Below are 115,343 nucleotides of genomic sequence, written 5' to 3'. Positions count from 1 at the left end.
TAAAAACAAAAAGGCTATTTTGGATTGTTTGGGGGTCAACATACGCAAAATGTTAAAATTAGTACAATAAATGTACTGTATTTTTCATAAAATACTGGTTAATTGATGTTTATATTTAAAACTATACCCTTATAAAAACCCATTTATTTCCCAAAAAACAATCCTGATTGGTAAAACGCAAAAAATTGGCTACATTTGCACCCGAATTCAAAAAATGAATTCATATTTTAATTTCTTAACTTAAAACTGTTTATAGCATGCAACTGTATAACACTTTGAGCGCAGAAGAAAGAGCCATCATGATTGATGATGCCGGTAAACAACGACTAACGTTGTCTTTCTATGCGTATGCCAAAATTCAAGATCCCAAAAAATTTCGCGATGATTTATTTGTAGCCTGGAATACCCTCGATGCTTTAGGCCGAATTTACGTTGCCAACGAAGGTATAAATGCTCAGATGAGTATTCCTGCCGAAAATTTGGAGGCTTTTAGAGAAACTCTTGAAATCTATGATTTCATGAAAGGCATACGATTGAATGAAGCCGTAGAACATGATGACCATTCATTTTTAAAACTTACCATTAAAGTTCGTCACAAAATTGTCGCTGACGGTTTAAACGACGAAACTTTTGATGTAACAGATATAGGCGTTCACTTGAAAGCCGCAGCATTCAATGAAATTCTTGATGATCCAAACACGATTGTTGTCGATTTTAGAAATCACTACGAAAGTGAAGTGGGACATTTTAAAGGAGCAATTACTCCAGATGTAGAAACTTTTAGAGAGAGTTTACCAATAATTAACGATCAACTTAAGAATCATAAAGAGGATAAAAACCTGGTAATGTATTGTACAGGTGGAATTCGTTGTGAGAAAGCCAGTGCTTATTTTAAGCATCAAGGTTTTAAAAATGTTTATCAATTAGAAGGTGGAATTATTAATTACGCCAAACAAATTGAAGCTGAAGGTTTAGAAAGTAAATTCATCGGGAAAAACTTTGTATTTGATAATCGTCTTGGCGAAAGAATCACCGAAGATATCATTTCGCAATGTCACCAATGTGGGAAACCTTGCGACAATCACACCAATTGTGAGAATGACGGATGTCATTTGTTGTTTATTCAATGTGATGATTGCAAAACTGCAATGGAAAACTGCTGCTCTACAGAATGTCTAGACATTATACACATGCCACTAGTTGATCAGGTTCGATTAAGAACTGGAAAACAAGTTGGAAATAAGGTTTTTAGAAAAGGAAAATCGGATAGTTTGAAATTCAAACATTCTGGTGAACTAGCTAATACTTCTTTGGCTACAGCGGAGAAATCAGTCGATATTCGTCAAAAAATAAAAGTAAAGAAAGTACTTCTTGGTAAAGCAGAACATTATTATGTGAAAGCTCAAGTTGGTCTTTTTACTATCGAAAATCAAGAGTTGAATGCTGGTGATACAATCTTAATCTCTGGACCAACTACTGGAAATCAGGAATTGGTTTTAGAAAAAATGATTGTTAATGAAATAGCTGCTACTACTGCTAAAATTGGCGATAGAGTTACTTTTGAAGTTCCCTTCAGAATTAGATTGTCTGATAAAATCTATAAAATTTTAGACTAACATCATGACAACAAATAATAAAATTGAACTTATGGCTCCTGCAGGGAGCTTTGAGTCACTTCAGGCTGCGCTAGATAATGGTGCCGATTCTATTTATTTTGGTGTAGAACAACTCAACATGAGAGCACGCTCTACCGTGAATTTCACTATGGATGATTTGCAAGAAATTGCCAATCGTTGTGCTACCAAAAATGTACGAAGCTATCTTACTTTGAACACGATTATTTACGACCACGATTTATCGGTTGTAAAAACATTGCTTAACAAAGCCAAAGAAGCCAACATTACTGCCGTAATCGCATCTGATCAAGCTGTAATTGCAATGGCAAGAACAATTGGTATGGAAGTACATATTTCAACTCAATTGAATGTAACTAATATCGAAACCATAAAATTCTACAGTTTATTTGCTGATACAATGGTTTTAAGTCGTGAATTAAGCTTACGCCAAGTAAAAAGTATCACGGAACAGATTGAGAAAGAGCAAATAAAAGGTCCGAACGGAAATTTAGTCGAAATCGAAATTTTCGGACATGGTGCTTTATGTATGGCTGTTTCTGGAAAATGCTATTTGAGTCTGCATTCTCATAACTCATCGGCAAATCGTGGTGCTTGCAAGCAAAACTGTCGTAAAAAATATACTGTTATAGATCAGGAAACAGGTTTTGAAATCGAAGTTGATAATGAATATCTTATGTCCCCAAAAGATTTGTGTACGCTAGATTTTCTTGATCAGGTAATCGATTCTGGAATTCAGGTTCTTAAAATAGAAGGCCGTGGTCGTGCTCCCGAATATGTAGCAACGGTAATAAAAACCTATCGTGAGGCAATAGATTCTTACTACGATAAAACTTTCTCTAAAGAAAAAATCGCTGTTTGGATGGAAGCATTGAACACTGTTTACAATCGTGGTTTTTGGTCAGGATATTATCTTGGGCAAGAATTAGGAGAATGGAGTGATATTCCTGGATCAGCAGCAACCCAAAAGAAAGTCTATGTGGGTAAAGGAACTCACTTCTTTCCAAAGGCTGAAGTTGGGCAATTTAAAATTGAAGCTTACGATATTAAAGTTGGAGACAGAATTCTTGTAACTGGCCCAAGTACCGGAGCTCAGGAAATGATAATTGAAGAAATGTACGTAAACGACATTGTAGCCGATAAAGCTACAAAAGGAGATGATTGTACCTTCAAATTACCTTTCAGAATCAGAATGTCTGATAAATTATATAAAATTGTAGAGGCGTAATGGTTATTATTACTTTACAAAGAGACAAATGCATTGGCTGTAATTATTGCGTCGAAATGAATCCCGTTCATTTTCAGATGTCAAAAAAAGATGGAAAATCAGTTTTAATACATTCCGTAAATGCAAAAGGTTTTTTTACTCTAAAATCGCCTAATCATGCCATTGTCGAAAGTTGCGAATTGGCCGCCAAAGCCTGTCCAGTAAAGATTATTACGGTTAAAGAAACATAGAAATATTTTACCTATTATAATTAAAAGAGCCACAAAATTGTGGCTCTTTTTAATTTATTTCTAGTCCGTTATTTTTTTATACCATTTAAAAACTTAGTATTTACCAATGCAGATAAAGTTCCTTTTTTTATGCATTAATGATTTTGCAATTTATTTCTTGGCAATGTTCTCAGTAAATTTACCACTTATCCAGCCTCGCAATTTTTGGTCTTTAAAATCAAAATTAACGGGATTACATTCGCCAGCAATGGCAGTCTTTTCTATTTCTACAAAAAGCCAGGTACGCACCGCTTCAACTTTCTCTGCAAGTACTTTAATAGTTGACTTTTGTTTTAATTTTGCTATAATATTTGTGCCTTCCTCACAGGTAAAAACAAAATCGTCAACCCCTTTTTTGCCTGTTGCTTTTATTGTTGGGGAATAACGTACGTTATAATTATCTATAGTATTGCTTACAAAACGTGCTGTCGCTAAATAAACTGAAGGAAGCAATATTGCATTCTTTTCTTCAACATATTCATCATTTGTTAATACATAGTTTTCTTCTACTAACGCAGCATTTTTACCAAAACCAAATAAACGTCTGGACTCATAGGGACTTTCTCCGCAGCAATGATATAATATCAATTGCAATTGTTTTTTGCTTGTAGTTTCATCCAACTTACTACTTCCGAATGGTTCGCTTATCACTTTTTTATATGTGCCACCTATATTTATATACACTTCTACACATTTAGGTTCTCCGCATTGGTAAGTATATATAATATCAGTTTGCCCATCATTATTCAGGTCTACCGATTTTTTTTGATATTTCCCTTCCATCGCTTGGAGCTTTATACCCTTCTCAATCTGTTTAATATCGGCACTTTGCGCTTTTAATGCAACTGTATTGCATAATAAATAAAGGATCAGAATTATAATTTGTTTCATTTTTATTGCTTTACTCTATTTTTAGATTTTAATTTCCATTTAGCGTTTCTACCAATATATTCATAATCATACATATGCTTACCTGTTCTGTTCTGAAAATGTTTTGTTAGTGGAATAACAGTAAGCTCATTTTGTAATTTATAACTACTTTCTGCAGAAGTTCCAAAAGCACTTCCATAAAGTTCCGTATGTATCGTATTTGTTTCTTTATCAAATCTAGGTTTATCCCAAATATCAGTTTCATCAGCAGCATTATATAATCTAAACAGTTTTTGTTGCGTTTGGTCATTAATAAAAACGATAGTCCATTCGTTACCATTTACATTAGAGAATACCCAGCACAGCAAATCCTCGTCTCCATCGTTATCAAAATCAACTATTTTAAAATTTGAGAAAAGCATATCCTTATCAAAATGCCAAAAGAATGGCTGATAATGGACATTTTCCTGAAGTTCTAATTTGTTATTTTTAAATTGATAAAGGGATGCAATGGAGTCATTCTGCAAACGGAAAGAATATTTTAAAGGTGTTTTTCCTTTAAGTTCGAATATGCATTTGGGCTTTTCTTTACTAAAGTCAATATCTTCCATACTTAGGGACTCTGGAGCATAATTAACTTTAAACATAAGATTGTACGGAATAGAATCTGTTTCTGTTTGCGAAAAAGTAACGCTACAAGTAAACAAAAAGAGCAAGAATAAATATTTCATTAAGGCCGTATGATATTGAATGTTTATGAAATTTGAAATAATTTCATCTATAAAAGTATTCACTTTTAATCAAATGAGCAGCATAATTAGAGTAATTAAAATCCCTTTAAATCAAGTAGATTGTCCAATAAAAATCATCATAATAAAGGAAACCTAAAAGAAAACCCTATTCTATTTGATATAGAATAGGGCTTTTTTTTATAAGATTAAATTAGTGTCTGTTATCACAATTTAAAAAAACATCAGGTTCATTATTATCTAAGAATGAGATCCCTGGGCAACCGAAAGAAACGTATACAAAACCAAAAACTACCTCTGGTTTGTTCTTAAACAGTTTACCAGTCCATTGATTAACTTCTTTATCCTCACTATTATCGTTTAATTGTGCAAACGAGCCACCTTCGCTCTCACGGTAATACTTATCACAAACGATCTTGTTTGTTTTTTCCTCTTTAACAATCAACCTTCTCAACAATACTGTTTCTTCATTTATATAATCCTGTAAAAAATATTCAAATCCGTTTGATTTATAACTATAAGCCGTTTTTTTACTTGCCGTTTTTATCAAATCATTATATTCTGGATTTATAGCTGCAACAGGCACCTTAGTAATTGCTGTTTCTTTCCATTTTATAGCTTTCAATTGCTTCATTGCAAAAGGATTCTTTGAACCAATGCAAACCAAAGTATTCAAATAATAGGAATCAAATCCTTTTAGTAATTTGGGATCTAGTCCAAATCCAATCATATAATCGTCTTGTGAATAAGGCCAATCTGCCCCGTATACATTTATAGCAGCTACTACTTGTAGAGATTTCACAGAAAATGCATTGACAATATTGGTGGCATAATCGTAAACATAAACACTATCTTTTTCTGAAATTTTCATTTTAGATAGCATTCTGTTTCTATATGTCGAATTCAACACTAGATATTGAGCCTCTTTTTCTCCTAATTTTTTAACATCAGGAATAGCAAGAGAATCCTTATGTTCACTTAATTGATATTTATCAGACAAGGATATTAGCGCAATAGTATCTTTTTCGCCAAAAATTGAATTAACATTATATATATCTAAATCAGACACTTTTTGTGTTTCCACAGCTACAGCGCTAGCAATAGTTGTGTCTTTTTTAACTGAATTTATGTTTTTTTGATCTAAAGGCTTTTTATTCGTACAACTAATAAAAAAAGGGATTGCGAATAAAACGTAAAATAATTTGTTCATGGTTTTTGTTCTAAATAATATAAAAAGATTGATGATTTTTGAAAATATTGACAATGAGCTCAACAGCAAAATAATAATTTGCATTCCAGTAACTAATAATTCGTGCCAATGAGGGATATTTTGTTTGTTTTTTAACCAACACTAAAAGCTAAGTTTTTAATATAAAACCTATAAATACAAACCAAATATAAGCTTAAATTTTTTTTTTAAGAATAATCAGAATAGTTTTTTGTTCAAAAAAAACCACCATCAAACTATAAGTCCTTTTAAGCAAGATAAATAAATAACAAACGAATTTTCTTGATAAATCCAGTTTCATAATATCATAAAAACCACTAATTTTCTCTTAAACACGACTGTCTTTTGTATTTAACGTAGCATTAGTGTTAATCCATTAAAAAGCAAACTAAAAAAAATACTATCTTTACACATTAATCTTTTTTAAGAACTTAAGTTGCATTTATTGCGACACTACATATAAAATTATGGCATGTACAAGTTGTTCAACTTCTGATGGTGGCGCACCTAAGGGTTGTAAAAATAATGGGACTTGCGGCACCGATAGCTGCAATAAATTAACGGTTTTTGACTGGCTTTCGAATATGAGTTTGCCTAACGGAGAAGCTCCTTTTGATTGTGTTGAAGTACGTTTTAAGAACGGTAGAAAAGAATTTTTTAGAAACTCAGATAAATTAACTTTAAGTATTGGAGATATCGTTGCAACAGTAGCATCTCCAGGACATGACATAGGAATTGTAACTCTTACAGGCGAATTAGTAAAAATTCAAATGAAGAAAAAAGGAGTTAGTCCTACTAGCAATGAAGTTCCTAAAATTTACCGTAAAGCCTCTCAAAAAGATATCGATATTTGGTCGGCAGCCCGCGAAAAAGAAGAGCCGATGAAAGTTCGCGCTCGTGAATTAGCGATAGCTCAAAAACTAGAAATGAAAATTTCGGATATTGAATTTCAAGGAGATGGCTCAAAAGCTACTTTTTATTATACTGCAAATGACAGAGTCGATTTTAGACTTTTAATCAAAGATTTTGCTAAAGAATTCAGTACAAGAGTCGAAATGAAACAAGTTGGTTTCCGTCAGGAAGCTGCGCGTTTAGGAGGAATTGGTTCTTGCGGAAGAGAATTGTGTTGCTCTACTTGGTTAACCGATTTTAGAAGTGTGAACACCTCAGCAGCACGATACCAACAATTATCGTTGAATCCGCAAAAACTAGCAGGACAATGCGGAAAATTGAAATGTTGTTTAAACTATGAGTTAGACACTTACATGGATGCTCTTAAAGATTTTCCTGATTACGACACCAAATTAGTTACTGAAAAAGGCGATGCAATTTGCCAAAAACAAGATATTTTTAAAGGATTAATGTGGTTTGCTTATACCAATAACTTCGCAAACTGGCATGTTTTAAAAATTGATCAGGTAAAAGAAATCATAGCCGAAAACAAACTCAAAAACAGAGTTTCTTCACTTGAAGATTTTGCAATAGAAATCACTCAAGAACCTGAAAAAGACTTCAATAATGCTATGGGTCAAGAAAGCTTAACTCGTTTTGACCAACCAAAAAGAAAGAAAAAACCAACTAAAAAACGCAAAACTATTGGCGAAAATGTTGCTGCAGCTGCGGCTCCTGCAACTACTCCCAACAATCAAGCACCAAAGAATCAAAATCCAAAAGGCAATAAACCAGCTGGAAACAATAATAACAATAAGCCAAACAATAATGCTGCGAACGATAAAAAACCAGCTGGCCCTAGAAAACCAATAATTATTACAAAAAATGAGAATAAAAAATAGCGGGATTCTTCTTTTGGTGGCTATACTTCTTTTTTCATGCGACAAAAAAAGAGTATTTGATGAATACAAATCTGTTGGAGATGCTTGGCATAAAGACAGCATTGTAACCTTCGACTTACCCGAATTAGATTCGACCAAACGATACAATTTGTTTGTAAATTTGAGAGATAACAACAATTTTCCCTTCAACAATATATTTTTAATTGTTGCTATCGAAACCCAAAGCGGATTTACAAAAGTAGATACTCTTGAATACCAAATGGCACATCCAGACGGAACTTTAATGGGGAACGGATTTACAGATATAAAAGAAAGCAAACTCTTTTATAAAGAGGATGTTAAGTTTAAAGGAAAATACAAAGTTCATATCAAACAAGCAGTTAGAGAATCAGGAAAAGTTCCTGGAGTACAACAACTTGACGGAATAACTGATGTAGGTTTTAGAATTGAAAAAAAAGATTAGAATAGATTTATATGGCTGCTAAAAAAAACAATCCAACAAAAACTGATAAAGACATCAATTATTACAAAAAGACCTTTTGGAAAATTTTTGGCTATGGTTTATTAGGTGTTATTACCTTTTTCTTATTTGCTTCATGGGGAATTTTTGGTTCTATGCCTTCATTTGAAGACTTAGAAAATCCAGATTCTAATTTAGCTACCGAAATCATCTCTTCTGATGGAGTTGTTATTGGGAAATATTTCCAGACAAACAGATCACAATTAAAATATTCTGACTTACCTAAAAGCTTGGTTGAAGCACTTGTAGCAACCGAAGACGAGCGTTTTTACGAACATTCAGGAATTGACGGTCGTGGAACTTTAAGAGCTATTGCTAGTTTAGGAACTAGCGGAGGTGCAAGTACGCTTACACAACAATTAGCAAAACAATTATTTCACGGAGAAGGATCTAAATTTTTGCCTTTTAGAATTGTTCAAAAAGTAAAAGAATGGATTATCGCTATTCGTTTAGAAAGACAATATACTAAGAATGAAATTATTGCAATGTATTGCAACGTATATGATTTTGGTAATTATTCGGTTGGGGTAAGTTCTGCTGCGCAAACTTACTTCTCTAAAGAACCAAAAGACTTAACAATGGATGAATCGGCTATATTAGTCGGAATGTTCAAGAATTCAGGTTTATACAATCCGGTAAGAAATCCGCAAGGAGTTAAAAACCGTCGTAATGTTGTGCTTTCGCAAATGGAAAAAGCGGGCATGATTACTAACGACCAAAAAAACAAATTACAAGCTCTTCCTATCTCATTGAAATTCAAACTAGAAAGTCACCGTGAAGGAACTGCAACTTACTTTAGAGAATATTTACGTGACTACATGAAAAAATGGGTAGCCGAAAATAAAAAACCAGACGGTACTGAATATAACATTTACAAAGATGGTCTAAAAATATACACGACTATCGATTCCAGAATGCAATTACATGCTGAAGAAGCTGTTGCTGCACACATGAAAAACTTACAAGAAGAGTTTTTCCAACAATCTAAAACAAATAAAAATGCTCCTTTCGTTAATATTTCTGAAGCCGAAACGCAACGAATTATAAACCAAGCGATGAAGTCTTCATACCGTTGGACAGTAATGAAAGCTGCCGATAAAAGTGACGAAGAAATCATAAAGTCATTTAGCGAAAAAACAAAAATGACTGTGTTTACCTGGAAAGGTGAAAGAGATACGATTATGACTCCTCTGGATTCTATTCGTTATTACAAGCACTTCTTACAAGCTGGTTTAATGGCAATGGAACCACAAACTGGTAGCATTAAGGCTTGGGTTGGTGGAATTAATTACAAATACTTCCAATACGATCACGTAGGTCAGGGAGCAAGACAAGTAGGTTCTACATTTAAACCATTTGTTTACGCAGCTGCAATTGAGCAACTAAATATGTCTCCTTGTGATTCAATATTAGATGGTCCATTTATGATTCATAAAGGACGTCATCATGTTACTGCTGACTGGGAACCAAGAAACTCGGATAACAGATACCGCGGAATGGTTACTTTAAAACAAGGTTTAGCAAACTCTATCAATACGGTTTCGGCTAAATTAATTGACCGTGTTGGTCCAGAAGCTGTAGTTGAACTAGCACATAAATTGGGAGTAAAATCTCAAATTCCGGTACAACCTTCAATCGCATTAGGTGCTGTTGAAATTACTGTTGAAGACATGGTTGCTGCTTATAGCACATTTGCAAATCAAGGTGTTTATGTAAAACCACAGTTCTTAAACCGAATTGAAAATAAAAGTGGCGAAGTAATTTACGAGCCAATTCCAGAATCTCATGATGTACTGAATAAAGATATCGCATTTGCCGTAATTAAACTTCTTCAAGGGGTTACCGAAAGTGGTTCGGGTTCACGACTACGTACTGAAGGTGGTGGTAGCGGTGATAAGCGTTGGACAGGATATCCATATATGTTCCGAAATCCAATTGCTGGTAAAACAGGAACAACACAAAACCAATCTGATGGTTGGTTTATGGGAATGGTTCCGAACTTAGTTACTGGTGTTTGGGTAGGTTGTGAAGATCGTTCGGCACGTTTCAAAAGTATTACTTACGGACAAGGTGCAACTGCTGCCCTACCTGTTTGGGGTTATTTCATGAAACTTTGTTACGCTGACCCTGCTTTGCAAGTATCTAAATCTGATTTCGAAAGACCTGCAAATCTTCAAATAAAAGTAGATTGTTATTCTGCACCGAAAGTAAAAGACACAACAGACACTGAACAAAACACAGACGAATTCGAACTGTAGTTTAAGTTCGCTTTTAAAATAATTAATATCCTTTTGTAACTTCTGAATTTTCGGAAGATGCAAAAGGATTTTTTTTTGGAACAAATTGATTGTAGATTAATCCAAGAAATAAAAGATTTACCGCAAAGGGCACAAAGCTTAATCTATAAAATAACTTTGCGATTTTGTCTTTGTGAACTTTGCGCTTAATTTCCTTGCCACAGATTACTCAGATTAAAAGGATTTAAAAACTTTGCTCCCGACGCTTCGGGATTGCGTATCCCGAAGCGTCGGGATAGCTCCCTATGCGGTTAATCACAATCGTTGTTAAATTATATCAGACAAATTACTTGTAGATTTATTTTTTACGAAATCGTTATAATTTAATCTAAAATTGGTATTTTTATCAAAAATATACGTCAATACAAGACAAATAATATGATTAGTAAAAAAGTCAACTCAGTTCAGGAAGCAATTCAGGGAATCAAAAACGACATGACAATTATGTTTGGCGGATTTGGTTTATGTGGTATTCCAGAAAACACTATTGCCGAATTGGTAAAAACAGAAAACTCAGGTCTTACTTGCATCTCTAATAATGCAGGTGTCGATGATTTTGGTTTGGGATTATTATTGCAAAAAAAGCAAATCAAAAAAATGATTTCTTCTTATGTAGGTGAGAATGCCGAATTCGAACGTCAGATGCTTTCAGGAGAATTAGATGTAGAACTTATTCCGCAAGGAACATTAGCCGAACGTTGTCGTGCAGCACAAGCCGGAATTCCAGCTTTTTTCACGCCTGCAGGTTACGGAACCGAAGTTGCCGAAGGTAAAGAAGTTCGTGAGTTCAACGGAAAAATGCATATTATGGAACATGCCTTCAAAGCTGACTTCGCTATTGTAAAAGCATGGAAAGGCGACGAAGCTGGAAATCTTATCTTTAAAGGAACAGCCAGAAACTTCAATTCTTGTATGGCTGGTGCAGCAAAAATAACAATTGCCGAAGTAGAAGAACTAGTTCCAGTTGGTACATTAGATCCAAATCAAATTCATATTCCCGGAATCATGGTACAACGTATCTTTCAAGGAGAAAAATTTGAAAAGAGGATTGAGCAACGAACTGTTAGAGTGAAGAATTAGATAATTGAGATAATAAGACAATTAGATAATTCTCTACAGAATGTTTTAAATTTTCTAATTATCAAATTGACTAATTGGCACATTAAAAAAATTGACACATTAAAAAGATATGTTAACAAAAGAAGATATTGCAAAACGAATTGCACAAGAGCTTAAAGACCGTTATTTCGTGAATTTAGGTATCGGAATACCAACATTGGTAGCAAACTATATCCCAAAAGGAATTGACGTTGAATTTCAAAGCGAAAACGGCGTTCTGGGAATGGGACCTTTTCCTTTTGAAGGAGAAGAAGACGCTGATATTATTAATGCAGGAAAACAAACTATTACAACGCTTCCTGGAGCTAGTTTCTTTGATTCGGCTCTTAGTTTTGGAATGATTCGTAGCCAAAAAGTAGATTTAACTATACTTGGTGCTATGGAAGTTTCTGAAAACGGAGATATTGCCAACTGGAAAATCCCAGGTAAAATGGTAAAAGGAATGGGTGGAGCAATGGATTTAGTGGCTTCTGCCGAAAATATTATTGTTGCCATGATGCATGTAAACAAAGCTGGCGAATCTAAAATATTAAAAAAATGCAGCTTACCATTAACTGGTGTTGGTTGTGTAAAGAAAGTTGTAACCGAATTGGCTGTTTTAGAAATAACTCCAAAAGGTTTTAAACTTTTAGAACGCGCTCCCGGAGTTTCGGTAGAGCATATTATTGCTTCAACTGAAGCAAATTTAATAATTGAAGGTGATATTCCGGAGATGATTATCGATTAACGCTTCTTTTTAAATAATTCACACAAAAGGCTAACACTTAAAAAATGTTAGCCTTTTTTCTGTTACAGCTTATTCTACCTAGTGGTCACATATCTATCACAACTAAATCAACATCAACGAGTTAAGAAACAAATAAAACATTACAAATCAATAATATAATAATAAAAACAGGTTTTTTCTGATGATTGTTTTTAATTTGTTAATATTTAATAATTATTTAACAACAATTGTTGCATTTTATCGATTATTGGAATTTATGTTAATTTATTTAACAAAATGTTTATATTTTTATAACAAATTAAAGTATTTACCTACACGCTTTAATTGCTATACAAACTAATAATTAAATTAACATTAAACCCCAAATCGATTATGAAAAGTACATTACCCAAAATTGCCACAACAACCGCTGTTGTGCTCACATTCTCCTTATCGGCATTTGCACAAATAACGGATAAACGTGTAAGCCAAAAAAATGTATCCGAAAATGGACAACCTAGTTTAATCACTTTTAGTGACCAATCGACCTATAGAGGTACTGATTCTCAAAAAGTCTTTAAAGATCAATTGGGATTGAAAGAAAATCAATCTTTTGCAAGGGTCAAAACTGAGTCTGACACACAAGGTTACACACATGAAAAATTTCAATTGTACGAACAAGGTATTAAAGTAGAATTTGCCAACTATACCTTACATTCTAAAGACGGAAAACTTGTCTCTATGAATGGTGAGTATTACAACATCGAAAAAGTAAAAACTACGCCAAAACTATCCGCTCAAGATGCTCTTAATAGAGCAATTAGCTATACTGGTGCACAACAATACCTTTGGGAAAATCCACAAGATGCCAAAGCGATTGGTTATGAAAAACCAAAAGGCGAACTGGTATTTTTACCCGCAATGGAAGATCAAGGTACTAACAGAACTACAGACAAGGTTCGTTTAGCCTATAAATTTGACATTTACGCGACAAATCCGGTAAGTAGAGGGGATTTATACATTGATGCAGAAAACGGTCAAATATTGTTCTATAATGCAACCATAAAGCATCTCGGAGAATACAGTCATGGACGTAAATCGAAATCTGCTAATGCCGATGCAAAGAACATAAAAGATGATGCTAGTTCTAAAATGGCTTTTGTTGCAGCAAATGCAGCTACACGTTATAGTGGAACGCAAGTAATTCAAACTACTTTAAGCGGGTCTTCATATATACTTGCAGATGCTACAAGAGGTTTAGGTATAAACACCTATAATATGAAAAAAGGAACTAGTTATACTGCTGCTGTAAATTTTACAGATGCAGATAATAACTGGACAGCTGCTGAGTATGCAAATACTAATAAAGACAATGGTGCACTTGATGCTCATTGGGGAGCTGAAAAAACATATGACTATTGGTCAACTGTACATGGTAGAAATAGTTTTAATAACGCAGGTGCCATCATAAAAAGCTATGTACATTACAGTAATGCATACGATAATGCGTACTGGGATGGTAGTGTTATGACTTATGGAGACGGAAGCGGAACTAATTTTGACATCTTAACTGCTATTGATGTTGCAGGACACGAAATTGGTCATGCTGTTTGTACTTATACAGCAAACTTAGCTTACCAAAAAGAATCTGGAGCTATGAATGAAGGTTTCTCAGATATTTGGGGTGCTTGTATTGAATATGCAGCAGCGCCTACAAAATCAACTTGGTTAGTTGGTGAAGATATCGAAAGAAGATCGGGTCATCTTGCTTTACGTTCTATGAGTAATCCTAAATCTGAAGGTCAGCCAGATACTTACGGTGGTACAAACTGGAAAGTTATTAATTGCGGAACTCCTACTCAATCCAATGATTATTGTGGTGTTCATACTAATTCTGGTGTACTAAACCATTGGTTTTATATCTTGTCTGTAGGTAAGACAGGAACAAACGATATAGGAAGTTCTTATAGTGTAACAGGAATTACAATTGATAAAGCTGCAAAAATCGCTTATCGTTTAGAGAGTGTATATTTAACTGCAAATTCTACTTTTGCAAATGCAAGAACATCAGGAATACAATCGGCTATCGATTTATACGGTGCTGGTTCTGCAGAGGTAATTGCTACAACAAACGCATTTTATGCTGTAGGTGTTGGAGCTGCTTATTCAGGTTCTACAGATACAATTGCGCCAACTGCGCCAACTGCTCTTGCAGCTTCTGGAACAACTGGATCAACTACCAATTTAACATGGACTGCGGCAACAGATAATGTAGCTGTTACAGGATACGATATCTACCAAGGAGCAACTCTTAAAGGTTCATCTACAACTACAAGCTATACTGTAACTGGATTAACTGCTTTAACAGCTTATACTTTTAGTGTAAAGGCTAAAGATGCTGCCGGAAATGTTTCTCCAGCAAGCAACACTGTAAATGTAACAACGCTTGCCAATACAATTAGCTATTGTGCTTCTCAAGGAAACAATACTGCTGACGAAAAAATCAGTAAAGTAGTATTTGGTACAATCAGCAATACCTCAACAGGAACAGCTGGTTACGAAAACTATACGGCAATTTCTACAAATGCTGCAGCAGGAACTGCTTACACAATTACAATTACTCCTGTTTGGACTTCTACAAGTTACAATGAAGGATATGCCGTTTTTATAGATTATAACCAAGATGGTGATTTTGCAGATTCAGGTGAAACTGTTTGGACAAAAGCAGCATCAAAAACTACTCCTGTAACAGGAACAATCACTATTCCAGCTTCGGCTACTCTTGGAAGTACACGATTGAGAGTTGCTATGAAGTATAATGGAATCCCAACTTCTTGTGAAGCTTTCTCTTATGGTCAAGTAGAGGATTATACTATAAACATTACAGCTGCTGGTCCAATTGTATCTCCAGAAATAACTTCGGGAATAATCGAAACTACCGATAATACAAGTTTTGCTTTATATCCAAATCCTGTTGATAATGAGTTGAATGTTGCATTAGCAAAAAGCGACGGAGCAACTTTCAGGATTACGAATAATCTTGGTCAACAAGTAAATTCAGGACAATTAAGCGGAACTTCTATAGATGTAAGCAGATTAAATACTGGTATTTACATCATAGAATTAAATAACGGCGGAAAAAGAATCGTTAAGAAATTCGTTAAGAAATAATAATAATATGTTGCTTACTAAAAACGGAAAAGCCTCGCAATGTGCGAGGCTTTTTTTATTCTGCAAATTGAGGATAAAATTCATTAAAAGTAATGTCTTTTTTCCAGTACACCTTTTCCTTTGGGGTTAACAATCGTTTTTCCCATTTATTGTTTTTTAGATGAAACACGATAGAATCAGAATGTTCAACGGTTCCCATATCTTCATCATTAACATCTTCTTTACCACCGTAAGAAACTCTTTTGCTATAAAAAGAAACTGGTTCATTTTTAGGATTTATTCCTCCAAATTCTAACCAACTTCCCCAACCACCGTCACTCATAGAGTCCCAATCGTGCACAAGCTGTACGTTATTATTTTTTAGATAAAACAAAAAGTGTTGGCGATTATATCCACAAGCTTCATAACCAAAACTGACATGGATAAAAGGTGATACCTCAGCATTATCTTCATCTGATAAACCATATGTCGCACCCCAACCCGAACCTTCTGTAAATGGAACTATGGTAACCTTATCTGATCCTACTTTTGTTTTATTAGTAAAGAAATCAAGTCTGTATTGAACAGTTATTAGACTGTCTTTATCAATTTTCTTATCTAAAAGAGAAGCTAAAACATAGTTACTCACGCCTATTTCTTCATTCCCCGAAATATGTATCGTATCGATTTTTGGGGTAATAGTATTAAATGCTGGCTTTGCCGTCATTTCTTTTTTGTCTTCTTTAGTCCACTTTGGACCTACTGTTGCTGGTTCTTTTTTACAACTTACCAGAGCCAACAAAAACAACGTAATGTAAATTCTATTCATATTAACCAACTAACTTTTAAGCTAATAGACTCGTAATTAAAAAAAGCAACATTAGTGCAATTGCAATGTATTTTGTGTATTTACTCATTCTCATACTGTTTTATATTTATATAATTTTTAATTTAAATGCTATTTACTAAAAAAACCAACTCGCCACAAATATAGCTGTAATCACACAAATTACATCAACCAAAAGCATAGTTCCTAAAGCGTAACGGGTATTTTTTATATTTACTGACCCGAAGTAAACCGCAATTACGTAAAAAGTACTTTCGGCACTACATTGAAAAATACTACTTAATCTTCCAGTCATAGAATCTGCTCCAAAAGTATTCATCGAGTCAATCAAGAATCCTCGTGAACCCGCAGAACTAAAAGGACGTAGCATCGCAACTGGCAACGCATCGGTAATTTCTTTACTCACACCCATATTCGAAAAAATGAATGCAATCCAATGGCTAATAATCTCAAACAAACCACTGTTTCTAAATAATGAGATAGCCACTAACATCCCTAAAACATACGGAAAAATAGTAACTCCAGTTTTAACTCCATTATTAGCTCCAACTACAAATGCATCAAAAACAGTCGTTTCTGCTTCAATAAATTTTTTCTCATGTCTTAACGAAAAAACCAAAGTAAACCCAATGATCGCAAACAATATTAATCCTGAAAGATTTGATGTAAAGAAGTTTTTACCAATTAAATCTAAGCTATTTACGTAGAATAAAAGTCCAACAATGGCAGCAATCATAACCATCAAACCAACAACCAAAGAAGCACTTTTAAAATTAATTTTTTGTTTAATTCCAACAATTAAAAAAGCAGCAATTGTCCCGATAAAAGAGGTAATAATACAAGGCAACATAACATCGGCTGGGTTTGTAGCGCCTGCGGCAGCTCGATACCCAATGATAGAAGTTGCAATTAATGTAAGACCTGATGCATGCAAACACATAAACATAATTTGCGCATCACTGGCTTTGTCCTTATCTGGGTTTATTTCTTGTAAACTCTCCATGGCTTTAAGACCAAACGGAGTGGCTGCAGAATCTAATCCTAAGAAGTTTGCCGCAAAATTTAAGGTCATGTACGAAATCGATGGGTGATTTTTTGGGATACTTGGAAATACCTTTACAAACACCGGACTCAAACCTTTTGCTAATTTTCCTGAAGCTCCAGAAATGATTAAAAGCTCCATTAATCCGCAGAAAAAAGCCAAATAAGCAATAAGTGGAAGAATTAAATCGACCAAAGTACTCTTACAAGTTGGCAATAAACCATCTGATTTTTGAACTCCGCTAAAAATCTTTACGGTTTTGTTTTTATAAACATAGGTCGTATCGGCATTTGCCTCATCACGATTGATGATAATAGTGTTGTCTGGCGCTTTTTTAATACTATCTCTGATAAAAGCAGGAATTTGCTCAATATATTTTTCAGAGATTAAAATAGACTCGTCTTTCTTACCATTCAAAACATAATCAATAGTATACGTATTACCAGTAAACAAACTGATTACAATAAAAGCAATTGACGAAATAAATATCGCTAGCCAAAATCTACTTAACACCATAATTATATATTTTTTGTAAATGTAATTATTTAGCAATAAAATGCACAACCATTTTATTAATGAAACCCGAAGTATTTATTATAAATCAAAAAATATTGTTTGATTTTAATATGTCACCTCCGATAAGCTCACAACAACGAACTCTAATTATTGCTATAAATAGCATTCTATAAATAACACACTCTTAAACTGCCCTGTGGAGATAAGTACAAAAAGTAAACACGAATTTCACGAATTAACACAAATTTTAAAGGTTAACTTAGTTTGTGAAATTAATTCCACAAACTAATTCGTGTCAATTCGTGAAATTCGTGTTTAACATTTGTGTTCAAACGACAGCACTCCTAACCGAGTTTTTACAGTCCTGACAAGGCATTATATCTATAGAAAACACCTATTAATCACTCTAATAGCCCTTATAATACGCCATGTTTATCAAAAATGTTACAACATTGCATTAACAGCTCAGTAGGAACGACATAAAAATCCGTATCTAATATCTATTCGATAACAATTTTAGTTTCGAGATAATTTTCAAAAGACTTAATACCATCAAATAGAGCCGTTTTTTTATCATTCTCGGTTTCATGAAAAAATTGTGTTTCTATTTTTGCATGATCTTTTTTAATGGTCCTTTTCCAAGTTCCTATGACTTTTCCGTTTTCTAGAATAATTGGTCTAAAAATACCATTGTTGGTAAATGCTTTAGATTGATGTTCTTGTAAAATAGACGCTTCACGTGTTTTATACGAAATCAGAATCTCATCGAATGCTGGAAGAAAATGTACGCTTTCGCGAAAGTTATCCTCGTCGGTAAAATTTGTTCCAAACCAATATTTTTGATTATCTATTTCTATCGAGTTTAGTTCCGATTCTATCGAACTAATAACCTGTTTGCATGTTGTAGGCGAAAAACCTGACCACCAAGAAAAGTCTAATAACGTGGCAGGGCCATGACTTTCAAAATAACGTTTGGCTAATTTAGCCAAACCCTCATCTTTAGACAATTTCGTTTTTGGCTTTGCAACTCTTTCATCTAGCAAGGCATACGTTATCTGCTTGCCTTTCATTTTTCCATTACAAACTAAACCTACCGACTCAGCATACATCATGATAGGTCCGCTCAAAGAATCATCACTACAAATTTTATTGATATTGAGTTCCTGCATGATCTCATCCCGAGTTAGATGATTATTACCAGCTAATATTTTTTCGATAGATGCATTAATTTTCTCAAATTTTTTATCATCAAATCCATATTTTTTGACATAAGAAGCTACTATTCTCTTGACTTGAGGTCCCGAAACATCCAACAACCAATGAATATCTTCCGAAGCAACAAAATGCCAGGTTGGTCGCAGAATGTGCGTTCGGATAATTTCTGCTGAATTTATTGCTTCTTCTATAGCTTTTTCAGTTGCATCACAACGAGAACCAATCGCCCATTTTGCCATTGCATAATCCTGAGCCTGCATCGCGCCCAAATGATGCACAATGTCTTGTGGAGAACTTGGCGCTTTTTTATATAGTTTTTGAGAAACTAATCGATGATGTGAAATTTCCTGATGTACCATTATAAAACATTAAAATCTTATAAATTAAATCTAACTCATTGGAAGCAATTAATTTTAACACATAGAAACATAGGTCTTATACACACAAAAAAGGCGTTTGACTTGTTTTAAATGCATCCCGTCCCGATGCTTCGGGATCAGGACTAGCTATGTGAAAGAAATATATTTCTTTTTGTTCTCTTATTTACACATAAAATCTATGTTTCTATGTGTTAAATAATTTTTTCACGACCCGCGCGAAGCGAATAGATGCAGTAATTGCAGCCAATAGGTTATGTCTTTTTAAACTTTGAACCTTTGCTCCTTTGTACCTTTGTACCTTTTAAAAACTATACATGAATAATTTCATCATCAATCAACAAATCTTCACGTCGTAAACGCAGGAAAATCTGAGCCACAGCAATAGTATCTTTCTCGCAATAGGTTACAATTCGGTCAATGTCTTTCTCTACATAATAAACATGTCCTACCTGACTTCCGTCGATATCTCCTTTTGGAGAAGGAACTCCCAAGATTTTAGTCAATAATTTCAGCGAAGTAAAATGCTTGTAATCACCGAATTTCCAAAGCTCCAACGTATCCAAATGCGGAATCTCCCAAGGTTTTTTCCCAAATAAATTCAACTTATCTGGAATTGCAATTTGGTTGATAATCATTCGTCTTGCGATAAACGGAATATCAAATTCTTTTGCATTATGTCCACACAAAACGTGATACGGTTTATTGTAATGATTGTTTAATAAATTATTGAAGTCTCTGAGAATCTTTACCTCATCACCAAAAAATGATGTCACTCTAAAATTTCGGATATCACCTTTGATGGTAAAATACCCCACGGAAATACAAACGATTTTACCAAACTCAGCCCAAATTCCTGCTCGATCATAAAATTCTTCGGCTGTAAAGTCTTCTTTACGCTGGTATTGCGTTTTGTGCTCCCAAAGTTCTTTCATCTCATCATCTAGTTCTCCAAAATCGGCTGTTTCGGGAACGGTTTCTATATCTAGAAAAAGGATGTTGTTTAGGTTTATTTTTTCAATCATTATTAAGACAACTTAGATTTTTAGACTTACTTAGACTTCTTAGATTATTGAACTTACTTAAATTAGTTAGACGGCTTAGACATTCTTAGAATGTTAGATTACTTGGATATTTAGACTTACTTAGATTGTTAGACAGCTTAGACATTCTTAGAATGTTAGACTACTTTGATTGAAATTGAACCCTAAACAATCAATCTCTATCGTTATCCTGCAAGGTCTTTTTCTGACCTTGTAAGTATTAAACCTAATTTACGCATTAAAAGCACCTACAAACTTTCCAAGATTAGAATTACTCGTTTTAGATTTCTATACTTTATTTAATATCGTTTTATTCTTCCTTACAAATATGCGTAAAATTCTTACCATTACAAGAAAACACCTAAAACAAACTTTGTTGCTTTAGAGGATTTTCATGATCTAGTAACCATTTTTTACGCCATAATCCGCCAGCATATCCTGTTAATGAACCATCGGTTCCTATTACTCGGTGACATGGAACAACTATCCAAAGTGGATTTTTACCATTTGCCGATGCTACTGCACGAATAGCTTTGACATCTCCAAGTTTTTTAGATAGTTCTAAATAACTCATGGTTTTACCAAAAGGAATCTCAAGTAATCCTTTCCAAACTCTTTGCTGAAAATCTGTTCCTTTGGGGTTTAGCTTAAAATCGAAATCGGTTCTTTTGCCTAAAAAGTAATCATTTAATTGCGAAATAGCTTCCTGCAACTCAGTTGCAATTATATCTGAAGCCGCATTATCACCAGCGTTAGCTACGGTAATCTCTGAGATTCCGTTTTCGTCACCAACAATTTTGGTGATTCCTAAAGGCGAATTAATGTATGCTGTTTCCATGTTATAAAAGTAAAAAAAATAACAATAAAGATTTACAATTCATCGCAACCTTTACTCGTAACCTTTATCAATGTTTCTAATTTTTACAAAACTTTACTTGAGATTACGAATCTAAATGATTTATTGTTGAGTTTCTTACGGAGATTCTTCCTTCGTAAGAAAGACAAGATTGTAGCTAAAAGCCTTGCAGATATAAAAAAAACCACTCGTAAATACGAATGGTTTTAGTTTTTTTTAGCCCCGATAGAAGCGGCATCCTTTATGTTTTTTCTTTAAAAACATAAAGATATAGCGGATAGCGGGATTAGCTCCTACTTTAAAAAGCTATAAAAATAGGCTTCGATTGCTTTTAGTTCTTCGTCGGACATGGCTTGTGTTACAGGAAAATTGGTTTTCATGACTTCAAACTGACTTGGGTCGACTATTGGATCGCCTTTTCCTTTAAGAAACGTAACCATGTCTCCGTTTTTCTCTTTGTATATTTTGGCGATTTCTTTAATGCTTGGACCGATAACTTTTTGGTCTACCTGATGGCAGGCAAAACAGTTTCCTTGTCCTTCGAAAATTGCTTTCCCTAATTCTTCGGGCGTTTTAGCTTCTAAAGTAGCCGACTCTTCGATTGGCATTCCTGAATTATCGATTGTTGTTTTCTCTTCTTTTTTACAAGAAACGAATGCAAGTATTGCAAATGCAAGTATTATTTTTTTCATGCTTATGTATTTCAATCTTTTACTTATTTAAAATCACAGCAGCTTCTTTGGCAAAGTATGTCGAGATAATACTGGCTCCTGCTCTCTTAATGCAATGTAGTTGCTCTATCATAATTTTGTCGTGATCTAACCAACCTCTTTCGGCTGCGGCCTTTACCATAGCGTATTCTCCCGAAACCTGATATACTGCAACTGGCACGTGAACTGCATCTTTTATCTCGCGAACGATATCTAGATAAGCAATTCCTGGTTTTACCATAACGATATCTGCTCCTTCTTCTACATCTAGCAATGCTTCACGAAGTCCTTCGATACGATTAGCATAATCCATTTGGTATGTTTTTTTATCTTTTGGAATATCTAAAGAGTCAACTGGTGCAGAATCTAATGCATCACGAAACGGTCCGTAAAATGCCGAAGCATATTTGGCACTATAACTCATGATTCCCACATTGTGGTGTCCGTTTTCTTCTAATGCTTTACGGATTGCAAGAACGCGACCGTCCATCATGTCGCTTGGCGCTACAAAATCGGCTCCTGCATCGGCATGACTTAAACTCATACGAGTTAATGCATCTACCGTTGCATCGTTTATAACTTGTCCGTTTTCTATAATTCCATCGTGTCCGTAAATAGAAAATGGGTCTAGTGCTACATCTGGCATTACAATCATTTCTGGAACTGCATCTTTTATAGCACGAATGGCTTGTTGCATTAATCCATCTTTGTTCCAAGCTTCTACCCCTTTATTATCTTTAAGGTTTTCGCTCACTTTTACATAAAGATTCACTGCTTTTATCCCTAATGCCCAAGCTTCTTTTACTTCTTTTATCGTGTTATCCAATGAATGACGGTATATTCCTGGCATTGACGGAATGGCGACTTTTACATCTTTTCCTTCGGCAATAAACATTGGAAGCATAAAATCATTTGGACTTAGTGTAGTTTCACGAACTAAAGAGCGAATAGATTCATTAGTTCTTAAACGGCGGTTTCTTTGTAGTGGGAACATAAGTGTTTTTTATAAATTTTTAAGAAGTATGCTAATGCTAAAAAAGCCTTAACATCCGTTTTAAAGTTGAAATTAAAATTGTGTCGCAAAGTTAAAGAAAAATCAACAGAATAAGGCTTTTAGCATTGTTTAGAATGCGTTAATATTATCTAAAATTTACTGTTTTATATTTCCCATTTAAGAATCTTCTTATATCATGGTTTTTAAAATATTTAAATTTAAATTTGCCTGATGAAGAAAATTCTCGCTTTATGCTGCTGTTTGCTCTTAACAGGATGTTTTGAGATAACGGAACGAATCAAACACCATGACGATCAAAGTGGTGAATATACACTTATAGTTGACTTTTCGAAATCATGGTTTAAGACCAAATCGGCCATTTGGCTGGAAGAAGTTGATGGTGTAAAAATCCCGAATGAACAGGAAATCACCAAGAAACTAGCCGATTTTAAAGCAAAAGCTTTAAAAATTGACGGAATTTCAAATGTAAGTACTAAAACTGATTTTGAAAATTATGTTTTCATTATAAAACTTAATTATGCAAATTTAAAAGCACTCAATGCCATTGTAAATAGTATTAATAATCAGAGTGACCAAATTCATTTTAGCAGTAATGCTAAGAGTTTTGAAAGGATTGCCTCTTACCCTGTTCCTGAAAACCTGGTAAAAGACCCAAAGAAAAAACAAGATTTGGAACAAGCCAACATTATATCGATTTACACCTTTGACCGTGATATTGCCAACACTGATAACCCTAACAGTAAAATATCTAAAAACAAAAAGACCGTTTTTTTAAAACAAAATATGTACAGCGTACTTAAAAAATCGTCTTTAATGAATAATACAATCCAATTAATTCCCTAGTATATGAAGCATTTTTTTACCTATTTTATTCTATTAACAACCTTATTTGCCAATAGTCAGACCAATACTAAACCATACGATTATTTTGTACAATTTAATGGCGACCAACTTTCTAAGAAAGTAAATATTCTTGATGTATTAAATCATTCTTTGATTAATAAATATACTGAAGGCAAGCCCGATTATGATATCAACCAATATGCAAACCTTTTTAAATTAGACCAAAAAATAAGCGTAAACGGAAATTTCACGGATAGTATTCCGTATTACCAAATCACAATTCCTATTAAGAATAGAAATGACATTAAACAATTCATGCAAAAACTGCATGTAGAAAAAAATGCAGATTCTATCCCAACTGCTACAATCGAAGATTTTCCTCTATACTCTCTATTAACTTCTGTAAATAAAGGAAGTTCTATGGCATGGAACGATAATTATCTTGTGATTGTAGGTTTTACAAAAAAGTATAGCTCTAATCTATACGATATTCCAGAAATTCAGGAAGAAATCACTGTAGATGTAGCTCCAGATGAAGGAGAACCTATAGGAGAATCTCCTATTGACATTAACACTCCATACACAATAGAGGAACCTATAGACTCTACAGCTGTTTCTACCGACAACTATTACGTTGAATATGATCTTGGACGTGCTGCTTTTGATAGTTTACAATCGATACAACGAAATGATTTTATTAAATCTCTTTTCGAAAAAGGTTTTACTGCTCCATCTTCTGATAAGATAAACGCTACTGCAGACATCTCATCTTGGATTAATTACAGCGCAGCTATGTCTTCTTTTTACGAGTCTTACGCTACTCTATCTCAATTTACAACTTATAATAAATTCTTGCCTTCTCAAAAAAACTGGGGGAACCTTGTAAAGGGAATCAATTTGGATTTTTATTTTGATAATGATAATGCTCGTGTAGAAGAGATTATTGAATACTCTAAACCAATGGCTGATATTGTGGACAAAATGGCCAATAGAAAAATCAATAAAAACATTTTTAATTATTTTCCTGACAAAAAGCCTTTGGGTTATATGAGCTATCATATTAACACCAAAGAAACATTAAAAAACTTTCCGAATTTAATGACCGAAGTTTTAAATAGTGCTGCATTAACAAAGGACGATATGGGTATTGTAACGGATTTAATCTCGACTATTGTCGATGAGGAAGCCACTGCAACTCTTTTTGACGGTGATTTAAGCATGTTCTTACTCGATGTCAAGGAAACTGAGGTAACGTCAAAATCTTACGAGTACGACGATAATTATGAAGAAATAGAAGTTGAGAAAAAAGAGAAGAAATCAATTCCGATTTTTTCAATGATTTTTACCTCAACACATCCAACATTTGGCGACAAGCTGATACAGTTAGGTGTTCGTAAAAAATTATTGGTACAAAAAGGAAATTATTACGAAATCGCCGGAACCAGCGGTAAATACGGAGATTTGTTTATCCTTAAGGATAAGGATGTAGTAGTAATTGCAAATTCTCGTGACTACTTCAACACCAATAACGGATCATTTGTAAAGGAAGTAAAGAAAGACTTGAAGCAAAATTACTTTTTAGCGAAGCTTAATATTCCAGAGATTTCTAATGCATATAGTCATACTGCTGAAACAAAAACTGCTGATATTAAAAAAATCGATCAATTTGCAACACAGTTTAGCGATATAACACTTCAATCTTCGAAAAAATTGATTGATAATAAACTGAAAATTGAATTACGATTAAATTCGTTAAAATCGAATAAGAACATCATTCTGCAAACGTTAGATTTTGTTCAGGAACTTAGCAAATAATCTAGATTTTAGTAGATAAAAAGAGAGAGGCACCGTTGGTGCCTCTCTCTTTTTATTATAATCCCGTTTTCTGATTTATTTTATCATAAATCTCGGTCACTTTTTTGGGAGCATTAAATCGATAACCCGCCGTAATTTTTACAGTCGATATGTTATCATTTAAACCTATATCACTTGTTTCACCCTCAACAAAATTGAGATAATTAATATTCATGAATGCAAAAAAAGAATCGGAATTGTACCCCGTTTTCAAACTCATATCCAATTCAGAAACCACTTTAGAATGACCCTCTGTAAAATAAACACCTGCACCCAAAGATAATCCTGCGGAAACCAAAACATGTTTTCCTAAAACCAGATTATAAAAATAGGATGGCGCCAATGAGAACAGATATGTTTTCCCATTTATTTTATCTCCATCTCCATTATATTTTATATTGGTGTAATAAGCAGAAAAATTAGGGATAAAACTTCCTGCACTCTTTGTTTGCCACTCATTCTGACTTGCGATCGCTTTATAAGAAAACTTTTTATTAAAAATATAAGATGTAGCTCCTCCTATTTTAATCGATTTAAATCCTGGGAAAGCCGCATCTATACCATCTTGACTTACATAAAACCCTTTTTGATAAAAATAAGTAAAGCTCTGCATCCATTGCTTATGATACAATCTTGTATTAAGACTTAAAAGCTTAGAACCAGAATTATCTTTATTGGCATTTAAAAATTTTGGGGAGAAACCAAATGACAAATCAACAAACTTAAACGAAAGTGAAGCTCCTAATTGTTCTTTTCGATTAGGAATCAAATTAAGAATTTTTGTCCCTTCTCCAGGAACAGGGTAAACAAACTGAAAATTATTGGATGTATCCAGATAATAAATACTTGCGGTAACCTTATCATCATATGATTTAAAATAGGGATTTTGAAGAGAATCTTTTTGAGCAAAACACCCAAAAACTCCTGCAAAAAACATAATATAAATCAATTTTACATCCATTCTCTAGGATTTTCAAGCGTTTGTATTAGTTTTTCCTCATCGCTTCCTACTTCTGGCTGATGATCGTAAACCCATTGTACATGAGGTGGCAAACTCATTAAGATACTCTCGATTCTACCATTGGTTTTTAAACCAAATAAAGTTCCTTTATCGTGAACCAGATTAAACTCGACATAACGACCACGACGAATTTCTTGCCATGTTCTTTGTTCTTCGGTATATAATAGAATTTTTCTTCTTTCGACAATTGGAACATAAGCTTCTAAGAAACTATTTCCTACTTCAGTAACAAAATTATACCAATCCTGCATGCTCATTTCGTCTGTAGCTTTGCAATAATCAAAGAACAATCCTCCTATTCCGCGGGCCTCGTTACGGTGCGCGTTCCAAAAGTAGGCATCACATTGTTTTTTATATTTCGGATAAAACTCTGGATTGTGTTTGTCACAAGCTATTTTACATGTCTGATGAAAATGTTTCGCATCTTTTTCGAACAAATAATAAGGCGTTAAATCCTGACCTCCACCAAACCATTGCTGAATTACATTTCCTTGATCATCATACATTTCAAAATAACGCCAATTGGCGTGGACAGTAGGAACCATTGGATTTTTTGGATGTAAAACCAAACTTAGTCCACAAGCAAAAAAATCGGCTTCGCCTACATTAAACATTTTTTGCATGGCTTCTGGCAATTTACCATGAACTGCCGATATATTAACACCGCCTTTTTCAAAAACAGCTCCGTTTTCGATTACACGTGTTCTTCCACCGCCTCCTTCTGGACGTTCCCAGATATCTTCACGGAATTTGGCTTGACCATCAACCGCTTCTAATCCTGAAACTATTGTATCCTGAAGGCCTTGTATATATTTATAAAACTGTTCTTTCACTATTTATTTATGTTTATGGTATCAACATTTTTAAACTCGTAATAAACGTCAAAAACCTCTATTGTACCCTTTTTAATAATTTTTACTAATGGAGATTTTCCTTTTTTTGATAATGAATCTCCTATTTCAATCTTTTCCCAAAGCATATTATACCCAATATGCCAACTGGAATCTTTTAACTTAAAAACTGGGCTATTTCTACTCTCTTTATCTAAATATTTTCTAGCCACAATCCCAGAAAATTCGTCTTTCAACATCTCTTTATACCGCTCTCTACTTATTCGGGCTTCATTAGATGAATATATTGAAATACACACAAAAACAACAAAAAAAGACACAAGAAGAAATCCTTTGTAAAGTGGATTAATCTTTTCTAGATTAAAGTCAAGTACGTTTGTCAGGATTTTTTCAAAAGAAGTCATTTTTTACATTTATATGTATTTATGAAATTGTTCCTTTATGCAAATTGTAATCTGATTTGAGTAAGCCAAAGTAAACGACATTTTCAAATATGCCATTTCCGTCTATAAATTCGTCTCGTAAAATTCCTTCTTGTTGAAAATTGTGCTTTAACGCAATGCGCTGACTAGCCAAATTAACTTCCGAAGTACATATAAAAACTTTATTCATCAAGAGTTCATTAAAGCAAAAATCAAGTGTATATGAAACGAGTCCTGAAATTATTCCTTTTCCCTGAAAATTTTCATCAATGAAGTATCCTAATTCGCACTTTAAAGTTCGGCTATTAATACTTTTTACACATAAATATCCAATTAAATCACCAGTTTCAATGTTTCGGGCATAAAAGTGATACCCTTCTTTGTTCTTTTCTTTATCTAAGCTAAAGGCAATAAATTTTTGCGTACTTTCTAAATCTAAGCAATGAGATAAAGTTACCGGAAAGGTTTTTTCAATATGCTTTTTATTCTTATCAATTAGTTTATAAAATTCTTCGGGAAGAATATTTTCAATTCTTTCTATTTTCCAATTAATAAGATCCATAAGTTTTGTTTTATTTTCTTGCTGAAGCTATTTTACTAATAATCCCAAACGAAAAAGTCTTGCTTTCTCGCTGAATATATTCGTAAATAGCAATTGCTTTTCCTGAAAAATTATAATTTTCTACAATAGAGAATTTAACTAGAAAATCTCCAAATAACTCTAGTTGATCCCAATCTAAATGACATCGAAGCAAGAGTGTAATTAGATCCTCTTCATTAAGGTTAACCAAAGTTTCTACACTTAAGCCAAAGTTTTTAAGATCATTGTCTATAAGGCTAGTATCCTCTACATTCCAAAACTTAGGTAAAAACACAATAGACATCAATACCTTAAGCGTATTGTCTATTCGTATACTTTCTTCGTCTCTTAATCCCTTGTTTAGCATGTTTTCTTAGTTTTCAGTCGCAGTTTAAAGTTTCAGTTCCAATCGCGGTTTTCAGCCACAATATTGAGAACTGAAAACTGCGACTGAATACTGTAAACTATATACTAATTTCCGTATTCCTTAACCGTGTCAATAAACGCTTTGGCGTGGTCTACAGGAACATTTGGTAAAATTCCGTGACCTAAATTTACGATATATTTGTCTTTTCCGAATTCATCAATCATTTGGTGTACCATTTTTTTGATGGTTGGAATTGGAGAAAATAATCTTGATGGATCAAAATTTCCTTGTAATGTTATGTTTCCTCCAGATAGGTAACGAGCATTTCTAGCCGAACAAGTCCAGTCAACTCCTAACGCCGAAGCACGACTTTGACCCATTTCGCCTAAAGCAAACCAACATCCTTTTCCGAAAACAATTACCGGAGCGTGGTCAGCCAAAGCTTCAACAATCTGGTTCATGTATTTCCATGAAAATTCTTGATAATCAGCAGGTGAAAGCATTCCACCCCAAGAATCAAAAATCTGAACAGCGTCAACTCCTGCTTTTACTTTTTCTTTTAGGTATAAAATAGTTGTATCTGTAATTTTTTGTAACAATGTATGTGCTGCTGCTGGGTTTGAAAAACAAAATCCTTTAGCAGTATCAAAACTTTTAGAACCTTTACCTTCTACAGCATAGCAGAAAATTGTCCAAGGAGAACCTGCAAAACCAATTAAAGGCACCTCATCATTCAGCATTTCCTTTGTTAGCTTAATTGCATCCATAACGTAACCAAGGCTTTCTTGAATGTCCGGAATATAAACTCTCTGAACATCTTGCATGGTACGAATAGGATTTGGCAAAAACGGACCAAAATTCTCTTTCATCAATACTTCAATTCCCATTGCTTGAGGAACTACTAAAATATCCGAGAATAAAATTGCAGCATCTGGAGCAATACGACGAATAGGCTGTACAGTAATTTCTGCAGCTAATTCTGGAGTCTGACAACGAGTGAAAAAATCATATTTATCACGCAAAGCGATAAATTCCGGCAAATATCTTCCTGCCTGACGCATCATCCAAACTGGCGGACGTTGAACTGTTTCTCCTTTAAGTGCTTTTAAAAATAGGTCGTTTTTTAACATGGTTTTTATTTGCTTTAGGCTTTAAGCTTTAGGCTTTAAGCATTTGTTTGTCTATAATTTTTTGCTTTCAGCTTAATGCCTAAAGCTTATTGCAATATTCAGTAATTACGTCTTCAAGCACATCTTCAACAGTTGGTTGATCAGCGATGATGATGTTTTTAGTAATTTTTTCTAAAGCCTCTGCCGTGGTTTCTCCAATACAAAAGCATTTTTCATTTTTAATAGTATTCTCTTTCAGATAACTTTCAATTCCAGATGGACTATAAAACAGGATTCCATCTACAACTGAATTGATTTTTTGAGGTGTTAAAGTAGTTTCATACACATTAATCTCATTCAATTTTACTCCAGCATCTTTTAGTGCCTTTGGCAATGTTTCTCTTCTAAGGTTTCCACTGAAAAATGTATAACTTTCATTGCTATAAATCAAAGTAATTATTTCGGCAAGATCAGCTGCGTAACCTGTATAAGCTACAACATTAAATCCGCTTTCAGATAATAGAATCTTTGTTTTTAAACCAACGCAAAAGACATTTTTACTTTTCAATTCTTCTGATTTTGGATCAGATAAAACGCTATGAACTGCATTCTGACTCGTAAAAATCAGATTTTCATTGATATCCTGAATCTTAAAAGGTTTATTTTGAGTTTCAATGAAATTTGCTTCTACTAAATCAATATTTGCTTTTTGCAATTCTTGTTTCTGAATACTCGAAAGTATTTTTGTAGATAATATTTGAATTGTTTTAGCCATTATTTTTTTAGAGATTCTTTAATCGATTTCATTAATTCAGCCCCACCATTCTTTAGAACCTCTTGTGCCATATTAAAACCTAGTTTTTTCCATTCTTCAATTGGAACAATCTTATCAATTTCGATTTTTATTTTTCCATCCAAAGAAAATAAAACCCCTTGAAAATGAAGCGTATCTTCTTCATCATTATATTTGACTAAAGAACCTATTGGTGCGGTACAACCACCCTCAAGAGTTCTTAAAAACTGGCGTTCGATATAAGTAACAATTTCTGTTTCGATATCATTAAGTTGAGTTAGAGCGTCCAATGCAAAATTGTCATTTTCCATAGCCACAACAACCATTGCACCTTGAGCTGGTGCTGGAATCATCCAATCCAGATTAATATAATTTTCTGGTTTTAAATTGATTCTCTCTAGTCCTGCTGCTGCAAAAACGGCTCCGCTCCAATCGTTATCGTTTAATTTTTGCATGCGTGTATTTACGTTTCCACGTAAATCAACAACTTTATGATTTGGGTATTTGTTTAACCATTGTGCCTGGCGACGTAAACTTCCGGTTGCAATAGTAGCAAACTCGTTTAAGAAATCCAGATTGCCTTTATGAACCAAAATATCTAATGAATTGGCTCTTTCAAGAACAGCTGCCTGAACAATTCCTTTTGGTAAAGCCGTTGGAACATCTTTCATAGAATGCACTGCAATATCTATTTCACCATTAATCATGGCAATATCAAGTGTTTTAGTAAAGATACCTGTGATTCCGAGTTCGTAAAGTGGTTTATCAAGTAATATATCACCTTGCGATTTAACCGCTATAATTTGGGTTTTATATCCTAAATCGTTTAGTTTTTTCTCGACCGTATGCGCTTGCCAAAGAGCTAATTCGCTATCGCGAGTTCCTATTCTTATAATTTTATCTGCCATTTCTGTTTATTAAAACCAAGGTTTCTTGTTTTTTACCATTAAGAAATTAAGGTTCATTAAGCTTGGTGATTATTCTTTTAAGTTAATAAAAATTTATTAATCCTAACTTAAAAATCAGTTCACTATCATTTTTACCATTAAGAAATTAAGGTACATTAAGCTTGGTGAGTATTCTTTTAAGTTAATAAAGATAATCTCTTACCTTAAAATTAGTTCACTATCCTAATTTTACCATTAAGAAATTAAGATTCATCAAGGTTGTTGTTTTAAGTATATCGCTTAATTTTTCTTAATCTCTTAATGGTTTAATTTTTTAAGACAAGACAAAACTTAATTTTTCTTCATCTCTTAATGCTTCAATTTCTTTTAAAACAAAACTTAATTTCTTAATTGTTCAATTTCTTTTTCTAATCTTCTAATCTCGAAAAAAACTCGTTAACCATCGGTTTCATTGATTTTGTTATATTTATAGTATTAAAATTGATTAATAAACCTTGAGGTCTTTGTAATAATTTCATATACGTTAATAATTGTGCTTCGTGAATTGGCAATAAATTTTCTACTGCTTTTAATTCGACAACAATACAGTCATTTACTAGTAAATCTATTCTTAAATCTGACTCAAATTCAAGATTATAATATTCTATTTTAACCGCTAATTGTTGTTTAACATCATAACCATTTTGTTCTAATTCATATTTAAGGCATTGCTCATAAAAACTTTCTAAAAGTCCGGGACCAAGTGCTTTATGAACTTTTATAGCAAAGCCAGTAATTTCATAAGCCAATTGAGTAACCTCCTTTTTTGTCATGGAACAAATTTTATTTCCTCACCATTAAGATATTAAGTTAATGAAGAGTTGCATTTATAACACAGCGCTTAATTTTCTTTATCTCTTAATGATTCATTTATATTAAGACAATACAAAAACTTAATTTTTCTTAATCTCTTAATGGTTCATTTTTTTAAGACTAGACAAAACTTAACTTTTCTTAATCTCTTAATGGTAAAATCTTATTTTGCGCTCACTCCTATTTTAAATACTTTTTCAATCCATTCGATACTTTCATCTACCATAGTATTATCATCTTTAAGGTGATTGGCAAAATGAGTTGTAATTTTCTGGATGATTCTTGCGCTGATAATCTCTGCTTGTTCCTCGTTAAAATCAGCTATTTTTTTACTTTGGAAATCCAATTCTGAATTTTTTATCGCATTCAGTTTTTCTTTCAAAGCATTGATAGTCGGAGCAAATTTTCTTCCTTTAGTCCAGGTTACAAATTCTTCCTTAATTTCTTCAATGATAGCTTCGGCAGCAGGAATATGTTTTTTACGATTCTCTAAAGTTTCGTCTGTAAGTTGCGACAAATAATCCATGTGGATTAAAGTAACTCCTTCCAGTTCTTCTACATTTTCATTTACATTCTTAGGAATCGATAAATCCAGGATCAATAAAGGTTTTTTAAGATTTAGGATTGCTTTATCAACTGTAGGGTTTTGTGCTCCCGTTGCCACAACGACAACATCGGCCTTTTGTAGTTCAAGATGTAACTCTGAATAATCTTTTACAATAAGATTTAATTTTCCAGCAAGTTTTTCGGCTTTATCTTTAGTACGGTTTATCAAAGTGATATGTTCGTTTTTAGTATGTTTTACTAAATTCTCACAAGTATTTCTACCAATTTTTCCAGTACCAAATAACAAGATGTTCTTGTTCCCGATATCTTCAACGTTTTTTATAATATACTGAACCGAAGCAAAAGATACTGAAGTTGCACCTGAACTTATTTCGGTTTCATTTTTTATTTTTTTGCTAGCCTGAATCACTGCGTTTACTAATCTTTCGATAAAAGTATTGGCTAAACCAAATGCTTTTGATTGTGTGAAGCTAGTTTTAATTTGAGCAATAATCTCAAAATCTCCTAAAATCTGACTGTCTAAACCAGTTCCTACTCTAAAAAGATGATTAATTGCTTCTTGATTTTTATATACGAAACCAACTTTCTGAAATTCTTCGATAGAACCATTACTGTTTTCGCAAATTAATTTTATAAGTTGAAAAGGATGTTCTGCAAAACCATATATTTCGGTACGGTTGCATGTAGATGTAACTATTAAACTTTCAATTCCTTCATTCTTGGCTTGTTCCAGCAGGCGCGTTTTTGCATCAGCGTCTAAACTAAACTTACCCCTAATCGCAGCATCGGCCTTTTTATAGCTCAGTCCAACTGAATAAAAATACTGATGTTTCGATACGTTATTATTTTCCATAAATGCCCTTGTCATAAAAGTGCAACAAAATTATCATTATAGTATTTATAAAAGTAACGCTCAAAGTACTTTTTGTGTCGCTATGTGTTTTTTTAATTCTAATTGGTTGTTATTATGCAAAAAACGTTATTTTTGCAGCAAAATCAAGTCATTAGAATTGTTTTATTTAGAGTTATTCTAAATAAGATTTGAGATTAACTTTCATTTTTAGCAAAAAAAAATATCGCTATGAGTTCTCAAGAAATTATAAAAATTGAAGACGACTTTACGCTTATTCGTTTTCAGAATGACAGTTCGGAGTTATTTAATGCCCAGCGAGAGATTGGTAGTGGGCTGATACAGTTTCACTTTGGTATAAAAGGAAAAGCAAAATTCCTATTCAATCAAGGCAGTTATGCATTGGAATTGAAAGAAGAAAAATCGCTACTTTTATACAATCCTCAAAAAGAATTACCTCTCCATTTAGAACTTTCGCCAAATTCATGGGTTATTTCGGTAATCATTTCGATTAAGAAATTTCATGCATTATTCTCAACCGAAGCCGATTACATCACTTTTTTAAGTGCCGATAATAAAGATAAGAAATATTATAACGAAGGAAACATTAGTCCATCGATGGCAATTGTTCTGAGTCAGCTATTTCATTATAATCTACATCCATCAATAAAAAACCTGTATTACAAAGGCAAAGGATACGAGTTATTAAGTTTATATTTTAACAGAACCGAAGATCCGAATGCCGAACAATGTCCGTTTTTAATAGATGAAGACAATGTTTTAAAAATTCGAAAAGCCAAAGAAATTATTATCGCCAATATGGCTGAACCACCAGGTTTACAGGAACTAGCCGATGAAATTGGTTTGAACCTGAAGAAACTAAAAATGGGTTTCAAACAAATTTATGGCGATACTGTTTATGGGTTTCTATTCGACTATAAAATGGATTATGCCCGGAAATTACTTGACAGTGGTTCTTATAATGTAAACGAAGTAGGTTTAAAAATAGGATATAGCACTGGAAGTCATTTTATTGCAGCTTTTAAAAAGAAATTTGCAACAACTCCAAAAAAATATCTGATGTCGATAAATACTAATATTTAAAATCAACATCAATTTTATATATCAAAACATAAATAAAAAATAATATTTATCATATTTCTCAAAAGTTGTATTACATACTTTTGACGAAAATTTAAACAAACAAATGCTTAAAGCCTAAAGCTTAAAGCCTAAAGCAAGAAAATCATAATGAAAGGCGTATTATTAGTAAATCTAGGTTCACCCGAAAGTCCAACTCCAAAAGATGTAAAACCATATTTAGATGAATTTTTAATGGATAAATACGTAATCGACGTTCCGTATTTATTGAGAGCATTATTAGTTCGTGGAATCATTTTAAGAAAAAGACCCGAAGAATCGGCACATGCTTACGAAAAGATTTGGTGGGATGAAGGTTCTCCTCTTGTTGTTCTTTCTGAAAGAATGCAAAAGAAAATACAACCTTTAGTTGATGTACCTGTTGCATTGTCAATGCGTTATGGAAGCATGACAATTGAAAAAGGACTTCAGGAATTACATGAAAAAGGAGTTACCGAAGTATTACTTTTTCCATTATATCCTCAATACGCAATGGCATCGACTTTGACAATTTTGGTTAAAGCTGAAGAAATTCGTAAAAAGAAGTTTCCACAGATGACTTTTACCGATGTTCCTGCCTTTTACAATAAACCAGATTATATTAAAAACCTTGCCGATTCTATTAAAAGAAATCTAGTTGGGTTTGAATATGACCATTTATTATTTTCTTACCACGGAATCCCAGAACGTCATATTCGCAAAACCGATGTAACAAAATCACATTGCAAAATCGATGGTTCATGTTGTAATACGCCATCACCAGCACATGATTTTTGCTACCGTCATCAATGTTATGAAACCACAAGACAGGTCGTGAAGTTATTAGGACTTCCTGCAGATAAATACAGTTTAACTTTCCAATCACGATTGGCTGGAGACAAATGGTTAGAGCCTTACACTGATGTTGAAATCAATAAAATGCCAGCTAAAGGAATCAAAAATTTAGCTGTAGTAACTCCTGCTTTTGTTTCAGATTGTTTAGAAACTTTGGAAGAAATTGCCATGCGCGCCAAAGAAGATTTTCAAGAAAATGGCGGAGAAGAATTCCTAGCTATTCCATGTTTAAATGATGATGATGAGTGGTGTGTAACGGTAAGCAACTGGATTAAAGATTGGGCTAAATAGAAAATAGAGTAAAGAAAAAAGATTTTATACTGGACGCAAGTTGTGGCCAAAATTATAAATATATAATGGAATACTATAACTACTTAAAGTCATTACACCTCATCTTTGTAATCACTTGGTTTGCTGGATTGTTTTATATTGTTCGATTATTTGTTTACCAAATCGAAGCCAATGACAAACCATCGCCAGAAAAAGAGATTTTGCAAAAGCAATACAAGATAATGACGTATCGTTTATGGTATATTATTACCTGGCCATCGGCAGTTTTAGCAAGCATTTTTGCTTTCTGGATGTTATTTTTTACCGATTTAGGTAAATCATGGTTACAAATGCCCTGGATGCACGTAAAACTTTGCTTTGTATTTTTATTATATTTATATCACGGAAAGTGCCATCAGATATTTAAGCAATTGCAAAATGACGAAGTAAAACACACTAATAATTTCATGCGTTTGTGGAATGAAGGAGCAACGATAATCTTGTTTTCTGTAGTGTTTTTGGTTGTTTTAAAAAATGCTGTAAACTGGATTTATGGTGTAATCGGGATTATATTATTCTCGGTTTTAATCATGCTGGGATTTCAATTTTATAAAAGAATACGAGAGAAAAATAAATAGTCTTCAGTACTAGTCGCAGTTTCCAGTTTAGCACTGAGACTTAAAACTGCGACTGGAACTCAAAACTAAATACTAAAAAAATGTTCAAGAACTTCAAAATGTCGATGCTTTCGTTGCGTGTAAGGATATTCCTTTCGATGATTGTATTGATTGTTGTTGCTTCTGTTTTACTGGCTTCGATTTCGATTATTCAATTTAAGAATGAGGCCAAAGAATATCATCAAGAGCGTTTAGAGCGAAAAGAAAATGCAGTAAAAGAACACATCAATTATGTTTTGGCAACTACAACTTATCCTTTAAAAACTGCCAATTTGGATTTGATTTTTAAAGATAAAATTCATGAATTAGCACAAATTCATAATATCGAAATCAACATTTATAGTCTTAAAGGGCAACTTTTAAAATCATCCAAAGAATCATTTGCTGTTGATAAAGTTTCGCCGCCAATCCCTGAATACATTTTAAAACTAGTGCGTTCTTCTATAGAAAAGCGCTTTGTCGATATAAAAACTCAAGATGGTGTAAAAAACCGTTCTTCATATAGTTTAATAAAAGACGAAAAATTCAAACCGCTCGGAATTTTGAACTTACCATATATTGAAGATGATGGGTATTATGAAAATGAGCTCAATACTTTCCTTATCCGTTTAGGTCAGGTTTATTCATTTATGCTTATTGTAGCATTTGCACTGGCTTATTTCCTATCAACCTACATCACCAAATCATTAAAAACCATTTCGGATAAGTTGAGTGAGACCAACCTGAACCAGAAAAACGAAATGATTGTTTTAGAGGCCAGCAGTAAGGAGATTAACTTCCTAATCAAGTCTTACAACGGAATGGTGGAAAAACTCGAGAAAAGCGCCATAAAACTAGCTCAAAGCGAACGTGAGGAAGCTTGGCGCGAAATGGCGAAACAAGTAGCGCATGAAATTAAAAATCCGCTTACGCCAATGCGTTTGACAGTACAAAGTTTCCAAAGAAAATTTGACCCAACGGCTCCTGATGTTAAGCAAAAACTGAATGATTACTCCGAAACATTAATTCAGCAAATAGATACCATGACAGCTGTGGCTTCGGCATTTTCAAATTTTGCTTCGATGCCTGCACAACAAAACGAAACATTAAATGTGGTGGAAGTGGTTGAACTTTCGCTAGATATCTTTAATGAAGAATATATTGTTTTCCAAAGTGAAGAGGAAGAGATTATTTCGAAAATGGATAGAACACAACTTATCCGAATCATTACCAATCTGGTTAAAAATGCTACACAAGCCATTCCAGAAATCCAACATTATAAATCGATTTTGGTTACTGTAAAAAGACAAGGCGACAATGTTGAAATTACTGTAACAGACAACGGAATAGGAATACAAAAACAAGATGTTGACCGCGTTTTTGAACCAAAGTTTACCACAAAGAATAGCGGAATGGGTCTTGGTCTCGGAATTATAAAAAACATTATCGAAAATTATAAAGGAACAATTACCTTTGAAACAGAATACGGAAAAGGAACCACATTTACGGTTACATTACCAATTACAAACTCATAAATAACAGTATCATGAACTACGAAAATATACTAGTCTCAATCGAAGAGAAAATTGCAACCGTTACAATTAATCGCCCTACGAAGCTTAATGCTTTGAATAAAACAACGATTAATGATTTGCAAAAAGCATTTAAATTATTGGCAAAAAACAATGACATTCGTGTGATTGTATTAACTGGAAGCGGAGAAAAAGCATTTGTAGCCGGAGCTGATATTTCAGAATTTGCTAATTATTCTATCGAAGAAGGAACAGCTTTGGCAGCAGAAGGTCAGGAGAAATTATTTGATTTTATCGAAAATTTAAAGAAACCAGTTATTGCAGCCGTAAATGGTTTTGCTCTTGGTGGCGGATTAGAACTGGCAATGGCTTGTCATTTCCGAATTGCTTCTGATAATGCAAAAATGGGATTACCAGAAGTTTCTCTAGGACTTATTCCTGGATATGGAGGAACACAACGTTTACCTCAACTTATTGGTAAAGGTCGTGCTATGGAAATGATTATGACTGCAGGAATGCTTAACGCTGAAGAAGCTAAACAATACGGATTAGTAAATCACGTAGTACCTCAGGCTGAACTTATTGCTTATTGCAACGGTATTGCAGAAAAGATAATCAAGAATGCTCCATACGCTATTTCTAAAGCGATTAAAGCTATAAATGCTAATTATAAAGATGGCAAAAATGGTTTTGAAACTGAAATAAAATCTTTTGGTAAATGCTTTGGAACTAAAGATTTCATCGAAGGAACTACAGCATTCTTAGAAAAAAGGAAAGCTGAGTTTACAGGGAAATAAAGGTTTTTTAACCGCAAAGAGCGCAAAGTTATACGCAAAGAACACTAAGGAAAATCTAAACAAAGCTTTGCGAACTTTGCGTATAACTTTGCGCTCTTTGCGGTAAAATCAAGACTCCTACAAATCTTAGCGGTTGAGTCATTAAACCGTTAAAACAATAAATAATATTAAAACAATATCATGTCTTACGAACCTATATTAAAAGAGTTTTGGCAAAAAGTAAAAGAAAGTATCCAGAGCGGAACTTTTGCTAAACTTACATTGGCTAAAACCATTGGTGACACCGAAATAAAAAACATCTATTTCCGTCTTGTCATCAACGAAGACAACACTTACGGTGTTTCTCTTACGGCACGTTATAAAACAGAAGAAATAGAAAGTTTCCATACTCTTGATGAAGCTTTTATTGTTCTGACTCCTTACATCAAGAATCCATTTTTAACGGCTTTATTGTTTACAACCGATGCTGATATTACTTTTAAAGTAAATAAAAAGAATGTAGGAAGTATTATCGAACAAGCTCCGACTTTTAAAAATGCATCTCCAGTAATGCTTGAGATGATAGAAAAAGGTATTATATAATCAAAGAAGCACTGCGGTGCGCCTCTACTAATCATTCATAACCAAAACCACCAAGAAATATTCCAAATGAAAACTACAGTAACATCTTTATTTTTAATAGCTACACTTTTTATGAGTACAGCTATTTTCTCTCAAAGCACTTTTAAAGAGTATAAAGCAGGACACACTTTTGATATCAGTTTGCCTGATTATATGAGCAAAACTGCTGATTTAAACAGCTCTGCTGCCATACAGTATAAAAACGTTGTAAAAGATATTTATGGAGTTGTCATTTTTGATACTAAAGAAGAGTTGAAACTTCTTGAAATGAACTACACCTCTACTAACGAATTTTACGAGGATTTCATTAAAGACTTTCTAAAAGATGAAGAAAAAAGAAATGTATCAAAACCAAAATCGACAAAAAAAGGAGAGATCAGTTTTATCGAATGTGATGCAAGTTATTTTGACAAAGAAATCAATAATAGCATTTACTACTTTGTTGGGATTGTAGAAACAAAAACCGCTTTTTACAAAGTTTTATCCTGGTGCTCTATGGAGAACAAAGACAAGTATAAAGCAGATTTCCAAAAAATACTTTATAGCTTAAAAGACTAAAAAAAAGAGCCTAAGTTTTATACATAAACTTAGGCTCTTTTTTTTAAAAGGCTTCGACTCCGCTCAACCTGACAAACTAAACTCTTCTTACTGATTACTTTTCAGAGTTTACATTTCACTAAAAACTGAATACTGAGACTGAATACTAATACTACTTCACTCCTTCCCACTCAGCATAAAACTGCGAAAGGAATGTTTCCATAAAACGATGTCTTTCGGCAGCAATTTCCTTTCCTGTTTCGGTATTCATTTTATCTTTTAGCAGCAATAATTTCTCATAAAAATGATTAATTGTTGGTGCATTATTCTTTTTATATTCTTCCTTAGTCATATTGGTAATCGGAGCAATATTAGGATCATAGATAGTTCTATCCTTGAACCCTCCGTAATGAAACGCTCTTGCAACACCTATTGCACCAATAGCATCTAAACGGTCTGCATCTTGTACGATATCTAATTCTGTCGAATTAAATTTCTTTTCAAAATTGCCTCCTTTGTATGATATGTTTTCTATAATACTTACAACATGCGCTATAATCTCTTCCGAAACATTTTCTGACTCTAAAAACAATCTTGCTGTTCTTGGTCCAATAGTTTCATCTCCGTTATGAAACTTACTATCGGCAATATCATGTAGCAAAGCACCTAATTTTACCACTGTAACATCACAAGGTGTGTTATTAGCGATTAAAAGTGCATTTTTATACACTCGCTCAATATGAAACCAATCATGCCCTCCTTCGGCATCATTTAGTTTTTCTTTTACAAAAGTGATTGTTTTACTTATTATCTCAGAATTATTCATATTCATGTATTTAATTAGTGCTTCTCTGCAAGACTAAAAATAGTATACAGATTTTGCAGATTAACAGGATTTAAATAAAAAAATTACCTCTAAATCCTTATTTTAAATAAAAAATGTTGATTGTCAAAGTCTTGAAAACCTTAACAATCAACATAAATATTTATATTTTTTCAAAGTTCAGCTTCAAAATAGAAATTCAATTTAAAATCCTAAATCTAAACTCAAAATCAGAAATTTAAAATTTAAAGTCTTGCAGGCTCTACCCATTTAAAGATATGTGATTCTTGAGGAATAACTAATCTTTCGGATATTTTTGCCATTCTTCCTGGTAATTTCATCAAGTAATCACGCGCTTTTTCAGCTTCATCTGTAAGACCACCAATTTTGTCAATTTCCCATTTGTCAATTAACTTTTGCATGATATCTACATAATCGCTAGCAGTGTAAACACCAATACGTTGTGCTGAATCAGAAAATTGCTCAAAAGCAGAACTTATTTTTTGCCCTGATTCTCTAAGGAAATGCGCTGGCATAACGATTTTTTGCTTCATCATGTATTGAAAAGCAAGCATCATTTCGCTAGGATCAACTTGAAAAATACGAGTAACAAATTCGCTATATGCATGATGATGGCGCATTTCGTCACCAGCAATCATTTTACACATTTTAGACAATTTGTTATCGCCATATTTCTTAGCCATTTGTGCTACTCTGTTATGAGAAACATACGTTGCAAGCTCTTGAAAACTAGTGTACACAAAGTTTTTGTATGGATCACTTCCTGTTCCGATATCAAAACCATCATTGATTAAATGTTGTGTAGTCATTTCTATTTCGCGCATATTTACACGACCAGACAAATACAAGTATTTGTTTAGCAAATCACCGTGACGGTTTTCTTCACCAGTCCACTGTCTGATCCATTTAGACCAACCGTTTCCACCATTTTCAACCTGATTAATACCTTCTACATCCATTAACCAAGATTCATATGTTGGTAAAGCTTCTTCGGTAATTGTATCACCTACTAAAGTTACCCAGAAATCGTATGGTAATTCTTTTGCTATTTCGCGTAGTTCTTTTACCTCTTCAAAAAAAGTATCTTTTTCAGAATTGGGTAAAAAATCTGACGGCTGCCAAATCTTTTCAACAGGTATTAAATACTGTTCAACGAAGCTGTCTACGTTTTTCTCTAAAAACTGCATCACTTCTAATCGAATGTTCTTTATAGACATTTTATATAATTTAAATTTTAACTCCTTCTACTACAGCCTTTTCCGACTTTTCCATTATCGTTGTAAAATCGTAATCCTTCACCGCTAACGGTTTATGGATGGTAAAGGTAAGATGATTTCCTAAACCCACAGGAAAAAAGCCGAATTTTACCATTTTCCATGAGTTATTAATACTAACAGGTACAACATATGCAGATGGTGCATATTTGCATAATATCTTCAAACCGTTTTGAGCAAATTCCTTTGGTTTTCCAGTTTTACTTCGAGTGCCTTCGGGGAAGATTACGGCAGCACGATTATTTTTTTCAATATATTCAGACAATCCTTTAATAGCAGGAATGGCTTGTTTAGGATCTTTACGGTCAATTAGGACGGAACCTCCATGACGTAAATTATAAGATACACTTGGTATTCCTGAACCTAACTCTTTCTTACTTACAAATTTACAATGAAAACGACGTAAATACCAAATCATTGCCACAATATCGTACATGCTTTGATGATTTGAAACAAAAATAATAGGAACTCCAGTTGGAATTAATTCTCTGTTTTCAAATTTATACGTTGTACCAACTAGGTTTGTACATCTAACCAAAAAGAAATTAAGGTAATCTACACTTTTTTTATGTGCTTGGTAACCAAAAACATTAAAACAAACCCATTGAATTGGATGGAAAATTGCTAAACAAAATCCAAAACACAAATAATAAATAACGGAAATGGGGTACGAAATTAGTTTTTGCATGCTTAAAAAATTAGCTGCAAAAGTAATAAATATATTTTTAGCTCTAATTAAATCGCAAATAATAATAGGTTTGTTGTTAAATTGTACCTTTGTTGCATAATCCACAGTTTTTTCAAAATCAAAAAATGAGCTTTACTTACCCAAAAAACGAACGACTAAAAAGCAAAACAATAATTGGACTACTATTTTCTGAAGGAAAATCGGTGTCTAAATATCCGTTGCGATTGGTTTATTATTCTGGTGATATAAAGCAAGATGAGAAAATAAAAATGGGTGTTTCGACGTCTAAAAAATATTTTAAAAAAGCTGTTGATCGTAATTACTTCAAACGCGTTTTGCGCGAAACTTATCGTTTAAACAAGCATATCTTACTTGACAATTTAGACAAGCCTTATTCGTTTATGTTCTTTTATCAAACAAAAGACAGACTGTCTTATGAAGAAATCAATACTAAAACGATTCAATTGTTTGAAAAATTTGTGCTTCAGATAAACCCAAAACCTATTCCTGAAACTGAAACGGACGTACAAAACGATTCGATTCAATAGATTTTACCACTCAAAAACGTGTTTCGGTATAGACTCTCGTTAATGTTGCTGAATTATTCTTATTTTAGTACTCTGAAATTTAAGATAAATCACAAACATGGTCGCGTTTTTCAAAAAAAAATTTATAATCCCTATTGTTGCAGCTGGTTTTTTGTTCGTTGGAACTAGTTTTAAAGACGACTTCTTCGAAATCGCAAAGCAAATAGAAATCTTTACAACTTTATTTAAAGCTGTAAACACTAATTATGTGGACGAAACCAATCCTGGTGATTTAATGGATAAAGCCATTAAAAGCATGTTGGCTAGTTTAGATCCCTATACTGTTTACTTTAATGAACAAGATGTTTTAAATTTTAAAATCAACAATACGGGAGAATATACTGGTATTGGCGCGCTCATTACCCGAAAGGCAGACCGATTGATTATTAAAGAACAATACAAAGATTATCCTGCCGATAAAGCCGGACTTAAAGCTGGTGACGAAATCATCCAGATTGGTGATGTGTTGATTGCCGATTTTAAGGATGATGCTTCGCAATTGCTAAAAGGTGCTAAAAACACTAAGATCGCTATTAAATATCTTCGCCAGGGAAAAACGAATACTACGGATATCGTTTTGGATGAAGTAGACATTAAGTCTGTTCCATTTTTCGGAATGATTGATGCTAAAACGGGTTATATTGTTTTGGCACATTTTAGCCGTAAAGCTTCTGCCGAAACTCAAGCCGCATTAGAACAACTTAAACGCGATGGAGCAACTCAGATAGTTTTGGATTTAAGAGGAAATCCAGGTGGACTTCTTAATGAAGCTGTAAACATTTGTAATCTTTTTGTACCAAAGAATGAAGTTATTGTAACAACAAAATCTAGAATCGAAAAGCATAACAACACTTATAAAACTACTAAAGAACCTATCGACACACAAATCCCATTGGCTATTTTGGTTAACGGAAGAAGTGCTTCGGCATCTGAAATTGTATCGGGAGCTTTGCAGGATTTAGATCGTGCCGTGGTTTTAGGAAGTCGTAGTTTTGGTAAAGGTTTGGTACAACGTTCTGTTGATCTTACTTACGGAACTCAACTAAAAGTAACAATTTCTCGCTATTATACTCCTTCCGGAAGATGCATTCAGGCACTGGATTATGCACATAAAGACAAAAATGGTGTGGCTACAAAAACTGATGCTAAAAACTTTAATGCTTTTAAAACCAGAAAAGGAAGAACTGTTTATGATGGCGGTGGGGTTATGCCTGATATCGAATTAGACGAAACTAAATTGAGTGCAATTACTAATGCGTTGCTTAAAAACGATGGTATTTTTGACTATGCTACTAGTTATTACTATAAGAATCCAAATCTTGGAACTCAAATTCCGACAATAACTGATGCTGATTATAATAGCTTCAAACAGTTTTTGAAAACTAACAAAATTACTTTTGATACTGAAACTGAAGTGGCTTTAAAAAACACTTTGGCTGCAGCCAAAAAAGAAAAAATAGACGAGACTATTACTTCTGAATATCAGCAATTACTTAATGCTCTGGAGAAAAGCGAAACTACTTTACTTGACAAGAACCAAAAAGAAATCAAAAATCTGATTTTGGAAGAATTAATAAAAAGATACCAATATCAAGAAGGTTTGTATCAATATTATCTTAAAAACAACTCAGAGATTAAAAAGGCGGTTGGAGTTTTAAATAACCAAACGGAATATAAATCTATCTTAAAAATGTAATTGAATAAAGATTGGTTTTATAAAAAAATGCCAAAAGGAATATTTTTTCTTTTGGCATTTTTTTATAAAAGTACAAGTCTATGAGCTAATGTTAATTACTATCAACTAGCTAATTTACAAAACTATAAAGTGAGCCAATTAACTACGTCTTTAAACACTTCATCCCAATGATAACTATCTTCTAAAGGGTTTCCATTAGTATCAAATTCTTTCTTTTCATAATTATGACCGTAATTAGAATATGCTTTGAGTTTAATATTGCTTTTAGGTAATAAAAAAGGTAGTAAATCATTGTGTACTGAACCAATATCAGCAGATCCATACACAACCATTATAGGTTTTTTAAATCTCCGTAGGCTTTCATAACTCATGTTTTCGTTATAACTCAGCCAGTTATTAAAATCTATGTCATCCTTAAACGTTATTCTATTTGCTGGAATGTTTTTATAATCATCGATTAAATTATCAATTTCTAATTGAGAAGCTTCATCATTATTTGTTCCGAAACCTTTAACTCTCTCTCGCAAAATACTTTCGGTTACTCTATTAAAAGGATCTGCGGACATACAAACTAGTTTTGCAATTTTTGTATCGGTCTCTGCTAGTTTACAAGCCACTCTATAACCTTCTGAATGCCCTATAACAAAGATTGAATCTTTTTTAAACCTTTTATCGTTGTATAAATAGTTTATAACAGCTTGTACCTGACTAACTCTATACCCTAGATTATTATTTTTGATATATTCTTGGGGTACTTTTCCATTTTCATCAACATAACCGTTTGCGTCTCTATCATAAGTGCCCATTATAGGAATTCCTTTTCTGGCAATAATGACAAAATTAAATTTTTCGGAATACCCTTTAATACTAAACGGAATTAAGGAATTCGTTACCTCCTGATCATAAAAAATCACTGGTAAAGGCAGCGAACCCTGAACAAATAAAATGGTTGGTTTTGGTACTTTAGATTCACTTTTAGACATTAAAAACACAATTGTATCCTTCTTTGTCTTTAGAGTTATTTTATCAAATCCTGCTTTTTGCAAATGGAAATCTTCTCCATTTTGTGCATTCATAACAAAACACGAGAATGAAGCTATTATAAAATACCTAAAGATGTTCATTTATTAAATTTTAAATTGTTTCTATATTCTTACAGGAACAAAAGTATTCTATAAATATCTCTTTAACCAATCGGCTATCTGATTTAACAAATTATCGTTCACAATTTCTAAATCATGTCCTTCATTTTCATAAACTAGTAAGCGCGTAGTATATTCTTTTGAGTTTAATTTGGAATAAAAAGCAAAGGCATTACTAATATCAACTTTTACATCTTTATTACCCTGAATAATAAAATGGGATACTTTTTTATTCTGGATAGAATCTATTGCCAGTAAACTAGAGCGGGTTTTTAAGGCTGCAACAGAATCTTTGGCGTAACCAGGAATTCTTTCTCTATAAACCCCAAACATCTCTGGACGTTTTGTTTCGATTAAATCAGCCTGTCCTGCAATTACTATATTGGTTTTTATACGATTAGTCTTTTTTAGCATCAAGAAATTAGTCATAACGCCACGACTCCATCCAAAAACACCAATCCTGTTTTTGTCGGCATTTGGTAATTGATCTATAATATCAAAAAGGCTTAAGACATCATTTACATCTTTACCACCAAATTCGTCTACGCCTTCACTTACTGAAGTTCCACGGAGTTGAGAACCAATAACAATATAACCTTCATTGGCAATTTTGCTAAGAAACTCCGTTAAAAAAACAGAATTAACTGCACCAAAATTACCGTTACCACCGCGATTGTATATTAAAACGGGATAGTTCCCTTTCTTTTTAGGTTCTATTAAAAAACCTCTAAGTTTTAGGTTGTCAAAAGACTTGTAATGAATACTGCGGAAATTTAAAGAATCAAGAAATTGGTATTCTTTTTTTAAAACTATCTTTTCATTTATCTTTTCCGAAATAACTGGATTAAAAGGGTAATCCGTAATTTTTCGGTTCTCTAATGTGAAACTAGATTTTGATGTTTGTGCAAAACTGAAATTGAATAAAAACAGCAATAACAAAAGAATAACTTTCTTCATATTTTATTTAGTAATTGACTTCATGTATGTACCAGTATATTTATCTGCAAATTCTACATACCATTTGTTTAATGTTTCTTCGCCTAAATTATCATAAATAAGCTCATATTGTTTCTTTAAAGCTATTTTATAATCCTTTAGACTTTTCTCAATATCCTTATTCCACTCTTCGTTTTCTTTTCTGGTTTTTGGCTGATGATGAATATATTGTCCGAAATAAGTTTGACAAAACTCATTATAATCTTTTGTAAAAAGAATAAAATTATGCCACATTTCGTCCATTATAGCTATAGAGTCATCACTAATAAAATTAAAATTTACATTAGAGCATAACCAAAGCCATTTTTTTGTTTCCTGAAAAATGCTAACTGCTTCTGATTCTTCTATTTTATAAAACTTTAAAAATCTATCTACAACATCTTCATTCTTATAATTGAGTACATTACTCAAACTTTCTTCCATACTTTTTTGCATTGCTTGAAAAATTTAAAAAAAGGAGGCAATGTAAAACATTAACCTCCTTTTGTATTATTAAACTGCTGTTACAACACCTGTACAATCTCTACTAGCTGTACAAGCCCCAGAAGAATTACCTCCTCCAACAATTTTCTCTAAACGCTCAAACTTTTTATCTAATAAATCATTGATTGTTTTTTTCTTTTTGTCTTCGTTAATTTTTTTCATCGTTTTTAATTTTTACGGTTAGATTTAAATTTTGTACTAATCTGCATTAAGCATTTCTTATCTCTTTTGCCTGTCGACTGGGCTATCCGAGATTTGAAATGATAACAAGTTAGTTTTTCAAAAATAGACGCTAATGAAAATAATCCTTATGCATTTTTATGCGAATTATGTAAAGCTTAAAGGATTCACGCGTATAAAAAGCTTGTATAATTAACTAAAACTTTCAAAATATCATTAAAAGTGGGTATTGTTCTAAAAAAAATATTTCCTCATTTTTGCAGCAAACTAAAAAGAAAAATGACCAAAAAGAAACTGCTACAAGTAAGATTAAACAAGGGATTCTCTCAGGAAAAACTAGCAGATTTAATTGGCATGACACAATCTAATTACAGCCGAAGAGAAAATGGACGCAAAAACATTTCGGAGGTAGAATGGCTAAAAATAGCTAAAGTTTTGGGTGTAGAAAAAGAAACTATTTATGAGCCTAATGGCGATAATAGCAGTATAATCGATCAGTTTAATATCCCCGATTCTATTTTTAAGCAACTTGAGTTGCTAAGAACAGAAAACAGGGCACTTAAAGAAAAATTAAAAGCTCTTACAAACTAGTTTTTTATCATCTCTATATGCGGAATATCATCTTCCAAATACATTTCGCTGGTTTGTACAAAACCATGGCTTTCGTAGAATTTTTTCAGATATAACTGTGCTCCAATAGTAATATCGGTTTTATTAAAATGGGTTTTAATTCCTGCAATTGCTTCAGTCATTAAATCATGTCCCCATTTTTTATCGCGATAATCCGGGCTTACTACAACTCTTCCTATCGAGGCGTTATCAAAACTAATTCCGGCATCAAAAAGACGTGCATGAGCCACAATTTTGCCTTCATATTCGCCTATTAGGTGTAAAGCAAGTTTGTCTTTCCCATCTAGATCTAAATAAACACAGTTTTGCTCTAATACAAAGACTTCACTTCGTAATTTGAGGGTATCGTATAGTTCGTGAACAGTTAATGCCTCAAAAGGCTTAATTTTCCAATTTGGTTTCATGTTGTAATAGTATAATCTGATTTTATTTTAAAAGAGTATTATCGCTTATTGATTCTAACCGATTTTATAATGGCTTCTAGTTCCAACATCGAATCTCGCTCTTCATTGGATGGAGAATAACAAAATCCCTCGAGTACGAGTATTCGGTTATAGGCTTTATCAATAATTGCATAATTAATAAAAGGTCCTGTCATGAAATCATTTCTTAAATCCCAAGTACCTTTGGTTTCATAAGTAGTTTTTCCGTCTAGGGTGATTTTAGAGAAATAAGGCGCGTAGGCTTCTTCGGTAATCATTTGAGTATTGGGTTCACGACCTTTTATATACCTTCCTACTGAATCCCGCATTTTTACGATGTTGCCAACAATATCGGAGTTCTTGGTAATACTTGTTATTGGAACCTGGTAAATAAGTAAACTGGTACTACCGCTTACCATTTCTTTTTTTAGCCAAAGAAAGTTACGTTTATGCAATGCATATTCATATCCTGTGGGAACATCTAACTTTATATGAAACTTATTGTTGAGAATTGCACCATCTAACAGTGATTTACTGTTGTTTTTTTGGCATTCGGCTATTTCGGTTTCCCTAATTATTCGAATTATCTGAGGTGTGTGTATTTCAAACGCTTCTATAATATCCGAAACTGATTTTCCTGATATACGAAATACATTTTGTGGTGATGTATAAACGTTTTTAGTGATTTCGAACTTACTTGTATTCGATTTTTTAACTACAATAATATTTCGCCCATCGGTCATGAAACCTTCTAGTAGTTTGGCTGGATATTGATTTATGGTAAATAATGGTTCTTCCTGAACAAGACCTACAACTGGTGAAGCAAATTTATTCCTGATGCTATCCCCCACTTCTCCGTACCACAACTGATCATCTATAATAATCGAGATTGTGTTTATTTTACTGCTATCGTTGTGCTGATGTATTTTCTCATTCTTTTTTAGACATGAGAAAAACAAAAACGGAAGTATTAGCAATAAAAAATGGGTTTTATTCATCTTTAATTTTTAGTTAAGTTATGAAATAAAACCCAAATTTATATACAATTTTTGATTATCCGTTTATTTTGAGCTTCATTCCTGGTTTAATAGCTCCGTTTTCGATATCATTCCATTTTTTAATATCAGAAATAGTTACTCCTGGATATTTTTTGGCAATGCTATATAACGAATCTCCTTTTTTTACATAGTAATCAACTCCAACATTTTTTACAACATCTGTTTTTTTCTTGAAAGTATTAATGTTGTTTGATGCAACAATAATTTCTGGAGTTTCAGATGGTTCTTGAATATTAGAATGAATTACTAATTTTTTCATTGAAGCAATCATATCCATATTCTCTGGAGTCAAACCGTTCCATTCTTTTAAATCTGATAAAGAAACATTGAATTTCTTAGCGATTGTGCTTAAATTATCTCCTGCTTGTACCACGTAAAGTGACGGCTGAGATTCCGTTGTTTTTTTATCATCAACACTAGCAATTGCTTCTTCTGTATGTTTTTTATCAACCGCAGGAACCAATTTTACTTCATTGATATCTTTCTTGATAATTTTGCTTTCCGAAATAATCTTTAGACTTTTCCCAAGTGCAATTGAATTGCTCTTTAGGTTGTTCCATTTCTTCAATTGATTAATTGAAACATCATATTTACTTGCAATTGAACCTAAATTATCTCCTGAACGAACCTTATAAATTTGTGTTTTTGAAACAACAGTTTGGTTTGTTTTAGGCGAAGCCAATTTTGTAGCTGCAATTAATGTTTGCAGTCTATTTATTTTAGAACTTGATTCATGATTAAGATAAGCGTAAATTTTGTCTTCGTTTGAAGTAAAAATAGCCACTTTATCTTTTGGCAATCTCAAGAAATGCTCTTCGTCTTGATAAAAAGGAACTACATTCAGTTTATAAGATGGATTTAAAAGCTGAAGTTGTGCTTCGGGAACATCTAATAAATTAGATATTTGCCTAAAACTCATCTTTTCTTTAATTCTTACCGTATCTGTTTGAAAGTGTTGTACAACTGCTCTATCTGGAACAATACCATGTTCTTTATGATATTCGTAAAGATACATTGTAGCTAAAAATGCCGGAACATATCCTTGTGTTTCTTTAGGAAGGTAACTACGAATATCCCAATAGGTTTGTTTTCCTCCTGAACGACGAATCGCTTTGGATACGTTTCCTGGACCTGAGTTATAAGAAGCTAAAACTAGCTCCCAATCGCCAAAAATTTTGTACATTTTTGACATATAATCTGCAGCTGCAGTAGATGCTTTTAATGGATCACTACGCTCATCAATAAACGAATCTATTTTTAGATTATATTGTTTACCAGTGTGGTACATAAACTGCCAAAGTCCTGTGGCTCCCATTTTAGAAACTGCTTTTGGGTTTAAAGCTGATTCTACAACGGCTAAATATTTAATTTCTAAAGGAACGTTTTGCTTAGCAAATGCTTCTTCGAACATTGGAAAATAATATTCTGATAAGGCCATTAATCGCGAAAATGATTTTTTACGATTCTTTAAGAATGACTTTATGATATTTTCCAACCCTTGATTATACTGAATATTAAAGGGTGATTTCTCATTCATTGCCTCAAGACGTTGCTTTAACAACTCGGTTGGCAATTCATAATCTACCTTTGCATCGGTATTAATTGTTTGGATATCTTTAGATAAATCTTCGTATATGTCTAAACTCACTAATTCTTTCATCCAAAGACTGTCTACCCGAACTGCGTAATCGTCTTTTACAAATGAATTTTTAACTGAATCTAAATACGAAATCTTAATGTCCTGCTTTACAACTGGGTTTGTTTGCGCAACTTCTTGTGCAAACAAACCCATTGTAGACAACAGGAGTACTGATAATGTGGTATTTTTTACAATCATAACATCTATTTAATTGACATATTTCTTACAATTTCTATGCCGTAATTTTTGCAAACTTAAGGACTATAAAATGAAAGACTCTTTAAAAAGTGTTAAAAATGAGACAGTTAGTCCAAAATAGCTGCAATTCCAGGTAAAACTTTACCTTCTAACATTTCTAACATTGCTCCACCTCCGGTAGATACATAACTCATTTTATCTTCAAAACCGAACTGTTTTACAGCAGCTACTGAATCTCCTCCTCCTACTAATGAGAAAGCTCCATTTGCTGTAGAAGCAGCGATATAATCTCCTAAAGCGATTGTTCCTTTGGCGAAAGATTCCATTTCGAAAACTCCTAATGGACCATTCCATAAGATAGTTTTTGATTCCATGATTACTTTCTCAAAGTTTTCCAATGATTTAGGACCTGCATCAAGACCTTGCCATCCATCAGGAATTGCATATACATCTACTATTTGTGTGTTTGCTGTGTTTGAGAAATCATCTGCAGCAATAACATCAACTGGAATATGTATTTGAACTCCTTTTTCTTTAGCTAATCTCAAAATTTCAAGTGCTAGTTCTAATTTGTCATCTTCACAAATAGAATTCCCTACTTTACCACCTTGTGCTTTAATGAAGGTAAAAGTCATTCCTCCTCCAATAATCATATGGTCAACTTTATCTAAAATGTTTTCGATAACCGTAATTTTCGAAGAAACTTTAGATCCACCAAGAACAGCTGTAACTGGTTTTTCACTATTTTTAAGTACTTTATTTAAGCTTTCTATTTCTTTTGCTAATAATGTACCGAAGCATTTTTCGTTAGGGAAAAATTGGGCAATTATTGTTGTCGAAGCATGTGCTCTATGTGCTGTACCGAAAGCATCGTTTACATAGATATCTCCTAATGAAGCTAATTCTTTTGCGAAAGCTACATCTCCAGCTTCTTCTTCGGCATGGAAACGTAAATTTTCTAATAATAAAACTTCTCCTGGTTTTAAATTTGCAGCAGCATCTTTAGCAACTTCTCCAACACAGTTTGAAGCAAACTGTACAGGAACTCCTAAAATATTTGAAGCTGTTTTTAAAATATGTTTTAAAGAGTATTTTTCTTCAACTCCTTTTGGTCTTCCAAGGTGTGACATTAAAATCACGCTTCCGCCTTGGGCTAAAATTGCATCAATTGTAGGTTTTGCAGCTTCGATACGAGTTGCATCTGTTACATTAAAATTTTCATCTAATGGCACATTGAAATCAACACGAATGATAGCTTTTTTATTCTTAAAATTAAAATCTTTTAACGTTTTCATTAAGGTAAGTTTTTTAGTTTTTTTTGAAAGAATAACAAATATAGAACTTTTAGCTTAGTAATAAATTCGATAAAAATAAAAAACAGGGGTTTACATAAACGAAAACGATGTAATTTGATAATTATTTTAAATTAAACACAAAAAATCAAAAATTGGCTAATTAATTATTAATCGTGAACTGGATTTTGTGTACATGGACAGTTACTAATTGCCTGAAGGAAATCAAATCCTATAGTTACAACGTGTGTTCCTGAATTGTAAGCTCCTATACGGTTAAGTGATGCCTGGTATGAATAACCAAAGTAAAAACCTGCCTTCTTGAAACCTGCCATAGGCCCTACCATTAATGGCTGGAAGAACTGATCATTTAGGAAACGATAAGAAACTCCTATCCAATAATAATCTTCGTAACGATTGTATTGTCTGAACTTAAAGTTAAAATCGGTACTTGAACGCTGATCACTTGCAAACAATTGGTAATAAACTGATGGTTCGAACTCGATTCGGTTGTTCTCTGCTCCTTTAAAAACATATCCTGTATAAACTTGATAGTTTCGAAGTAAATTAGGCTCTATACCGTCGAATTTGTCGATTTCTTTATTCAGGATGTTACTCGCATTAAAACTTAAATAGAACGACTTATTACGATATAAAACACCTACATCGAAGTTGTTATTAGAAACGAATCTGTTATCGGTAACACTTGGATCTGGTGCAGGGATTTCATATGTTGGATTAAATTCGTTGATATCAATTTTAAAATTATTGATGTTATACGAAATACCAAAAGATAAGTATTGCTTAGAATAGTAATCCAAAATTAAGTGGTGCGCAAAAGATACTTTGGCTCCTGTTTGTCTTGTATATCCGTTACTATCGTTATAAAGCGATATTCCCACTCCTGAACGATCTAAGATTCTAAAATCCGCATAAAGCGATTGGTTATCTGGTGCGTCTTTAACTCCTACCCATTGTGTTAAACCATTGGCACGTATTCTTAAGTTATCACCAATTCCGGCAAAAGTTGAAGATACTACAAATGGGTTATCAGCAAGGTATTGTGTGAAAACTGGCAAATTTAACTCCTGGCTGTAACCTGATGTTACAGCCATAAGTAGAAATGATATGATAATTTTTTTCATTGTATTTTTAATTTTAGATAACATAATTACTTTGTTATTAGTTATCTGTAAAGGGTGAAATGTCCAACAAACTCTCTGTCATCTTTATTGTCATTGAGTTTCAATACGTACCAGTAATCACCAGATGGCAATTCGGCACCATTGTATTTTCCATCCCATTTTTGACCCAATCTGTATTTGCAAATTATACGTCCGTATCTGTCAAAGATGTCGAATGTTAAATCTTTGTAATTTACTGTACATCCTGGAGCCCAAGTATCGTTTATGCCATCTCCATTTGGAGTAAAGTGGTTCGGGATACAAACATCGATGTAAGGAACATATCTTGTAGCTGTAGCTGTACATCCATTTTTATCTGTTACAACAACTGTGTAAGTTCCTGTTTTGTAAATAATGAATTTATTAACTGATCCATAAGGTTCTCCATCTAATGTGTATTGGTATTCTCCACCACCACCTGTAGCTGTTGCAACAATTTCATTTAATCCACCATCGGTTAATGTTAATGTTAATGGTTGAACATCTTCTATAGTAAATGGTAATGTAGTTTGCTCACAACCATTAGAATGTCTTGCTGTTACAGTATGTGTTCCCGGAGCAACATTAACAAATATGTTACTATCCTGATATGTTGTGCTACCATCTAATGCATAATCTACATCGGCTGGGTTTGCACTTTCATGAATTGTTATAGTCACAAAATTTGCAGCTACATTATTCACACAATCCGTATTAACCTTAGCAGTTGGCTCTAGTTTAACTGATTCTGGCATTGGAATTTCTAGTTCAGCCGTACAATTGTTAGCATCCAAAACATAAACAGTATGTATACCTCCTACTAAACCTGTAAAGAGATGGTTTGTACCAGTTACTGGTGCATAAGTACCTTTTCTGTCATCTAAACTTACTCTGTAAGGAGCAGTTCCTCCAACAATTTCGATACTAAATGATCCATTTTTCTCTCCAAAACATAACTCTGGCAATATACTATTTGGTACTAGAGATGGGCTTAAGATTCCTGGTTCTTTTATTTCGATATCTTTAATCGGTAACTCACATCCGTTTTCGTCCTGTACTAATACATGGTAGAATCCTGCTTTTAAATTGTCAAAAACATTAGATTCGAAGAACTCTTTAAAGTTTGGCGAAATCGCATATCTAAGTTTACCTGTTCCTCCAGAAGCTATAACTGTAATCATACCGTTTTTAGACGCATTACATGTTAAATGTGTAGGAACGGCATTAGCTGTTATACTTGTAGTTGGTTCTGTAATTGAAACTAATATCGACTTCGTATTACAATCTCCACTATCAACTCTTACAATATAATCTCCTTTTGAAAGATCTTCAAAACGTCCTGCTACTTTTTGGGTTGGCGTAGGCACAATTGGTTGACCAGCTGCATCTAGCAACGTGTAAACATAGTTACCTAATCCACCTACAGCAGTTACATATATACTACCTGTACTTGATCCTTTACAATGAATGTCATAATCAGTAACACTACTTAAAACTAGTTCTGGAACTTTCGGCGGTGTAATACTGTTAACAGTTTCGGTAGTACAACCAAATACATCTTGTACAAAATATTTATACGTAGTTTCTGTTGTCGTAAATGGCAATACAATTGTCACTGATGAATTAAACGGCGCACTATAATCAGTTCCATTTGTACTATACTTATATGGTCCTGTACCTCCTGTTGCAGTAAGTGTTAACTCTGGAACTATAAGACAAGTTTCGTTAGTTTTAATTGCTAAAGATCCTTTTACTATTGGTGGCTCATTAATTTCTACTGCCACAGATGTACCTGTACATGTCCAACTATCTGTAACTATCACTACATAACTAGCTGCTTTTAATCCTGTAAATACATTATTCGGTTGTGGACCGTTTTTAGTTACAACTCCATCAGGATATGTTGCAACCAATGTATATAAATATTTACCTGAACCTCCTGTAGTAGTTACTGTAATTTCTCCTGAATTATCACCAAAACAAGTTAACATTGCTTTAGCTACATTAGCTGTTACTACAATTGGTGCTGGTGTTTTTAATTCTAAAGGCTTTGGAACTTCACACATCTTAGTATCTCTTACTTTAACAATGTAATTTCCAACTCCTAAGTTAGGGAACGTTGATTGAGTAGACCAACCAACTAATGGAGCTCCATTTAATTCTAACTGGAACTCGTAGCCTCCTGGCCATCCACCTTTAGCAGAAGCTATGATTTTTCCATCATTACTACCTGCTGCACAAGTAATTTCTGAATGCTGTACATCAAGTTCTAATGCTGCCAATGGTCTTTTGATTTCAAACTCAGCATCTACATCACAAAATGGCGAATCTATTAATGTAGCTGTTATTTTATAAGAACCTGCTTTTAAATTACCAATTGTAAGTGGTCCTAGATTTGCACTAGTGCCATTGCTTGATGTTGGGCCAGTAATTACATATTTGAATCCACTAGGAAGATTAGATGGAATTACTTTAGAATCTACTAAAGTGAAATCTATGCTTCCATTATCTGAATCAAAACATGTAAGATCCTTAATGTTTGTTGCTTTTAACTCGAAAGTATTCGAATTATTAACAGTATGAATTCTATCAAGACTACATCCTGTATCAGGATTTTTAACTGTAATTGTATATTGTCCTACTGGTAAATCAGTAAAAGTATTTACTCCAATTAGATTCGTTTTAATTGTACCATCTGGATACTTTATAGAATATTCTAAAGCTGGTAATGGCAATACTCCTTCAGCAGTTACATTAACACTGATATCTTCATTAGTTAAACATGTGATGTAGGCATCAACTTTTATAACAGCATCTTTAATACCTACATAAGGCTTAATTACTGCTGTAGTGCTTATAGGGCAATTATTGTTGTCATAAACTTCTATGATATAAGTGCCTCCTGCTACTTCAGACGAAGTATATATAGTCTCTTTTCCTGACTGAACAATTCTGTCATCTGCTGGTGTAGCTCCTTTTTTAATAAATACATATTTAGTAAGCGGTTGAGTACCTCCTGAAGCGCTTACTTCTATCGTAGCAAACTTAGGTGCATTTGTTCCTGCATTACATTCAAATTCTGTAACAACTGGAGTAGCAATAACAATTATGCTTGGTTGTATAATTTCAGTTTTTGCTGAACCTGGACAATTTCTACCCGACATAACCGATACTGTATATTTACCTGCTGGTAAATTACTGAATGTAGGTTCTTTTTGTTCTGCTCTAGCAACAATATTACCTTTATAATCAACACCATCTAAAGTAAACTTATAGTCAGGGTTATTATTACTTGCATCTAGAGTAACTGTTATAGTACCATTAGCTCCATCAAAACAAGTAACAGGAGTTGCTGTTAAATCAGCATCTACAATAGTAACAACTGCTGCTGTAGGTATTGTATAATCAATTGATGCCATACAATTTGTCACCATATCTTTTACCCAGAAATAATACTTAGTTCCTGGAGTTAAATTAGGGAATACAGCCGTTACGCTAAATGTATTTGGTGTTGTAGCAGTTCCAGTAGCATATTGATAATTAGCAGGAATTGTTCCTCCTAAACCTTGTAGAGTAACAACACCGTCGCCACCGTTACAAGTTGGGTATGTTGAAATTTCTGCCGATAACTCTAACGGTTTCAAAATTGTAAATGCAGCAGTTGCTTTGGTAATACATCCATTAGCATCTTTTACATATACATCGTATGTACCTGGTCCTTTTACTGTTAATTGATTGTTTGTCGTAAATGTTTCATCAACATTAGTTAAACTATATTTCAATGGTCCTACACCATTAGCAGTAACTGTTATTGTATAATCTGCACCAGCAACATAACATTGACTATCTGGTGTAGCTACAATAGCAGATGGAAGTGGATCTACAGTAATATCTACAGTTGTCATAACTGAACATAGATTTTTATCTATAACCCAAACATCCCATTTAGTGCTCACAGTTGGATCAAGTGTAGCGGTATTGCTATCAAAATACTTCCCAATTGGTGAATCTCCTGATTTTACAAATGCATATTTATAATCTGGTGTACCACCAATAACCGATGCAATAGGAACTGTTACCTGTGCACCTTTAGTTTTACAATTTTGTGGCACATTTGTAATTGGTCCTAAGCTTAATGCTAATAAAGGTTCCGTAATTATAACCGCAGTTGATGTTTCAGAACATTTAGGGAATCCCGTTTCTTTAACTACAACTGTGTAATTATTTCCTGCAGGTAACCCAGCAGTAATTGTTGAACCTAGAGTAGTATCTCCATTTCCTGCATCTACAGGAACAGCACTTATTCCGTTATAAACTTCATAAGTATATGCTCCAGTATATCCGGTAACATCTATAGTGATTTTTCCTGTGCTATCTGTTTTACATCCTACTTGAGTGGAAGCAAAAGCTGTTACTTTAAGATTATTAAATAATGGAACTTCTTGAATTTCTGATTTTATACTACAACCTGTATTATTATCGAAAATTTCGAATTCATAATAACTACCTGCAGTATCTGCTTCATAAGGAAATGTAGTACCTGTAACAGTCGTTAAACTTCCTGGAACAAGAACTCCATCTTTATATACTTGGTATGTAAATTCTTTTGGAGTATTTGTTCCTCCGTTTATAACTACATCCATTACTTGTTTCTTGTTTTCACAATCCATATCTGCACCAAAAGTTACATCTACAGAAATTAAACTTGGGAATGGAGCAATTGGAATAGTTACATCATCGATACAATCATTTTCGTCCTTAACGTAATATGTTACGTTTTGAATTGTTTTGTCAGCACCTACATAAAATACATTATCATTTCCATAAGTAATATTGTCTTTACTATAAGTGAATTTTCCTGTTCCTCCAGCACCTGTAACGGTCACTTTTACTTTTTTAGGAGTGTTTCCTGTAGAACATTCAAATGGGTCTGCTACTGCATCAGCAACAACTTCAACAGGTATACCAATAGTAACTTTTACTATTTCTTCACAACCTCTTTCAGATTTAACTGTAACATTATAATCTCCTGAAGCTAACCCAGTAAAATAACCATTTGATTTTTGTATAACTGGAGTGCCAACTGGAAGTCCTGTTATTGGATCAAGTGATGTAAGTGTGTATGTATAATCTGGGTTATTATTAGCTGCTGGTAAATTAACTTTAATTGTACCATTACTAACGTTTCCTTGAGCTGGTTGCCCTGCCGGAGTCATACAATTTGGTAATGTCACTACAATATCACCAATTGCTAAAACTACTTTTGTAGGAAGCGGAATATCAACATCTACAGATTTTTTACAATGAGTACTTAAATCCTCAACAGTAACAGTATAACTTCCCGCTGCTTGATTTTTGAAAACACCATTGTTCTGCACTACATCAGCAGGAATAGGAACTATTGTAGTATTATTTTTTAAAGTAAATTCAAAATTATTTAACGTTGTATTACCTCCAGAAACTTCTGCAGTAATAGTACCGTTTGCGATATCACAAACAGGATCAAGGGTAAATTTAGCTTTAAGGTCTAACGGTTTGAAAATTTCTACTTCCACTTCGTTGCTTGTACAACCGTTTAAGTCTTTAACTTTAATTTTGTATTTCCCTGAAGTCAAATCAGCTATTGTAAATAATGGTGTTGTTGTAATCGCAACAGCGTTACCCCCATTTAAAGTGTATGTATATGGCCCTACACCAAGTGTAGTTATATTTACATTGATGGCAAAATTACCTTCGGTAGCAGAACAGAAAGCTGGATCTATAACTGCATCAATTATTGGTTCTGGATCTTTAACAACTGTTACTGCTTTATATGCAATACAACCATAAGCATCACGAACATAAACCAAGTAATTACCTGCTTCTACTTTAAAAATGCTTGATGTATGTGTAGGAATAACGAAAGAATCTGCTGTAGGCGGAACATCTATTAATGGATCCTGACCTATTGCTCCATTATCAACAACAATTTGATACAAGTATGGAACCGCTGCAGAAGCTGGAATTGCTGGTACTGCAGGCGAAGTTGGAGTTGCTGGTACTGCTGGTACAGCTACAACCGCTGGTATAGTAGTTCCTCCTTTTGGAAAAGCTTCGATTACTCCTTTCAATGGGTTACAATTAGCATTATTAGTTGATCTAGCATCTAATGTTAAAGCTGTAGCTGAACCTGTAATATTGAATTGAATTGAAGCAACACTACATCCTTTTTTAATAGGTAAAGTTGTTCTATCTAATATCTCAGTTACCAAAACATAATAGTTTCCAAATGGAAGTACTCCGAAATTTTTTATATCTAGAGTACCATTTGCTGGTACTGTTCCTGAACCAATCGGTCCTACTGCTGCTAAAGTTTCTGCATTAAAAATTTGATAATCCACGTCTGTTGGTACAGTATATGGGCTATAAACTTCTAAAGATACATTTCCATTATCGGCATTTAAACAAGTGATGTTGTTAGCTTGTAATTTCTTTATTTCTAATTTAGAATTTGTTGGAATTGGCTTATCTGCCGTTTCAAAATAATAACATTTAGTCCCTTCATCATAAACAATAAATGTATAGGTAACTCCTGGTGTTAAATCATCAAAAATAGCTTTTTTACTACCTGGTATAATAACTGGATCTCCAACAGGAGAGCCTAAAACAGTTTCATCTTTCCATGGAGCAGATGTCGGAGAAGTCCAAGTCATTCCTGGACCTGTGTAAATAGCAAAATGAAATGGTCCGTTTCCTGTAATTCCTGCTCCGGTACCTGTACCAATAGCTACAGTAGCAGAACCTCCTGTAGAACAATCTGCAGGTGGGAAACTTACATCAATATCTAAATCCTCTGGAGGAGATGCTACTAATATGTCTTTTATAATTTTAGAACAATTATTTGCATCTGTTACAATAATTTGATAGTAGCCAAAATTTACTACCTCAAAAACTTGTACAGAACCATCTTGGTCTTCAAATTTCACATCGTAACCATTAACTCCTTTTACATGATAAATATAATCTTTTGTTCCTCCTTTTACTTCCTTAATTGTAATTGCCCCTAATGATACACCACCTGCTTTACAAGTTATAGGATCAACTTTATAGTCAACTACAATAGGATCTGGTTGTTTAATTTCAACATTCAACTCTGTTTTAGAACAAGATTTGGCATCAGTTACTTTTACAGTATAATTACCTGCTGGAAGTCCAGTAGTTTGCTCAAAATATGGTGTACTAGTTGTTGTATTGTAAACATCTATTACATAAGGTCCTACCCCAAAAGCAGTGTCTATAGTTACAGTAATTGAACCTGTAGACTCACCATTACATAAAATAGTTGAATTGGCTACTGCTGTAAATTGTGGGTCTGTTTTTGGTTTTACAGTAACTGTTGAAGTTACTTCACAACCTGTATTATCTTTTATAACAAATACATATTTGGTATCTGTCGTAGCTGTTGTAGCCACATTATTTGTGTAAGAGAACTTGTTTCCTGTTATTGTTTTAACAATAGGATCTGCAACTCCATTTACGGTTACTGTGTAAGTATAAGGCGCTGTACCGTCAAACACTTCTCCTTTAATAATTATATCTGGATCAGTAGTAGTACAATCAGCACTTTTATCCAAATTTACAGTTGCTCTTAGTTCTTTTGCAATATGTTGAGATGGTAATACTAATGTACAACCAGTTACTTTGTCCCTAACTGTTACGATATAATCTCCTGGTTCTAAATTAGAAAAAGTACCTGTAGGCTGATAAGTCCCATTATCAAGTTTATACTCGTATGTAGGCGATGGCACTACATCTGGCGTAACAATTATTGTTGCTTTATTCGTTTTATCATAACATAAATCTGAAGTTACATCTATTGTAGCCTTAGGTTTAACTTTATCTTTCAATTCAAATGTTTCTGATACTTCACAACCATTTAAATCTTTTACAGTTACTTTATAGTCTCCAACTTGTGTTAAATTATCAAAACTATTTGTTGATTGTGGACCAACTACAGTTCCATCAGGTTGTGTAAGGGTATATTTATTAGTTCCCCAACCTCCTTTAGTATCAACTACAACTTTACCATTAACATCACATGTCATCGGTGTTACAGTTAATTTTGTCAATTCTAATTTTTCAGCAGGTGCCAAAATTTTAGCAGTCGCTGAAGCAGTACAATTTGTTCCAAGATCTGTTATGATTAATTCATAATTCCCTGCTCCTAAATTTGGTACATCTACATCAAATGTTGTTGATCCCGTATCTTGAGTTGTACCTGTTACAGGTGCTCCTCCATTGATAGCGTATGAGTAATCAACTTTATTTCCTAAATCCTTGATAGTGAATTTTGCAGAACCGTTTGTAGCATTTAAACAAGTAATGTTTATTGACTCTTTTACTGTTACTACAATTGGTGTTAATTTTTTAATAGTATACGGGAACGAGAAAGTACATTTATTAGCATCTCTAACAGTAAATGTATAAGTACCAGGGGCTAAATTTTTGAATATGTTTTCTGGCTGCCAAGCTCTTGTTAATCCAGTTGGTGCTGTTATTGAATATTCATATGGTCCTTTTCCTCCTGTTACACTTTCGATAGTAACATCTACTTCATTAGATGGGCATTTAAGAGCTGAATTTGTAATATTCATCGCAGTAATCGGAACTAAATCCAGAATAATTCCTGCATCCTCAGTAACGTTACATCCTTTGCTATCAGTAATTGTAACTGAATAAGCTCCGCCTGTAGTTAAATCTTTAAATATACCTGTGTTATTAGTTGCTACTACTGTAGTAACTCCACCTTTGGTTATCTTCAATACGTAAGTATAAGTAGTACCGTTTCCACCTGTTGCCGAAGCAGTAATGATAGCTTTAGTTTCACAAGTATATTGTGTTGATATCTTAACTGAAGGTGTAATTACATCTGGTTGTGTAATATCAACTTCTACCTCTCCTGTACAACCATTAGTATCTTTTACATAAAATTTATGCTTTCCTAAAGTTAAATTATTAAAAGTAGGTACGCTTGTAAATCCTGTTGTAGGATTATCACTAAACTGGTAATCACCTGTTCCGTCATGGCCAGTTAATACAACTGAACCATCAGACAATCCATGACAACTAATGTTTGTTTGCTCTGCCTTAACCGTAGGGTTTGTAATTGAAGCTACATTACCCTCTGCAGTTGTTATACATTTATTTTTATCGGTAATTTCAAAAGTATATTTACCCGCAATAGTCGTAGTATATGTGAATTTTGGACCCGCAATAGCCCCTACGCTAGCATATACCTCTTTACCTGTACTATCTTTAACTATATAACTAAATGGGGTTGTACCTCCATTAATTGTTACTTCAATCTTAGCTTCTTTTGGATCGATACAAGTTAATGAAGTAGCTGTTTTGGCATCTGCAGTAAGATTAGCATTAATTGTTTGGCTAATTACTGTAGCCTCACAACCATAAGAATCTGTTATTACAAATGTGTAATCTCCTGTTGCTTTTGCCTCGTAAGTAAATGAAGTAGCAGGTGCTAGAACTGGAATTTTAGATCCTAATACACCAGTATTATATTTAACCTGGTAATAGTAAGGAGCTACACCATCGGTAATATTAACCGTTATTGTTGCTATTTTTCCGTTAAAACATAAACCTGTATTATCTGCAATTTCAGCTTTTGGAGCAACTGGTTTATCAATAACCAAAGGTATGTCTATATCATCTAAACAACCATTTTTATCTTTACCTGAAACCGTATACGTTCCTGGTTTAACGTCTGTTAATATCCCAGTAGATGGGAAAGTAACTACATTAGGCGGTGTTGCCGAATCTGTAAGTGTAAATGTATAGTCTTTTGTACCACCTTTTCCTGATGCAGTAACTGTAGCGCCTATAGAACACTTAGCAGCAGTAGCTTTTGCTTCTACTTCAAACTTATCTGGTGATCCAACTGTAGGCTTAAGCGTAAAATCACACCCTACAGAAGTAGCGTCATAACGAACCTTAACCGTATGTTCTCCCTCTCCTAAACCATCAACAATAGTCTCTTCTAATTTAGAAACTTTCCAAGGTAGAACTCCATCTATTAAATATTCAAATCCATTGGTAGTATCAAAATTAGATGCAATAATTGTTAACCTTCCATCTTTATTTCCTTTACATTGTGTTGCGACAATATCTTTAACATCTGCAGTAAACTTTTTATTCGGATCTACAATAACATCAAATTTTTTGGTAGATAAACATGATTTTGGTAATTGATATACTTCTATATCATCAACCGCAAAGTCAATCCCATCAACTTGAGAAACTTCAAGTCGTAATACAAAATCTAATGTAGTATTACTACCTGGATTTATTGTTCTGTTATATTCTACCCAACCGTCTGTTTTTGGTATTCCACCTGTAGATTGTGAAGATAGTGGTTTCCCTGCACTGTTTTGCAATTCTACAGTAAGGGAAGCGTCTGGCTGAAAATTACCAACTTTTAATAAATTAGTAGCAAAAAACCTAACCTGTATTGGCTGATCTGGCACAATATCTTTAATAGTTTTTCTATAAAGAACCGCGTTATTTGGGATAGCAGTTCCAGCATCAACTGCTAAATACCTACCTCCAGTAGCAGCAGTACCAGTTGTATGGTCAACAGGGTTATGCCATCCGTCATAAGGATTATTTCGTAAAGAATTGGTAACCGTGTATTCTCCGTTTCCAAATAACTTATTTCCATTACATTTTGTTGCTTCAACTTGTCTTTCCCAACAAAAAGCAGGGTTAATACCTGGCGAAGTTTCATCTGGTCCAGAACCAAAATCTTCATTTAATAAATTACTAAATGTTGGTGCCGAAATCAATTTATATCTTACTTCAATTTTGTGGGGTGTACCAGGAACTGATGGTGGTACATTTACAAAAACATTTGGCGGAGTATTTGTATTTACCACTCCATTCAGTAAATATTCGTAATCATAATTAGCACCTCCGGTATTTGTAATTGTTACAGTAGTTGATGCATTTCCGTCACAATTAAATGTTGGTGTTGATACCTCAATTGTAGGATCTGCAGGTTTTTCTTCTAAAATAATTCCAGTCATTGCAAAAGGACAACCTGGTGCTGGTGAACTATCTTTAATATAAAAAGTATATGGTGTAGTTCTTGGATTAATGTAAGCTTCATTTGAATCTTGCCAAGTAGTACCTCCGTCAAAACTATATTTATATGGAGGAATTCCTCCTTGAGCATTTGTAATTCTAACTTTACCTTGTTTTTCAGATCCTGTTGGTCCACAACCAGATAACTCGGCAACCCCTGCAGAAGCAGTAACTTTTGTTGCTGGTGCTGTTATTGTAATTTTTACAGACTCATCAAAACAATCTACTTTGTCATAGGTATATTTTACTACAACATCGTAATCGCCTGCTGCTAAATTTTTAATTGGAGAAATTGTACTAAATGGTCCAGCAAGTCCATTAATACTATACGATACTGTATAGTCTGAAGTAGCAGGAGTTAAAGTAAATGAAATTTCACCATCAGCGCCTCCATAACAGTTAATATTTTTCTGATCAATTTTAACAGTTGGTCTTACTAAGTCTGGAACTGTAATAGTAGGAATTGTAACGCTACATCCCGCAGCATCTATAACAACTATATCATACGTTCCTGCTTTTGTAATTGGAATTAATGGGTCGGTTAAAGGAGTTTTATCACCATTAACATAATAGTAATAAAAATCTGGGAATCCTGCGACAGGCGTTCCTCCTGTTGCTACTACCGTAATCACACCATCGTTACAAGTAAGAGGTGTTGTAATACTAGCTTTAGCATCTAATTTATTATCATTTATAGTAACTCTTTCTGTTTTTACACAACCATCTTTTGTAGTAATTGCTACATCATATATACCTGGTGCAATACCTTCAAAAAGGTTAAAATTCTTAGGAGCAACAATTTTTCCTGAGTCGCCTTTTACATCACCAGTTGCAACTTCTGTAATAATAAATTGATACCATCCGTCTACTCCAGTAACAGTCGCTTTGATAGTTCCTCCTTTTCCAGCACAACTTGGATCTGTAGTATCTATTTTTGTTTTAAAAGTTTTCTCTATAATTGTAACATCCGCAGTATACTCACATTTTTCAAATGTATTATCTACTGCTTTTGTTTTTATATGAACGATATATCTTCCTGCTGGAACATCATCGAAAACATTTGAATCCTGGTAAGGTTTTACGCCATCCAAACTATATTGGTATCCGAATCCATCATTTGGTTTTGGATTTGTAATGGTAATACTTCCCTTCGTATCACAAACGATATCTTGCTTTGTAAAGGTTGGGTCTACTACACTTTGAGTCACATTAAAATAATATATATTTTCACATGTATTATTATAAGTAACTACAAGTCTAAAAGTACCTGCTCTATTAGCAGTATAAGTTGGCCCCTTAGCTACTTCTGTCCAGTTTGTAGCAGTTACATCAGGACAACTATCATCTAGTGTTGATGGTCTTGGATCTTTTGTTTCTTGCCAAACAATACTTGATGCTCCTTCGATTTTAGTATCAATAGGTTTTGTAGCATTTTTTCCACATAAGAATATTTTCGGAAATGGCTTACCATCATTAATACAAGTATAAGGCAATTTAGTTATTGGATCAATATTATCCGCAAAACTATTAACTGGATTATCATTAATGTTTACAGTATATTCCTTAACAATAAATGTTTGAGTTATTCCTTTGCATGGTGCTGCTGCACTAGTAACTACTGTGTATGTACCTGGTTTAGTAACGGTAACTTCTTGGTTGTTACCTCCAAAAATATTTCCATTAGGATCTTTCCATACATAAGTAGTATAACCACCTCCAGCTTTTAGTTTAACTGTACCACACAAATATAATGTTTGCTCAAATTTACATTTCTCTAAACCAATAAGAAAGTTAGTTGCTGTTGGTTTACCAACATTACAACCTTCCTCTGCGGAAAGACTTCCTTCTCCAAATGTATTTTTGTTAATAACTCCGTTATATTTTGAAATAGCTGTATTATCAATAACATTTGAGCATGCGTCTGTTAAAGCATCACAATCTTTAACTGTCTTTACTCTAAATGTTAGAGTAGTGGTACCACTATTACTTACAACAAGATCTGGAGCAACCTCAAATACTATGGTTCTGGTAGCCGCATCATAAGATTTTACCTTTACTCCATCTGGTATATCTAAAAAATCGGTTTTATCGTTAAAAATAATATTATTAGGCAGAATATCTGTAATTGTAAAGTTTACTGCGTTATCATTACCTTTATTTTGGAAGCTTATTTCATATTTTAATTCTTTATCGATACTGATGTCCTTACCTCCCGCATCATAATACTTACCGGCATCATCTTTTGCAAAAACTTTTTTAAGAAGTACAATCCTTGGTGCAATGATTTCGACAGCAAAAGCATTAAAATAATAAAAATAGAGATCCTGATCACTACCCAAGCTTATCTCTGCGGAGGTATCACCATTTTTAATTACAGAACCTCCCGGGTATTGAGTGGTTGGATCATTTTTTACTTCAAACACCCCCGCATCAAATCCTAATGTATTGGAACTATTAAGATCTCTATCCTTTAAGATAGTCCCCATTGAAGTAACCGAACTGTTAAAGAAATTATCTTTAGTAACCCATTTTTTACCATTATAAAACGATTCTTGTGGTCTTTCCTGAGGTGTAGATTTAAATCCATTAATCGATAAATAATCACCTCCGATATCTAAATCTCCTTCTATTGCCGAAAAAGCAAATTTTGCTTTTACCTGACCCACTGGAATTGTAGTAAATCCAGAAATTTTGATTTTTAAATTATTATCAACATCAATTGCACTAAATCCATCAAATGATGTAATTGCTTTTTCTGGCAAAGTTGCATTTTCATATACAAAGAAAAGAGACCATCCTGCAGATAAACCTGTACCTCCAGAATTAGCATTAGCTGGTCTATTTGTACCTTGCGCCGTAGAAATATTGGCTACAGAATAATATCCCTGAGGATCAGGCCTTGGTGTTTTAGTAAAATAATCTGTTACATTGGCATAACATGCATAAGGCAAACTAGTACCTATTTTAGTACCGTTTGCATTATAAATAACGGTACCATCTATATCAACATAGCTTCCCCCAGGCATTTTAAACTTTACCTTATCTATTGCCTCAGTACCCCTGGTAACTGCACTCCAGTACAGTCCTACATATACAATCTTGGAACAAGTTGCATCAGGCAAAGTCAACTTAGCTTTACTTGAATTAAAAATACCAGCACCTCCATCAACATTAACATATTTCATGTTGAAACTGCTATTCTGATCCCTATCGTTAAAGGGTACCTCAGGGCCTTCACTCCTGGTACTTCGATTCAGGATGCTATTTCCAATCAAGAGGATGTCCCCTCTTAAATTTTTATTATTGTAGCGAATATCAAAACTTTTATAATTTTGAGAATAGGAAATAATGCTTTGTAAGAAGATCAAAGCAATTAAAGCAATTTTTACAATAGTAGGTTTTTTCATGGTATTTTCTATTTAATCATTTGCAATGCTTTCCTAAAATGGGGGGTCCAGGAAAACAAGACAAATGGCACTCTAAATATTTATTCAGTAGCATGCTCTTCTAAAAAACTAGAAGCTCCCTTGCATACTTTTTCTTATAATTTTATACAATAATCGTTTTATTCGTTTTCGACTTTTACAATAGACATTTTTCCGTTGTATGGTTTATTACCTTTTGATTCTAATGCTTTACTAGCCTCTTGTAAGTTATCATACTTATCGTAATAGATGTAATATTTACTAGCACTTACATTGTAAAAGAAATTAATATCTGATTGTCCTGCAGAAACTGCTTTGGTCAAAAATTCATCTCTTTTATCTGAGCTACTATGTACAGCAATAATCAAATAATAACCACTTTCAGCATTTTTAACATTCTTGATAATTTGCATGTTCGATTGTTCATCGCCATAATCAAAATCATTTGCCTTTAATGGTTTACTACTTGGTCTTGTCGTTTCTTTTATACGTTTTAAAGTAGCAACATCTTGTTGGTAACGACCTTGATCATTCTCGAATGCCGCACGCTTAATTCTACGTCTTTTCTCTATCTCAGTTTCTAGTTTAATTTTCTCTAAACTAGCAATCAAATCTGCATTCGATTTTTCTGCTCTTAATTGTTCTGCTTTTAAAGCTTCAATTTTGGCTAAGTAACTTTTGTTAAGTGCATCATTTTTATTCGGCACTTTTTTAAGTCGCTCATTATACAAATTCGTCAATCTGGTTAACGCATTTTTTTGTTCGCTGTTAACTTGAGCTATTTGTAATTTTAATGCCTCTAACTCGCTATTTTCAGACGCTACGCTCTTAAATGGTTTCGGTTCTTTATATATTCCTTTTTCACTTAAATCATTTTCTTCTCTAAGGTCATCAAGGTCTTTTTGTTTTTTAGCAACTGTAGCTGTCAATTGGTTCAATAAATCTGTTTGTGTTTTATATGAACTATCAAACACACTAGTTAAATTATCAATTGATTTAGCAGTCTCATCTTTAGCCGCATTCGCAGCTGCGTTTGATGCTGCAAGAGCATCTGCATCTTGTCTCGCTTTTAGTTCAGCATCCTGAGCTTGTCTTGCCTGAAGTGCGTCAGCATCAGCTTTGGCTTTAGCATCTGCATCTAATTTAGCTTTGGCATCAGCATCAGCTTTCGTTTTAGCATCTGCTGCTAATTTTGCTTGTAATGCTATTGCATCAGCTTTGGCTTTTGCATCAGCAGCTAATTGAGCATCTGCATCAGCTTTCGCTTTAAGTTTGGCATCTGCAGCTTCTTTTGCTTGTAATCCTGCAGCATCGGCTTTAGCTTTTGCATCTGCAGCAAGTTTGGCTTTTGCGTCTGCATCAGCTTTCGCTTTTGCATTAGCCGTTTCTTTAGCCAATAATGCTATTGCATCGGCTTTGGCTTTTGCATCAGCAGCTAACTTAGCTTGAAGAGCAATTGCATCAGCTTTAGCTTTTAATTTAGCTTCTGCAGCTAGTTTTGCTTGTAATGCATCAGACTCCGCTTTAGCTTTAGCATCGGCATCTATAATTGCTTTTAATTCGGCAGCTTCGGTTTTCGCCTTAGCGTCTGCTTTTATTTTAGCATCAGCATCAAGTTTTGCCTGGATTGCATCAGCATCAGCTTTAGCTTTTGCATCGGCTGCTAATTTTATTTTAAGTGCTTCAGCAGCGTCAGCTTTAGCTTTTGCATCAGCGGCAAGCTTAGCGTCGGCATCTGCTTTAGCTTTAGCATCAGCATCTAATTTTGATTGTAATGCAGTAGCATCAACTTTTACTTTAGTATCAGCTGCTAGTTTTGCTTGTAATGCAGCGGCGTCGGCTTTAGCTTTTGCATCAGCATCTAATTTTGCTTGAAGTGCATCGGCATCTGCTTTTACTTTAGCATCTGCTTCAAGTTTTGCTTGTAATGCAGCAGCATCGGCTTTAGCTTTATTATCTGCAGCTAGTTTTGCTTGTAGTGCATCGGCATCTGCTTTAACTTTAGCATCGGCTTCAAGTTTTGCTTGTAGTGCAGCAGCATCGGCTTTAGCTTTATTATCTGCAGCTAGTTTTGCTTGTAATGCATCGGCATCTGCTTTGGCTTTAGCATCTGCAGCAAGTTTCGCTTGTAATGCAGCAGCATCGGCTTTAGCTTTATTATCTGCAGCTAGTTTTGCTTGTAATGCATCAGCGTCTGCTTTGGCTTTTGCATCTGCAGCTAGTTTTGCTTGTAGTGCAGCAGCATCGGCTTTAGCTTTATTATCTGCAGCAAGTTTTGCTTGTAATGCATCGGCATCTGCTTTGGCTTTTGCATCTGCTTTGGCTTTTGCATCTGCAGCTAGTTTTGCTTGTAATGCAGCAGCATCCGCTTTAGCTTTATTATCTGCTTCTAATTTTGCTTGTAATGCATCGGCATCTGCTTTTGCTTTTGCATCTGCAGCAAGTTTCGCTTGTAGTGCATCAGCGTCTGCTTTGGCTTTTGCATCTGCAGCAAGTTTCGCTTGTAACGCATCGGCATCTGCTTTGGCTTTTGCATCCGCAGCAAGTTTTGCTTGTAATGCATCGGCATCTGCTTTAGCTTTTGCATCTGCAGCTAGTTTTGCTTGTAATGCAGCAGCATCGGCTTTAGCTTTATTATCTGCTTCTAATTTTGCTTGTAATGCATCAGCGTCTGCTTTGGCTTTATTATCTGCTTCTAATTTTGCTTGTAATGCATCAGCGTCTGCTTTGGCTTTTGCATCCGCAGCAAGTTTCGCTTGTAGTGCAGCAGCATCGGCTTTGGCTTTATTATCTGCTGCTAGTTTTGCTTGTAACGCATCGGCATCAGCTTTTACTTTTGCATCTGCAGCTAGTTTTGCTTGTAATGCAGCAGCATCCGCTTTAGCTTTGTTATCAGCCGCAAGTTTTGCTTGTAATGCAGCAGCATCAGCTTTGGCTTTATTATCTGCGGCTAGTTTTGCTTGTAATGCAGCAGCATCGGCTTTAGCTTTGTTATCTGCAGCTAGTTTTGCTTGTAGTGCGGCAGCATCGGCTTTGGCTTTATTATCTGCGGCTAGTTTTGCTTGTAGAGCGGCAGCATCAGCTTTGGCTTTATTATCTGCAGCTAATTTAGCTTGTAATGCAGCAGCATCGGCTTTAGCTTTGTTATCTGCAGCAAGTTTTGCTTTAGCATCGGCATCAACTTTAGTTTTTCCATCAGATGAAAGAGCTTTCGTTTTAAGTGCTTCAGCATCTGCTTTAGACTTAGCCGCTTCTAATTTTGCTGCTTCTATTCTGGCTTGAGCTTCAGCATCGGCTTTAGCTTTATTATCAGCTGCCAATTTAATTTTTGCTTCAGCATCAGCTTTAATTTTTGCTTGTGCTTCTAATCTTGCCTGTATTGCAGCTGCATCAGCTTTTGCTTTTGCATCAGCGGCAAGTTTAGCTTTTGTAGCTCCATCTGTTTTTACGACAGGAGTTGTAGTTGTTTTGGCTGGTGCCACTTTTTTGACAACAGTAGGTTCAATAAGTGCTCCTTCTTCTTCGTCATCTCCATAATAGTAGTTTTTGCTTTTAAATTTATAAGCAATAACAAATTCATGAGAAGCTCCAAAATTGGAAAAATTACCAGTCCCTTTTTCGTAGTTATATTCAATAGCAATTTTTGGTGTGATATTTACACCAAAACCTGCTGACATTCCGTATAAAGTGTTGTAACCTGCTTGTGCCCAAAATCCTTTAGGAATAGCAATCATTGCTAATCCAGAAATGACAGTTTTGTCTTTCTTGAATTCAGATTTTAAAAGACCTGAAAATTTACTTCTGTCAAAAAAACCATAAGCATCAATATAACCTGTGTACATAAGGTGAACTTCCACAGCTTGCTCTGGATCGTCTTTTACCATCTCGGAAGTGGCAAAATTATATAGCAATAAATTATTTACAGATAAACCAACGTCTAAAAATGCGTTACCGTAGTTAACACCTGGGTTAATCGTAATTAGTGAATTTGAAGGAATGTCATCGATATTAAGATTCATATCGTTTGAGATGATTTTCCCCTGATCTAATCCGCTTTTGTAAAAACCAACATTTGCACCAAAAGTAAGATTACTGTCTTCTTGTAATACTACATTGTGAGCAAAGTTTCCTATGATTCCAAAAGTAGTCATAAGACCATAATTTTGTTGGAATAAACCAATACCTATACCTTCATTTTCTCTAAATCTTCCTGAATAACTAAATAAATAAGTTTGTGGTGCATTATCAAATTGTACCCACTGACGCTTGTTATAAAAACTCGCATAGGAATTTTGTTCGCGAACAAAACTGAACGCTGGGTTAATAATATATCTATTAAATTTTAATGAATTTCTGATTGGTATTGAAAACGAAACAACTCCATCCCCTTTGACATTGTCTTGAGAATAGAGTACATGTGTTGAGCCGTAAAGAAAAGTAACGAATAGTAATATTTTCTTCATATTATTTAATTACAGTTATAGATCCTTTTTTTTCATCACTACCTTTTGTGATTATGTAATAATAAACCGGATTTATATTTTTAAAACTTTTTATTTCCCATTTTGAAGGATCGTAATCCACACCATTAAACATCACCTCTCCTTGTGAACTAACGATCATAACATTTGTATCTGCATTTTTATAATCAGCAGGAATGTCCCAAGTATTAAATGCGCTACTTAGGCTTACTATATTTGGAATGTTTTTAAGATTTGAATCCGATACCTGAAAACCAAATTCTTTGGTTCCTGTACAACCTGTAGTTTGTGTAACAGTTACTTTATAATTACCCAATTCTTTAACCGAATAATTATTGGTAATAGCATCTGGGATGACTACACCATTTAAAAACCATTTGTAAGAAGGATCTACAGCATCGCTAGTAACAGTAACATCTAATGTCTCTCCTGTTTCTACATTAATCACGTTGCTATTGGGAACATTAATACTTCCTGTAAAAGAACCTTCACTTTGCAAGTTGATAGATCCATTACCTGTACAACCACCAAAATCAATCTTAACAGAATATAATCCGCTAACATTGGTCTCGTAAGTTTTATTATTTGCTCCCTCGATTTTAACTCCTTCTTTAAACCATTCAAAGTTTATTCCTCCAGAGACACTTAAGGTAGTGGTTCCTCCGTTTGGACAAAATGGGTTTCCAAGGCTTGATGTAATTGTAGTACTTGCATCAGTTGTAGATTCGGTAACAGTAACTTTATTCGAGTAAGAATTTGCGCTTAATATACAAGCCCCATAATTGGTTCTGGCATAATAAATACCTGGCTGTGTAACAGTATAACTACCGCCACTTGCCTCCGCAACTAAAGTTTCGGGTAAGACAAGACCATTGTCTTTATACCAATTGTAAGTTAAGTTTGTGTGTTTTAAAGGAGAATCATTTAATGGTCCACCTGGATTATCAATAGATAAAACAAAATTCCCACCAGCACAATATGTCGCTGTCGGGATAAAATTGTTTAATGTATATTGAGCATTATGAACTTTATAGTACGCAGGAAATTCAACCGAAGGCTGACCAGTAGTTACTGGCGCCGTGGCTTTTACTCTAAGTCTATAATGTTCTCCGGCAGTATTCGTTGGAAACGCTATTCTTATTTTTCCTGGCGATGATACAATTTCTCCAACTGCAGAGGTGTAAACTACCGATGAGTTTGTAGTAAAGCTTCCGTCTGGGGCGGATAACTCAACTATAAACTGATTGGTTGCTAACAATCCTGTAACAGGCGAAAAGTTAAAATTTATATCATAGCCATTGAATCCAGGGCTAGCACAAACAGGGCTAAAACTAAATGTAGGTTGCCCTATAATTATTTGTGCTGATAAATTTGTATTGGCAAAAAAGATAACAATTAAAAAAAGAAAACTTCTGCGAAGAATAGTAGGTAATTCTTTCATCATATGATACGCTCTTTAATTACATCTTTATCAAAAAACAATAAGCTATCAATAAATGTTTCAGAAAAATCGTACTTACAGTTTACATCTAATACTTCAACAGGATTGTTGTTTTGTAGTGTAAACTTGGGTTGCGAACAGTCGGTTTCTATGTCATTAAAACTATTTACTACGCTTGAGTTTATAGCAAAGCTACCTATGGGGGCGGACAACTCTACTATAAACTCAGTTGTAGTATTTAATTCTAAAACTGGTGAAGAGCAAAGATTCTCTTTAGCAGTTTTTTCTATAGAATTAACGCAAATCGAGGTATCAGGAAAATTAGATTTTCCAGTAGTTGCCTCTTGAGCGAATGTATGATTAGTTGTTATAAGGAGCCCAAATAACAACAGATATGGTATTTTTTTACTATGTGGGGCGATCATTCTTTTTTAGATATATGTTTCCAATTAAAAGACATAAAATGTCTCTACGACTAAATTGTATTTAAAAAATTAAGAATCAAACAAACAAGTAGGTAAACTATTTGTTTGAAGCTGTAATTTTACCAATATTAAGTCTGTAGTCCGGTCTTTTTGGATTAGAGATATCTATAAAAGTTTCGTTATTATTACTTTGAGAATAAACGTTAAAGAAGATACTGTTTCCGTACCAGTTCTCTAAGTCTTCATTGTTAGAATTAAATTCTGAGAAAATATTTCCTTTACATAAATTGAAATACATTTCTTCAATTTTAATTTTTTTCAAATTAGCGTCATTGATCTCAATTTTACTATCTAATACAACCGCTGGGTTAAATCCAGAGATTACACTTCTTTTAAGCTCGATAGCTGCATTACTACCTACATAAATAGCTTCTTTTACTAATCCAGATTGAATATCTGCACTAATGTTATCGCTATCATTTAGCATGGTAATATTTGCTGCAGTAACCAACGTTTGTTTCTTAGTAAAATCAGTCTCTTCTTTCTTATCGTAAGAAGCAACTTCCATACAACGAGAACCTTCTTTATTACTAGTTAAATAAGAAGATCTAACTGCAAGAGAGTTATATATTTTACATTGAGTTCCTTGAGTAAATTTAAAATCGTTGTTGATAGACTTATAAGAAACAAATTTGTTAATGTTTAAATCTCCACCAATCATATCAAATGAGTCACCTCCTGAGAAGCTAGCCATTACGTTTTCTAAAATTGTTTTGCTTCCAACACCAGCCAAAGTTAGGGAGTTGAAATTTCCAGAACCTTTAACTTTTTTACCAGCAAATTCGATTCTAACATATCTTAAAATACCTGAATTTGCAGTAGTATTATCACCACCATAAGTAGTTAATGAAGGATCAAGATCGTAATTTACAGATGAGATGTTTCCAAATTTATTTATCGGAGCATCACCCAAAATTACAATTCCACCCCAGTCACCAGCTTTCTTAACAGCTTTGTTTGAAGTAAAAACGATTGGGTCCGTTTCTAATCCATCAGCTATAATTGAAGAACCTTTTGTAATAACAAGAGTTCCTTTAGAATCATAATCACCAATGATTAATGTTCCTGGCTCTATTGTAAGTACGGCATTGTTTGTTACATAAACATTACCTTGAAGAACGTAAATATTCTTCTTTAATAATTTTGTATTTACTGATATTTTTCCAGCCAAAATCTGATTGGCTTCACCATAATCAACTTTGTTGGGTTTAAATTCTGTCCAGTTGTTTAACCAGTTGCTATAACCCATTATACCTTTCTCTTGTTGTGCATTTACGCTGCACACAGCAAAAAGGGCAATCCAAATAATTTGTAATGATTTTTTCATGGTAGTAGGTTTTAATATTAACACTAAAGTGATATTTGAGTTAATGAAATTAAAAAAACTCATTTCGGAGTTTTCCTGATAAATCAAAGAAAACGCCGAAAACGAGTTGTATAAATATCCTGTATCTCATTATACGTTCTAATTAATGAGATTTAAGACATAAATAGATTCAAATTATTCGTTATTTTCATTGAAAAGGTGCAACGTTTTAAGTGTATTTTCATAAAACAAAATTGCTGCAACTAAATTATCTTTATCAGAGTAAGGCATCATTTTTCTCTGAAATTCTACTGTTACATCTAGGAATGAATTAGTCGACGCTACTTGAGCATCTTGGATTTTCTTGTTTTCACTATCCATCGGGATACCTAGATCAGCCATCGTAACTCCTGGTTTAGTAGCCAAAGCAATATAAGGTAAAGTTTTTACCAATACTTTGATACGCTCGATGTATAATTCTAACAATTCACCTTTTTGCATACCTTTTAATTCTTTCTGATCATGGTATTTCCTAATCAGTGCAGTTGTACTAATAATGCTTTGGGGAGCATTTTTAGCTTGAGATGATACCACCTCAGTTGACAACATTAAAAAGATGCTTAAAAAAATAATTTTCCCTTTCATAAATTCTGATTTTAAAAATTCAATTATAAAAACAAAAATATATAAATAAAGTTAACTTGCAATTTTTATTATCCTTTTTTTTAAACAAAAAGAGCCAAAATAGGACAAAAAAAGGCTATTAAACGACAAAATACGCTTCTTTGTCGATTTTTTTTGACAGTTTAAAAAAAACAGTTTTGTAGGAGATAAGGCTGTTTTAGTAGACTAACTATCAACATGTTAATATTTTAATTACTAAAAAAAACCTTACCTTTTTCAATTAAGCCAAAATGATATTAACAAGAAAATGTTAATATATATTTGATAAAACACCCAATCTGGGATTTTTTGTTAATTTTTTATTTTCCTTAAAAAGAAATTAACTAAAAAACCAAAAACAATGTTTAAAACTATTAAATGAATCATTCCTGTCTTTTTAGATTTTAAATTTAAGAACACTATCGAGCCAAGATTGACATCAAACTTTATTTCTGAAAATTTTTGACTAAATCATTTTCTACTATCTTTGCTTCATGCTATTTTCTGAAATTTTAGGACAAGATTACATTAAAAACCACTTAATAAAAAGTGCTTCTTCGGGTAGGATCCCTCATGCACAATTATTTATAGGTCCAGAGGGCTCCGGGACTTTACCCGCGGCTATCGCATACGCACAATATATATTGTGTGGGAATTCTGGATCAGATAATGAAAATGGGAATGCTTCCTGCAACTTAAAGTTTCAGTCTATATCCCATCCCGACTTACATTTTATATATCCAACCGTAACAACCGAAGATGTAAAAACTAAACCCAAGAGTTTAGATTTTATTCAGGATTGGCGTAATTTCATTCAGGAAACTCCTTATGGTGGATTATTTGATTGGTATAAAATTCTTGGCGTACAAAACAAACAAGGAGAAATTCGGGTAGAAGATGCTCAGGAAGTTTTAAAATCACTTTCGTTAAAATCTTATGAAGGCGGTTATAAAATCATGATTATATGGATGGCAGATAAAATGAATATCGCTGCATCCAACAAGCTTTTGAAATTATTAGAAGAACCATCTGATAAAACGATGTTTATTTTAATATCAGAAAACGAAGAATCAATTATTCAGACTATACGATCACGTTGTCAAGTACTTCATTTTAATGGATTAAGCGAAAAAATAATTGCCGATGCATTAGTTGCTAAACAAAATATAGAAACCAATGCCGCATTAAAAATAGCGCATCAAGCACAAGGAAATTTCAACAAAGCCTTGCATTTACTAAGAAATGATGATGATGAATATCCATTTGAACAATGGTTTGTTACTTGGGTTCGTGCCGCATTTAAAGCCAAAGGAAATGCAGCAGCTATTCAGGATTTAATAGTTTGGAGCGAGCAAATTGCAGGATTGGGAAGAGAAAGCCAGAAGAAATTTCTGGAATTTTGTATAGAGATGTTTCGTCAGGCACTTTTGCTTAATTATCAAGCACCGAGTTTGGTATATATGGAACCAAAAGTAGAGAAGTTTAAACTAGAGAATTTTGCTCCATTTGTAAATGGAAACAACATAAACGATATATTCAAAGAACTTTCTGATGCGATGTATCATATTGAGCGTAACGGAAATGCAAAAATTATTTTAACCGATTTATCCATAAAACTAACACGTTTAATTCATAAAAAATAAAAAGATGAACAATATTGCCTCCATACTAATTTTAGTATTTTTAGCTGTTACATTTATTCAATCTGCTTACGACAAAATATTCTATTGGAAAGATAATGTAAGTTGGCTAAAGGGACATTTTTCCCAAACACAACTTAAGAACCAAGTACCACTTGCCTTATTTAATATTCTGGTTTTAGAATTAATTTCAGGAATTTTATGTATCGTTGGTTCAATACAATTATTCTTAAACAGCGGAAGAGAATTTGGATTCTACGGCGCAATTTTTTCTTGTATTACACTAATAATGTTACTTTTTGGACAACGATTGGCAAAGGATTATGATGGTGCAAGAACAATTGCAATTTATTTCATTCCAGCAGTTATTGGCGTTTATTGGTTAAACTAAGAAAAATAGTTCAATAGATTTATAAAACAAACTTCCCTGTTTTAACCATTTTTTTAAGCCAAATGTTACTTAATATAACATCTGGTGAACAATTATTTGTTTCTAACTAACTAGATGATTATCAGAATTTCTAGTCGAGAAACAAATACCTGAAATTTAAAATTTATGAATCATTTAAAATTGAGCAAACACATTTTTTATCTTTTTTTGATATTCTCATTTCAAGGAAAATCATTTGGCCAAGAAGTATTTATAGATTCTATACAAGATAAGTACGGACTAAAAAACGAAAAAGGAATTGTTATTTGTTCACCAAAATATGATGCTATTTATTCATTTGATGAAGGTTTCGCTCCAATAGTACTAGATTATAAATGGGGATTTATAGACGAAAAAGGAAACGAAATAACACCCCTAAAATACACCATGGTAACCCCCTTTGAAGAAGGATTTTCATCAGTTTCGCTTGATAACAAATGGGGATTCATCGACCAAAATGGCAAAGAAATAACATCTCTAAAATACGATGATACAGGCTTTTTTAATAAAGGTCAAGCCAATGTGATCATTGACAACAAATATGGACTAATCGATAAAACCGGAAAAGAAATAACTCCCATAAAATATGATAATATTGGTTGGTTAAGTGACGGTCTTACGTTAGTACTTCTTAACAAAAAATGGGGATTTATCGACCAAACCGGCAAAGAAGTTATCCCATTAAAATATGACGGAGTAACGCCGTTTAATAAGGGTATCGCAGAAGTAAAACTAAACGGAAAAACATTTTATATTAACTCAAAAGGAGAACGTACTTCTAAAAATTGAAATCTCATTTTATGAAACATCTAAAATTAAACAAAACCATATTCTTGTTATTATTAGCATTAATAACTCAAGGAAAAACTATTGCACAAGAAGCTTATGCAGATCCTGTTACAGATAAATGGGGATTAATAGATGAAGAAGGAAACTATATCCTGGCTCCAAAATATGATAAGATGTTTGCGCCAGAAGAAGGTTTCTTTATCGTCGTTAAAAATAAAAAACAGGGCTTTATTGATGGAACAGGAAAAGAAATACTAGCGCCTAAATATGATGATATATTTGCTCCAAAAGAAGGACTTTTTATTGTAGTTAAAAACAATAAATCGGGTATTGTAAACAATACAGGAAAAGAAATTTTAGCGCCTAAATATGACAGAATATTTGCTCCAGACTCGGGTTATTTCATTACGGTTCTTAATAATAAATATGGATTTATCGATTTAAACGCCAAAGAAATCCTAGTTCCAACATACGACGAAGTTTTAGCTCCCGAAGAAGGTTTTTTTGCTGTAAAACAAGGTTCTAAATATGGTACCGTAAATGAAGCTGGAAAACAAATTGTAGCACCAAAATACGATCAGATTTTTGCCTATCATAATGGTTTAGCAATTGTTGTCATTAACGAAAAACAAGGTTTAATTGATACTAACGGAAAAGAAATAACTCCTATAAAATATGATAAAGTTTATGGGTCTGAAGGTGGTTTTTCATTAGTTACATTAAACAACAAAACTGGATTTGTTGACCAAACAGGAAAAGAAGTTGTATCTCTAAAATACGATGATGCCTTTGATTTTACGAATGGTTTTGCAATAATAGTTACAAACAACAAATGGGGATTAATGAATGCAAAAGGTAAAGAAGTAGTTCCTCCTAAATATGATAAAATATTCGCTCTGGAAGGGAATATTGCACAAGTTATTCTTAAAGAAAAAGTAGGATACATCGATGTAACAGGTAAAGAAATTATTCCTTTAAAATATGATTCAATCTTTGCTTTTGATGGCGAATATACTTCTGCAAGCATTAATAATAAATGGGGATTAATCAATAAAAAAGGACAAACTATAATTCCTTTTAAATACGATTCTATGACATGCTATTGCGGAGAAAGAACAGAAGTAGAACTTAACGGCGAAACATTTTATTTGAACATCAAAGGAGAACGAATAGATTAAAGCTTTAAATAATTTATCAAAAATCTAAGAAGACTAACATTCTAAGAAATCTAATTATTGATTACATTTGAGCCAAATAATACATTTTAATATTTTAATTATTAAAATATTAAAAATCAACAACATAACAATTAAATGAAACCTAAACATCCTTCAGAATCTTTAACAATATTAACCGATTTAGTTTTACCAAGCGAAACAAATCCCTTAAACAATCTATTTGGTGGCGAATTATTGGCCAGAATGGATCGTGCTGCAAGTATTGCTGCCCGAAGACATTCACGCCGAATTGTAGTTACAGCTTCTGTAAATCACGTGGCTTTTAACAGAGCAATTCCCCTGGGTGCTGTTGTAACAATTGAAGCAAAAGTGTCCAGATCTTTTAAAAGTTCTATGGAGATATTTATCGACGTTTGGGTTGAAGATCGCGAATCGGGATTTCGTACAAAAGCTAACGAAGCCATTTACACATTTGTAGCAGTAGATGACACAGGAAGACCGGTAGAAGTACCACCAATTGATCCTGAAACTGACCTTGAAAAACAACGTTATGAAGCTGCATTACGTCGTAAACAACTAAGTTTATTATTGGCTGGAAAAATAAAACCAGAAGAAGCAACAGAACTTAGAGCGTTATTTTTATAAAAAAACAATCTCTTAAAGAGAAAATAAATCCCGTTGCAACTTCAAAAAAAAGAAGTATTTTTACGACGATTACATCCCAATACAAATCAAATCAAGAAGTTAATCCTTTATTGATTTTATATAAAAGAGTTATAACAATTTAGATGAAAGAAAAAGAAAAGATGAGTTCAGAGAAAGAAGCCAAATTAAAAGCGCTACAACTTACGCTTGATAAACTTGATAAGACTTACGGAAAAGGAACCGTGATGAAAATGGGCGATAAAGCCATTGTTGAAGTAGAAACAATTTCATCAGGATCATTAGGAGTAGATTTAGCCTTAGGAGTAAACGGTTACCCAAAAGGAAGAATTATCGAAATATACGGACCAGAATCTTCTGGTAAGACAACACTAACATTACATGCTATTGCCGAAGCTCAAAAAGCGGGTGGAATTGCTGCATTTATTGATGCTGAGCATGCTTTTGATAGAAACTATGCAGAAAAATTAGGAATCGATATCGAGAACTTAATTATTTCTCAACCAGACAATGGAGAACAAGCATTAGAGATTGCAGAGAACTTAATTCGTTCTGGAGCAATTGATATTGTGGTAATTGACTCTGTTGCTGCTTTAACTCCAAAAAGTGAGATTGAAGGAGAAATGGGAGATTCTAAAATGGGTCTTCACGCACGTTTAATGTCTCAGGCACTTCGTAAACTTACAGGAACAATTAGCAAAACAAATTGTACTGTATTCTTCATTAACCAATTAAGAGAGAAAATTGGTGTAATGTTCGGAAATCCAGAAACAACAACGGGTGGTAATGCATTAAAATTCTACGCTTCAGTACGTATCGATATTCGTCGTTCATCTCAAATTAAAGACGGTGATAACGTAATTGGTAACAGAACCAAAGTAAAAATCGTTAAAAACAAAGTTGCTCCACCTTTTAAAACTGCCGAATTCGACATTATGTACGGAGAAGGAGTTTCTAAAACAGGAGAAATCTTAGATTTAGCTGTTGAATTTGAAATCGTTAAAAAAGCAGGTTCATGGTTTAGCTACGGTGAAACAAAATTAGGACAAGGTCGTGATGCAGTAAAATCGCTAATTAAAGACAATCCTGAATTGGCAGAAGAGCTAGAACTTAAGATTAAAGCACATATCAAAGAATTGGCAAGCGCCTAAAATATAAAACCCGAATATAATTCGGGTTTTTTTGTGCTTTTTACGCAACCTTTTTCTATAAATCACATCTATACAAAGAATAGTAGTTTTTAAGCCTTAAAAAGGCTCATTGTTATGAATTTTTAAAACATAAAAGATGAAGAAGAAACTGGAAACGTTATTCCAAAATCACTGGATAACAAAAAGAAAATTAAGAATTGTAATGAATTTTATTTCGAAAAAAATCATTCATCGATAAGGCAAAATTTACTTTTTAAGAATTAACGCTTGACTCTTGTTTTTGCAAAACAATATCTTCTTGAAAGATTTTGTCTTTGCGAAACACTAACAATTGCTTATAAATCAGCTGTCTTACCTGATCACGAAGGTCTTTTCTGTCTTCTGGATTCAGATTTGCTGTTTCTATAAACGAGTGAATTTTTACTCTCATTTTACCAGGGCTTCCGCTAAAAAATGTATACGAAAATCGCTTTTTATTATCAGCATAAGTAATCGGAACAATCGGAATATGGTGCTCAACTGCTAAACGAAAAGCGCCATCTTTAAACTCGTCCAAAACAATCGATTCATCATCTGGAACTCCACCTTCAGGAAAAATACAAATGCTCAAACCTTGACTCAAACGCTTTTGAGCTCGGTTAAAAACATCCATTTTACTTTTAGACGATTTTCTATCAACTAGAATACAAGTTCTTTTGTAGAAAAATCCGAACAATGGAATCTTCGAAAGTTCTTTTTTTCCAACAAAAACGAACGGGTTTTTAATAATAGCCAACGTTAGCATAATGTCAGTCATCGAAGTATGATTAGCCACAATCATGTAGCTTTTATTAGGATCTAAAACTTGCTCCTTCTCTACTTTGTAATAAAAACCCATTCCGAAAAGAATAAATTTTGCCCAAATTCTTGCCATTTTAAAGAAATAGGGATAGCCACTTTCGGTAAGAATCGATAGTACTAAAAACGGAAACATTACCAATATCGGGATGGCCATTAAAACATAAAACCAAACACGCCAAATAACCCAAAAAACAATTTTAAATCCTTTCATAGATTCAAAAGTAATAAAAGAGAAATGAATTTTGCAAAAAAGAATTTACATGCCAAGAAATTAACCGCAAAGAGCGCAAAGTTTTACGCAAAGTCCGCAAAGGATTTTACAAATTTTTGCTTAAAAAAGTTACGAAAAGAACGCAGATAAAACGGATTTTTTAAAAATATAGATTGAAAATCCGTTTTTAATCCGTGTTTTCGCCTTAGCGAATCCGTTTCATCCGCGTTCCTGTCGCAAAGTTTCTAGCCACAGATTATAAAGATTAAATGGATTTTTAAAATTTGTGTTGATCTACGTTTGTTCATAAACGGAATTCTAAAGCAAAAACTTAATATTCTTTCCGATAAATAAAAACTTTGAGAAAAACTTTGCGGACTTTGCGTAAAACTTTGCGAACTTTGCGGTTAAGAAAAAATTTAGCATGGCAAAAATACTTACAGGCGTACAAAGTACTGGAACGCCGCACTTAGGCAACTTATTAGGAGCAATTATTCCTGCAATCGAATTATCTAACAAACCAGAAAACAAATCATTTTTGTTTATCGCCGATTTGCATTCGATTACACAAATAAAAGATGGTAAAACTCTAAGAGAGAATACCTTTAGCGTTGCTGCTGCCTGGCTTGCGTTTGGTTTGGATATTGACCGTGTTACTTTTTACAGACAATCAGATGTTCCACAAACAACTGAATTAACTTGGTATTTAAGCTGCTTTTTTCCGTTTCAAAGATTAACATTAGCACATTCTTTCAAGGATAAAGCTGATAGGCTTGACGATGTAAATGCAGGTTTGTTCTCGTACCCAATGCTTATGGCAGCAGATATTTTGCTTTATGATGCAGAGTTTGTTCCTGTTGGAAAAGATCAAATGCAACATTTAGAAATTACACGTGATGTAGCCTCTCGTTTTAACCACCAAATGGGTGAAACTTTTGTAATTCCTGAAGTTAAAATTCAAGAAGACAGTATGTTAATTCCTGGAACAAATGGAGGGAAAATGAGTAAATCGGCTAATAATTATATCGATATATTCTCAGATGATAAAACGTTACGTAAGCAAGTAATGAGTATCGAAACAGATAGTACTCCACTTGAAGATCCTAAAAATCCAGATACTTGTAATGCATTTGCAATTTATGCTTTAATCGCAACTGAAGAGCAAATTGTCACAATGAGAGCAAATTATTTAGGCGGAAACTATGGTTATGGTCATGCCAAACAAGCTTTGTTTGAATTGATTACTGAGAAGTTTAAAACCGAAAGAGAAAAATACAATTACTACATAAATAACCTTGACGAAGTAGATGCTTTACTCAAAAAAGGAGCCCAAAAAGCAGCTGTTATTGCTAATGAAGTTTTGGAAAGAGTACGAGTAAAACTAGGGTTTAACTAGAAAATAACTTAATAAAAACCTCACCAATGTCTTACAATCATTGGTGAGGTTTTTTTATAAACAATATACTAAATCGATTTAGTAATTACGCAAGGAGCAGCAAAATAAAAAGAGGTAGTAATAACTAATTTGAAGGTATTTAAACTCCATAATCTTGTCTTTTCGACGAAGGAGAAATCTCCACAAAGAGCTCTATAAAGTGAATCGCTAATTTTTGTCAAGTTTCTTACAGAGATTTCTCCTTCGTCGAAAAGACAATTTTGTCAAGAAACTTTGCAAATCTAGCGGTTAAATTCTCTGTCAATTGATTTCAAGAAAGCATGAATCAATCATTCAAATCAAATCGCCTCAAACAATTTTCCGGGTAATGGGCGAATCACGCCTTTAAGTTCCATATTCAGTAACAATCCTGAGATTTTGTAAATCGGGAAATTACATTTTAAAGCGATAGTATCCATTAAATCCTTTCCGGTTTTTAATAAATAATCATAAATTTTCTGCTCATCGGGTTCTAATTCTACAAACAATTGCTTCTGTACCGATTTAGACGTGTTTTCGACGTCCCAGTTCAAAATATAAATCAAATCGGCAGCATTAGTCAGCACGTTTGCTTTTTGTGTCTTAATTAAGTTATTACAGCCTTGGCTAAATTTATCGGTTGTTCTGCCTGGAACTGCAAAAACATCCCGATTATAATCATTAGCCATATTAGCCGTAATGAGTGATCCTCCTTTATCTGCAGATTCAATAACAATAGTAGCTTCACTAATACCAGCAACGATACGGTTTCGGCGTACAAAATTTTCTTTGTCAGGATTAGAAGAACTCCAAAACTCGGTCATAAAACCACCGTTTTGTTCAACTCTGGCAACGTATTTTTTATGAGTTTTAGGATATATTTGGTTTAATCCGTGAGCAACAACGCCTATGGTCTGAAGATTATGATCCATTGCCAATTGGTGTGCAAAAATATCAACACCATATGCAAAACCACTTACAATAACAGGATCCAAAGGGGCTAAATCTTCGATCAATTTTTTGCAAAATTCCATCCCGTACGACGTGATTTGTCGCGTTCCTACGATACTTATGATTTTTTTATTCGTCAAATCAATGTTTCCGGAGCTAAATAACAAAACAGGAGAATCAATACAATGTTTCAAACGATCAGGATAGTTTTTTTCCTGAAAAAAAGTTATATTAATCTCATTTGCATGAATAAAATCAAGTTCTTTTTGTGCTTTTTCAAAAATTGACTTTTCTTGAATATTCTTCAATAAAACAGATCCAACTCCATCAATATAAGCAAGTTGCGAAGACTTAGTTTTAAAAATTGCTTCGGCAGTACCGCAATGCAACAATAGCTTCTTTGCCATTATATCTCCCACTCCATCAACACTTTGTAAGGCTAATAAATAAAATAAATCCTGTTCAGACATTTGTCTATAAAATTTGGTTACACAAATAAAACAAATCCCTTATTTGTTATTTACAAAGATGATAATTTTACGTAAATTCTTGCCAAAAAAAATAAACTTTAAAAAAGTCGTAAAATATAAAAAATTAGTCGTTTTTATAAATATTTAGATTTCAATTGTTTACATAAAGTTTTGAATTGTTAATAAAAATTGTGAATAAAATTTTGATAACTATTTACGTTGTCTAACTTTGTTACTATGAAAATCGAAACTTACATCGCGCAGTTATTGTATCGTTATCAGTGTGTAACGGTTCCTGGGTTTGGAGCTTTTTTAACCGAAATTCAATCGGCTCAACTTAATGAAGGCACAAATTCTTTTTTTCCACCGAAAAAATTAATCTCTTTCAATTCACTTATCAAAAACAACGACGGCTTGTTGGCAAATCATATTGCTCAAACCGAAAAAACATCGTATAAATTTGCTGTGAGTTCACTTCATTATGAAGTTTTAAGCTGGAAAAAGGAATTAGAAGATAACGGTTTTCTTTCTATTAAAAACGTTGGAGAAATTAGAGTCAATGCAGATAAAAATCTTGTGTTTACTCCTAATGATCAGAACAATTATTTAGCTTCTTCATTTGGTTTAAGCCCATTCGTTTCTCCTATGGTGAAAAGAGAAGTTTTTGAAAAACATATCGAAGCTTTAGAACTAGAAACGGCTGATGAAAATGAAGCAATTGGATTATCTGGTTACAGAAATTCTTATTTAAAATATGCTGCAATTTTTATACTTGCGTTAGGTGTTACTGGTAGTATAGGTTACCCAATGTATCAAAACCAAATTGCAAACGAAACTGTTCTTGTAGAAACTGCTGTACAAAAGCAAGTTCAGAATAAAATTCAAGAAGCTACATTCTTTATAAAAAACCCAATGCCTGCGGTAACTCTTTCTGTAAAAGAAGATAAATTACCAATGCCTTATCATATTATGGCAGGTGCTTTTAGAAGTGAAAAAAATGCTCAAAAAGCATATAATCAATTGAAAAAAGCTGGGTATGATGCTAAAATAATTCCTGCTAACAGACACGGTCTTTTCCCTGTTTTATATGGTAGTTATGCTACAATGCGTGAAGCAGAAAAAGCTCAAAAAGAAATCCAGAATACTATAAATCCAGATGCTTGGATTTTAATAGAAACGCTTTAATCACATAAGGAACAATCCTTTAGGATTAAAAGACGAACTATATACACTAAAAACACCATTTCTTGATGAAAGAAAATGGTGTTTTTTTTTACAACAATAAAAGTCAAAAAAACAACAACATAGGTTTTTTACTACATTTTGGAATAATATTTGCTAATGTTTTTAGAACATTAAAAATTTAATACCATGAGAATTGCACAAAAACTAGGCATCATTATTTGCCTTTTTATTACAACACAATCATTTTACGCACAACAAATTGCAACCAGTCTTACTCAGGAAATGCTCTTGAAAAAAGAGAAAGATGACGCGAAGAAAACATTAGAAAATCAGAAAGAATTACAAAAAAGACAAGATCAATTAAAGCAAGATCAAAAAAAAGCCGAGAAGCGTCAGAAAAAAATAGAAGACGCTCAGAATAAAATTGAAAAAACTAAAAAAGAAATTAAGAAAACGGAAGATAAAAATCTGAAAATTCAGAATGAAATCAACGCTAACAAACTACCTGAAAACAAGATTCAACAAAAGATGATAAAATCTAAAGAACAGGAACTTGAGATATTAAAACTACAATCTAAGCTTACAGAACAGCAACAAAATCTAACTAAAATTTTAGATTCAAAATAGCTCAAAAAACAACATAAAAAAGAAAACCCTATTCGGCTGAATAGGGTTTTTATGTTTTTAAGAAAAATTAAAAAGTTAATTTAAACTTGCTTTGTACATACGTAGTTCATCCCAAGTAAATTTCTCACCATGCTTCTCTTTCAGTCCGTTAAGAGATTCTTCCTGATAAAACTGAAAAGCTTCTTTTAATGCAGTAATTTTATCAGCAGGTAAAACATCATTAACTGAAATTACTTTAGTTTGAATCAGTTTTACCAAATGAGATTCAATGGTTTGCGTTGTCAGTTTACGAATATTAGCAATATCTTTTATAGACATTTTTTCCTGCCACAACTCATACGTTTCCTCGACTGTAGATTTTTTAACCGTTTTTTCTTTCGGTTTTTTAGACGAATAACGTTCCACGGGTTCATCATCATCCAATAAATCTCCATTTTTACTTTTAAAATTATCTCGAATTGTCGTCGTTTTCTTCGACTTGTAACTTTTGATCTCTGGCGACGTTAATTTATCTTTAGAGATCGTATCTCCGGCAACAACCGTTTCTATCAATAATCGAGCTTTCATTAGGCGTAAAACGGCTTTAGTTTGCAGCTCTTCTAACAAAACTAATTCATCGTAAAAAGCCTTCGCTTTTTTTACACGCTGAATTTCTTCCATTTTATATAAAAGTTCATAAACCAGATCATCCATTGGTTTCATGAAGTAGCCGTAAGCAGCTTCAATTCGTTCAGAAACATGAATTAAATCAACCGTTTCATTATTAAAAATTCTATTAAGCTGAACGATAAATTTTATAGCTGGATCTACGAGCGATTCTATAATCAAAGTTTGCTTTTTAGCCCATAACGCATGCTTTGCTTTTTCTGAACTTTCAGACTTATCGTTGTAACTGTATTGATGATTGCGCCATTCTTGAGCCAAATTAGCCCAATCAAAACTGTTAGCCAGATACTTATGAATAAAATTCTTGGTCTCAAAGTGTAATGAGTTCTTCAATAATTCTTCTGAAGCTTTATTCAAAGCATAATCCATTACATCCTGATCGTTAGAAATACCATTCATACGCAACGGAGAAAGCAAAATAAGCCCATTTAAGGAACGCAAACGTGATAATGCTACATATGCTTGTCCGGGAAGAAAAACTTGCGATACATCGAGCGCTGCTTTGTCAAAAGTTAAACCTTGGCTTTTATGCACCGTAATTGCCCAGGCAAGCTTGATAGGATATTGCACAAAAGTTCCTAAAACCTCCTCCTCTATTTCCTGGGTCATTTCATCGACTTTGTATCGAATATTCTGCCATTCGTATTTCTCAACTTCGATGGTTTTATTCTCCTCAGGAAAATGAACCATGATTTCCTGACTCGAAAGCGATTTAATCACCCCCATTTTTCCGTTGAAATAATTTTTATCAAAAGACATATCATTCTTCACAAACATAATCTGAGCACCAACCTTAAGCTGAAGATTTGGATCAAGCGGATATATTTTTTCAGGAAAATCACCAACAATATCAGGGAAATAATTATTCATTTTCCCTTTTAAATCATTGATAGCCTGATTATTAATTGTATCAGCCTTAGCATTATGCGTTGTAAGGGTAATGTACCCTGGATTATTTTTTAAGTCAAAATCAGGTTGAACATACTGATTTAAACTCTGAATATCTTGTGGTGTAATTTGATTATTTCGCAAATTATTTAATACCGAAATAAACGAATCATCGGTTTGACGGAAAATTTTAGATAATTCAATATACAAAGGCGGATTTTGCTGAATTACATGCGAATGAAAAAAGAATTTTCCGCGGTAATATGTTCTCAAAGTTCGCCATTCTTCATCACGAATTACTGGGGGCAATTGCAATAAATCGCCAATAAACAATACCTGAACACCACCAAATGGCTGGCTACTTTTACGAACCGTTTGCATCATAAAATCCATAGCATCAAGCAAATCCGCACGCAACATACTCACTTCATCAATGACTAAAAGCTCCATGTTGCGGATAACCGAACGCTTAACATTATTCATTTTAAAATGCCTGCGCAAAGTTGCCTTCGTTTCAAACTTGGTAGTTTCCGAGAATTGTGGTGAAGAATTATCCGGAATAAACCCTGCAAATGGCAACTGAAACATCGAATGTATCGTAACACCACCAGCGTTAAGCGCGGCAATTCCCGTAGGTGCCACAACTACAGTGTTTTTGTGTGTTGTTTCGATAATTTCACGCAACAATGTAGTTTTACCAGTTCCGGCTTTTCCTGTAAGAAAAATGGAACGTTGTGTTTGGTTAATAAACTGTAGCGTGTATGAAGCTGCTTCGGAAATATTTTGCATTAGGCTTGTATTTTAGAAAAGAAAAAACTCGAAATTCTGATAAGAAATTCTTTTTGCAAAAGTAGAAGAACATATCGAGTTAAAAACCTAATTGTAGATATTTTATAATAAAAAAAGCCTATATCATTTCGGATATAGGCTTCAAAAATAGTTTATTTATTTATATTATTTTTTAGCTGTCGTTGTATCTTTTGCTTTAGCATCAGTTTTAGTATCTAGCTTTGTTCCAGCTTTATAATTGTCATTCAAAGCTTTAACGATATCTTTTGTAATATCATATTTGTCTTCAGCATATAAAATTGATGCTGCATCACCTGTACCGTAAATGTAAGAGTACCCTTTTTCTTTACCGTAATTTTTGATGAATTTTTTAACTCCAGTAACCAAAGAATCCATTTCGGCACCGCTTTCTTGTTGCAATTGTTGAGCAAGTGCTTGTTGCGCATACCCCAATTGTTGTTCTCTTTTTTGTAACTCAGCACCTCTTTGTTGTGCCCATGCTTGACCATTGGCTTGAGCCTGGCTTTGAAAATTAGCAGCATCTTGTTTAAAACGAGTAATCTCGGCTTGAAGCTGTCTCCCTTTTTCCTCTGCTTGTGCTTTGTATTTAGCTTCAAGGTCTTTTGCTTCTGTGTACTCTTTCATTAAAACTGAAGTGTCAACGTAAGCTGTTTTTACTTCTTTAACTTCTGCTGTTTTGTTACAAGCAACAACTGAAATTGAAAGTGCGATAATTACTAATGCTTTTTTCATTTTGTTAATTTCTATTTTTTTTAAAGTATGAAAGACAAAAATATAAAAAAATCAATAGCACCGACATAAAGTTTAAAAAATGCACGATTTTTCTAGTATCAATTTTTGTTATCAAACCCCTGTTTTATATAATTTACTGCTATTAATATTGGATTTAATAGCTGCTTTTTAAGGCGCTTTCTCAAAAGAAGAATATAAACGCTCGTTTATCACCAAAAGCGTGTCTTAAAGCAGCTAAAAACGCTTTTTACTTGTTTTTTAGGACGTAAATGTGCGATGAATATTCTAAAGTTCGTTTTGCTTTCCAATTTGACTTTAAACCAATAAAAAATGCAGATAGATAATTCATTTTTCCAGTTTTATATTTTTCCGAAAGTAAGCTCACATAAAACGAATCAAATTTCATTGGGAGGATTTTTTCCAGGCGCATATCTACTTTTTCAAAAAGGGACTGAATCGCTTTTTTTGAGAAATGCCAAAAATGAATTGGCACATCATAAGCTGCCCAAAAAGTTTTATAATGATTTGCATCGAAAGATTTAAAATTTGGAACTGCTACAATTAACGTTCCAGTTGGTTTTAATAATCGCTTCAATTCCTGAATTTGTAATTCTAAATTTGGGACGTGTTCCAAAACATGCCACATCGTAATTACGTCAAAAGAATTATTCTCGAGGTCAGCAATTTTTGCTACAAAAGAAATCCCTTTTTTTATTGCGATGGATTTTGCTCTGTCGCTCGGTTCTACTCCAACAGTTTCCCAACCGTTTTCTTTTGCCGTTAATAAAAAATCTCCTGTTCCGGCTCCGATATCCAAAATTCTCCCTTTTTGTGGATTTTCAGAATTAATTAAATTTAGCTTATTTTTTAAAGCTATATTTTTTACAATGTGATATGCCTTTTCAAATAATGAACGTTTGTTATCTGTGTGCGAAATATAATCTTCGCTTTCATAATATTTCCCCAGATTATTTTCATCGGGTTGTGGAGATGTAATTAGCATGTCCAAAGTTTCATCATAATACAATTCAAAAGTTTCTTTAGAAACTGAGTGATCTTTTACAGTAAGAAAATGTTTTTTGTTTAAAACGTCCATTTTATAATTATTGGTATTTTGGTTTAATTTTACGCCAAACCCAAAAAACGGAAAATTTCGTTTTTTGGGTTTCTTGTTCTTAATATTTTATTTTTCTCTTTAACGCTTCCAATTTATTTTTACAGCCGATATTTTTTCGTTTTCAATTCTTGTTTCTGTACAAATAGTAAATCCATTTTTTACATAAAACAACAATGGCGATTTATACGGCGCTGCATTTTTTTTAATTTCATTTTCGTGGTCTATAACCCAACCATTCAAATTATTCTTATTCTTTTTTAATTCTTCAATTAACAACGAACCTTTTCCTGTTCCTTGAATTTGACTGCAGATAATAATTGCAAACCAATCTTCATTATCTCGCAAAAAAGCAAACGCCCAACCTTTGATTATATTCTCATCATCAATTAAAAAATGATGTTTTACATCTGACAAGCTATTTAAATACAAATCAAAATCATGAATTGTTTCATGATTTAAATTCATTGGATATTCATTGTTCCAAAGTTGCAATAAGGTTTCTTTGTGTTCTAATGATAAAACTTCTTCATGAACTATCTTCATATTCTAATAAATTTAAAACTTAATTAATTCAATAAAATCAAGACTTCACAAAGTAGTTTCACGTGGAACAGTTTAATTTTAGATTTCTGATATTAGATTTTAGATTGAAGAGCAAAGTCTAGAACTAAAAAAAATACTCATCAAATTCAATGCTTCGCAAAGGAGTTTCACGTGGAACAAATAATTTTAAATTTCTGATATTAGATTACAAAACTAACTCTTAAGCCAAAAATTCACAAGCCTTATTCCCTCCTATTCTAATTTCAGAAAACAATTCAGAAAATCAGCTATCAACAACATCTCTGTTCAAATACTAATCAAGAAAAACTCAAAACAAATATGATACGAAGATATCAATTCAGATCTAAAAATGCATCCATTTGTAAAGTTTCAATCACTTAAAATTTCAAGAATATTCAAAACAAATATTCTCAATTTAAACTTTAGAAACAATTCTAAAAACCCTTTCATAATGCATCTTCCATTATATTTCTTTAAGACAATTCGAAAAGCTAACATTCGGCAAATGTATAAAATCAGATTAAAGAAATCATTTTTAATTTAAAACATAAATTATTCATCAAATCTAAGAATAAACACAATATTGTCATTTCGATGAAGGAGACCCGAGCGATAGCGAACAGATCTAGTAAATCTCAGTAAGTAACTCTGCAGCGGGAATCCAATCTTTGTCGAGCTTCTCGAGGAGATTTCTCCTTCGTCGAAAAGACAAACCTTTGCGCTTTTGCTCCCGACGCTTCAGGATTGCGTGAGATTCATACCGTACAGTATTGCAGCTGTTTTTCTTAACTTAATGACATTGCCCGACCGATACTGAACAGGTGAAGCAAATCTTAGCGAGTAACTCTAAAAAGCTAGGACTCTCGTTGCGGAGTTTCTTGTAGAGATTTACTAGATCTGTTCGCTATCGCTCGGGTCTCCTTCATCGAAATAACAAATAGTGTGTATAATTGACGTTTATAAAAATTTGTGCCTTTACGATAAATTTATCCGATACAGTATTATAGATTTTCCTTAACTTAATAACATTAGGCTTCGGGACTGAAAAACAAAATTTCGAAACAAAAATTACTCGAAACTATTAATTCATATTAAAAACTCGTTCAAAATTCAAAAACTCAATACTAACCAAATTAAAGAATACACAAAGTAGTTTCCTATTTGAATAAATTTCAGATTAAAATTAAGTAGAATTACACCGCAATTCATATTACTTATTAAACAATTTCATAAAAACAATTCAAAAAACAAACAATTGCAACAATGTATCAATTTAGATTGAACAATACATTTTGATTTAAATTTTCAACATTTCATCAAAAACACGAATTCACAAACCCACTACTCACCTACTTTAATTTCTAATTAAAGAATACAATCAATAATATAGAAATCAAATTCAGTTACAAAGACAATAATAATCAAAGCGGATTCTCATCTACTCAAATTAAAATTACAATTCCTAACTGGCGAATCATATTACATCTTTCTTTTAATTAAGCTTACTCCATAAAAGCTCAACGCTTTTTAAAACAAATGAAGAAAGCTTTAAGTTTTAGATTAATTGGTAAAACTAAAAAAACTCAACAAAACCAAAGTTTGACGAAGTAGTTTCACGTGGAACATTTTATTTTAGATTAACGGTTTTGGATTTCAGATTACAGTAACAAAACATTTATAAAACTCAAACCAGAAGGTTAAAGATAGATTACAGAACTATGCCTTGAACTAAAAAGGATACAGATCAAATACAACAATCACTAAATTATTTCATATTGTATTAATTTCAGAATAATCCATAAACAGAAAAACCCCAACAAAGTCGGGGTTTAACAAAGTAGTTTCACGTGGAACATATTATTTTTAGATTCTAGCTTTTATAAATTAAAGCGCTACAATCTGAAGTCTGCAATTATTATCTTCCCATGTAAATAAGTAAAACAGAGATATCACTTGGTGAAACTCCGCTTACTCTTGATGCTTGAGAAATTGTAACAGGACGAATTTTACTTAGTTTCTGCTTCGCCTCTATCGACATTGATTTGATTTTATTATAATCGAAATTCTCTGGGATTTTCACTTCTTCTAATCTCGTAAGCTTATCAGCATTATTTCTTTCTTTCTCGATATAACCTGAATACTTAACCTGGATTTCGGCTTGTTCAAGAATCTCCTGATCTAAGTCGTTTTCATTAATATATTCTTTAACCTTATCAAATTTCAAAATATCTTCTAATTCTATTTGCGGACGAGAGAAAACTTTAAACATTTTATCTCCTTGAGAAATCAAAGCCGTTCCTTTAGATTCTAAAATAGGATTTGCTTCTGCAACAGAAACACTCGTTTCTTTGAAGAAAGCAACCATTTTCTCAGACTCATTCAGTTTATGCTCCATTCTACGTAAACGTTTCTCTGAAGCTAAACCTATTTCATACGACATTGGCGTTAATCTGAAATCGGCATTATCCTGACGCAGCAATGTTCTATACTCGGCGCGAGATGTAAACATACGATATGGCTCTTCTGTTCCTTTCGTAATAAGGTCATCAATTAAAACACCAATATACGCTTCGTCGCGTTTTAAAATTAATGGCGCTTTTTCGTGCACTTTTAAATGCGCATTTATTCCTGCCATCAATCCTTGTGAAGCAGCTTCTTCATATCCTGTTGTTCCGTTAATCTGTCCAGCAAAATATAAACCTTCAACTAATTTTGTTTCAAGCGTATGTTTTAACTGTGTTGGTGGAAAGTAATCATATTCGATTGCGTAACCAGGGCGGAAGAACTTAACGTTCTCAAAACCTACAACTGTGCGCAATGCTTTAAACTGAATATCCTCTGGCAAAGAAGTAGAAAATCCGTTTACATAAACCTCACAAGTATTCCAGCCTTCAGGCTCTACAAATAATTGGTGACGTTCTTTATCAGCAAAACGATTAATCTTATCTTCGATAGAAGGACAATATCGCGGACCAATACTTTTTATTCTTCCGTTAAACATTGGCGAACGATCAAAACCAGATCTCAAAATATCATGCACATCCAAAGATGTGTATGTCATATGGCAAGACCTTTGATGAACCAAAGGCGAAGTAACATCAGAGTATGAAAATTTGTCCGGCTTAGCATCTCCCTTTTCTTCGTTCATTTTAGAATAATCCAAAGAACGCCCATCCACACGTGGAGGCGTTCCCGTTTTCATTCTACCAGATTCAAAACCTGCTTGAACCAAATCTTCGGTGATTCCGTATGCAGCACTTTCTCCTGCTCTACCTCCACCGAACTGTTTGTCTCCGATATGAATCAAACCGTTCAGGAAAGTTCCGTTTGTCAAGACAACCGATTTAGAACGAATTTCAACTCCAAGCGAAGTTCTGATTCCTTTTATCTTTCCGTTTTCGATTATCAGACCTTTCACCATTTCTTGGTAGAAATCAAGATTTGGAGTTCCCTCCAACATCATTCTCCATTCTTCAGCAAAACGCATTCGGTCACTCTGAACTCTTGGCGACCACATTGCTGGTCCTTTTGACTTGTTCAACATCTTGAATTGAATTGCCGTGCGATCGGAAACAATTCCCGAATATCCGCCAAGCGCATCAATCTCACGCACAATTTGTCCTTTTGCAATTCCACCCATCGCTGGGTTACATGACATCTGTGCGATGTTTTGCAAACTCATTGTTACAAGCAAAGTTTTAGACCCAAGATTCGCGGCCGCTGCCGCGGCCTCTGAGCCGGCATGTCCTGCGCCGACTACAATAACATCGTATTCTTCTAAAAACATTTTTTGATATGGATTTTTCCTGAATGCTTCGCATTCGAAACAACTCAGAAACAAATTAAAATTATTCATGTTCCACGTGGAACACACAAAGTAAAAATTTAAATTACATGTTCCACGTGGAACATGTAATTAAAAAAAGAGTTTTATAATTATAGTTCCACGTGGAACATTGCTATTTTCTCTTCTTCTTTAGAGCGCATTAAAGCAGCTTCACTCTCTGACTTATCCTTGTATCCGCAGTAATGCAAGATACCATGAGCCAACACTCGCTTCAACTCATTCTCAAACGGAACATTAAAATCTAGAGCATTGTCACGAACTCGTTCTACAGAAACAAAAATATCTCCGTTTAGTTCGTTACCTACAGTATAATCAAAACTAATAATATCTGTAAGTGTGTCGTGGTTTAGATACTCTACATTTATCTTATGAAGATATTCATCGTCGCAAAATATATAACTTATCTCTCCTTCTTTTTTATTCTCTGAAAGAATCACAGCCGATAGCCATTCTTCAAACGCTTCTTCATTATTTAAAACGAAGTCTGTTTCGTAATTAAAATTGATCATTTTGTATTAAAGTATTCTTGAACCTTTTGATTAAAATTCGAGCGCAAAGGTAATGATTGTCTATTTAAAATCTCTATGCTATTTAAATAATCTGATAAGGGCGTTGGCAACGCATTCGATTGATTATTAAATTCTTTCCTATTTGTTTCGGATTGTCGCTTGTTCTCTTGACCTTGTTCCTGAACAGCATTATTTAGCTTTAATAATTCTTGTTGAATATTTAAAATACGCTGCATATTTTCGTTCTTAAATCCTTTATTGAGGAGTTGCTTTTCTAGTTGCTTCATTTGTTCCAAAGTCTTTTGACCATTTGGTCCTAGTCCTTGTTTCTCTAATTCGTTTTGTAAAGCTTCTCTAAGGCGAACTTGTTCTTTGTAAATTTCCATTATCTCTTGAGCATTACCTTCGCCATCATCTCCAGATGTTCCTTTCCCTCCTGACTTAGGATCCTTGCCATCTTTACCATCTTTTCCTTTACCTGGCTCCTGCCCTTTCTCCATTCCTTCTTTCATTTTCTTTCCTAAACCTTCTTGCTTCTTCATGATATCTGGCAACTGCATTCCTTCTCCTTGACCCGGTTTAGGTTTTCCTGAACCAGGACTAGACATTGACATTTGCATATTGCTTAATAAATCACTCAGGAAATCAGCCAGTTTATTAGCTGATGAAACTGCGTATTGCTGGTGAGAAACTCCTTTAGGAATCTGAACATCGGTTAACGTTTCAAGAGCTTTATCCATATTGTATTGTACGTTTCCAATTTCTTTAGTAACATCTTCTGCTACTTTTGGGTTACGTAAAGACAATGCAAACAAGCTATCATCGATATGTTTAAACTGTAACTTTAAATTTTGCTGTATCTTTATGTTCTTGTTAAATACAGATGAACCCAACTTAAGCGATTTAAACTGTAACATAACTGCCTCTTCTGATAATGAAAAAGCAAGAAGGTTATCAAGAATCTGACGTAGCATTTTTACATCTTCTTCTAGTTGTTCCTGCTCAGAACCTTCCATCCCTTCTTTCATTTTCTCAGCCATCTCTTTCATTTTCTTAGCTGCATTTTTTTGTTTTGGCTTTGCTCCTGCGCTATTGTTTTTCTTTAATTCTTCAGATGCTTTTTTTAATTCATTATCAATATCTTTCTCTTTATTGGCATCAGCTGGAATTTCCATAGGAGCTTTTAAAGATTTATTTTCTTCTTTTAAATCCTTTAAATCTTCCTGAACCTTGTCAAATTCTTTATTGATTTCATCTTGTTTATCGGCAGTGTTTTCTTTTTCTTTATTAGAAAGTTGCTCTTGCTTATCGGCAAGTTTTTCTAATTTATCTTTTAGTTGTTCTGCTTTTTTAGACACATAAAACCTCTTGGTAAGCTCTACCAATTGTTCTAAATTTCTAGATTGATTCTTAGAAATTTGTTTGAACTTATCAATCTTATCAAACAATTCATCACTCTTAATTTTATCATTTAAGTCTTTAAGTTCATCCAATAATTTTTGGTTTTTCTCTAAATCCTTATCTGCTTTATCCAAACGTTTTTGTAAATCTTCGATAGTTTGGTCTTTCTTTTCAGTCTTAAATTTGTCAAGATTTTGGTTCATCTTCTCAGCAAATTCTTTCATCATTTGGTCTTGCTGTTTCTGACGTTTGACAAAATCATTTACTTTTTGTTGGTCTTTAAATTCTAAATTGTTCTTTTCCTTCCCTAGATTTTGAAGTTTTTCTAATTCAGAAATTTGCTTATCCTGACTTTTTAATGATTTAGATAAAGCATTAATATTACTGTTTTGCATCTCTAAATCTTGTTCGTGCAATTCATCTGTAGTAGCAACTCTATCTGAAAAAACAGATGACTTTGCACTCTTGAAATTATGTGGTGCATCGTTATCAAAAACTTCAAAATAATATTCATAAGATACTCCTTGCTCAACAGGAAGATTACTTGGGAATGAGAAAACAAACTGATCGAAAACATTGTTCTTAACTGCAATTGTTCCACGTTTGGCAGTGTTAGGTTTGTTGCGCTCGTAGTATACGATTTGCAATTTTGACAAACCATAGTCATCAGACAATTGTCCTAACATATAGTCTTTACCTAACTTTAAACTATCCGGAGCAACGCTCACATTGATAGTTGGAAACTGATCTTTGATAACTGAGAGCTGATAATTAAGCTTTTCGTAGTTTTTAACCTTGTTATTTGATGTAAGAATTTGATATTCTGTATTTTGAGTTACATTTTTTGATAAAACGAAGCTATCATCTGCTTTAGTAAAAGGAATAGATGTAGTACCTTCTTTCCAATCTACGTTTTGAGTAGATTTAGTATTCATTTTCCAAGTTACTCGAGTACCTTCTGGCAAAATAGCATTACCTGTTCCGCTAATAGTTTCACTTTTCTTATTAAGATATGAAGGAAAGTTTAAGTGCATTTCGAAGTTTGCAATAGATGGAACTGTGATAACTTTTAATTCATATGATGGAGAAGTAACAAGATTACCTTCTACATAAAACTCAACATTAGTATTTGGTTTCTCAATCTTAAATTCAAATACTCCAGGTTTGGTCGATTCCATAAAATAACTTTCGTTTCCTATATGAATCATAACATTCTCAGGAATCACTTTCCCCTCTGATTGTACCTGAAGAATAAAATCTTTGTTCTGTTCGGTTTGCAAATTATAATTTAGAACAACAAATTTAAAAGGTGCTGGTGGTAAAAAAGCAGCATTAAAATGCACTACTCTATTTAAACTTTGAGAAAGAATACTACTGTTTCCAGAAATATAAAAAACCAAAAAGAACAAAATTGGTATTAAAGCTAATGGTAAATATTTCTTATTTGAATTAAAATTAATAGCATTACTGAACGGTATCGGTTGGAGCGAATTTGCTTTTTGTTCTATTGAAGCCAACATTAATTCAGACTTTTCGATATCATTATCTGTAGCCGAAAGTTGCAAAAAGTTAGTCAGTTTATCATTTACTTCAGTAAAATGATTTCCTATAATTGCCGAAGCCTGATTGTAATCAATGCCTTTTTGAAGTTTGAATAATTTAAAAAGCGGAAACATAATAAAACGAAACAGTAAAAATACTTCCACGCATACAAAAGCACAGAACAAAAGTGTTCTTCCTACTGGCTTTAACCAAAGAAAATATTCGATGAAAATCGTAAATAAAAAATACAACAATCCAAAACCAGTGAAAAGAAGTAAACCTCTAATCAACTCATTGGTATAATATTTCTTGATAAAAGCTTCTAACTTTTGATATATAAATGGAACTGTTTTCACAATAGTATTCTGTTTTGCTTATAACCTATAAAAGTAACAATTATACTAATTGAAATTCCAAATAAAATACTACTATCTATATCCGTTTTTAAAAACCCCATAATGTTATAAAAATGACTTACACAACCATTGATTTATTCGAATTTAAACCAAATTTGCAGTTAATTTAAAATAAAAATCATGAAAAAATTATATGTATTACTTATTACATTAGCACTCATATCTTGTAGTAGTGATAATGAACCTCTGCCACAAGAGCAATCTACAGATAAGCCAATTGAGCAGCCAGAAGAAAAGCCAACGGAACCTACAGTTAAAACTAAAGGACAGTTCATTTTTAAAAATATTACATATGATGTTACAACTGGATCTGCTTTAACTGTAGCCCAATCTAAAAATGTATCTAGTACACTATTAAGTTTAGTAAATCTAAATAATGACCAGACAGAAACTGTGATTATTCAACTAACTATATTTCATAAAACTACTAAAACTAATATTTCTGGTACCTATCAATTAGGTGATTGGCGAGATGAAACCGGAATAGATATATTAGACAAAGGTTTAACTGGTTATGAAATTTTTGTAACATCTTCAGATGGCAAAACATTATTAGAACATTATTCAAACGGACTCGATAGAACCAATTTAAAAGAAGGGGTTTTAACCATTACTGAAAATGGAAATGATAATTATACAATTAAATATAATCTGCTATTCGAAAATGGAATGACATCATCTGCAAACACAACAGTGAATCTTTTAACAAAAAAGATGTAAGCTAGTTTAAAATAATCAAAAGAGCTATAGACCAATAATCTATAGCTCTTTTTTTATATCTACAAATCAATACTCTAAAATCTGAATTGTATCTTTGCATCAAAATTTAAACAAATGTCAAAGCAAGTTCGTGTGCGTTTTGCACCAAGTCCGACTGGACCATTACATATTGGTGGTGTTCGTACTGCCCTATTTAATTATTTATTTGCAAAAAAACATAACGGTGTTTTTTATCTTAGAATTGAAGATACTGATCAGACCCGTTTTGTTCCTGGTGCCGAAGCTTATATTATGGAAGCTCTGGAATGGTTAGGAATTGCTCCAGATGAAACTGTTGGAAAAAATGAAAAATTTGGACCATACAGACAAAGTGATCGTAAAGATTTATACCAACAATATGCTGACCAATTGATCAATTCGGGTTGGGCTTACTATGCATTTGATACTCCAGAATCATTAGATGCTCATAGAAAACAACATGAAGCTGAAGGAAAAACATTTATATACAATCATCATAACCGCGAAAAACTAGATACTTCTCTAGTAATTTCTGCAGAAGAAACTGCTAAGAGAATTGCAAATGGAGAACATTATGTTATCCGTTTTAAAACTCCGGTTAACGAGACATTGCACTTACAAGATATTATACGTGGAGAAGTTAAGTTTGAAACTAACCTTTTAGATGATAAAGTTTTGTTTAAAAGTGATGGTATGCCTACTTACCATTTAGCAAATATTGTAGATGATCATTTGATGGAAACATCTCATGTAATTCGTGGTGAAGAATGGTTACCATCTATGCCTCTACACGTTTTATTATACAGAGCTTTTGGTTGGGATGCTCCAGAGTTTGCTCATTTACCATTAATCCTGAAACCAATTGGTAACGGAAAATTATCTAAAAGAGATGGTGATAAACTTGGTTTCCCTGTATTCCCATTAGAATGGAAAACAGAAGAAGGGGTTTCATCTGGTTACAGAGAGAAAGGATTTTTCCCAGAAGCTGTTATAAACTTCCTAGCTTTATTAGGTTGGAATGATGGAACTGACAAAGAAATATTTTCATTAGATGAATTAGTAGAAGCTTTTGATTTGAACAGAGTTCATAAATCGGGTGCTAAATTTGATCCAGAGAAAAACAAATGGTTCAATCACCAACATTTGATAAAACAAAGTAATGAAGATTTAGCCAAAGACTTCACTCCTATTTTATTTGAAAAAGGTATTGATGTTTCAAAAGTAGATCTTGTTAGAATAGTTTCTTTGATAAAAGAACGTGCTCATTTTGTTTCTGAATTTTGGGAACTAAGTGATTTCTTTTTCAAAGCGCCAACATCTTATGATGAAAAAGCAAGCAAAAACTGGAAAGAAGAAACTCCTGCTTTAATGCAAGAACTTACATCTGTTCTGGAAAATATTGAAGATTTTACATCTGTAAATATTGAAACTATAGTAAAAGATTGGATGACGAAAAATGAAATTGGAATGGGTAAAGTTATGCAACCTTTCCGATTAAGTTTAGTTGGAGCATTAAAAGGTCCTCACCTATTTGACATTGTTGAAATCATAGGAAAAGAAGAAACAATCTTAAGAATACAGAAAGCAATTGTAGCTTTGTAAAAACAAAAAATATAATAAATATAAAAGCGTTAAGAACACCAGAAGTTGGTATTCTTAACGCTTTTTCATTTTAATAAAAACATAACGCATTAAAATGGAAGAAATTTCGTAATTTGACCATTAATATTTAAACTAAATTTATCTGTTATGAACATTCCAATTATTCTTCTTTTAGTCTTCGGATTATTTATTTTCCTTTCTTCATTCTTTACAGTGAAACAACAAACATCTGTAATTATAGAACGTTTTGGAAAATTTCTTAGTGTAAGAACTTCCGGTTTACAATTAAAAATACCAATGATCGATAGAATTGCCGGACGTGTAAATCTTAAAATTCAACAACTTGATGTTATCATTGAAACGAAAACTAAAGACAATGTTTTTGTGAAACTAAAAGTATCTGTTCAATTTATGGTTATCAAAGAAACTGTTTATGATGCTTTCTATAAATTAGAATATCCTCACGATCAAATTACATCTTATGTATTTGATGTTGTTCGTGCCGAAGTTCCTAAATTAAAACTGGATGATGTTTTTGAAAGAAAAGATGATATCGCTATTGCTGTAAAAAGAGAATTGAATGAAGCAATGACTACTTACGGATATACAATTATCAATACTTTGGTTACTGATATTGATCCAGATATTCAGGTTAAAAATGCAATGAACAGAATTAATGCTGCTGATAGAGAAAAAACTGTTGCAGAATTTGAAGCTGAAGCATCTAGAATTAGAATTGTTGCTAAAGCAAAAGCTGAAGCTGAAAGTAAGAGATTACAAGGTCAGGGTATTGCAGATCAAAGAAGAGAAATTGCCAGAGGTCTTGTAGAAAGTGTTGACGTTTTAAATAAAGTTGGAATTAATTCTCAGGAAGCTTCAGCATTAATTGTTGTTACTCAGCATTATGATACGTTACAAGCTATTGGTGCAGATGCAAATTCTAATTTGATTTTATTACCAAATTCACCACAGGCAGGAAGCGATATGCTAAATAACATGGTTGCTTCTTTTAGTGCATCAAACCAAGTTGGCGAAATGATGAAGAAAACGAATAAAAAGGTTAAACCAAAAACTGAAACTAACCTAGATTATCAAGCTCCAGAAACTCCGGAAGCAATAGAATAATCAGAATTTATAAAATAAAAAAGAGGCTTAATTGCCTCTTTTTTTGTTCATAAACCAAGCTATCAAATAAGGGATAGCGGCTTGTATAATTTTTATATAAGAATTCGAAAGCATGTCTTTATAAGAACCCAAGAATCCATTTACTATATTTTTTGGTTCTAATGATTCTTTAGTTTTTTGAACACTAAGAACAAGCTTTTGATAATTAATTTGTTTTTCTAATTTAAGAATTTCCAATTCTCGTTCAATTTCAGCGTATGATGAGTATTTTTTAGTTTCCATAATTTAGTCGTTAAAAAAGATTTCTGAAAATTTTGACAAGATTGGTCCTTCTACCATTTTATCTCTTATAAAGAAAATAAGTATTGTAGCTATAAGATACAACCCTCCTACTATAAGAAAACCAAAAGTATAACTTCCTAAAGCGGCACTTATTGCAAATGCAGCAGCAACAGATCCAAATAACATAACCATACTGAAACACAATAAGATTAAAATAAATTTGAATATTACTGTTGTAGATTTCATTGCTACTTTAAAACCCCACAACTTATAATAAGCCAGGTGACTATCAACATAAGCTTTCGCTTGATCCTGAATATTTTCTGTATGTTCTTTTAATTCTTCAAAAGCCATAATAACTATTTTAGTGATATTGATAAAAATACAAAGTACACAATGAAACCAATGTATTGTGATTCTTAAAATTAATTAATTTTTTTGAAACAATAACAATTAAAGTTCAATGTGTACTTTGCTTATGCCTTAAAAAAAGGCTATTTTATTTTTGAAGCTTAGCGTTTTGAGTTTTCAAATCGGCCAATTTAGTTTCTAAAAATGAAATTACTTCTTCTGTTTTGTAGCTCATATTAGAAAGTAGATTTTCGTAAGTTCCATCTAAATCTTCTTTTGCATTCAAAAACTTGTCACGTAATCCTTCAGTAGAATGTTCTAATTTATGTTTTAAATTATGTTTTGCATCATCGATTCCGTGTTTAATACGTCCTCTGGTTTTTGAACCTTTATCTGGTGCAAACAAAATTCCAATTCCTGCTCCAATCGCTGCACCTGTAAGAAGTGCTAATATTGTGTTTCCTGTGTTGTTTGACATAACTATAATTTTTAAAAGTTAATACTAAAGATAATCTTTTTTTTACAAATAAAATTCTAGGGAATAATGTTTAATATAATTTTAATATACATAAGCAACTGCCTGGTACTTACCATCTGGTTTTTCGACAATTGCCACAAACGGATATCCATTATCTGCAGACTTAGTTTTGATGCGTCTTTCCGTTTGTTCTTTTAAAGCTAAAGGAGACTCCCCTTTTGTTTTTGTTGACAAACCTGAAAAAGTCTCAACTTCTTTTAGTCCTATAGTTTGGCTAGGTTTTAAAATTTTAACCGAACTATAATCCTTTTTATCAGATACTGTAATTTTTGGAGAAATAGATTCTGATTTAGAACTTGCTTTTTCATTAAGAGAAGAAACCGCATATTTACTAATAGTAAATTGTTCTGAACTTCCGTTTAATGAATAGTAAAGAAGATCATTATCTTGTTTTATATAATTAACATCTAATTGTTCTCCGTTATGTTTGATTATTTGATGAGTTTGCGAAAAAGCAAAACTCGTAAATAATATTCCTAGTATTAAAAATTTGATTTTCATAAATACTGCTATTAAGTTTATAATATAAAATTAAGCCTCAATAAAGTATATCATAAAAAATGAAATAAACAATTTTGAAAATAATCAAAAAATCAATTTAGGCGATTTTGACAATCATGAAATAAAATTGAAAAACACTTTAAAGAAAAAAGTATTATCAAAACTAAATCACAATCTAAATACGAACGATAAATTAATTTTATGAATTTCATCTAAAACTATTCAAAAACTAGAATTTGCATTAAGATCAAATTCTGAAGTTTGAAAAATAATTTTGTAATCATAGCCCACTCCATTTTTATTTTAAAATGAATAAATTCATTTTCTAAAAATTTACTTTTTTGGCTTTTTATAAAAATAACTCTTTCACGTACATTTTTGTGTTAACAACCCGTTAAACCATCATAATTTTGACAAAAAATTAAAATAAAGCTCGTCATTCAATCTTTTTCAGGAAACCAATATTAGAGTTATCCAATTTCTGAAAACGTCTTAAAATCAATATATGAAAGCTGTTTTTAATCTATAAAAACTATTAAAATACAAAAATCTATAATAAATACTAATAATAGTTAAAAACTTAAATAATATTCTTTAATATAATTAAAATTGATATATTGTTTTCATACTAATTATGCAATGAAATTTTCTAGTTAGTAGAATTGTATTTTTAGAGGGATCGAAAATAATCTTAGAAAACCAATTTTTTTTAAATCCAAAAAGTAAAATACTTACTCCGTAAAAAATTGAATTATAAATCGACTGAAATGTATGAAAATTGGAAAGGATATGTACTTATAAACATTTCTATGTTAACAACGACAAAATCATCTATAAATTAGGTCTAAAACTAAAATAAAGAACGCTAATTAATTATTTTTATAAAACCAATAATAGAGTCGTCTTAATTATAAAAACGTCTTAAAATCAATATATGAAAGCTGTTTTTAATCTATAAAAACTATATAAAATTTAAAAATAATAATTAATACAAATAATAGATAAAATAATATATAATAAACAATTACATAAATAAAATTGATTATTAGTTTCATTCAATTTTTATAAAATATTTTCTCTTTTAGTAGAATTATTTTTTGGAGAAATTGAAATGATTTCAAAATATGAAATTTTAAAATCAGAAATGTAAAACTGTAGCAAAGTGAAAAATTGAATTGAATATCGTGCAAAATGCATCAGAATAGTAAAGATCTTGTACTTATAAACATTTGGATGTTAACAACGACAAAATCATCTTAAAATTAAGTCTAAAACTAAAATAAACAACGCTAATTAATTATTTTTATAAAAACGATAATTATACTGACTGATTATTAAAAACGTCTTAAAATCAATTTATGGAGGTCTATTTTAATCTGATAAAACTATTAAATTTTACTTTTTAATAGAAATTATAAATAATAAAAAAAGCGCTTATAAAAAGCGCTTTTCAATAACTAAAATTGATATTATTTTTTTAACATTTCTTCCAAAAGTTCCTTTTCTCTATCGGAAGCATTTTTTGGAGGATTTGAATTTAATTTTTGAATTTCTTCTTCAAACTGTTTTACAAAATCAGAATCTGATTCTTTATCTCTTAAATTTAAAAGTGCTTTCGAACGAACATAAGTTGATTCACTTCGTAAAGACATAGTATAAAACTTTTTGATTTCTTCAGCATCAAAATCCGAAGATTTTAAATTTGAAAATTTCAAGATAAAATTAGCAAACAACAAAGAACTCTTATTATTGTTGATATTCTTTTTGAAAGAATTTTGTAATAATGAGAAACTAGAAATGTTTTTGATGCTCTCCCCTATTGCATTTTCAATAGCTAAACGTTCTGGTTTAGTTTCAACTTTAAAATATTTATTGATATCTTTTAAAGAATTATTAATGCTATTTTCTTCTTTTTTACCTTTTTCTTCCCAAGCATCTTTAAGTCCAACAGTCTTGTTAAACACTAATTTTAAAGCAGTTGAATCTTTATCAACAGTAAAATAACCTAAACGTTGAAACTGAAATTTATCTTCATTTTGAGCTGTAGCCAAACTTGGTTCAACAAATCCAGTAACAATTTCTAATGAATTTGGATTTACAAAATCTAAGAAATTTTTCTCTTTATGACTATCTGGAGCTTCATCTATAAACAAACGATCATATAAACGAACTTCAGCTTCTACTGCATGTGCAATAGAAACCCAATGTAACGTTCCAGATACTTTTCGTTGGCTTGCTTCACTTCCACTTCCACTTAAAGAATCAGTATCATAAGTAACATGAATTTCGGTAATATTACCTTCAGCATCTTTTATAACACTTTCTCCCTTAATGATATAAGCATTTTTAAGACGTACTTCTTTTCCTAATGTTAAACGGAAAAATTTAGCAGGAGCTTCTTCTAAAAAGTCTTCTCTTTCTATATATAATTCTCTTGAAAATGGTACTTTTCTGAATCCAGCTGTATCATCTTCTTGATTATTTTCTGCGTCAAGCAACTCTTCTTTTCCTTCAGAATAATTAGTAATTACCAACTTTACCGGATCTAAAACTGCCATTACACGTGGTGCAATTTTGTTTAAATCTTCACGTATACAAAACTCTAAAACAGATACACTTATTAAATTATCACGTTTTGCAATACCTGTAGAATTAGCAAAATTACGTAATGAAGCAGCAGTATACCCTCTTCTTCTTAATCCAGAAATTGTTGACATTCTTGGATCATCCCAACCATTAACATGGTGTTCTTTAACTAGTTGTTGCAATTTTCTTTTACTTACAACGGTATGCGAAAGATTACGTCTTGCAAATTCTCTTTGCTTAGGACGTAGTTTATCTTCATCTATAATTTGATCTAAAAACCAATCATATAATTCACGGTGAGGCAAAAATTCTAGTGTACAAAATGAATGTGAAATACCTTCTAGATAATCACTTTGTCCATGTGCCCAATCGTACATTGGATAAATTTTCCAGGCATCTCCTGTTCTATGATGATCTTTATGTAAAATTCTGTACATAATAGGATCACGCATCAACATATTAGTAGATTTCATGTCTATTTTAGCACGAAGAATATGAGTTCCAGCCTCAAATTCTCCATTTCTCATTCTTTCGAATAAGTCTAGATTCTCTTCTACAGAACGATTTCTATATGGGCTATCTGTACCTGTTGTAGATGGAGTTCCTTTTTGAATAGCCATATCTTCAGAAGATTGACTATCAACATAAGCTTTATCTTTTTTAATTAATAAAACTGCCCAATCATATAATTGTTGAAAATAATCGGATGCATAACGCTCTTCTGACCAAGTATAACCTAACCATTCAACATCATTTTTTATTGCATCAACAAATTCTTGTTCTTCTTTTTCAGGATTAGTATCATCAAAACGTAAATTCACAGGAGATTGATAATCAAGTCCTAATCCAAAATTTAAAGCAATAGAACTTGCGTGACCAATATGTAAATAACCATTTGGTTCTGGTGGAAAACGAAAATGAAGTTTATTTTTTGATAGACCTGATTTTAAATCTTCTTCTATGATTTGTTCAATAAAATTGAGTGATTTTTCTTCTGATGTCATTATTTTATAGTAATTTTAGCAAAGATAAAAAAATAGATGATAGATTGAGATTTGGGCCTAAGAGACTTTGAATTAAATTTATTGCTATTTTTGCATAAATAATCAAAGTTATGAGACAATTAACTGTTACAATACCAGACGATTTTTACGAAACTTTTATTAGTTTTTTCAAACATATTCCAGATGTTTCTATAGACGAAAACACTCCGAATGAAATTCCGTTATGGCAGCAGGAAATGGTTTTAGAACGTATGAAAAATGCCAAACCAGAAGATTATATAAGTTGGGAAGAATCTAAAAAAAAGCTCAACGCTAAATGGAATAAATAAATGTATGAAATAATTATTCTATTACGTGCTGACTTAGAAGTAGATGAAATTGCTGAATATTATGAATCTTTAACTAATGGACTGGGAAAAAAATTCTTTAATGAATATCAAGATTACGTAGAAACTTTAAAGACCTTTCCTTTTTTTGAAGAAAAATATAATATTGTTCGTACTTTACCTTTAAAGAAATTCCCTTATACAATTCATTTTACAATTGATGAAAACGAGAAATTAGTTTCCGTACTGGCTGTAACATCCAATTACCAAAATCCAAATATTACAAGAATAAAATTATAAAAATGGGAATTATTAAACTAAAAAATATTCGTACTTTTTCTTACCACGGATGTTTAATTGAAGAAGGAAAAATTGGATCTGACTATGAAGTGAATTTAGAAATTCATGCCAATTTAAGAAAATCTGCCGAGTCTGATCATCTTGCCGATACTGTTGATTACGTACATTTAAACAAAATTGTGGAAGAAGAAATGGCAATTAGATCTAAATTATTAGAACATGTTGCCAAAAGAATCATTACAAGAGTGCTAGATGAGATTCCGATGATCACAAAAACAATAGTAGAGGTTTCTAAAATTAATCCTCCTATTGGTGGTGATGTTGAGTCGGTTACAATTAGAATGAAAGAAACTAGAAAGAAGTAAAATTATTTCTTTTAATAATTTTTAAAAATAGTTGGCTTTAAGTTTTTAAAATTTAAAGATTATGGTTACTTTTGCCATCCGTTCAACAATGGCGTCGTGGCCGAGCGGCTAGGCTGGGCTCTGCAAAAGCTCCTACTCCGGTTCGAATCCGGACGATGCCTCAAAAACCTTCAAAGAAATTTGAAGGTTTTTTTTATGCTTAATTTTTAGAAAAAATTAGATAAAGATATAGTTCGAATCCAGACGATACCTCAAAGAGATACAGAAATGTGTCTCTTTTTTTTGTGCTTAATTTTTACTGCTTTATGTCAGTCAGATTGAGCGGAATTGAAGTCTTATATGAGAGTGTAATTATCTTTGTCAAAGTTTTGAACCAGGGCTGTAAGAAACTTTAATAAAATCTCAAGTTTAAAGTTGGTCAGCGCATTTTTGTCATTTCGACAGAGGAGAAATCTTCTCAAGAAACTAACTCATAGTTTTTACACAAATTGTCGAGCTACTCGTGGAGATTTCTCCTCTGTCGAAATGACAAGTTTGTGGTTTATTTTGTATAAAGCGAAAGTTCCTAATACCCTTTGTTTTGAACTTTGACAAAGAGTTTCAAAGCTTTTAAACATAAAAAAACCTCTCATTAAGAGAGGTTTAAAACTATACTTTGTAGTTATTAACAATTACTTTTCTATCTTCTCAAAAGCATGTTTAACCATTTCTTTTTCTTTTGGAAACCATCCTTGAATAATTAAAACAAAACCAAAAATCATTAGAACAACACTTATTCCTTTTTTAATTTTAAGAATATTAGATGGTGTCATCTTAGACTTTAATTGCTTTGCTAAAACAATTTTAATACAATCTATAACTAGATAAGTTACTACTACTGTAACAAAAAATGTCATCATTCTAGAAGTTTGCATTTCTAATTTTGGACCGATTGAAATAATGATCGCAACCCAAAAACCAAGAACTCCAATGTTAATAACGTTTAGGAAAAACCCTTTTACGAAAAGACTTCCGTAGTTTCTTTTGATAATATCACGGTCTATTTCTTCGTCATTTATTTTCTCTTCTTTCTTGAGTTGTACAAACGAAATAATACCATAAGCTAACATGATTATACCACCAAAAATAAAAAGAGCTGGTTTATCTTGTAAACTTTTAATTAATCTATAACTTCCTAAATAAGCTATAGCTATAAAGAAAATATCTCCTAGAATTACACCTAAATCAAAAACCAATGCAGCTCTAAAACCTTTGGTAATACTTGTTTCAAGTAATATAAAAAATACTGGGCCTACCATAAAGCTTAAAAATACTCCCCATGGAATCCCTGCTAAAATATCATTTATCATTAAAATACAATTTCGATTTATTCTTCTTTCTCTTCAATCTTACCGCCCAGAACAGTTTTTTGGTTAATTTGTTTTGGTTTACCATAGATGTAAATATAGCCTCCTGCACTCACTTTTGCATCAACTAAGGTAGTAGCATAGATTTCGGCATTTCCTCCCGCAGAAACGTTTATTGTCGTTTGTGAGGTCTTAAATGTTCTTGCTCTAAGAAATCCTCCTGAACCTAAATTAGCAACTTGATTTGTTGCTTTTCCAGATACTTTTATAATTCCTCCAGAAACTGCTCTTACTTTGGCATTATCAACATCTAAAATTACATTGATTTCTCCTCCTTCTTTAGAGTTTAAATCAATTGTTGTTTGCTTGAAAGTTTCTTTACTAGTAACAATACTTCCTTCGCTTACATCAATAGCTTCAATACGTTTGTAATAAAGCTGAATTGACATATCATTTCCAGACATAAGTTTAGGAAATGGCATTCTTAGTTTTAGTTCGCCGTTTTTATTAACAACTTCTACTTCACTTTCTCTACTTCCTTTTATAACTATCTTGTTTTCTGAACTTTCAATTAATGTAATACTCAATTTATCGAATACTTTCACTTTATCAAAATCCCCTAAACTTTTGGTTACCTGACCAAATGACATTTGTACAAATAAAATTGCAACTCCAATCAAAATCTTTTTCATGTTTTCCCTTTTAAATTTTTACTGTTTATTCTGCTCTTCTTAAAAAATGAAAATCTAATTGTTTTTTAACTAAATCTGCATTTTTAACTTTAACATAAATCTCATCGCCTAATTGTAATATCTTATCTGAAGTAGCTCCAACAAGCGCATATTGTTTTTCATCAAATGTATAATAGTCATCTTTTATCTCTCTGATTCTTACCATACCTTCGCATTTATTAGAAACTATTTCTACATAAATTCCCCATTCTGTAACTCCAGAAATAACACCAAGGAATTCTTCGTCTCTATGATCTTGCATGTATTTAACCTGCATGTATTTAATACTATCACGCTCAGCATTTGTAGCTAAACCTTCCATGTTTGAACAATGTAAACACTTGGTTTCATATGTTTCTTCATCTACAGATTTTCCTCCATCTAGATAATATTGCAATAATCTATGCACCATAACATCTGGATAACGACGTATTGGGGATGTAAAATGGCTATAATAATCAAATGCTAAACCATAATGACCAATATTATCTGTCGAATATTTGGCTTTACTCATACTTCTAATAGCAAGAGTATCAATTAAGTTTTGCTCTTTTTTACCATTAACTTCTTCCATTAAAGCATTTAATGATTTAGAAATATCTCCTTTATTTCGGAAATCTATCTTGTAACCAAACTTAGCAATTACGGATTGCATTGCAATTAATTTATCTTCATTTGGTTCATCGTGAATTCTATAAACAAATGTTTTCTTTTGTTTACCAATGTATTCGGCAACTTTTCTGTTTGCCAAAAGCATGAATTCTTCGATTAAATGATTGGCATCTTTTGAAACTTTAAAATAAACTCCTTCTGGTTCTCCTTCGGCATTCAAATCAAATTTAACTTCTACTTTATCAAAAGAAATAGCTCCATTGGCCATTCTTTTCTTTCTTAAAATCTTTGCTAATTCATCCAGTTTTAAAGTTGCATTTACAATTTCGTCCGAAACTACATAAGAACTTCCTGTAATAGAAGTTTCTTCTGGAATTGTATTATCTTTTGTTTCAATAATATATTGTGCTTCTTCGTAAGCAAATCGCTGATCTGAATATATTACTGTTCTACCAAACCATTGGTTAATAACTTGTGCATTCTCTGATACTTCAAAAACTGCCGAGAAAGTATATTTCTCTTCGTTAGGTCGTAATGAACATGCAAAGTTAGATAACACTTCTGGTAGCATTGGTACTACTCTATCTACTAAATATACTGATGTTGCACGTTGATAAGCTTCATCATCAAGGATAGTTCCTTCCTCCAGATAATACGAAACATCGGCAATATGAATACCTATCTCATAATTACCGTTTTCTAATTTCTTGAAAGATAAGGCATCATCAAAATCTTTTGCATCTTTTGGATCTATCGTAAACGTAAGCGTATCTCGCATATCACGACGTTTAGCAATTTCGCTTTCTTGTATAGATGTATCTATTTTTTGTGCATAAACCTCTACTTCTACTGGGAAATCTGATGGTAAACCGTATTCAGCCAGAATAGCATGAATCTCAGTATCGTGTTCCCCAGGTTTACCTAAAACTTTAACTACTGATCCAAACGGACTATCAGCTCTTTTTGGCCAATCTTCTATCGTAACTAAAACAACATCACCATTTTGAGCCTCACCTATTTTATCTTTTGGAATAAAAATATCAGTGTACATTTTAGGATTTGCAGTAGAGACAAAAGC

The 115,343-nt window shown here is 32.9% G+C and carries 92 protein-coding genes and 1 tRNA gene (2 of these 93 only partly in view); 38 read left to right on the top strand and 55 right to left on the bottom strand.

Annotated features, from left to right (window positions below):
- A protein-coding gene (locus AC3IPI_RS05925) for an efflux RND transporter periplasmic adaptor subunit (RefSeq protein WP_489157752.1) crosses the window boundary here: on the bottom strand, positions 1–42 show its 5' portion. The gene continues 1,110 nt to the left of window position 1, outside the view; 42 of the gene's 1,152 nt are visible here — the first part of the coding sequence; the start codon lies at positions 40–42; its stop codon lies beyond the left edge, outside the window.
- A 215-nt stretch (positions 43–257) separates the two neighbouring features.
- On the opposite strand from AC3IPI_RS05925, the gene trhO reads away from it, so the two are divergent.
- The 3 genes from trhO to AC3IPI_RS05910 are packed head-to-tail and all read left to right on the top strand — an operon-like array spanning position 258 to position 3,092.
- Positions 258–1,616, top strand: a complete 1,359-nt coding sequence (gene trhO / locus AC3IPI_RS05920; RefSeq protein ID WP_489157750.1) for an oxygen-dependent tRNA uridine(34) hydroxylase TrhO — start codon at positions 258–260, stop codon at positions 1,614–1,616.
- Between the two features lie 4 nt (positions 1,617–1,620).
- Positions 1,621–2,862: a peptidase U32 family protein gene (locus AC3IPI_RS05915; protein WP_489157748.1), complete on the top strand. Its 1,242-nt coding sequence runs from the start codon at positions 1,621–1,623 to the stop codon at positions 2,860–2,862.
- Entirely contained in the window at positions 2,862–3,092 is a 231-nt protein-coding gene (locus tag AC3IPI_RS05910; RefSeq protein ID WP_489157746.1) for a ferredoxin, read from the top strand. The genes AC3IPI_RS05915 and AC3IPI_RS05910 overlap by 1 nt, the downstream gene beginning before the upstream one ends.
- Before the next feature lie 150 nt (positions 3,093–3,242).
- Here the strand turns inward: AC3IPI_RS05910 and AC3IPI_RS05905 are convergent, their stop codons facing one another.
- The 3 genes from AC3IPI_RS05905 to AC3IPI_RS05895 all read right to left on the bottom strand — a co-directional run bounded on the left by AC3IPI_RS05905 (position 3,243) and on the right by AC3IPI_RS05895 (position 6,044).
- Complete coding sequence (locus AC3IPI_RS05905) at positions 3,243–4,022, bottom strand: hypothetical protein (protein ID WP_489157744.1); 780 nt, start codon at positions 4,020–4,022, stop codon at positions 3,243–3,245.
- Positions 4,023–4,024: 2 nt separating this feature from the next.
- Complete coding sequence (locus AC3IPI_RS05900) at positions 4,025–4,795, bottom strand: hypothetical protein (RefSeq protein ID WP_489157742.1); 771 nt, start codon at positions 4,793–4,795, stop codon at positions 4,025–4,027.
- A 148-nt stretch (positions 4,796–4,943) separates the two neighbouring features.
- On the bottom strand, positions 4,944–6,044 hold the full coding sequence (locus tag AC3IPI_RS05895; protein WP_489157740.1) for an oxidoreductase: 1,101 nt from the start codon (positions 6,042–6,044) through the stop codon (positions 4,944–4,946).
- Between the two features lie 401 nt (positions 6,045–6,445).
- Between AC3IPI_RS05895 and AC3IPI_RS05890 the strand changes: the two genes are divergently transcribed.
- The 6 genes from AC3IPI_RS05890 to AC3IPI_RS05865 all read left to right on the top strand — a co-directional run bounded on the left by AC3IPI_RS05890 (position 6,446) and on the right by AC3IPI_RS05865 (position 15,584).
- A complete protein-coding gene (locus tag AC3IPI_RS05890; protein WP_489157739.1) occupies positions 6,446–7,771 on the top strand; it encodes a PSP1 domain-containing protein in 1,326 nt (441 codons plus the stop codon).
- The gene (locus AC3IPI_RS05885; RefSeq protein ID WP_039113506.1) at positions 7,755–8,234 is read left to right on the top strand and encodes a gliding motility lipoprotein GldH; all 480 of its coding nucleotides are present in this window, start codon (positions 7,755–7,757) and stop codon (positions 8,232–8,234) included. Before AC3IPI_RS05890 ends, AC3IPI_RS05885 begins: the two co-directional genes overlap by 17 nt.
- Positions 8,235–8,245: 11 nt before the next feature.
- Positions 8,246–10,549, top strand: a complete 2,304-nt coding sequence (locus tag AC3IPI_RS05880; protein WP_039113505.1) for a penicillin-binding protein 1A — start codon at positions 8,246–8,248, stop codon at positions 10,547–10,549.
- Between the two features lie 417 nt (positions 10,550–10,966).
- Positions 10,967–11,668 (top strand): CoA transferase subunit A, encoded by a 702-nt coding sequence (locus AC3IPI_RS05875; RefSeq protein WP_086894711.1) that lies wholly within the window; start codon positions 10,967–10,969, stop codon positions 11,666–11,668.
- A 109-nt stretch (positions 11,669–11,777) separates the two neighbouring features.
- Positions 11,778–12,434 carry a CoA transferase subunit B gene (locus AC3IPI_RS05870; RefSeq protein ID WP_039118417.1) on the top strand — a complete coding sequence of 219 codons (657 nt, stop codon included), beginning with the start codon at positions 11,778–11,780 and terminating at the stop codon, positions 12,432–12,434.
- Positions 12,435–12,806: 372 nt separating this feature from the next.
- Positions 12,807–15,584 carry a M4 family metallopeptidase gene (locus AC3IPI_RS05865; protein ID WP_489157737.1) on the top strand — a complete coding sequence of 926 codons (2,778 nt, stop codon included), beginning with the start codon at positions 12,807–12,809 and terminating at the stop codon, positions 15,582–15,584.
- Between the two features lie 55 nt (positions 15,585–15,639).
- Here AC3IPI_RS05865 and AC3IPI_RS05860 read toward each other — a convergent pair whose 3' ends face one another.
- The 7 genes from AC3IPI_RS05860 to hemB all read right to left on the bottom strand — a co-directional run bounded on the left by AC3IPI_RS05860 (position 15,640) and on the right by hemB (position 23,163).
- The gene (locus AC3IPI_RS05860; protein WP_489157735.1) at positions 15,640–16,392 is read right to left on the bottom strand and encodes a hypothetical protein; all 753 of its coding nucleotides are present in this window, start codon (positions 16,390–16,392) and stop codon (positions 15,640–15,642) included.
- Positions 16,393–16,528: 136 nt separating this feature from the next.
- On the bottom strand, positions 16,529–17,968 hold the full coding sequence (locus AC3IPI_RS05855) for a nucleoside recognition domain-containing protein (protein ID WP_489157733.1): 1,440 nt from the start codon (positions 17,966–17,968) through the stop codon (positions 16,529–16,531).
- A 500-nt stretch (positions 17,969–18,468) separates the two neighbouring features.
- Positions 18,469–19,542: a winged helix DNA-binding domain-containing protein gene (locus AC3IPI_RS05850; RefSeq protein ID WP_489157731.1), complete on the bottom strand. Its 1,074-nt coding sequence runs from the start codon at positions 19,540–19,542 to the stop codon at positions 18,469–18,471.
- A 329-nt stretch (positions 19,543–19,871) separates the two neighbouring features.
- Positions 19,872–20,585, bottom strand: coding sequence for a 3'-5' exonuclease (locus AC3IPI_RS05845; protein WP_039118422.1), 714 nt, complete (start codon positions 20,583–20,585; stop codon positions 19,872–19,874).
- 379 nt (positions 20,586–20,964) lie between these two features.
- Positions 20,965–21,441 carry a methylated-DNA--[protein]-cysteine S-methyltransferase gene (locus tag AC3IPI_RS05840; protein ID WP_489157729.1) on the bottom strand — a complete coding sequence of 159 codons (477 nt, stop codon included), beginning with the start codon at positions 21,439–21,441 and terminating at the stop codon, positions 20,965–20,967.
- A 311-nt stretch (positions 21,442–21,752) separates the two neighbouring features.
- Entirely contained in the window at positions 21,753–22,151 is a 399-nt protein-coding gene (locus AC3IPI_RS05835; RefSeq protein WP_086896173.1) for a c-type cytochrome, read from the bottom strand.
- Between the two features lie 19 nt (positions 22,152–22,170).
- Complete coding sequence (gene hemB, locus AC3IPI_RS05830) at positions 22,171–23,163, bottom strand: porphobilinogen synthase (RefSeq protein ID WP_039113492.1); 993 nt, start codon at positions 23,161–23,163, stop codon at positions 22,171–22,173.
- 231 nt (positions 23,164–23,394) lie between these two features.
- Here hemB and AC3IPI_RS05825 point away from each other — a divergent pair, with 231 nt between their 5' ends.
- Together AC3IPI_RS05825 and AC3IPI_RS05820 are read left to right on the top strand one after the other, a co-directional pair.
- Positions 23,395–24,027: a hypothetical protein gene (locus AC3IPI_RS05825; RefSeq protein WP_489157726.1), complete on the top strand. Its 633-nt coding sequence runs from the start codon at positions 23,395–23,397 to the stop codon at positions 24,025–24,027.
- A gap of 3 nt (positions 24,028–24,030) precedes the next feature.
- A complete protein-coding gene (locus AC3IPI_RS05820) occupies positions 24,031–25,842 on the top strand; it encodes a hypothetical protein (RefSeq protein WP_489157724.1) in 1,812 nt (603 codons plus the stop codon).
- Positions 25,843–25,897: 55 nt separating this feature from the next.
- Here AC3IPI_RS05820 and AC3IPI_RS05815 read toward each other — a convergent pair whose 3' ends face one another.
- The 10 genes from AC3IPI_RS05815 to hemA all read right to left on the bottom strand — a co-directional run bounded on the left by AC3IPI_RS05815 (position 25,898) and on the right by hemA (position 34,204).
- A complete protein-coding gene (locus tag AC3IPI_RS05815) occupies positions 25,898–26,842 on the bottom strand; it encodes a DUF4421 family protein (RefSeq protein ID WP_489157722.1) in 945 nt (314 codons plus the stop codon).
- Positions 26,833–27,735 (bottom strand): oxygen-dependent coproporphyrinogen oxidase, encoded by a 903-nt coding sequence (gene hemF / locus AC3IPI_RS05810; protein ID WP_489157720.1) that lies wholly within the window; start codon positions 27,733–27,735, stop codon positions 26,833–26,835. The genes AC3IPI_RS05815 and hemF overlap by 10 nt, the downstream gene beginning before the upstream one ends.
- Positions 27,735–28,157 carry a hypothetical protein gene (locus AC3IPI_RS05805; protein ID WP_323490090.1) on the bottom strand — a complete coding sequence of 141 codons (423 nt, stop codon included), beginning with the start codon at positions 28,155–28,157 and terminating at the stop codon, positions 27,735–27,737. The genes hemF and AC3IPI_RS05805 overlap by 1 nt, the downstream gene beginning before the upstream one ends.
- A gap of 19 nt (positions 28,158–28,176) precedes the next feature.
- Entirely contained in the window at positions 28,177–28,737 is a 561-nt protein-coding gene (locus AC3IPI_RS05800) for a GNAT family N-acetyltransferase (RefSeq protein WP_489157718.1), read from the bottom strand.
- A gap of 10 nt (positions 28,738–28,747) precedes the next feature.
- Positions 28,748–29,122 carry a hypothetical protein gene (locus AC3IPI_RS05795; protein WP_489157716.1) on the bottom strand — a complete coding sequence of 125 codons (375 nt, stop codon included), beginning with the start codon at positions 29,120–29,122 and terminating at the stop codon, positions 28,748–28,750.
- Between the two features lie 104 nt (positions 29,123–29,226).
- Positions 29,227–30,252 (bottom strand): uroporphyrinogen decarboxylase, encoded by a 1,026-nt coding sequence (hemE, locus tag AC3IPI_RS05790; protein ID WP_489157715.1) that lies wholly within the window; start codon positions 30,250–30,252, stop codon positions 29,227–29,229.
- Between the two features lie 79 nt (positions 30,253–30,331).
- Complete coding sequence (locus AC3IPI_RS05785; protein WP_489157713.1) at positions 30,332–31,006, bottom strand: uroporphyrinogen-III synthase; 675 nt, start codon at positions 31,004–31,006, stop codon at positions 30,332–30,334.
- A complete protein-coding gene (gene hemC / locus AC3IPI_RS05780; RefSeq protein WP_489157711.1) occupies positions 31,006–31,932 on the bottom strand; it encodes a hydroxymethylbilane synthase in 927 nt (308 codons plus the stop codon). The genes AC3IPI_RS05785 and hemC overlap by 1 nt, the downstream gene beginning before the upstream one ends.
- A 407-nt stretch (positions 31,933–32,339) precedes the next feature.
- Complete coding sequence (locus AC3IPI_RS05775; RefSeq protein WP_489157709.1) at positions 32,340–32,744, bottom strand: GxxExxY protein; 405 nt, start codon at positions 32,742–32,744, stop codon at positions 32,340–32,342.
- Positions 32,745–32,947: 203 nt separating this feature from the next.
- Complete coding sequence (hemA, locus tag AC3IPI_RS05770; protein WP_489157707.1) at positions 32,948–34,204, bottom strand: glutamyl-tRNA reductase; 1,257 nt, start codon at positions 34,202–34,204, stop codon at positions 32,948–32,950.
- Between the two features lie 228 nt (positions 34,205–34,432).
- Between hemA and AC3IPI_RS05765 the strand changes: the two genes are divergently transcribed.
- From AC3IPI_RS05765 to AC3IPI_RS05735, 7 genes are all read left to right on the top strand, one after another.
- Positions 34,433–35,305 (top strand): AraC family transcriptional regulator, encoded by an 873-nt coding sequence (locus AC3IPI_RS05765; RefSeq protein ID WP_039113478.1) that lies wholly within the window; start codon positions 34,433–34,435, stop codon positions 35,303–35,305.
- A gap of 147 nt (positions 35,306–35,452) precedes the next feature.
- Entirely contained in the window at positions 35,453–36,466 is a 1,014-nt protein-coding gene (hemH, locus tag AC3IPI_RS05760) for a ferrochelatase (protein WP_489157704.1), read from the top strand.
- Positions 36,467–36,531: 65 nt separating this feature from the next.
- Complete coding sequence (locus AC3IPI_RS05755; protein ID WP_409417764.1) at positions 36,532–37,083, top strand: CopD family protein; 552 nt, start codon at positions 36,532–36,534, stop codon at positions 37,081–37,083.
- A 137-nt stretch (positions 37,084–37,220) separates the two neighbouring features.
- The gene (locus tag AC3IPI_RS05750; protein WP_323490260.1) at positions 37,221–38,636 is read left to right on the top strand and encodes an ATP-binding protein; all 1,416 of its coding nucleotides are present in this window, start codon (positions 37,221–37,223) and stop codon (positions 38,634–38,636) included.
- 11 nt (positions 38,637–38,647) lie between these two features.
- Positions 38,648–39,430, top strand: coding sequence for an enoyl-CoA hydratase/isomerase family protein (locus AC3IPI_RS05745; protein ID WP_039113472.1), 783 nt, complete (start codon positions 38,648–38,650; stop codon positions 39,428–39,430).
- Positions 39,431–39,610: 180 nt separating this feature from the next.
- Positions 39,611–40,012, top strand: coding sequence for a hypothetical protein (locus AC3IPI_RS05740; protein WP_039118440.1), 402 nt, complete (start codon positions 39,611–39,613; stop codon positions 40,010–40,012).
- Positions 40,013–40,078: 66 nt separating this feature from the next.
- Positions 40,079–40,609, top strand: a complete 531-nt coding sequence (locus AC3IPI_RS05735; RefSeq protein WP_489157701.1) for a hypothetical protein — start codon at positions 40,079–40,081, stop codon at positions 40,607–40,609.
- A gap of 151 nt (positions 40,610–40,760) precedes the next feature.
- Here AC3IPI_RS05735 and AC3IPI_RS05730 read toward each other — a convergent pair whose 3' ends face one another.
- From AC3IPI_RS05730 to AC3IPI_RS05720, 3 genes are all read right to left on the bottom strand, one after another.
- Positions 40,761–41,414, bottom strand: coding sequence for an HD domain-containing protein (locus AC3IPI_RS05730; protein ID WP_489157699.1), 654 nt, complete (start codon positions 41,412–41,414; stop codon positions 40,761–40,763).
- A 242-nt stretch (positions 41,415–41,656) separates the two neighbouring features.
- On the bottom strand, positions 41,657–42,649 hold the full coding sequence (locus tag AC3IPI_RS05725; RefSeq protein WP_039113467.1) for an acyl-ACP desaturase: 993 nt from the start codon (positions 42,647–42,649) through the stop codon (positions 41,657–41,659).
- Between the two features lie 10 nt (positions 42,650–42,659).
- Positions 42,660–43,394, bottom strand: a complete 735-nt coding sequence (locus AC3IPI_RS05720) for a lysophospholipid acyltransferase family protein (RefSeq protein WP_039113830.1) — start codon at positions 43,392–43,394, stop codon at positions 42,660–42,662.
- A 125-nt stretch (positions 43,395–43,519) separates the two neighbouring features.
- On the opposite strand from AC3IPI_RS05720, the gene AC3IPI_RS05715 reads away from it, so the two are divergent.
- Together AC3IPI_RS05715 and AC3IPI_RS05710 are read left to right on the top strand one after the other, a co-directional pair.
- Positions 43,520–43,942, top strand: coding sequence for a ribonuclease P protein component (locus AC3IPI_RS05715; protein WP_039113829.1), 423 nt, complete (start codon positions 43,520–43,522; stop codon positions 43,940–43,942).
- Between the two features lie 97 nt (positions 43,943–44,039).
- On the top strand, positions 44,040–45,677 hold the full coding sequence (locus AC3IPI_RS05710) for a S41 family peptidase (protein WP_489157696.1): 1,638 nt from the start codon (positions 44,040–44,042) through the stop codon (positions 45,675–45,677).
- A 122-nt stretch (positions 45,678–45,799) separates the two neighbouring features.
- Here AC3IPI_RS05710 and AC3IPI_RS05705 read toward each other — a convergent pair whose 3' ends face one another.
- From AC3IPI_RS05705 to AC3IPI_RS05690, 4 genes are read right to left on the bottom strand one after another with little or no spacing between them, the layout of a single operon-like run.
- Positions 45,800–46,801, bottom strand: a complete 1,002-nt coding sequence (locus AC3IPI_RS05705; RefSeq protein ID WP_489157694.1) for a hypothetical protein — start codon at positions 46,799–46,801, stop codon at positions 45,800–45,802.
- A 48-nt stretch (positions 46,802–46,849) separates the two neighbouring features.
- Positions 46,850–47,776: an alpha/beta hydrolase family protein gene (locus AC3IPI_RS05700; protein WP_489157692.1), complete on the bottom strand. Its 927-nt coding sequence runs from the start codon at positions 47,774–47,776 to the stop codon at positions 46,850–46,852.
- A gap of 3 nt (positions 47,777–47,779) precedes the next feature.
- Positions 47,780–48,250 carry a glycine-rich domain-containing protein gene (locus AC3IPI_RS05695; protein WP_489157690.1) on the bottom strand — a complete coding sequence of 157 codons (471 nt, stop codon included), beginning with the start codon at positions 48,248–48,250 and terminating at the stop codon, positions 47,780–47,782.
- Positions 48,251–48,307: 57 nt separating this feature from the next.
- Positions 48,308–48,460 (bottom strand): hypothetical protein, encoded by a 153-nt coding sequence (locus AC3IPI_RS05690; RefSeq protein WP_489157688.1) that lies wholly within the window; start codon positions 48,458–48,460, stop codon positions 48,308–48,310.
- Between the two features lie 297 nt (positions 48,461–48,757).
- Between AC3IPI_RS05690 and AC3IPI_RS05685 the strand changes: the two genes are divergently transcribed.
- Positions 48,758–49,069, top strand: coding sequence for a helix-turn-helix transcriptional regulator (locus tag AC3IPI_RS05685; protein ID WP_489157686.1), 312 nt, complete (start codon positions 48,758–48,760; stop codon positions 49,067–49,069).
- Here the strand turns inward: AC3IPI_RS05685 and AC3IPI_RS05680 are convergent.
- From AC3IPI_RS05680 to AC3IPI_RS05645, 8 genes are all read right to left on the bottom strand, one after another.
- A complete protein-coding gene (locus tag AC3IPI_RS05680; protein ID WP_489157684.1) occupies positions 49,066–49,512 on the bottom strand; it encodes a GNAT family N-acetyltransferase in 447 nt (148 codons plus the stop codon). The two genes, AC3IPI_RS05685 and AC3IPI_RS05680, sit on opposite strands and share 4 nt — an antisense overlap.
- Before the next feature lie 38 nt (positions 49,513–49,550).
- Complete coding sequence (locus tag AC3IPI_RS05675; RefSeq protein WP_409417760.1) at positions 49,551–50,528, bottom strand: DUF4837 family protein; 978 nt, start codon at positions 50,526–50,528, stop codon at positions 49,551–49,553.
- A gap of 55 nt (positions 50,529–50,583) precedes the next feature.
- Positions 50,584–52,425, bottom strand: coding sequence for a LysM peptidoglycan-binding domain-containing protein (locus AC3IPI_RS05670; RefSeq protein ID WP_039118446.1), 1,842 nt, complete (start codon positions 52,423–52,425; stop codon positions 50,584–50,586).
- Positions 52,426–52,532: 107 nt separating this feature from the next.
- Positions 52,533–53,720 carry a phosphoglycerate kinase gene (locus AC3IPI_RS05665; protein ID WP_086895365.1) on the bottom strand — a complete coding sequence of 396 codons (1,188 nt, stop codon included), beginning with the start codon at positions 53,718–53,720 and terminating at the stop codon, positions 52,533–52,535.
- Between the two features lie 167 nt (positions 53,721–53,887).
- On the bottom strand, positions 53,888–54,862 hold the full coding sequence (locus AC3IPI_RS05660; RefSeq protein WP_489157680.1) for a PorP/SprF family type IX secretion system membrane protein: 975 nt from the start codon (positions 54,860–54,862) through the stop codon (positions 53,888–53,890).
- Between the two features lie 41 nt (positions 54,863–54,903).
- Positions 54,904–69,423 carry a T9SS type B sorting domain-containing protein gene (locus tag AC3IPI_RS05655; RefSeq protein ID WP_489157678.1) on the bottom strand — a complete coding sequence of 4,840 codons (14,520 nt, stop codon included), beginning with the start codon at positions 69,421–69,423 and terminating at the stop codon, positions 54,904–54,906.
- Between the two features lie 158 nt (positions 69,424–69,581).
- Positions 69,582–73,904, bottom strand: coding sequence for a PorP/SprF family type IX secretion system membrane protein (locus AC3IPI_RS05650; RefSeq protein WP_489157676.1), 4,323 nt, complete (start codon positions 73,902–73,904; stop codon positions 69,582–69,584).
- A gap of 1 nt (position 73,905) precedes the next feature.
- Entirely contained in the window at positions 73,906–75,366 is a 1,461-nt protein-coding gene (locus tag AC3IPI_RS05645; protein WP_039113450.1) for a hypothetical protein, read from the bottom strand.
- On the opposite strand from AC3IPI_RS05645, the gene AC3IPI_RS05640 reads away from it, so the two are divergent.
- The gene (locus AC3IPI_RS05640) at positions 75,367–75,711 is read left to right on the top strand and encodes a hypothetical protein (protein ID WP_131450941.1); all 345 of its coding nucleotides are present in this window, start codon (positions 75,367–75,369) and stop codon (positions 75,709–75,711) included.
- A 174-nt stretch (positions 75,712–75,885) separates the two neighbouring features.
- Here AC3IPI_RS05640 and AC3IPI_RS05635 read toward each other — a convergent pair whose 3' ends face one another.
- Both AC3IPI_RS05635 and AC3IPI_RS05630 read right to left on the bottom strand, forming a co-directional pair.
- Positions 75,886–77,175 (bottom strand): hypothetical protein, encoded by a 1,290-nt coding sequence (locus tag AC3IPI_RS05635; protein ID WP_039113823.1) that lies wholly within the window; start codon positions 77,173–77,175, stop codon positions 75,886–75,888.
- A 174-nt stretch (positions 77,176–77,349) separates the two neighbouring features.
- Positions 77,350–77,799, bottom strand: a complete 450-nt coding sequence (locus tag AC3IPI_RS05630; protein WP_035618624.1) for a hypothetical protein — start codon at positions 77,797–77,799, stop codon at positions 77,350–77,352.
- A gap of 512 nt (positions 77,800–78,311) precedes the next feature.
- On the opposite strand from AC3IPI_RS05630, the gene AC3IPI_RS05625 reads away from it, so the two are divergent.
- The 6 genes from AC3IPI_RS05625 to recA all read left to right on the top strand — a co-directional run bounded on the left by AC3IPI_RS05625 (position 78,312) and on the right by recA (position 83,668).
- Complete coding sequence (locus AC3IPI_RS05625) at positions 78,312–79,460, top strand: DNA polymerase III subunit (protein WP_039113448.1); 1,149 nt, start codon at positions 78,312–78,314, stop codon at positions 79,458–79,460.
- A 4-nt stretch (positions 79,461–79,464) separates the two neighbouring features.
- Positions 79,465–79,848 (top strand): DoxX family membrane protein, encoded by a 384-nt coding sequence (locus AC3IPI_RS05620; protein ID WP_039113447.1) that lies wholly within the window; start codon positions 79,465–79,467, stop codon positions 79,846–79,848.
- Between the two features lie 165 nt (positions 79,849–80,013).
- Positions 80,014–80,676, top strand: coding sequence for a WG repeat-containing protein (locus AC3IPI_RS05615; RefSeq protein ID WP_489157672.1), 663 nt, complete (start codon positions 80,014–80,016; stop codon positions 80,674–80,676).
- Between the two features lie 11 nt (positions 80,677–80,687).
- The gene (locus AC3IPI_RS05610) at positions 80,688–81,854 is read left to right on the top strand and encodes a WG repeat-containing protein (RefSeq protein ID WP_323490073.1); all 1,167 of its coding nucleotides are present in this window, start codon (positions 80,688–80,690) and stop codon (positions 81,852–81,854) included.
- 135 nt (positions 81,855–81,989) lie between these two features.
- Positions 81,990–82,499 carry an acyl-CoA thioesterase gene (locus tag AC3IPI_RS05605; protein ID WP_039118030.1) on the top strand — a complete coding sequence of 170 codons (510 nt, stop codon included), beginning with the start codon at positions 81,990–81,992 and terminating at the stop codon, positions 82,497–82,499.
- Between the two features lie 161 nt (positions 82,500–82,660).
- On the top strand, positions 82,661–83,668 hold the full coding sequence (recA, locus tag AC3IPI_RS05600; protein ID WP_489159217.1) for a recombinase RecA: 1,008 nt from the start codon (positions 82,661–82,663) through the stop codon (positions 83,666–83,668).
- 253 nt (positions 83,669–83,921) lie between these two features.
- Here recA and AC3IPI_RS05595 read toward each other — a convergent pair whose 3' ends face one another.
- Positions 83,922–84,719 carry a lysophospholipid acyltransferase family protein gene (locus AC3IPI_RS05595; RefSeq protein WP_489157669.1) on the bottom strand — a complete coding sequence of 266 codons (798 nt, stop codon included), beginning with the start codon at positions 84,717–84,719 and terminating at the stop codon, positions 83,922–83,924.
- A 424-nt stretch (positions 84,720–85,143) separates the two neighbouring features.
- On the opposite strand from AC3IPI_RS05595, the gene trpS reads away from it, so the two are divergent.
- Positions 85,144–86,115, top strand: coding sequence for a tryptophan--tRNA ligase (gene trpS / locus AC3IPI_RS05590; protein ID WP_489157667.1), 972 nt, complete (start codon positions 85,144–85,146; stop codon positions 86,113–86,115).
- 338 nt (positions 86,116–86,453) lie between these two features.
- Here the strand turns inward: trpS and dprA are convergent, their stop codons facing one another.
- Positions 86,454–87,554, bottom strand: coding sequence for a DNA-processing protein DprA (gene dprA, locus AC3IPI_RS05585; RefSeq protein ID WP_489157665.1), 1,101 nt, complete (start codon positions 87,552–87,554; stop codon positions 86,454–86,456).
- Between the two features lie 237 nt (positions 87,555–87,791).
- On the opposite strand from dprA, the gene AC3IPI_RS05580 reads away from it, so the two are divergent.
- Positions 87,792–88,739, top strand: coding sequence for an HU domain-containing protein (locus tag AC3IPI_RS05580; protein WP_086895747.1), 948 nt, complete (start codon positions 87,792–87,794; stop codon positions 88,737–88,739).
- Between the two features lie 186 nt (positions 88,740–88,925).
- A complete protein-coding gene (locus AC3IPI_RS05575) occupies positions 88,926–89,366 on the top strand; it encodes a hypothetical protein (protein ID WP_086895748.1) in 441 nt (146 codons plus the stop codon).
- Between the two features lie 75 nt (positions 89,367–89,441).
- Here the strand turns inward: AC3IPI_RS05575 and AC3IPI_RS05570 are convergent, their stop codons facing one another.
- From AC3IPI_RS05570 to AC3IPI_RS05540, 7 genes are all read right to left on the bottom strand, one after another.
- Positions 89,442–91,709: a helix-turn-helix domain-containing protein gene (locus AC3IPI_RS05570; RefSeq protein WP_489157662.1), complete on the bottom strand. Its 2,268-nt coding sequence runs from the start codon at positions 91,707–91,709 to the stop codon at positions 89,442–89,444.
- A gap of 165 nt (positions 91,710–91,874) precedes the next feature.
- Positions 91,875–92,462: an OmpH/Skp family outer membrane protein gene (locus AC3IPI_RS05565; protein ID WP_039113278.1), complete on the bottom strand. Its 588-nt coding sequence runs from the start codon at positions 92,460–92,462 to the stop codon at positions 91,875–91,877.
- A gap of 247 nt (positions 92,463–92,709) precedes the next feature.
- Positions 92,710–93,558 carry a class I SAM-dependent methyltransferase gene (locus AC3IPI_RS05560; protein ID WP_489157659.1) on the bottom strand — a complete coding sequence of 283 codons (849 nt, stop codon included), beginning with the start codon at positions 93,556–93,558 and terminating at the stop codon, positions 92,710–92,712.
- Positions 93,559–93,657: 99 nt separating this feature from the next.
- Positions 93,658–94,122, bottom strand: coding sequence for a GNAT family N-acetyltransferase (locus AC3IPI_RS05555; protein ID WP_489157657.1), 465 nt, complete (start codon positions 94,120–94,122; stop codon positions 93,658–93,660).
- A gap of 1,936 nt (positions 94,123–96,058) precedes the next feature.
- The gene (gene mnmG / locus AC3IPI_RS05550; protein ID WP_039113423.1) at positions 96,059–97,930 is read right to left on the bottom strand and encodes a tRNA uridine-5-carboxymethylaminomethyl(34) synthesis enzyme MnmG; all 1,872 of its coding nucleotides are present in this window, start codon (positions 97,928–97,930) and stop codon (positions 96,059–96,061) included.
- A gap of 149 nt (positions 97,931–98,079) precedes the next feature.
- Positions 98,080–98,499: an rRNA maturation RNase YbeY gene (gene ybeY / locus AC3IPI_RS05545; RefSeq protein WP_039113281.1), complete on the bottom strand. Its 420-nt coding sequence runs from the start codon at positions 98,497–98,499 to the stop codon at positions 98,080–98,082.
- Positions 98,496–101,798, bottom strand: a complete 3,303-nt coding sequence (locus tag AC3IPI_RS05540) for a hypothetical protein (RefSeq protein ID WP_489157654.1) — start codon at positions 101,796–101,798, stop codon at positions 98,496–98,498. The genes ybeY and AC3IPI_RS05540 overlap by 4 nt, the downstream gene beginning before the upstream one ends.
- A gap of 180 nt (positions 101,799–101,978) precedes the next feature.
- On the opposite strand from AC3IPI_RS05540, the gene AC3IPI_RS05535 reads away from it, so the two are divergent.
- From AC3IPI_RS05535 to AC3IPI_RS05525, 3 genes are all read left to right on the top strand, one after another.
- Positions 101,979–102,578, top strand: coding sequence for a hypothetical protein (locus AC3IPI_RS05535; RefSeq protein WP_489157652.1), 600 nt, complete (start codon positions 101,979–101,981; stop codon positions 102,576–102,578).
- Between the two features lie 114 nt (positions 102,579–102,692).
- Positions 102,693–104,198 (top strand): glutamate--tRNA ligase, encoded by a 1,506-nt coding sequence (gltX, locus tag AC3IPI_RS05530; RefSeq protein ID WP_489157650.1) that lies wholly within the window; start codon positions 102,693–102,695, stop codon positions 104,196–104,198.
- 147 nt (positions 104,199–104,345) lie between these two features.
- Positions 104,346–105,323: an SPFH domain-containing protein gene (locus tag AC3IPI_RS05525; protein WP_039113284.1), complete on the top strand. Its 978-nt coding sequence runs from the start codon at positions 104,346–104,348 to the stop codon at positions 105,321–105,323.
- A 27-nt stretch (positions 105,324–105,350) separates the two neighbouring features.
- On the opposite strand, the gene AC3IPI_RS05520 is transcribed toward AC3IPI_RS05525, so the two are convergent.
- The 5 genes from AC3IPI_RS05520 to AC3IPI_RS05500 form a co-directional block, all read right to left on the bottom strand.
- Positions 105,351–105,605 (bottom strand): DUF6327 family protein, encoded by a 255-nt coding sequence (locus AC3IPI_RS05520; RefSeq protein ID WP_039113285.1) that lies wholly within the window; start codon positions 105,603–105,605, stop codon positions 105,351–105,353.
- Between the two features lie 3 nt (positions 105,606–105,608).
- Positions 105,609–105,959, bottom strand: a complete 351-nt coding sequence (locus tag AC3IPI_RS05515) for a competence protein (RefSeq protein WP_086895755.1) — start codon at positions 105,957–105,959, stop codon at positions 105,609–105,611.
- 145 nt (positions 105,960–106,104) lie between these two features.
- Positions 106,105–106,434, bottom strand: coding sequence for a YtxH domain-containing protein (locus AC3IPI_RS05510; RefSeq protein WP_039113287.1), 330 nt, complete (start codon positions 106,432–106,434; stop codon positions 106,105–106,107).
- Between the two features lie 81 nt (positions 106,435–106,515).
- On the bottom strand, positions 106,516–106,995 hold the full coding sequence (locus tag AC3IPI_RS05505) for a hypothetical protein (protein ID WP_489157647.1): 480 nt from the start codon (positions 106,993–106,995) through the stop codon (positions 106,516–106,518).
- Positions 106,996–108,464: 1,469 nt separating this feature from the next.
- Positions 108,465–110,585, bottom strand: a complete 2,121-nt coding sequence (locus AC3IPI_RS05500; protein ID WP_489157645.1) for a glutamine--tRNA ligase/YqeY domain fusion protein — start codon at positions 110,583–110,585, stop codon at positions 108,465–108,467.
- Between the two features lie 110 nt (positions 110,586–110,695).
- On the opposite strand from AC3IPI_RS05500, the gene AC3IPI_RS05495 reads away from it, so the two are divergent.
- From AC3IPI_RS05495 to AC3IPI_RS05480, 4 genes are all read left to right on the top strand, one after another.
- A complete protein-coding gene (locus tag AC3IPI_RS05495; RefSeq protein ID WP_039113291.1) occupies positions 110,696–110,914 on the top strand; it encodes a hypothetical protein in 219 nt (72 codons plus the stop codon).
- Positions 110,915–111,211, top strand: a complete 297-nt coding sequence (locus AC3IPI_RS05490; protein ID WP_409417745.1) for a hypothetical protein — start codon at positions 110,915–110,917, stop codon at positions 111,209–111,211. It begins immediately after the preceding gene.
- Positions 111,212–111,213: 2 nt separating this feature from the next.
- Entirely contained in the window at positions 111,214–111,576 is a 363-nt protein-coding gene (folB, locus tag AC3IPI_RS05485) for a dihydroneopterin aldolase (protein WP_086896257.1), read from the top strand.
- 90 nt (positions 111,577–111,666) lie between these two features.
- A tRNA-Cys gene (locus AC3IPI_RS05480) sits at positions 111,667–111,737 on the top strand.
- Positions 111,738–112,247: 510 nt separating this feature from the next.
- Here the strand turns inward: AC3IPI_RS05480 and AC3IPI_RS05475 are convergent.
- The 3 genes in view from AC3IPI_RS05475 to rnr are tightly spaced (at most 25 nt apart) and all read right to left on the bottom strand, a layout consistent with a single transcriptional unit that may run on beyond the window.
- A complete protein-coding gene (locus AC3IPI_RS05475) occupies positions 112,248–112,925 on the bottom strand; it encodes a LysE family translocator (protein ID WP_039113295.1) in 678 nt (225 codons plus the stop codon).
- Between the two features lie 17 nt (positions 112,926–112,942).
- Complete coding sequence (locus tag AC3IPI_RS05470) at positions 112,943–113,614, bottom strand: head GIN domain-containing protein (protein WP_489157642.1); 672 nt, start codon at positions 113,612–113,614, stop codon at positions 112,943–112,945.
- Positions 113,615–113,639: 25 nt separating this feature from the next.
- Positions 113,640–115,343: the 3' portion of a ribonuclease R gene (gene rnr / locus AC3IPI_RS05465; protein WP_039113298.1), read on the bottom strand. It continues 477 nt past the right edge of the window; only the last 1,704 of its 2,181 coding nucleotides appear in the window; the start codon falls outside the window, past its right edge; it ends in the stop codon at positions 113,640–113,642.

The sequence above is a fragment of the Flavobacterium sp. GL_143 genome (assembly GCF_057834355.1).
The sequence above is the reverse complement of the archived record's forward strand: the minus strand, read 5'-3'. Positions and strand labels throughout refer to the sequence as shown.

Bases quoted from the DNA above. Each gene is read 5' to 3' on its own strand.
- AC3IPI_RS05755 (WP_409417764.1), top strand. From the start codon at position 36,532: ATGGAATACTATAACTACTTAAAGTCATTACACCTCATCTTTGTAATC.
- AC3IPI_RS05680 (WP_489157684.1), bottom strand. From the start codon at position 49,512: ATGAAACCAAATTGGAAAATTAAGCCTTTTGAGGCATTAACTGTTCAC.
- AC3IPI_RS05655 (WP_489157678.1), bottom strand. From the start codon at position 69,423: ATGAAAAAACCTACTATTGTAAAAATTGCTTTAATTGCTTTGATCTTC.
- trpS (WP_489157667.1), top strand. From the start codon at position 85,144: ATGGCAAAAATACTTACAGGCGTACAAAGTACTGGAACGCCGCACTTA.
- AC3IPI_RS05890 (WP_489157739.1), top strand. From the start codon at position 6,446: ATGGCATGTACAAGTTGTTCAACTTCTGATGGTGGCGCACCTAAGGGT.
- AC3IPI_RS05525 (WP_039113284.1), top strand. From the start codon at position 104,346: ATGAACATTCCAATTATTCTTCTTTTAGTCTTCGGATTATTTATTTTC.
- hemH (WP_489157704.1), top strand. From the start codon at position 35,453: ATGAAAGGCGTATTATTAGTAAATCTAGGTTCACCCGAAAGTCCAACT.
- AC3IPI_RS05665 (WP_086895365.1), bottom strand. From the start codon at position 53,720: ATGAAAACGTTAAAAGATTTTAATTTTAAGAATAAAAAAGCTATCATT.
- ybeY (WP_039113281.1), bottom strand. From the start codon at position 98,499: ATGATCAATTTTAATTACGAAACAGACTTCGTTTTAAATAATGAAGAA.
- AC3IPI_RS05640 (WP_131450941.1), top strand. From the start codon at position 75,367: ATGATACGCTCTTTAATTACATCTTTATCAAAAAACAATAAGCTATCA.
- AC3IPI_RS05650 (WP_489157676.1), bottom strand. From the start codon at position 73,904: ATGAAGAAAATATTACTATTCGTTACTTTTCTTTACGGCTCAACACAT.
- AC3IPI_RS05515 (WP_086895755.1), bottom strand. From the start codon at position 105,959: ATGGCTTTTGAAGAATTAAAAGAACATACAGAAAATATTCAGGATCAA.
- hemE (WP_489157715.1), bottom strand. From the start codon at position 30,252: ATGTTAAAAAACGACCTATTTTTAAAAGCACTTAAAGGAGAAACAGTT.
- AC3IPI_RS05915 (WP_489157748.1), top strand. From the start codon at position 1,621: ATGACAACAAATAATAAAATTGAACTTATGGCTCCTGCAGGGAGCTTT.
- AC3IPI_RS05820 (WP_489157724.1), top strand. From the start codon at position 24,031: ATGAAGCATTTTTTTACCTATTTTATTCTATTAACAACCTTATTTGCC.
- hemC (WP_489157711.1), bottom strand. From the start codon at position 31,932: ATGGCAGATAAAATTATAAGAATAGGAACTCGCGATAGCGAATTAGCT.
- AC3IPI_RS05720 (WP_039113830.1), bottom strand. From the start codon at position 43,394: ATGCAAAAACTAATTTCGTACCCCATTTCCGTTATTTATTATTTGTGT.
- AC3IPI_RS05885 (WP_039113506.1), top strand. From the start codon at position 7,755: ATGAGAATAAAAAATAGCGGGATTCTTCTTTTGGTGGCTATACTTCTT.
- AC3IPI_RS05700 (WP_489157692.1), bottom strand. From the start codon at position 47,776: ATGAAGAAAGTTATTCTTTTGTTATTGCTGTTTTTATTCAATTTCAGT.
- AC3IPI_RS05880 (WP_039113505.1), top strand. From the start codon at position 8,246: ATGGCTGCTAAAAAAAACAATCCAACAAAAACTGATAAAGACATCAAT.
- AC3IPI_RS05705 (WP_489157694.1), bottom strand. From the start codon at position 46,801: ATGAACATCTTTAGGTATTTTATAATAGCTTCATTCTCGTGTTTTGTT.
- AC3IPI_RS05730 (WP_489157699.1), bottom strand. From the start codon at position 41,414: ATGAATAATTCTGAGATAATAAGTAAAACAATCACTTTTGTAAAAGAA.
- AC3IPI_RS05565 (WP_039113278.1), bottom strand. From the start codon at position 92,462: ATGAAAAAAGCATTAGTAATTATCGCACTTTCAATTTCAGTTGTTGCT.
- AC3IPI_RS05835 (WP_086896173.1), bottom strand. From the start codon at position 22,151: ATGAAAAAAATAATACTTGCATTTGCAATACTTGCATTCGTTTCTTGT.
- AC3IPI_RS05735 (WP_489157701.1), top strand. From the start codon at position 40,079: ATGAAAACTACAGTAACATCTTTATTTTTAATAGCTACACTTTTTATG.
- AC3IPI_RS05785 (WP_489157713.1), bottom strand. From the start codon at position 31,006: ATGGCTAAAACAATTCAAATATTATCTACAAAAATACTTTCGAGTATT.
- AC3IPI_RS05675 (WP_409417760.1), bottom strand. From the start codon at position 50,528: ATGAATAAAACCCATTTTTTATTGCTAATACTTCCGTTTTTGTTTTTC.
- AC3IPI_RS05520 (WP_039113285.1), bottom strand. From the start codon at position 105,605: ATGGAAACTAAAAAATACTCATCATACGCTGAAATTGAACGAGAATTG.
- AC3IPI_RS05715 (WP_039113829.1), top strand. From the start codon at position 43,520: ATGAGCTTTACTTACCCAAAAAACGAACGACTAAAAAGCAAAACAATA.
- AC3IPI_RS05475 (WP_039113295.1), bottom strand. From the start codon at position 112,925: ATGATAAATGATATTTTAGCAGGGATTCCATGGGGAGTATTTTTAAGC.
- AC3IPI_RS05605 (WP_039118030.1), top strand. From the start codon at position 81,990: ATGAAACCTAAACATCCTTCAGAATCTTTAACAATATTAACCGATTTA.
- AC3IPI_RS05910 (WP_489157746.1), top strand. From the start codon at position 2,862: ATGGTTATTATTACTTTACAAAGAGACAAATGCATTGGCTGTAATTAT.
- AC3IPI_RS05745 (WP_039113472.1), top strand. From the start codon at position 38,648: ATGAACTACGAAAATATACTAGTCTCAATCGAAGAGAAAATTGCAACC.
- AC3IPI_RS05695 (WP_489157690.1), bottom strand. From the start codon at position 48,250: ATGCAAAAAAGTATGGAAGAAAGTTTGAGTAATGTACTCAATTATAAG.
- AC3IPI_RS05800 (WP_489157718.1), bottom strand. From the start codon at position 28,737: ATGGATCTTATTAATTGGAAAATAGAAAGAATTGAAAATATTCTTCCC.
- AC3IPI_RS05875 (WP_086894711.1), top strand. From the start codon at position 10,967: ATGATTAGTAAAAAAGTCAACTCAGTTCAGGAAGCAATTCAGGGAATC.
- AC3IPI_RS05535 (WP_489157652.1), top strand. From the start codon at position 101,979: ATGAAAAAATTATATGTATTACTTATTACATTAGCACTCATATCTTGT.
- AC3IPI_RS05625 (WP_039113448.1), top strand. From the start codon at position 78,312: ATGCTATTTTCTGAAATTTTAGGACAAGATTACATTAAAAACCACTTA.
- AC3IPI_RS05905 (WP_489157744.1), bottom strand. From the start codon at position 4,022: ATGAAACAAATTATAATTCTGATCCTTTATTTATTATGCAATACAGTT.
- AC3IPI_RS05840 (WP_489157729.1), bottom strand. From the start codon at position 21,441: ATGGAAACAGCATACATTAATTCGCCTTTAGGAATCACCAAAATTGTT.
- AC3IPI_RS05815 (WP_489157722.1), bottom strand. From the start codon at position 26,842: ATGGATGTAAAATTGATTTATATTATGTTTTTTGCAGGAGTTTTTGGG.
- AC3IPI_RS05865 (WP_489157737.1), top strand. From the start codon at position 12,807: ATGAAAAGTACATTACCCAAAATTGCCACAACAACCGCTGTTGTGCTC.
- AC3IPI_RS05685 (WP_489157686.1), top strand. From the start codon at position 48,758: ATGACCAAAAAGAAACTGCTACAAGTAAGATTAAACAAGGGATTCTCT.
- AC3IPI_RS05470 (WP_489157642.1), bottom strand. From the start codon at position 113,614: ATGAAAAAGATTTTGATTGGAGTTGCAATTTTATTTGTACAAATGTCA.
- folB (WP_086896257.1), top strand. From the start codon at position 111,214: ATGGGAATTATTAAACTAAAAAATATTCGTACTTTTTCTTACCACGGA.
- AC3IPI_RS05725 (WP_039113467.1), bottom strand. From the start codon at position 42,649: ATGTCTATAAAGAACATTCGATTAGAAGTGATGCAGTTTTTAGAGAAA.
- AC3IPI_RS05660 (WP_489157680.1), bottom strand. From the start codon at position 54,862: ATGAAAAAAATTATCATATCATTTCTACTTATGGCTGTAACATCAGGT.
- AC3IPI_RS05555 (WP_489157657.1), bottom strand. From the start codon at position 94,122: ATGAAGATAGTTCATGAAGAAGTTTTATCATTAGAACACAAAGAAACC.
- AC3IPI_RS05750 (WP_323490260.1), top strand. From the start codon at position 37,221: ATGATTGTATTGATTGTTGTTGCTTCTGTTTTACTGGCTTCGATTTCG.
- AC3IPI_RS05615 (WP_489157672.1), top strand. From the start codon at position 80,014: ATGAATCATTTAAAATTGAGCAAACACATTTTTTATCTTTTTTTGATA.
- AC3IPI_RS05845 (WP_039118422.1), bottom strand. From the start codon at position 20,585: ATGATTGAAAAAATAAACCTAAACAACATCCTTTTTCTAGATATAGAA.
- AC3IPI_RS05630 (WP_035618624.1), bottom strand. From the start codon at position 77,799: ATGAAAGGGAAAATTATTTTTTTAAGCATCTTTTTAATGTTGTCAACT.
- AC3IPI_RS05775 (WP_489157709.1), bottom strand. From the start codon at position 32,744: ATGACAAAAAAGGAGGTTACTCAATTGGCTTATGAAATTACTGGCTTT.
- AC3IPI_RS05870 (WP_039118417.1), top strand. From the start codon at position 11,778: ATGTTAACAAAAGAAGATATTGCAAAACGAATTGCACAAGAGCTTAAA.
- AC3IPI_RS05635 (WP_039113823.1), bottom strand. From the start codon at position 77,175: ATGAAAAAATCATTACAAATTATTTGGATTGCCCTTTTTGCTGTGTGC.
- recA (WP_489159217.1), top strand. From the start codon at position 82,661: ATGAGTTCAGAGAAAGAAGCCAAATTAAAAGCGCTACAACTTACGCTT.
- AC3IPI_RS05670 (WP_039118446.1), bottom strand. From the start codon at position 52,425: ATGATTGTAAAAAATACCACATTATCAGTACTCCTGTTGTCTACAATG.
- AC3IPI_RS05850 (WP_489157731.1), bottom strand. From the start codon at position 19,542: ATGGTACATCAGGAAATTTCACATCATCGATTAGTTTCTCAAAAACTA.
- AC3IPI_RS05710 (WP_489157696.1), top strand. From the start codon at position 44,040: ATGGTCGCGTTTTTCAAAAAAAAATTTATAATCCCTATTGTTGCAGCT.
- AC3IPI_RS05620 (WP_039113447.1), top strand. From the start codon at position 79,465: ATGAACAATATTGCCTCCATACTAATTTTAGTATTTTTAGCTGTTACA.
- AC3IPI_RS05610 (WP_323490073.1), top strand. From the start codon at position 80,688: ATGAAACATCTAAAATTAAACAAAACCATATTCTTGTTATTATTAGCA.
- AC3IPI_RS05895 (WP_489157740.1), bottom strand. From the start codon at position 6,044: ATGCAAATTATTATTTTGCTGTTGAGCTCATTGTCAATATTTTCAAAA.
- AC3IPI_RS05860 (WP_489157735.1), bottom strand. From the start codon at position 16,392: ATGAATAGAATTTACATTACGTTGTTTTTGTTGGCTCTGGTAAGTTGT.
- AC3IPI_RS05690 (WP_489157688.1), bottom strand. From the start codon at position 48,460: ATGAAAAAAATTAACGAAGACAAAAAGAAAAAAACAATCAATGATTTA.
- gltX (WP_489157650.1), top strand. From the start codon at position 102,693: ATGTCAAAGCAAGTTCGTGTGCGTTTTGCACCAAGTCCGACTGGACCA.
- AC3IPI_RS05560 (WP_489157659.1), bottom strand. From the start codon at position 93,558: ATGGACGTTTTAAACAAAAAACATTTTCTTACTGTAAAAGATCACTCA.
- AC3IPI_RS05595 (WP_489157669.1), bottom strand. From the start codon at position 84,719: ATGAAAGGATTTAAAATTGTTTTTTGGGTTATTTGGCGTGTTTGGTTT.
- AC3IPI_RS05505 (WP_489157647.1), bottom strand. From the start codon at position 106,995: ATGAAAATCAAATTTTTAATACTAGGAATATTATTTACGAGTTTTGCT.
- AC3IPI_RS05765 (WP_039113478.1), top strand. From the start codon at position 34,433: ATGAGTTCTCAAGAAATTATAAAAATTGAAGACGACTTTACGCTTATT.
- AC3IPI_RS05825 (WP_489157726.1), top strand. From the start codon at position 23,395: ATGAAGAAAATTCTCGCTTTATGCTGCTGTTTGCTCTTAACAGGATGT.
- AC3IPI_RS05500 (WP_489157645.1), bottom strand. From the start codon at position 110,585: ATGACATCAGAAGAAAAATCACTCAATTTTATTGAACAAATCATAGAA.
- AC3IPI_RS05580 (WP_086895747.1), top strand. From the start codon at position 87,792: ATGAAAATCGAAACTTACATCGCGCAGTTATTGTATCGTTATCAGTGT.
- AC3IPI_RS05570 (WP_489157662.1), bottom strand. From the start codon at position 91,709: ATGCAAAATATTTCCGAAGCAGCTTCATACACGCTACAGTTTATTAAC.
- AC3IPI_RS05495 (WP_039113291.1), top strand. From the start codon at position 110,696: ATGAGACAATTAACTGTTACAATACCAGACGATTTTTACGAAACTTTT.
- dprA (WP_489157665.1), bottom strand. From the start codon at position 87,554: ATGTCTGAACAGGATTTATTTTATTTATTAGCCTTACAAAGTGTTGAT.
- AC3IPI_RS05575 (WP_086895748.1), top strand. From the start codon at position 88,926: ATGAGAATTGCACAAAAACTAGGCATCATTATTTGCCTTTTTATTACA.
- AC3IPI_RS05855 (WP_489157733.1), bottom strand. From the start codon at position 17,968: ATGGTGTTAAGTAGATTTTGGCTAGCGATATTTATTTCGTCAATTGCT.
- AC3IPI_RS05645 (WP_039113450.1), bottom strand. From the start codon at position 75,366: ATGATGAAAGAATTACCTACTATTCTTCGCAGAAGTTTTCTTTTTTTA.
- AC3IPI_RS05805 (WP_323490090.1), bottom strand. From the start codon at position 28,157: ATGACTTCTTTTGAAAAAATCCTGACAAACGTACTTGACTTTAATCTA.
- AC3IPI_RS05510 (WP_039113287.1), bottom strand. From the start codon at position 106,434: ATGTCAAACAACACAGGAAACACAATATTAGCACTTCTTACAGGTGCA.
- AC3IPI_RS05740 (WP_039118440.1), top strand. From the start codon at position 39,611: ATGTCTTACGAACCTATATTAAAAGAGTTTTGGCAAAAAGTAAAAGAA.
- AC3IPI_RS05795 (WP_489157716.1), bottom strand. From the start codon at position 29,122: ATGCTAAACAAGGGATTAAGAGACGAAGAAAGTATACGAATAGACAAT.
- hemA (WP_489157707.1), bottom strand. From the start codon at position 34,204: ATGGAAAATAATAACGTATCGAAACATCAGTATTTTTATTCAGTTGGA.
- hemB (WP_039113492.1), bottom strand. From the start codon at position 23,163: ATGTTCCCACTACAAAGAAACCGCCGTTTAAGAACTAATGAATCTATT.
- mnmG (WP_039113423.1), bottom strand. From the start codon at position 97,930: ATGTTTTTAGAAGAATACGATGTTATTGTAGTCGGCGCAGGACATGCC.
- AC3IPI_RS05490 (WP_409417745.1), top strand. From the start codon at position 110,915: ATGTATGAAATAATTATTCTATTACGTGCTGACTTAGAAGTAGATGAA.
- trhO (WP_489157750.1), top strand. From the start codon at position 258: ATGCAACTGTATAACACTTTGAGCGCAGAAGAAAGAGCCATCATGATT.